Genomic DNA, 115,343 nt, shown 5'->3' with positions numbered 1-115,343 from the left:
TTTTTTTGTGTTTAAAAATAGTTCACAGAATATTATTTTTAAAAATGAATTGACAGGGCTAAAATATAATTTTATAATAAATTTAATCACAAATTCTCATTTATTGCACATTTGTGCAATTATATATTTGAAGGAGGAGAGTAAATGAGCGGTTGGTTAGGAATGAATAATAAGACGATTATTGTGACAGGAGGTTCTTCAGGAATTGGAAGTGCTATTTCGGATGAGTTAGCTAAACAAGGAGCTAATGTTGTTATTGCAGATATTCAATCATCCAAGGATTTACAAGAAAAACAAGTGTTTATTCAAACAGATGTAACAAAACGAGATAGTGTAGCAAATATGATAGATAAGGTTATGAATCGATTTGGAATGATTGATGGATTAGTGAATAATGCTGGTATTAATATTCCGAGGTTGTTGGTAGATAATGAAAGCGATTACTATGAATTGAATGATGAAACGTTCGATAAAATGATTGATATTAATCAAAAAGGTGTCTTTATTTGTTCACAGCTGGTAGGAAAGAAAATGGCAGAAGCAAAACAAGGTGTCATCATTAATATGGCTTCTGAAAGCGGTTTAGAAGGTTCGGAGGGTCAAAGTATTTATGCTGCTACCAAGGCTGCGCTTTACAGTTATACAAGATCTTGGGCGAAAGAGCTTGGAAAATATCATATTCGTGTAGCTGGTGTAGCGCCAGGAATATTGGAAGAAACAGGATTGCGGACACAAGAATATGAAGAAGCTCTAGCTTATACAAGGGGAATATCTGTCGATGATCTTCGTGCAAGCTATGATAAAGTTTCTATCCCTATGAAGCGAGTTGGGAAATTGCAGGAAGTAGCTGATATGGTTAGTTTCTTACTTTCGGATCGTGCTTCCTACGTGACAGGAACAACATTTAATATTACTGGAGGAAAATCGAGAGCGTAATCACTATATAAGGGGAGAGATACCATGTTTTCAATAATCATTGCCGCACATGGCAATTTAGCTGCTTCTTTAATAGAGTCAGGAGAAATGATTAGTGGAGAAGCGAAGAATGTGTATGGCGTAGAGTTTAGGCCGGGGGAAAATACAGATACACTCATTGAGAAATATAACATTATTATAAACGGGGAAGGTTTAGCAGATTCTAAAATATTATTCTTAGTTGATTTATTTGGTGGCAGTCCATATAATGCAGCCAGCATGCTGGCAATGAAGAACCACAATATCGATATTATCACAGGAGTAAACCTGCCAATCTATTTAGAAACAAAGATGAACCAAAGCTCCAAAGAATTAGAGGAAGTCGTGTCGTATATTAAAGAGATTGCCCCATCAACGGTTGTTTCTTTTAAAGATTTAGCTGTAAATGTCGAGGAGGATGATTTAGATGAAGATTAATTTATCACGAATAGATGATCGTTTAATCCATGGACAGGTAACCACTGTTTGGACAAGGGAGGCAAATGCAGAAAGAATTATTGTTATTAGTGATGAAGTGGCAAAAGATGAGATGAGAAAAACGTTATTAAAGCAAGCTGCACCTCCAGGTGTCAAAGTTAATATCGTTGATGTAGAGAAAGCAGTTCGTGTTTATAACAATCCAAAATATGCAGATACTACGGTATTTCTATTATTTGTGAATCCAATTGATGTATTAAATGTGGTAAAAGCAGGGTTACCGTTAAAAGAAATTAATATTGGCGGAATGGCTTACCGTGACGGGCGAAAGCAAATTACAAAGTCTATCAGTGTCAGTGAGGAAGAAATAAAAGCATTTAAAGAATTAAATAATCTTGGTGTTTATTTGGATCTGCGAGTTGTTTACTCTGATTCGTCTCAAGATTTTATGAACAAGCTCAAAGAAATTTAAGAAAGAAAAGGAATGTTATCTGAAAAAGGGGTGAAAAATCTTGGATATTTCCGTTTTACAAGTAATATTGATTACAATCTTCGCGGCTATTGCGGGAATGGGCAGTGTGCTAGACGAATTTCAAACACATCGTCCCTTAATTGCTTGTACCGTAATTGGTTTAATTCTTGGTGATATAACAACTGGCATTATTTTAGGAGGAACGTTGGAATTAATTGCATTAGGTTGGATGAATATTGGAGCAGCGCAGTCCCCAGATACAGCACTAGCCAGTATTATTTCTACCATTTTGGTTGTTGTGGGAGATCAAAGCATTCAAGCAGGTATTGCTATTGCTTTACCAGTAGCAGCAGCAGGACAGGTATTAACCATTTTTGCAAGAACAATTACTGTTGCCTTCCAGCATGCAGCAGACAAAGCCGCAGAAAAGGTCAACTTTAGGGCTATTGATATGCTTCATTTGTCTGCTTTAGGTGTGCAAGCACTTCGTGTAGCTGTACCATCCGTTATTGTAGCGGTACTTGTAGATGCAGCCACTGTTAACGCGATGTTAAACGCTATACCAGATGTAGTGACAGGCGGTTTGGAAGTTGCTGGTGGATTTATTGTTGTCGTTGGTTATGCAATGGTATTAAATATGATGAATGTAAAATATTTGATGCCGTTTTTCTTCTTTGGATTTATCATAGCAGCTTTTACAGACTTTACATTAGTAGCATTTGGAGGAATAGGCCTTATTATAGCAATTATTTACTTACAACTAAACCCAAGGTATCAAAACAGTCCAGCGGCGGTCACATCATCAGGTGCCACTTATCGTGAGGATGATGACTTGGACGATGAATTAGATGACTAGAGGAGGGAAGACAAATGAGTGAAAGTCAAGAAACCACTAAAGTTGCAAAGGGATTAGCCGCATTTAGTCTAGCTGATTTAGATGCTAAAAAATTAACCAAGCGAGATTTAATTAATATTTTTGTTCGTTCCAATTTTCAACAGGCTTCTTTTAACTATGAGCGTATTCATGGATTAGCTTTTGGGTTTGATATGATTCCGGTTATCAAACGAATCTATGACACGGAGGAAGAACAAAGAGCAGCTTTGCAGCGTCACCTGGTGTTTTTTAACGTAACACCTGCCATGGCAGGACCAGTAATTGGTGTTACAGCAGCTCTGGAAGAAGCGCGTTCAGAAGGAAAAGATATTGATGAAGGGACAATAAATAGTATGAAGGTTGGCTTGATGGGACCTTTAGCTGGGGTTGGAGATCCAATTGTGTGGGGTACATTAAGGCCGATTACAGCAGCATTGGGAGCTTCATTAGCACTCGCTGGAAACGTTTTAGGGCCTATTTTATTCTTCCTGTCATTCAATGCAGTTCGTCTAGGTATGAAATGGTTCGGTTTAGTTTATGGATATAAAAAGGGATTAGATATTGTTAAAGATTTAGCAGGGAATATGCTACAGAAACTTACAGAAGGTGCAACGATTCTTGGTCTATTTATTATGGGAGTTCTGGTGTCAGAATGGACCACGATTAATGTTCCCCTAGTTGTATCAGAAACAGTTAACCAAGAGGGCGAAACTTCTGTTACAACCGTACAGAGTATTTTGGATCAATTAATGCCTGGAATATTAGGATTGCTATTAACACTGCTTATGATGAAATTATTGAAAAAGAAAATCAATCCAATCTGGTTAATTTTTGGGTTGTTTGGAGTGGGTATCTTAGGATACTGGTTAGGAATATTAGGTTAATTAATATAAAAGTAATTGTTTAAGAAGTAAGGAGTGAATGAGGTTGAAAACAACTGGATTGAGAATGTATGGACAGAAAGACTTACGATTAGAGACATTTGAACTGCCAGAAATAAAAGATGATGAAATTCTTGCATCTGTTGTGACAGATAGTTTATGTATGTCTTCTTGGAAAGCAGCAAATCAAGGTGAAAATCACAAAAAAGTACCTGATAACGTTGCTGAAAATCCTATTCTACTAGGACATGAGTTTTGTGGAGAAATTCTTGAGGTAGGATCTAAATGGCAAGGAAAGTATAAAAAGGGTGAAAAATATGTTGTACAAGCCAATCTACAATTAAAAGATCGCCCTGATTGCCCCGGCTATACTTTCCCCTATACTGGCGGAGATGCTACCTATATCATTTTAGCAAAAGAAGTAATGGAGCAAGATTGCTTGCTAGAGTACAATGGTGAGTCCTATTTTGAAGGTTCATTAATCGAACCATTATCATGCGTCATTGGTGCCTTCAAAGCAAACTATCACTTAATTCAAGGCACGTATGACCATGAAATGGGGATTAAAAAAGATGGGAACCTTATCATATTAGGTGGGACTGGCCCAATGGGCTATTTAGCAATAGACTATGCATTACATGGTCCAATTCAACCAAAAAAACTTGTTGTTACTGGAAGATCGCAAGAAAAAATTGACTTGGTAGAGAAATTATATCCAAAAGAAGAAGGCAAAAAAGCTGGTGTAGAATTGATTTATGTAAATACAGGGGAAGAAGAAAATCCAGCTGATGCATTAAATCAATTGGTTGCTGGAAATGGCTATGATGATGTGTTTGTGTTCGCTCCAGTTCAACAGCTCGTAGAACAAGGGTCAGCCATCTTAGCAACGGATGGGTGCTTTAACTTTTTTGCAGGTCCGCAAAATACGGATTTTAAAGCGGCCATTAACTTCTATGACATTCATTATCGATATACACATTATGTAGGAACCTCTGGTGGTAATACGGAAGATATGCGAGAGGCAGTAAAATTAATAGAAGAGAAAAAAGTTAATGTACAAAAAATTGTCTCTCATGTATTGGGATTAAATGATGCAAAGAAGACGACACTTCAGCTTCCAGATATTCCAGGAGGAAAGAAATTGATTTATACGCATAAGGATATGCCTATTAAATCATTGGATGAAATTATGAAAGATACAAGTAATCCATTACATGAGATTGTTAAAAAATATGATGGTCTCTGGTCAAAAGAAGCAGAAGATTATGTGTTGGCAAATGAGAAAGAGATTCAGGTATAGATTAAGCATTAAAAAAAGTGCTGTGCAATTCAAAGTCAGAATTGCACAGCACTTTTTTAATTGTAGTATGCCAACATAGTTTATTGAAAGAGAATAATCAACTAGCATAAAAAATTTTATTATTCAAATAGAAGTTTATCTTCTAAACTGGATTTAACTAGTTAGCTTTTAAGAAGTTATTAAGAAGGAATTACGGGGGAGTTAAGAGATTTCCTGTGATTCCTCTTTTGTATTGCGATTCGGTTAATACTGTTATGTTGCCTTTTTAATCAACAAATCCATAGTCTAAAATGAGATGTTCTTGGTGTCTTAGACCATGGATATCTAAGTTTTTATCCATTTAAACAACTCAAATAGTAGTATTACCTTCAAATATATGCAGTCACTGACAACAAAAAGAAGCACTATTTTGTGAAAACAATTAAAAAATCTATAATTCTAAGAGACTAGCCTCCAATTATACATACCAATTAACGGAAACTTGTTTCTTTTTCCAATTAAACGGGTATCTTCCAAACAAATGGCAGTTAGAAATCATTTATAACATACTCATTCTGATTCTTGATTAGGATAAATTTTATTAACTCGCTGCTATTTGGAACTATATGGATCGGTACCAATCCTTTATATAATATTTCTTAAAATAAGTTATTTCTTCATGTTAAAGATTTAAAAAAATAAAGGAGTGTTTACGGTGGGAAGTGGCAAACCCAAAAATATTAAAAAACCGTCATTTGTATATGCTTTATCTATGTTATTAACGGTGGTTGCTATCATTTCGGTTGGTCTTCTTGTATTTGATGCACCCATTCAAATTCTGATGTTTATCAGTATACTTACCATTATCCCGTTTATGAAGGGATTAGGTTTTCCATATAAACAAATAGAAAAATCGATGACAAAATCAATGAGCAGGGCGTTACAGCCTGGGCTGATCTTGCTGACTGTTGGTATTTTGATTGGTGCATGGATAGCGTCTGGAACCGTGCCTTCATTAGTTTATTATGGGATTGGTGCGATTTCTCCTCAATTCTTTTTACTCACTACGCTGATTTTTTGTTCGCTGGTGTCGCTGGCAATAGGAACTTCTTGGGGTACCATTGGTACAGCAGGGATTGCATTAATGGGAGTTGGAACGACAATGGGGGTGCCAGCCGGTATTACGGCAGGTGCTATTATAAGTGGAGCCTTTTTCGGTGATAAAATATCCCCACTTTCCGATTCAACGAATTTAACGCCGACAGTTACAGGCGGTGAACTATTTACTCATATTAAGCATATGCTCTGGACGTCTGGCCCTGCTTATATCATTTCTGCGCTCATCTTCACTTTCATTGGCTTAAAGTATAAAACTTCTGCTGTGAATGATGAAAGTATTAATCAGTTAACAGGATATTTAGAAAACCATTTTAATTTAGGACTTGTCCCGTTAATTCCAATTATGGTTCTCTTTATTTTATTGATTCTTAAAAAACCGGCACTTCCAGCGATCTTTATTGGGACGGTAGTAGGTGGTCTTATTGCTGTTTTTTACCAGGGGTTCACATTTAGTGAAACTATTGGCTTTTTCTACAGCGGCTATACCGTAGAGTCAGGGATTGGAATTGTTGATGATTTATTGATGCGAGGCGGTTTAACAAGCATGTTGGCGCTGATTGTATTATTCCTATTTGCTCTGGGCCTCGGTGGAATGTTGGCAGATGCAGGTGTGCTGGAAACACTTATTGAATCTTTTGCCGATAAAATCCAAAGTACAGGATTATTTGTCTTTGTCACTATTCTTGTCAGTTATGCTGGTCTTGCAATTGGAGGGGCTATCATTTTTGCCATCGTTATGAGTGGCACATTGATGCGGCCAATTTCGGAACGATTGAATCTGAAACCTGAAAATCTATCCAGGGTAATTGAAGATACTGCTACACAGGGCGGTCCTCTCGTTCCTTGGACTGGCGCCGGTATCTTTGCTGCTGGCTCACTCGGTGTTTCTACTGGTACCTATCTCCCGTTCTGTTTCTTGGCATTGATTACGCCTTTTGTCTCCATGTTCTATGGAATAACTGGATTAACGATGACAAAGAATGAGGAAGGTAAGAAAACAAGTGAAAAAGTTTTGGATAATAATCAGGCCAAAATAAAATCAAGTAAAAAAATAGCTACTAACGATTATACGAAGATATAATGCTTTAACTAAAAAATCTCTACCCGAAATGGATAGAGGTTTTTTAGCTGTATAAGATGATAATTATTTGTGATGCAGTATTTTTAATATGACAGACTTACTTTGCATGTTCGACGGAGAGAAGAGAAAGCTTCAATTATTTGAGCGGAGTTTCTCAGGTAAGTTACTTATTAACCAGTTTCCGTATAAATAGTACAGATTCCTGAAAAATGATATATTTACTATAATAAATACAAAGAGGTGAACCCCATGGAACTAAAACAACTACTCTATTTCAAAGAAATAGCAAACCAAAAAAGCATCACCAAAGCCGCCGAACAAATCCATATCTCCCAGCCGGCCCTAAGCAAGTCCATTAAATCCTTAGAAGAAGAACTAGGAACCCCGCTAATCATCCGGACAAACAAAACAATGGACTTAACCGATGCGGGGAAAACGGTATTGGAATACACACAAAAAATAACGAGCTTAGTAGATGAAATGAAATTAACAGTAAGTGATTTAACAAATTTATCGGTAGGAGAGTTGAATATCGGTCTTCCACCATTTATCGGGAGTCTATTTTTCCCGGAAGTGATGAAAAATTTTCATCGCAGCTATCCGAATATCAAATTAGATATTACGGAATATGGCGGCGCCAGGGTTGTTAAAAGTGTGGAGGAAGGGGAGTTTGAGCTTGGTGTGGCGGTGCTTCCTTTAGATGAGCGCATTTTTAATGTTTATCCGATTGTAAAAGAGAAAATGAAGCTGATTGTTCAGAAGGATCATCCGCTGGCTTCCTATTCGAAAGTGAATGTAAAGGATTTAAGGGATGAAGAATTTATTTTTTATCATGAGGATTTTGCTTTAAATCAAATTATCCGCAATCATTTCTTTACAATAGCAGGCTTTGAACCGAAAATTTTATTTAAGAGCATGCAATGGGATTTGATGTCGGAGCTGGTGGCCGCTGATTTAGGAGTAACGATATTACCGGAGTCTATCTGTAACCGTCTGTTTACGAAGGATATACAAATCATCGACCTGGAACCGACGATTATGTGGAAGCTTGCGGTTATCACGAAGAAAGGGAAGTATATTTCCAACGCAGGAAGGAAGTTTATTGATTTTATTTTAACGGATTCATTATAACTTTGATTCATGAAAATGATAATTAATATGTATTTTACGAATGAATAAGAGGGGCGTAATATAGATAGCAGATGTTTTATATTACGTATAGAAGAAGGGAAAGCCTGTGAAAGTCTTAAAGGTTATTTTACAAATTTGTTTTTTACATGTCTTTCTGCTCTTAGGAGCAGTGTTAAAATATTTCATTCCATTGCCTATTCCAGCCTCTATGTTTGGACTATTCCTCTTGTTCGCGGCATTGTGCTGTGGCGTTATCAAATTAGAGTGGGTCGATCAAGGTGCGAAATGGTTAATGGCAGAGCTGCTGCTGTTCTTTATTCCTTCTGCTGTGGGAATCATCAATTATGAAGAGATTTTCAGCATACAAGGGTTAGAGATTGTTGGCTTGATTGTCCTTAGTACAATGATTGTTATGGGTCTGACTGCCTGGACGGCAGAGAAAGTTTCTGCTGCGAAAAAGGGGGAATCGCATTGATTATTGTGCTGTTTACGGTGATAACGTATTTGGTTTATGTTCTTTCTAAAATGCTTTATAAAAAAATGAATCTTGCGCTTTTTCATCCGCTGTTGTTAGCGCCGATCCTATTAATCGCGATTATTTCTATCATGCATGTGTCTGCCAATGATTATATGCAGGGATCCAAATTCTTATCACATATGCTTGCACCAGCGACGGTGGCCTTTGCGGTGCCAATTTATAAGAACCTGCCGATTATAAAAAAATATATGAAAACCATCGTTATCAGTATTACCACGGGAACACTGATGGCAATGATTTCTACATTTTTGTTATCTAAATTAATACATCTCAGTGATGATTTTATTGTGTCGATTCTTCCCCGGTCAATCACTACACCGATTGCCATGGAGGTATCCAAAGAAATTGGCGGCTTGCCGACATTGACGACAGTTTTTGTGATCATCACAGGGATCGTGGGAGGAATCGTAGGTCCCAATGTACTGAAATGGCTGTCTATCAAAACACCAATCGCGAAAGGGTTAGCCTTAGGGATGGGAGCGCATGGTGTCGGTACGAATAAAGCCTTGGAATATGGAAAACAGGAATCTGTCTTTTCCTCCTTAGCAATGATTTTTGCAGCTCTCTTTACACTCGTTTGGGGTTCTTTGTTAACGTCCTTTATTTAAACCTTGAAAGACGGCTCGTCATCCAAACTATTTTTACTTCCCCCTCCAAACCATGTATAATAATTCGTATAAAGAGATGAGGGGGAAATGAAATGGTCCAATCAATCAATACAAAAGTAGATTTAGTTATTGATGGAACCTCACATGTATTAGTTTCAGAATATGGCAAGATTATGATTGGCGATAAAGGATTTGAATTCTACAATAAACGGGATGCCCGTAAGTATATTCAAATTCCTTGGGAGGAAATAGATTACGTGATTGCTTCCGTCATGTTCAAAGGGAAATGGATCCCGCGTTATGCCATTCAAACGAAGAAGAATGGAACATTTTCATTCTCATCGAAAGAGCCTAAAAGGGTGTTTCGGGCAATTCGTGAATATGTTGACCCTGATCGTATGGTTCGATCCCTAGGTGCTTTTGAAGTCATTAAACGCAATTTCAAGCGTAAGAAATCAAAAAGTTGATCGTTTTAAGTCCAGCGTAGATAGAGGTCTCTCGTTTCCGGGGGATATCGGGACGGGTTAACGAAGAAACAGTTACAGAAATGGCACAAGAAAAAATCCCTCTTGAAAGGGGAAAAACAGGGTGCTATAATAAGTGAAGAAGCTCATTAAAGTAATTGGAAAGCTTTTTATTTTTAGATAGATGGTTAAAACGCTTTCGAACATAATATAAATTAAATAAACACTGCAATTATATTTTACGTGTTACTGATTCGATCAGGCATGAGTGAAAGGTAGTTATTAAAACGAAGAGGAAGGACATCCCTGTCTTTTTATCTTCATTTAACCTGCTTTTTTCTCATGTCTTTTTTTATTGGTGTTGAAAGCGTTTTACAAAGCTTGCAAACATACTGCTTTAAGAGCTTGCCATATCTATTGAATCCTTAACAATCATAAAAAGGAGGTTAAAAAGATGGTAGGAATTATCATTGCCAGCCATGGTGAATTTGCGACAGGTATCTTGCAGTCTGGAGCGATGATCTTTGGAGAGCAAGAGAATGTCAAGGCTGTTACGTTGATGCCGAGTGAAGGACCGGATGACGTAAGAGCAAAAATGGAAGAGGCCATTGCTTCTTTCGACAATCAGGATGAAGTATTATTCTTAGTCGATCTTTGGGGTGGAACTCCCTTTAATCAGGCAAGCAGCTTGATGGAAGGACATGAAGATACATGGGCTATCGTTGCTGGATTAAACTTAGCAATGGTGATCGAATCGTATGCATCGCGCTTTTCTATGAACACAGCGCATGAAATAGCGGCTCATATTATTGATACGGCGAAGGACGCAGTGAAGGTAAAGCCGGAGGAATTAGAGCCGGAAGAAGCTGCTGAATCTGCTTCTGCATCTTCTGGAGCCAGCGCAGGAGCCCCCGGGTCATTTGACTACGTGTTAGCGCGGATTGACTCCCGTTTACTGCACGGACAGGTGGCAACGTCGTGGACAAGAAGTACATCGCCCACGCGTATCATCGTTGTATCGGACACGGTAGCAAAGGATGAATTGCGTAAAAAATTAATTCAACAGGCTGCACCGTCAGGTATCAAGGCACATACGGTTCCTATTCAGAAAATGGTGGAGCTCGCAAAGGATGATCAGCATTTTGGCGGACAGCGCGCATTGCTTCTTTTCGAAAATCCTCAGGATGTACTGAGAGCTATTGAAGGCGGTGTTCCGCTGGATACGATTAATGTCGGATCGATGTCCCATTCTACTGGGAAAGTGCAGCCCAATAAGGTGCTTGCCTTTGACCAGAATGATATCGATACGTTCAAAAAGTTGAAGGAATTAGGCGTGGATTTTGACGTTCGGAAGGTTCCAGCTGATTCATATGGGAATATGGATGAGATTTTGAGAAGAGCTCAAATCGAATTAGACAGACAGAAATAATCCTAAATTATTAAAGGAAAAGGAGGATTAATCATCATGGATTTAACTATGATTCAAATAATATTAATTATTATTATAGCATTTATAGCTGGTGTTGAAGGTATCCTGGACCAATTCCAGTTTCACCAGCCCATTGTTGCTTGTACGTTAATCGGCCTGGTTAGCGGAGAATTGACCGCTTGTCTTATCTTAGGCGGCTCCCTGCAGTTTATTGCTTTAGGCTGGGCAAATATTGGAGCGGCCGTAGCGCCGGATACAGCTTTGGCCTCTGTTGCTTCAGCCATTATTCTCGTTTTAGGCGGGCAGGGAGTCTCGGGCGTAGATTCTGCGATGGCGATTGCTATTCCATTAGCTGTTGCTGGTCTGTTATTAACAATCATCGTTCGGACGCTTGCCACAGGAATTGTCCATTTAATGGATGCGGCGGCCAAGGAAGGAAATATACGAAAAATAGAGATGTGGCATGTGATTGCTATCTGCATGCAGGGTTTACGTATTGCCATTCCGGCTGCATTGGTTGTAGCTATTGGTGCAGGACCGGTTAGAGAGATGCTTCAAGCAATGCCTGACTGGTTAACAGAAGGTCTGGCAGTCGGCGGCGGTATGGTCGTAGCCGTTGGTTATGCCATGGTTATCAACATGATGGCAACCAAAGAAGTATGGCCATTTTTTGCCATCGGTTTCGTTCTGGCGACGATTCCGGATATTACGCTTGTAGGTTTTGGCGGTATTGGTGTAGCACTTGCACTTATTTATATAGCACTTACGAAACAAGGGGGCTCCGGTGGCGGAGGTGGAAACACTGGTGATCCTTTAGGCGAAATTATTGATGACTATTAAAAAAAGGAGGACATGAAGATGGCACAAGAAGAACTCAAATTATCAAAAAGAAATCGTCTTTCTATTTGGTGGCGCTCGACTTTCCTTCAAGGTTCCTGGAACTATGAACGGATGCAGAATGGCGGCTGGGCATTTTCCATGATTCCCGCAATCAAAAGGTTATATCAGACAAAAGAAGACCGTGCTGCTGCACTGCAGCGTCATTTAGAATTCTTTAATACACACCCATATGTTGCTTCTCCAATTATTGGTGTAACGTTAGCGCTTGAAGAAGAACGCGCAAATGGTGCTCCGGTTGACAATAAAGCGATTCAAGGGGTTAAGGTCGGAATGATGGGGCCTTTAGCAGGTATCGGGGATCCAATTTTTTGGTTCACCCTCAGACCGATTCTCGGCTCATTGGCGGCTTCTCTTGCCGTGACTGGGAACATCCTTGGACCAATCATTTTCTTCGTAGCATGGAACTTGATCCGGATGGGATTCCTATGGTATACACAGGAGCTTGGTTACAAAGCAGGGGAAAAAATTACGGATGACTTATCCGGCGGATTGCTCCAGGATATTACCAAGGGTGCATCGATACTCGGTATGTTTATTCTCGGTGCACTGGTAAACCGTTGGGTAGATATAAGCTTTACCCCGACCGTCGCAGAAGTTCAGCTCGATGAAGGTGCCTATATTGAATGGGATAACTTGCCTGGAGGAGCGGAAGGGATTCAGTCCGCATTGTTACAACAGGAAGAGGGCAGGTCATTGACCCAAACAGATGTCACGACGCTGCAGGATAACTTAGACAGTTTGATTCCTGGTCTTGCCGGGTTATTGCTGACACTCTTTTGTATGTGGCTGCTCCGGAAGAAAGTGTCACCAATTACAATGATTCTTGGATTGTTTGTAGTCGGTGTGGTATTCCATGCAATTAACCTGATGTAATGCCTATTTTTTAGATAATTTTTGGCGATTAGCTGTATAAATAAAAAGGTGCCTCCTGGTATGATAAAAACTATCAAATGAAGGAGGTACTTTTTTATTTACATGCCAGAATCCAGAAGAAGGCGTTAACGATATATAAATAAAGACAAATCTATTTTAGGAGGCCGCTATGCTTACTATTGGTTATATTGGAAACGGGAAAAGCACGAACAGGTATCATCTGCCGTTCGTAATGCAAAGAGAACATATCAAGGTGAAAACCATTTACCGGAGAACCCCTGCGAACGACAGCTGGGATAAACATGCAGGAGTGCATTATACTTCGGATTTAGAGGAATTGTTACGTGATGAGGACATTCAGCTCATTGTGATTTGTACAAAACATGACAGCCATTACGAATACGCAAAACAAGTATTGGAGCATAATAAGCACTGTTTAGTAGAAAAACCTTTCATGGAAACCTCGGAGCAGGCAAAAGAAATTTTTGCATTGGCAAAGGAAAAAGGATTAATTGTCCAAGCCTATCAAAACAGACGATTTGATAGTGATTTTTTAACTGTTCAAAAAGTAATAGAAGAAGGAAAGCTCGGGGACTTGCTGGAAGTGGAGATGCATTATGACTATTATCGTCCCGAGGTGCCGGAGTCTGCCGAGACATTTGACCCTAATGCGTCATTTCTATATGGACATGGCTGCCATACCCTGGATCAGGTCATCAGCTATTTTGGAAAACCGGATAATATCCATTACGATGTGAAGCAATTATTAGGACAGGGAAGAATGAATGACTACTTTGATTTAGATTTATATTATGGCGGGTTAAAAGTATCGGTGAAATCCAGCTATTTCAGAGTGAAAGAAAGACCCAGCTTTGTGGTGCATGGTAAAAAAGGATGCTTTATCAAAGAAACGAAAGACCGTCAGGAAGAGCATCTCAAGTTATTCTATATGCCGGATAACGAGGACTTTGGCATCGATACACTGCGTCATTATGGCGTACTGACCTATGTGGATGAAGAAGGAACGGTACATGAGGAAACAGTGAAATCGGTAGATGGCGATTATGGACGTGTATATGACGATTTATATGAAGCGGTTATCAATGGGCAAGATAAAACGATTACGGATGAGCAGACGCTGCTGCAGATGGAAATGTTGGAAACGGGGATTCAACATTTACGATAGCTGATGCTTTTGCATAAGTGCATAGAACTTGGATGAACAAGCTGTCTTGTTTATCCAAGTTTTTTTGGTGTGGAGAGCAAATAGCAGTATTTTGTCTATACTAACCCCCAATAGTAATTGTTCCTCCTTTTGATTTACTCCATTAGTATTACCCTCTCTTCTGAATCATGTCTAAAAGATACCTTTGCTTTGTGAATAATTTGTATCAAATTTCACTACATCACTTATATACTACACTATTTTTATAAAATAATAATGATGCTTCTCTTATCTGTATTAGTACGACAAACATGACTATCAAGGAAGTGAATATTCTCTCAGAACGGGTTGGCCAGCAGCAAAGATTAACTGAAGATAGATGGCGGCCATTAAAAGAAGAAAGATTGGAGGTAAGTATTTGAACGAAGGATAGGAAAAAATGTCGAAGCTTTTGAGTTAATAGGTTTTGTATAGTTATAATTTTTTGCACTGCTACAGGGAACCAAGTTTGTCTGTATGGCATAGATTTATAAATCTATAATGAAAGCAGGGATGGAAAAGGGTGATAAGCATGTTAACAAATAGACAAAAAGAAATTGCATCTATGTTGTTGAATTGTGAAAAGCCGTTACTTTATCGAGAATTAGCTGATAAGTGTTCTGTATCACTTAGAACCATTAAATCAGATATGAAGGAAGTAAAGTATTGGTTTAAAAAGCACCAAGTAGATTTACAGTCACAACCGGTTAAAGGCCTTTGGATTACCAATTTAAATGAAAAAGAGAAAATGAAAATCTATCACAAACTCTTATTAGAGACAGTAGATGAAGAAATTTGGGGCGAAGAGGGACGCATACGCCGTATTGTCCTATTGCTAAGTTTACATCCCAGCAAGTATATTACGGCGGAATTCTTAGCTGATCAGTTACTTGTAAGCAAGCAAACGATTTATAAGGATATGAAAAAAGTTGAAAAACACTTGGCTGAGAATAATATAACGTTAAAGGTATTTCCAAGAAAAGGATATACTATTGCAGGAGAAGAAGTAGATATACGGCAGCACGCGGAATATTTACTAACATACAAAATTGTCATTGAGGAATCGTATAGACCAGAAATATATTTGAAATTTAAAGAAGAACTCACTTCCTTTTCACCAGATATGAAAAAGGTGGTTCTACTAATAGATGAAATACTGATGAAATCTATTAAACAATCATTGGTTGAATACCATCCTGCCTCTGTTAAGATTTTCACCCTATTTACAAGGTTAGTGATTTCGGTTTGCCGAGTAACGAAAGAAAATGCTATTCAATTAGGAAGAAATAATGATGAGATAGATATGTCCATGTCAACATTCGCAATGTTCGTCTATGCTGTTGCAAATGATGTTTTTGAACATTTCAGTCTAGAGATAACAAATGATGAATTCATTTATATTTACAGAAATGCCTTATTAAATAATCACAACGAAGACCTGATCGAAATGACGAATAATATTATTCATTATGTGAGCAGAAGACTTTCCATTCCTTTTTATAACGATAGTACGTTACAAACAAACTTATTGTCTCATTTCTCTAATAAATTCACTGAAGAAAATGCCATTTTATTAGAGAATAATCCATTTATGGAAGATCTTAAAACAAAGCATGATTATCTTTATCATCCTGTTAAAAAAGCATGTGAAAAGTATATTGAATCACATAATTTTACGTCTGAAATGATTAGTTCATTTGTTACATTGCATTTTCTTGTATCGATGGAAACGACTTTTGAAAACAAGAAACCTTTAAAAGCACTCTATGTTTGTGCGAGCGGCAGAGGAGTGGCACGTGTTATAAAAAATCGTGTGGAAAAAGAAGTGCCGCGGATTAGAATCATTCAATATTGTGGCCTAGATGATTTAGACGAGATTATGGAAAAGGATACGTTTGACATCATCATTAGTGTATTTCCAATTGAAACCGCTATACCAACGATATGGGTAGACCCGGTACCAAGCGAAAGTAATATTAAAGAGTTAAAGAGCAAAGTAAGTGAATTAACTGGTGATAACCAAGTAATTGCACAGCAGATAATCAACAAAGACGAAAGCAATATCGATGATCCAGAAGAATACTCCAGAGCAGTTATATTAGAAGCGATGGAATTATATTTGGGAATTAAACAAGCTTTTAAAGGCAGAATCAAGCATAAAATGGAGGACGCTTTTCTAATGCATGTTTTTCTCATGGTTCATCGTATTAAATTCAGAATGGAATATGATCACCTTGTAAATACATCTTTTATAGAGACAGAAGATTATCGGAAAGTAGATGAAGTTTTTAAAAAACAAGGGCTGCAGGCCAATGCAGATGAGAAAAAAGCGATCTTATTCTATATTGAAAAGGAGGAAGCAAGCTGTGGGAAAGGTTACCATTATTAAAAATGGAATTGTATTTAACGCTGTTAATAAAGCGTTTACTAAAAAAGATATCTATGTGAAAGATGATGAAATAATAGCTGAAGAAGATATTGAGGAAACGGATTTGCTGACAGAATGGGATGCAAAGGGAAGCTATGTTGCCCCGGGGTTTATAGATATGCATGTACACGTATTTGAAAATTTTGCTCAAATTGGGATAAATGCTGACAAAATCGGTATTAATCAGGGTGTTACAACAGTTGTTGATGCAGGAAGTACAGGGTATAAAGATTATGCTCAATTTAAGGATAAAATTATCAATCAACATACGACAGAAATATTGTCGTTATTAAATGTATCCGCCACGGGCTTAGTAGAGGGATTGGATGAATTGTCTGCTCCTGAAAAATTAATGAGTGAACGTGCATGGGAAACAATAAAAGCTTCAGAACCGGCTATTGTTGGCTTAAAAGCCAGAATGAGTCAATCTGTTGTCGGAAATCAGGGTATTCGCCCTTTGGAACATGCCCGCAAATTAGCTGATCAGACGGATACGCCCATCATGGTGCATATTGGCTCACCTCCTCCGCCATTAAATGAAATTCTTCCTTTATTAAAAGATGGCGATATTGTAACGCATGCTTTTCATGGCAAAAAAGGCGGGATTCTTGATGAAGATGGAGCTTTAATACCTGAAGCACATGAGGCGCTAGAGCGGGGAGTTAAATTTGACGTTGGTCATGGAACATCAAGCTTTTCATATCAAACAATTAAACGATTTAAAGAGAATTACAGTTATCCATTTACGATCAGTACAGATGTTTATGAAAAAAATTTTGAACAGCCAGTTGGCAGTTTAATGGATACCATATCGAAATTATTAGCAGTAGGATATGACTTAGAAGATTTAATCGAATCCGTTACAATTCTTCCGGCTAAAACGCTGTCTTTAATGAATTATGGATCATTGGAACCTGGAAAGAAAGCAGATATTACGATGTTTCATATTGAGAAAAAGAATAGAGAATTAATCGATTCTCATGGTGAAGTGATGAAAGTAAATCAACGTTTAATTCCACAAACAACATGGAAAAACGGAAAGATTGTATATCAAAGGGGTTAAGAATGTGGAAAAAAAAGATTTAACTAACTATTTCATGAATAGTCAAGATCCAGATGTTTGTGAAAGTATTTACAATGATGCAGTGAACTATATAGATAGTAATGGATATGAAATAAAGGATGACCAAAGAGAAGCCTTGTTAAATCACATATCTGAAATGGTAAAAAGAAATCAAAGAAAAGAAGTAATGCAAGTGGAAGATAAAAAATTATTTGAGGAAGTTTCGCAAGAGTCCATCAAACAAGCCAGAGAATTAGTAAAACAATTAGAACATATTTCAGATGATGAAACGTATTTATTATCGATTCATTTTGAAGTAGTTAAATATAATTAATCAAAATAAGGAGTGAGTTAAATGGTAAAAGTAGTTATCGCAGATAGACTTGGAAAAGGACAAAACGTGGGAAAAGGTGTAGAGATTGCTGGAGGAGAAGCTATTGTAGTCCCGGGTATTGGAGCGGACATGAAGCTCGGCGATGAAATGAATAAAGTAGATGCGGACTTGGGAATTTCATTTTGCGGCAGTGGTGGAGCAGGAGCAATTACAGCACAAACGAAATATGGATATAAAGCAAGACACGGCATGCGTTCTATTGAAGAAGGAGTAACTGCCATTCGTGAAGGCTATAAAGTATTAGGGTTTGGGTTCATGGATGTAGAAGACTTAGGAAAACGTATCGTGGAAGAATACAAGAAAATACAAGGGGAATGAATCACATGATTGAAAACCAACATGTAACAATAACCGTTTCTGGCAAGGGAAGTACACAAGATGAGGCAGTTAGTCGTGCTTTAAGTAAAATTCAGAAACAGATATTTTCTGAGATCAATCAGCTTGTTATACGTGCGGAACCAGAAAACATAGAAGAAGTGGAGGCAACCATGGAAGAATATACAGAACGTTTTTTCTTCTTCTTTATGCCGCGTAAAAAATTGAATTGTCATGTGACGTTAAAAGTAGATGTAAACTTAAAAACAATCGATTCTGCCAAATTCAATTGGCAGAAAAAAGGTAGTCACCATCCATTAAGGAGGGGTATACGTGGGCGGAATCGTAGTTATTCTAATTAAATCATTAATTATTGGAGCAATCGTCGGTTTTGGCGTAGGGGCTGGAGCAGCAAGGATGTTCCATGCACCGAAGTCTCAATCAATGGGAGCATTCAGAACGATTGGCGAGATGAATGCCTGTGCAGGTGACCGTGCATCCCATTTCTCATTTGGATTGGGATTCTTCTTTAACGCTTGGGCATCAGCTGTTGGAGCTGGCGCACTTACGCAGGACGTGGATCACAGAATTATTCCCAATTGGTCTGTCGCTGTGCTTTTAAGAAAAGGAAAAACAATAGAAGAGACCATGCATAACCCTTTCAAAATGAGTATAGCAGGTGCGATTGTGGGTGCAATAGTTGTTGCTTTTTTAAGTACGACAACAGCATCTATTCCGGAGGGACTTAGAAATGTTGCGCTGGAAGTATTAGCTCCAGCTGCGGATTGGCTTATTAATATGGCTATGCCGGTTATATTTTGGTTAGCTGCATTAGATGCCGGGAAACGTTCTGGGTTTTGGGGAACGATATTTGGCGGGCTAGCTCATATTATTATGGGTAATGCTGTTCCAGGTGTTGTACTAGGTATATTGGTAGGTAAGGGTGTGGATGATTCTGGATGGAATAACATCACGAAAATATTAATGACGGCTATTATTGTGCTGTTCATCTTAAGCGCCTTCTTTAGGGGAATTGATATAGAGCTGATAGAAAGTCTCAACCTTACTGTGCCAAATTGGTTACAAGGACTTCATAATTTAATAAACCCTTAGTGAGGAGGAAATAAAATGACTGATGGTCAACTAAGTGATGCGATGTATAAAAAGAGTTTTTGGTTTGCAGATTGGTCGTTCCCAATTTTTGTAGCACTTCTGTCATCTGGTATTTTTGCAGGTACGCATATGTATTATGTTTATAAAGTAGGTGCCTTTAATGAAGTAGCCATTGTAGCTTTATTAGAAGCAGGTATACAAGGCTCTGGCTATGGTGCAGCTGCGGCATTTGGAGCCAGCTTCTTATTTGCACGTATACTTGAAGGCGGTTTAGTAGGAGTACTTGATATAGGTGGTTCGATACTTACTGGGGTAGGTATCGGAATACCAGCATTGCTGTTAGGTGCAGGAATTGTTTTGCCATTAGAAAACTTTTTTGTTTCTTTAATAACGGGCTTATTAATAGGTGTGGTAATCGGCTATGTTGTTATTGGCATTAAAAAATTTACGGTCGGAAAGGCTAATTCTACATTTGGCAGTGATGTGATGATGGGTGCAGGTAACTCGTCTGGTAGATTTTTAGGACCGTTAATTATTATTTCTGCTGCAACAGCATCCATCCCTGTAGGTTTAGGTTCTTTACTTGGAGGAGCATTCTTTTATTTGTGGAATAAACCTGTTGCGGGCGGAGCAATCTTAGGTGCTATGGCGATAGGAGCATTTTTCCCAATTTAAAATGAATAGCAGCAAAGTATTCCGGTAGATGTTCTATTTTATCGCAACCCCAATCAGTGGGGGATGAAAAGAAAATCCCCACTGATTGAAGTTTCACTTTATAGAAACCATGTTAGATATGTAATCATAACTGAAAGGTTGATTAATTATGGATAATTCACTACATGACAGATATGGGTTAAAGCGTGTCATAAATGCAAGTGGCAGAATGAGTATTCTTGGCGTCTCTGCACCATCTGATACAGTGATGGATGCAATGAAAACAGGCGGGCAAAATTATGTAGAAATTGCTGATTTAGTGGATAAGTCAGGTAAATATATTGCGGATATGCTAGATACGGAAGCTGCTCTTATTGTAAATTCAGCATCAAGTGGAATTGTTTTATCTGTCGCTGGATTGGTTACAAAAGGTAATAGAAGGTTGAGTGAAAAGATACATCAAGAAAAAATCACGAAAAATGAGATTATTATGTTGAAAGGGCATAATGTTCATTACGGTGCTCCAATTGAATCAATGATCTATCTTGGCGGCGGCCAGCTAGTGGAAGCAGGATATGCAAATGAAGGAAAACAAGAACATATCTCTGATGCCGTCTGCGAAAATACAGCGGCTATTTTGTATGTGAAATCTCATCATGCCGTACAAAAGAATATGATTTCTGTTGAAGAAGCTGCAGAGGTTGCTAAAGAAAAGAATATCCCGTTTATTGTTGACGCAGCAGCGGAAGAAGATTTGAAAAAATATGTGAAAATTGCTGACCTGGCAATTTACAGCGGATCTAAAGCTATTGAAGGGCCAACAACGGGTATTGTGGCAGGGAAAAAAGATTATGTAGAGTGGGTCAAAACACAGCTTCATTATATTGGAAGAAGTATGAAGGTAGGAAAGGAATCTACATTTGGCTTACTGCAGGCATTGGATGAGTATTTTGTGAAAACAGATAATAGTGAAGCTGAAAAGGCGAGTTTAGAAGTACTGCAATCATTAAATACAATGGAAGGTGTCACCGCAACGATCGTTCAGGACGAAGCAGGACGCTCTATCTTCAGAGCACGAATCACCATTGATGAAGCTGTTACAGCTATATCAGCCAAGGAAGTAACGAATCAACTAAAACATGGCGAAATTGCTATTTATACCCGTGATTATGGTGTGAGACAAGGATTCTTTGATATTGACCCACGACCGTTACAAGGAAATGATAGTCAAGTTATTTATAGTAGAATCGTTGACATTCTAGGAGGAAAAGAAGCATGAAGAAAATAGATAAATTTTTTTATAAGGACCGTGTTGCTTTGAACGTTCTGGCGAACAGTATTGAAAATGCAAAGGAAGTATATGAAGCTGGAGAGGGAAAGGTACTAATCGGCGTACTATCGAAGAATTATGATACGGTGGAAGAAGCAGTAACCGCAATGGAAAAATATGATGAAGCAATCCATGGGGCTGTATCCATTGGTTTAGGTGCAGGTGATAACAGGCAGGCTGCAGTGGTTGAAAATATTGTGAAATCATATGAAGGAAGTCATATTAACCAAGTGTTCCCATCTGTCGGTGCAACCAGAGCTAATCAAGGAGAGAAAGAGAGCTGGATCAATGCTTTGGTATCTCCATCAGGAAAAGTTGGTTATGTAACTATTTCAACCGGCCCGTTAAGTTCCAATGTCGGAGAACAAGCTGTTGTTCCAATAGAATCAGCTATAGCGTTAGTGAAAGATATGGGAGGACATGCATTAAAATTTTTCCCTATGAAAGGTCTCGCTCACCAAGAAGAGTTCCGTGCTGTTACTAAAGCTTGTGCAGAAGCCGACTTTGCTTTAGAACCAACTGGCGGGATTGACTTAAATAACTTTGAAGAGATTTTGACCATTGCTCTTGAAGCCGGAGTACCCAAAGTTATCCCTCATGTTTATTCTTCTATTATTGATAAAGAAACGGGTAAAACCAATATAGAAGATGTAAAAAAACTATTGGATGTTACGAAACAGCTAGTGAGTAAATATGCATAATGAATTGGCTCGTATCTCAATTAACTACGGATAGAGCTAAAATATTCACCAATTTGTTTGTTACTAAGTAAACATAATAATTGAAAAAATATATACTATAGCCTGGTGTCCTTTAATGGGTCCAGGCTATTTCATTCCTCTTAGTAAAATTTCTTATTTAAAAATTAGAAGTCTAATCAGTTTCTTTTTTTATTCTCGAGAATTCCTTATGCAAGTATTTATAAGAGATTCATAAATATAATACGTGAGAAAGAAAGGTGGCATATCAAGGGTTATTGAATCGCAGCAACCAAAAAACAAAAAAGCCGCCTATAAAAATAGACGGCTAAATAACAAAAATCAAAAGTAAAAACACCACATGCTCCTGTATACATACTTTTAGTTTTAAGAAACACGGGTAACCCCTCTTCGAAACCAAGCAATAATTGCTGCAATAATCAAAGCAAATCCTAAATACCCCATCGTAGAATATACTTTGCCGACAAGCGTTGTAAAACCGACTAAGCTAGCTGCAAAACCAAGTAACCCAATAATCACAACGGCAGGCTTATAGGCTCTGCTATCAGGTGCGATAAATCGTACCGTAAAGGAGTAGAACATACCAACTGCTGTATTATACATCATGCCAAGCAGTGCAATAGCCATCAGAATACCAATAAATGGATGGATTTGTTCTGCTAAGGCAAGTGTTGGCATGTCCATTCCTGCCACAACATCTACTTTCATGAACATCCCGATATGAATAAGAATAATCAATCCGCCAAGCATGATTCCTCCAAAAATACCTCCCCAGCCTGCAACTTTTCGGTCTTTCACGCCTCCGCTCATGACAATCAGTAATGCTGCTCCTGCTGCCAGATTATAAGATACATAGAGGAAGGCGCTTAACAACCAGTTAGGTGCGGCAGAAGCTTGTTCCTTGGCGATTGCATCTGCTTCAGCCAGAGATAAATCCGTGGTGAAAATGGAATAGACCAAGATGATAAAGATAATCGCAATCAAGTAAGGTGTAATTGCTGCAATGATTCCGATAATCTTTTGTGTATTTAATAGCAATGTCAGGATAGTTAAAGTTACCATAATAATGCTGCCTGCAATAGTATTGATGCCAAACATCTGCTCAAAAGTAGAGCCGGAGCCTGCAAACATAACGACGGCTACTCCGAAAAGGAAGAAGGTAATTAAAATATCCAATATCGCCCCGATATAACGTCCGCCGATATGGTAGATTACCCCTTTATGGGAAGCTGCCTGCAAGTCTGTTCCCAGCTGGGCAAAGGTGAATCCTAGAAAGATAAAGAGGAGGGTGGCGACAATCCCGCCAACTGTACCCCATATACCAAAGCTGGTGAAGTATTGCATGACTTCTTGTCCTGAAGCGAACCCGGCTCCAACAATAAGACCAACAAAAGCACTTCCTATTTGAAAACTCTTTTTCATCTGATTATCTCCCTTATTTATAATCTTTCTTAACCACGGTATAGGCTTCTACAGCTTTCCGATCTACTTCATAACCGATTCCAGCTTTTGTCGGGACGGTGATATATCCATTTTCTGCAACAACCTCCGGAGCAATGATATCTTTTTCCCAGTAGCGGCTGGAACCAGCGGTATCCCCCGGTAAAATAAAGTTTGGCAGTGTTGTTAAAGCGATATTGTGAGAACGGCCAATTCCTGATTCCAGCATACCGCCGCACCAGACTGGAATATCATTTGCTGCGCAATAGTCATGGATTTTCTTCGCTTCGGTTAAGCCGCCGACACGGCCGATTTTGATATTAATAATTTTTGTACTTCCCAGTTCAACTGCTTTTCGTGCATCTTCCAGTGAGTGGATGCTTTCGTCTAAGCAAATCGGTGTTTGGAGTTCCTTTTGTAATTTTGCATGATCGATAATATCGTCAGATGCCAAGGGCTGTTCAATCATGGTCAGGTCAAAGGCATCTAACTGTTTTAATAGTTCGGTATCCTCTAAACGGTAGGCGGAGTTAGCATCTGCCATAATTGCTGTGTCCGGGAATTTCTCGCGTAACGTATGCATCACATCAATGTCCCAGCCAGGCTTGATTTTTACTTTCATGCGTTTATAGCCTTCTTTGATATAGCCGTCTACTAAAGCGGTGAGGTCATCAATGGATTTTTGGATGCCGATACTGATGCCGACTTCAATCTTTTCTTTTCTGCCACCCAGCGCTACAGCGAGGGATTGGTTGGTTTGTTGTGAATAGATATCCCAAATAGCTCCTTCGAGGGTAGACTTGGCCATGTTGTTTTTTCGGATAGCAGCAAAAATTTCATTAACTTCATCTGGATGCTTTAATTCTTTATTTAGGATAAGCGGGATTAAAAAATCCTCCAGCATATGCCAGTTGGTTTGCAGGGTTTCTTCGTTATACCATGGGGCATGGAATGCGACGGATTCTCCCCAGCCGACGGTTCCATCCGCATCCTTTGCTTCCAGTAATAAAAAATCTCGATTTGTAAATGTGCCAAAGCTGGTGGTGAAAGGAGCTTTTAGTTTCATTTGTAAATGACGAATAGTAATTTCTGTGATTTTCATAATTATTTTCCTCCAAGATCTAAAATATCTTTTTTTATAAAAATGTATTCCCCATAATTTTCATAGGGTTTTAGCCGCACAGCTGCGTAACCTGCTTCAAAGAGATTTTGGAACAGCTCTCGTGTCTGAAGCCTCCAGTCCATGGCGAGTTCTTGACTAGCTGCTTTCAGTCCTTGAAAATCCTTTGGTACACGAACGGAATAGGAATATTCAGTCAATTCAAGTGGTTCTTTCTCTTTCGTGAAAACGGGCAAACCTTCCTGATTAAAGGTTAGCGTGTTCAGAGCCGTTGCATTTTCTGTGTTTACGGATTGCTGCTGCACCACGTATGGACTTTTCAGGTACCAATGGATTTCAAAGCGGTCTGAAGGGAGCCCTTTATTAAAACCATCCTGCATATTGCCGTAACAATTCTCAATATAGGTGTTACACATGCCGTTTAGTTTTGTTAGATTAAGATAGGCGTTACGTGTCTCCAAAGGATCATATGTCCATTTCATCATGTCATAGCCTTTGCGGATGGCAATTTCCCGCTGTTTTTGTTTCAGCATTTTTCCAATGCCTTGAGAACGGTATGCTTGATCCATCCCAAGCATATGAGAGCATAAATAGCTTTTGCCGTTATCGAAGCCTGCAAACCCGTAGCTGAAGCCGACTAATTGATTGGCAGCATAAGCACCGACCATGATGCCGCCATTTTTGACCGCCGTAAGCGTCTGATGGGTGGGAATGGTAGCCATTCCCCAAATCCTCCCCTCCAGCTCCTGCATTTGTTCCATCTCGGCCATTGTTTTTAGTTCTTTACATTGAATCATTTTGTATCGCTTCTTTCTGTTTGTTGTAGTGCTAGGACAAGCGCCTGTGTGATAATTTCTGCTCCGGTTGGCAGGTGCTTTTGATTGAATGTCATTTCTGGATGGTGGAGCCCCGGTGTGACGCCGCATCCGAGACCAAGCATCGTTGTCTGCAGCTCAGGCTTGGAATACGTATAAAAATGAAAATCCTCTCCGCCTGGTGTGACCACGTCCGGCGCACAATTTTCTTCTCCAGCTACATTGATAATAGCTTGCTCCAAAATGGATTTTGCTGTATCACTTACTTGAGCTGCGACGATATGGGCATCTACATTGTAATCAATGGAAACATCGTATAGTGTACTTACCGCGCCTGCTGCTTTTTCAAATCCGGCTGTCAGAGCCTCCATGGTTTCGTTGGTTTGAGCACGGGCATCGATGCTAAAGGAAGCATTGCCTGGAATAATATTTGTTGAAGCACCGCCTCCCTGTATTTGAGTCATTTTAATGGAGGCTGATTCAGCAGGGCTAATCCAAATACGCTTGAGTCCATCAATCAGCGCAGCTGCTGCTTCAATCGCATTCGCTCCCTGTTCTGGTCTTGCACCGTGCGCTTCAACGCCATGAATTTCTCCTGTGAAAAGCTTCGCTGCTCCATGATATAGTGCTGGTGCGTAGGTGCCGTCCTCTAATTCGATTAGTGGCCGGACATGTGCTCCAAATAGAAATTGGAGCGGATCCACAACACCTTGATCAACAAAAGCTTTTGCACCCTGTGCTTTTTCTTCTGCCGGCTGAAAAAGGATACGAACAGCTCCGGATAATGTCGGCTCCAGCTCTTTTAATAAAAGAACGACACCGAGCGCTACAGTCATATGTCCATCATGGCCGCAGGAATGGTTCGCCTGGAATACTCCATTAACCTTTTGCCATAGTGCATCTATATCCGTTCTGAATCCAACTGTGGGAGTTCCTTTTCCAATGTCTACATATAACCCGGTCATATCAGGAAACGTTTGCGGAGCCAACCCCTCGCTGCGCAGAAAATCCACAAGATATGCTGTGGTTTCTACTTCATTCCAGCTTATTTCAGGGTGCTTATGCAAATGTTCAAAAATCTGCTGTAAACGTTCGGCTAATTGTTGTTTTGTCAATTTTCTCAACTCCATTTATCAGAAATAAAAGTATGATTAAAGTCATCATAATTGACGCGCTGCTTCTCATAATAATCCGGGTCAAATGTCATCATTCCAGTTACTACTAAGTTAAGGAAGGAAATAAGTGATGGCATCAGATCAATGGTTGATTTCTCTGTTTGCTCCAATACAAAAGCATAGGAGCAATGTTTTTGAATCGGCGCCAGCTTAGAATCGGTTATGGCAAGCACTGTTATTCCACGTTTATGAAGCGTCTCCGCAATATGAATGGGTTCTTTAAAGTAACGGTGTAAGGAGATTGTGATGACGACACCATCTTCATCTATTTCCTGCATCGTCCGGATAAGCTCTGGCGTTTCCGTATGAATAATGGATACATTTGGCCGTAAAATATTTAAGGTGAAATGGAGCCACTGAGCAGGGAATTGCGATGCGCCAGCCCCGATAATATAGATGTTTTTTGCTTCATGTAATTGATGTGTTGCTTTATAAAATAATTCCTTATCTATTTGTTCAGCAATTCTGTCAATTTGAGCGATATCTTTTTGCATCGCCTTCTCAATGAGATGCTGATCATTAAACAGCTTCTTTTTTTCTGAGAAATAATTCCCAAGTGTGCTGACTGTATTTTGATTAAAAACAAATAAGGTAATCTTTTTTTGCAGTTCGGCATAGCCTTCGAGTCCAAGCGCATAGCAGAAGCGGATAACAGTTGTTTCACTTGTTTCAGCTTTCTTTCCAACTTCAGCTGCAGAATGTGTCCCGACAAAGGTTGGGTTATTTAACACGAAGTTTGCTACCTTCTGTTGTTTCTTTGATAAAGCATTAAAATGAGCCTCGATTAACTCTTTAATTGGCTGGATACCTTCCAAAAAGAAGTCCCTCCTTCATTTTGAATAAAAAAGAAGTTTAAACTTTTTAAAACCATATCATAAATAAGAAAGGATAACAAGTAATTTTCAGAAAAAATAATATAGAAACATTATTATGACAGTATAGTTGCTTGGCAATGAAGCTGGAGAAAAAAGTGCAATACTTATCTGATAGAAAGAGAAACTGTTTTTTCGTGATTTTTAATACGTCGTTCATACTTTTAAAAAGTTGCATTTACTAAGAAATAATTCATACGTATTAACATTGTAGATAAAATCATAGAAGCGTCCTAATCATCTTGTTTGATAAGTGGAGGGTTTAAACATTTCATTTTTCGGCTAAAAGTACATAGATATGCAAAAACAACAAAAAATAAATCGAGGTGAATCTAATTTGAGTGAAACAACAAGATATATCGGTCTAATAACTGCACCAGGTTATCCAAATGAAATAGGGGCAAGACTGCGAGAGGAATTACCGTCTTTATTGGAGTATTATGTAAAAGAAGAAATCGATTGGAAAATTGATTATATAGAAGATCCCTTGATTGGCGGTGGCGCCGAATCAAAGGAAATACTGGAAGCTACCAAGAAGAAGAAAGAAGAAAAGGAATGGGATTATGCTATTTGTTTAACTGACATTCCTTTGTTTATAGAAAAGCGCATGATTGTTGCAGAAGCAAATGAAGATGAAAATATTGCATTGATCAGCATGCCCAGCTTCGGTTCTACTTTAATGATCAGACGTTTGCGGGAATCGATCATGCAGCTGGTCAACGAAATGTATTATGGGAGCTCGGATAAGGCAAGAGAGCGTTCTGCAGAACGGATTGAATCAAAGCGCAGCAAGCACAAGGACGTAGATATAGATGACTCTAAAAACCTGATGACGAATAAATTTTTTGGTTGGCTATCCCCAATCAAGCGTGAAGCACCGGATGATAGGGAAGAAGATTATATGGATGTTCGTTTTACAGTAGGGCGTGGAGGCAGTATTTCTATCCGCTTAATGGGTGGAATGGTGCGCGCAAATCGTCCATGGAATATGTTTCCCGCATTTTTGAAAATCCTGACTATTGCTTTTGCCACGGGTTCTTATGCGTTGGTTTTTCCGACATTGTGGCTGTTAAGTGAGCATTATACGATTTTAAGGATGTGTCTGCTTACTATATTTTCTGTCATAGCGATGACGCTATGGATTATTTTGATTCACCGATTATGGGAGAGGAAGCGGGATCAGAGTAATGATTACACACGGAAGCTTTATAACGCAACAACGTTTTTAACGTTATTGATCACCGTTTGTATTTATTATGTCATGCTGTTCTGTTTATTCCTTGTCGGCGTATTTGTTTTTATTCCAATGGGAATGCTGGAGGAGCAGCTTACGAGTGACCCTGGCTTAATTAATTACTTCTATATTGCCTGGATTGCTGCCAGTGTATCCACGGTAATCGGGGCGCTTGGTACAGCGTTAGAGGATGAGGATGTTGTGCTGAATGCGACGTATGGCTATCGTCAGCGGCAGCGCCATGAACAGCTGAAGAAGAAAAAAGAGAACGAAGAGGATGAAGATAAAGAGAAGGAATCTCTGTCTAAATGATATAAAAAAGAGACTGTTTTTTTCAAAGCAGGTCTTCTGTTTGATAATCCCTATTCAAAACAGGAAAGAATGGTTATTATTTTTCTCCTGAGTATGAATAGGGATTTTATTTTAATATCAATCGATTTGTTTACATTACTGTCTTTAGAAAAACAGATAGCTGTTGTAATTGCTTTCATATTTTGAAATAATAGTTTCGAATTGAGCTGGTTCATTACACTAGCTGGAAAAAAGCTTATAGAAATTCATTTTTTTAACTTGTATGTTCCACCTTAAAAATACGATGAGAATGAGAATCAAAAGGAGCGTGTATGTATGAAAGCTTTGTTGTTGAAAGAAAAAGAGGATATGTCCATTCAAGAAACTGAAAAACCAGTGATTCAACCGGAAGAAGTATTGATTGAAGTAAAATATTGCGGTATCTGTGGAACGGATGTACATATTTTTCATGGGGAACCAGGTTCTGCTGAAGTTACACCTCCGATTGTCTTAGGGCATGAATTTTCTGGAGAAGTTGTTGAAATAGGTGCATCCGTCTCCGGCTTAAAACTGGGAGACCATGTTGCTGTGGATCCCAATATTTATTGTGGTAAATGTACGTATTGCCGCCAAGGGAGGGTACAGCTATGCGAAGACCTCTCTGCTGTTGGGGTAACGCGAAATGGCGGGATGGAACAATTTTGTGCTGTTCCAGAGACTGCTTGTCATCTTTTAGATAAGGAGCTGCCCTTGGAAGTTGGCGCTTTGGCAGAACCATTAAGCTGTGTACTTCATGGATTTCATCAAATCAGCGAGATTCAGGCGCGTACGAAGGTATTGATTATTGGCGGAGGGTTTATTGGATCTTTATTTTTACAGACTGTCCAGCTAAAGAATCCAGCTAAAGTCGACGTCTGTGAAATTGATGTAAATAAACATGCGCAGCTGAGTGAGTTGGGTGCGGACCATCTATTTCAATCGACAGATGATGTAGCGGCAGAGTATGACCTCGTGATTGAATGTATCGGCAAAAAACAGACCATAGAGGCAGGTATCCATAAAACTGGAAAAGGCGGAGAGGTGCTTCTTTTTGGAGTGCCGTCCCCAGAAACACTTGTGGAATTCCCTGCTTTTGATGTGTTCAGCAAAGAGTTAAAAATGGCCGGATCCTTTATCAATCCTTTTACAGTAGAAGAAGCTGTTTCCTTGTTAAATCAACAAAAAGTGCAGGTTACACCGCTGATTTCACATACGCTGCGTTTAGAGGAAGTACCAGCTGTTTTAGGGAATTATGGGGATTACGGGATTACGAAGGCTATTGTAAAGCTGTAATCCATTTATTACTTTAAAACTAATTCCTATTTATGACAAAGCCTTTCATTTCCCCCTGAATTATTGAGGCAGCTGAGAGGCTTTTCTTTGCGTTTTTTAATAACTGATTATTCCTCTTGCTGCTCCATCTTCCACTCACTAAATTTCCGGACAATAATATCAAAAACAATATGAAAGGGCAAAAAGCTGGAGTTGTCTACCTTGTTATATAAATAAAACGGTGTACTGTTTACATAGATATTAAACATGGCATTTTGTGCCAGGAAATTATTTCGCAATGTCGTCACGCTGATATATTTAATATTTCTTGTTTTGAACATATGGATGATTTCGTCCAGATTTTTCGATTCTCCAGATAAAGAAATAATAAATATAAGGTCCTCTTCCCCAAATTCATCAATGCCATCTGTTAAGTCTCGTTCACTTCGCAATATGAGAGACTTCTTATGGAGAGACCATAACTGTCTTTGTACGTTATTGGCTATATCCTGCTGAGCCGTCCCCGTACCATAAATATAGATAAAACTTGCTTCGTCAATCAACTCATTTAATTTGTGGAAATTTAACTGTTCCATATATTTCATGGTCTGTTGTATATCCTGGTTCAGCAATTCCATTAAATCCTGGGAAGTATCTTCATTGTAAATATTTAATTTAATATAGGATTTCAAATCACTGTAACCATCTAGCCCAATCTTTCTAGTCAGCCGATGAATGGAGGAGATTGAGGTATGGGCATAATCTGCCAAGTCCTGAATTTTCATCGCTTTCATTTCATCAAGATGGTTGTGAATGGTATTAACGATATGTAGATCATTCTCATTCAAGTCTTCGTAGTATTCATTCACCAATTTATCCAGAATCATTTGATTCATCTCCTTGTAATGAAAATGTTTTCACTCTATGAAAATATAATCTAATGTTACTACGTTATTTCTGAATGCGTCAAACCTATTGGAATTTGAAAGCGCTCCCTATATATTGGAATGAGAGATTAAAACAAAGGAGTTTTTGTTCATGAATGCAATCAAGCGGTTTGGCAGTGCGATGATAGTTCCCGTTCTTTTATTTGCGTTCTTTGGTATTGTGGTCGGACTGGCAACGTTATTTAAAAATCCGGCTATTATGGGAAGCATCGCTGAAGAAGGAACAATGTGGTATAACATCTGGACCATTATTGAAAGTGGCGGGTGGACGATTTTTGATCACATGGAGTTGGCTTTTGTGATTGGTTTGCCGATTTCACTTGCAAAGAAAGCGCAAGCACGTGCAACACTTGCGGCATTGATGGTTTATCTTGTTTTTAATAATTATATCAATGCGATTCTGACACTTTGGCCATCGACCTTTGGTGTTGATTTATCCCAGGGTGTTGAAAATTTAACAGGTGTGAAAGAGATTGCTGGTATCCCTACATTAGATACAAATATCATTGGAGCTATTGCCATATCTGGTATTGTGATTTGGATTCATAATCGTTTTTATGATAAGAAATTACCTGACATGCTGGGTATTTTCCAGGGACTTGTATTCGTTACCATTATTGGATTTTTCGTTATGATTCCGTTTGCTTTCCTTATTGCATTTGTATGGCCATATGTTCAGCAGGGGATTGGTTCCTTACAGGGATTCATTACTCAGGCAGGCTATATCGGTGTTTGGCTGTTTCATTTCCTGGAACGCGTTTTAATTCCAACAGGGCTGCATCATTTTATCTATACACCGTTTGAATATGGGCCGGCAGCTGTCAATGAAGGGTTAAAACCATATTGGATTTCTAACTTAAATGAGTTTGCTAATTCCACTGCAGCATTAAAGGATCTTTATCCATATGGATTCTTAATGCAAGGGAATATTAAGATGTTTGGCTGTCTGGGTATTGCGCTGGCAATGTACTATTCTACACCGAAAGCGAACCGAAAGAAGGTACTTGCGCTTGTATTGCCAGCCACATTAACAGCCGTATTTGCAGGAATTACTGAACCGCTTGAATTTACATTCCTGTTTATCGCACCATACCTATTTGTGATTCATGCGCTTCTTGGAGCGACCATGGTTACGATTATGAACATGTTTGGTGTTGTTGGAATGATGGGTTCTGGATTTATTGAGATAGCAGCATTGAACTGGATTCCGCTCTCTTCTAACCATGGAGGGATTTATATAATCCAAGCAATTGTCGGGTTTATCTTTGTAGCATTGTACTTTGTCCTGTTCAGGTGGATTATTGTGAAGTTCGATATCGCCTTGCCAGGTCGAAAAACGGATGAGGAGGCTAAATTGTACACGAAACAAGATTATCAAAATGCTAAAAAAGAGGAAGATGGAGAAAATCAAGAAATTGCAGCTGCAACATATGAGTCGGAATATGAGGAGAAAGCGGTCTATTATTTAGAAGGACTTGGCGGCAAAGAAAATATTAAAGATGTTACAAATTGTGCAACACGTCTGCGTGTCACAGTGAAGGACCCCGACTTGGTCAAAGGAAATGATTACTTTACAAAAAATCAGATGGCTCATGGAATAGCTCAAAGCGGTCAAAGTATACAGGTCATTGTAGGCTTGAGTGTACCGCAAGTGAGAGATTCCTTTGAAACAAAACTTTAAAAATATATCAGGAGGCGTTTTAAAATGAAAAAATTTAACATAACCATTGCTGGAGGCGGAAGTACATTTACACCGGGGATTATTTTGATGCTGTTGGACTATCTGGATGAATTCCCGATCGATACGATTAAACTCTATGATAATGATGGAGATAGACAAAAAACAATTGCAGATGCATGTGAGATTTTATTAAAAGAACGTGCACCGGAAGTGAGTTTGCTGGCTAGTACCAATCCAGAAGAAGCATTTACCAATATTGACTTTGTGATGGCACATATCCGGGTCGGCAAATATGCGATGCGTGAACAGGATGAGAAAATTCCATTGAAACATGGAGTGGTAGGACAGGAAACATGTGGCCCTGGCGGAATTGCTTATGGGATGCGTTCGATTCCAGGAGTATTGGAATTAGTTGATTATATGGAAAAATATTCTCCAGATGCCTGGATGCTGAACTACTCTAATCCGGCTGCCATTGTTGCCGAAGCGACACGCAAATTAAGACCGAATTCTAAGATTTTAAATATTTGTGATATGCCAATTGGGATTGAAGAATTAATTGCCAAAAGCTTAGGGTTATCCTCTCGTAAAGAGATGGAAGTAAACTATTATGGCCTGAATCACTTTGGCTGGTGGACAGATATTCGTGATAAAGAAGGAAACAGCTTGATGCCTCAGGTGACAGAGCATGTCAGCAAGTATGGATATACTATGGGCGGACAGGATATCCCTGGAGAAGAAGCGAGCTGGAACAGTACATTTAAAAAGGCGAAAGATGTACAAGCATTAGACGCAGCAACAGTACCTAACACGTATTTAAAATATTATTTATACCCTGATTATGAAGTAGCACATTCCGATAAAAACCATACACGCGCAAATGAAGTAATGGAAGGCCGGGAGAAGTTTGTATTCGGTGAATGTCAGGCAATTATTGATAAAGGAAGTGCAGCGGATACGAAGCTTGAAACGGATGATCATGCTTCCTACATCGTTGACTTGGCAAAAGCAATTGCCTTTAATACAAAAGAGCGCATGCTGATGATTGTAGAAAATAATGGAGCCATCGTTAACTTTGATCCAACTGCAATGGTAGAGGTTCCTTGTATCGTTGGCAGCAATGGTCCAGAAAAACTGGTTGTCGGCGAGATTCCGAGATTCCAAAAAAGCCTGATGGAGCAGCAGGTAGGCGTAGAAAAATTAGTAGTAGAAGCGTTTGAAGAGGGTTCTTACCAAAAATTATGGCAGGCAATCACCTTATCTAAAACCGTGCCAAGTGCCAAAGTAGCGAAGGATATTTTAGATGATTTGATTGAAGCGAATAAAGCGTTCTGGCCAGAGTTGAAATAGTTTCTGACATACAGGCAATAGGAGTGGAGAAGCTCCTATTGCTTGTTTTATGTGGTATTGTCGGGCTTTTAAATTTTTTCGCCTGTACGCATTTTCATCATTGAAAAGTTACAATACACCAAAAAGTTGCTGCCCGAACGTATGTCTAGTTATGGTAAAATAAAAGGTATTATTAAATAAAGCAGAATATTCAATTCAACCACAGTCAATATATCATATGGGGAGAGAAAAAGTAATGCAGAGAAAATGTATTATTCTAGGGCTTGCAATACTTATTTTTGGGCTGATTGGATGCAGCAGCAATAATAATCATACCAGCAAGGAGATGCAGGAAGCTGCAGCCGATGATTCACGTGAAACAGTGACGGAAAAAGAAGAAATATCAGATGATGCAGATCAAAAAGCAGAAGAACCAGAGGAAACTAAAGCTGATGCTAAAAGTAAAGAAGCTGGCGAAGAATTAAAGGAAGACAGGCCAGATGAGGAAACGCTAGAAACCGACACAGAGACGGGAACAGAAGAAGCTGAAATAAATGGGGAAGAACAGGAGGATGCAGCATTTCTGTCACCAACCTCCGCAGAATACGAAATAGAAAAGTTAGAAAAAGCTGGGGAGTGGACCGAGATTTCTGCAGAATATCCCGTGTTCGGCATGGAAGAAGCAGATAAAGCGATTGAGATGGAAGTCAAGAAGCATTTTGAAGAATTTGAGACAGAGTTTGAAGAAAACGAGAAGCTGCTTGCGGAGATTCCGTACGAAGGAGGGGAAAGTCTTTATTTTTGGGAACCAACAATAACGGATGACTATATCTCCTTTATGTTTGGACATGTTATGGATTTTGGCGGACCACATCCATACACGTATCAATATCCTTTTAATTATGACTTAAAGAACCAACGTGAATTATCGATACAAAATTTGGTGAAAAATGAATCGCAGCTTAGTAATCTTGGTGATTTAATATATAGTAAGCTGGAAAATGAAGGGCCGGAATTAGATATGCTGGAAGAGGCAACACAGCCGGAGTGGGAAAACTTTCAGCAGTTTGTTCTAACGGATGATTCGATTATTTTTCATTACGAGCACTATGTGCTTGGGCCATATGCTTATGGAGTGTTTGATGTGGAAGTAACATTTGATGAGCTGAATGCGCTTTGATGAAAAATTGGCATTCTATTTGTTAGGGGAATGGAAGAAAAATAGATTTATGATAGAGAGTTGAATTTGTTTGGCTCTCTTTTTTGCCGGTGCTAAAGTTTCTTTACCCGCTCTTTAAAATGAGCAATGGAATTATCATAAGTTATTTTCTGCTTTTTCCCATTGAGGTAGACTATTAAGTTTTTCACCTTAATTTTTATCAATGCGAAAGTTAAGTTATTATGTTATGATATAATATATTATAAAATATCATAACAATATTATATTTTACGATATACGGTAGTAAGTTGAGGATTACATCAAATTCGATTAATGTTCAAGGGTATAAATATGCTGCTTTTTTATATCTTGTTCTACGAAGGAGGGATGAATATTATGAAATTGAATGGTATGAGTGAAAAACCACTGTATCTTCAGTTGAAAGAACACTTGAAATCTGAAATTAATATGGGCAAGTATTCTCAAGGCGAAAGATTGCCTCCAGAATCTGAAATATGTGATGTATATGGTGTCAGTAGAATTACAACAAGACGAGCAATAATGGATTTAGTTGATGAAGGTATTTTGCTAAGAAAGCAGGGAAAAGGAACTTTTGTTCAAGATACTAAACATAAGAGGGAATTGATTTCTGTAGGAGGTTTTTCAGAACTTACAAGTAGTTCTGGTAATGAACCACATACAAAGATTATATCTTCAAAACTTGTTGATCAAGAAAAGTGTAAATATGAATTTTCTATTTCAAAGGATTCTAATTTGTTAGAGTTACATCGCTTATTATATATTGACAATACTCCGTTTATTTTAGAAACCTCATATTACCCTTTAGAGTTATTACCTGATTTAGAAAAACTTATCAGTTCTACAAAATCAACATATCAAATTTTAAAAGAAGAATATAATATTAGAATAGTTAGTTCATATAAAACTGTAAATATAGGTTACGCAACAGTAGAAGAAGGTAAACTTCTTAATTGTGATACTGGATCAATACTTTATAATGTTGAAAAAATTTCATCCGATCAGAATGAGCGATATATACATTTTTCAAAATCATTATTTATTGCTGATAAAGTCACATTTACCTTAAATATTGATAGAAATGAATAGCCCTGTGGAATTTTTTCAAAGCTGTTTTGAATTCGAATAGTATAATCGATAAGAACCAAAAAAAGCAGTTTATGCTCCCACAATTATATTATTGTATGACGTGAATGTTCTTTTATTAGTAGTCACTTCAACAAAGCATGTTGTATAAAAAAATGCAATTAATGAAAAAATAGAAAGAATTTATAGAAAATATTCAAAAATGTCTTGATATATAAGATGAAAAATTTATGTCTATATTCGGACTTTGTAAAAAAAAAACAAACATGGTTGTGAGAATTTAATATCACGACTATGTTTGTTTTGTTTCTGGAATAAAACTTTAAAGTATGAAAACTTAAAATAATGTAACTAGAAAATTGAATTAATATAGGATTTTCGTTGAGTTAATTGAGTATGGCATTTAATATGTACCAGCCTTGCAATCTTTTTTACCACCAAATGCGGGGATTTCACCACCTGTTGCGAAAGGCTTTACCACTGAAGAATAAGCACTTATCAACTACAGTGCTAACTGCTTGCCCTTTACCGTCGTGCCAATTCTAAGTGAATGCTGGGAGGGAAGGGGGCCTGCCAGCAGAGCTTAGAATTGATTGTCCGTGGTACTATTGATGCGGATAGAGCCATAAAAGGCTTCTTTTTTGCTATCTGCTACAAATTTCACTACCACGGACACAAACAAGGTCAAGGGTGGTGGGATTGTTGCTATATCAAGAATGAAACTACTAGATTAGTTCCACGGCTAATCTCTGTACATATGGTAAAGAGCTCCGCAATGGGCGGTACATTTCTTCGTAAAAAGTGGCAAAAAAGACCGCACAAGTGGTAAAAATTAACCGTCGTACTCAAGTTAATCTAACACAATCGATATAAAATATCGTATTATGTTAACGTAGTTTAGCGTATTAATAGTTTCGAATTTACATAAGAGTATGAAAAACTGAAAATTTATGTTGACATTAACTTAATATATTATATAATAATGTATAACATTATATAATATATTATTAGTGTTCTTAATTTTTAATGTTAGATATATATTATTCAATGATCTATTTACACTTAATGTCTGAATTCATGAGATTTTGGATTATTATTTTTTAATCGTAACGTATAAATATTTAAAAAGGGAGGATTTACAATGTTTAGAAAAATTAGTGTAATTTGTTTTTTTTCGTTATTTATATTTATTGTTGGTTGTTCTAGTGATACTGAAGGCTCAGATGAAACAAATAATGATGAACAGATTACAATTACTTGGTGGGATTCACAGGCGCTTGAACCAATGGTACAAGCAATGGAATCTTTAATCGAAGATTATGAAAGCGCTAACCCGAATGTTGAAATCGAAAGAACCTTTGTACCATTTGCAGATATTAAAGATAAGCTTTTGTTAGGAGCTGCATCAGATGAATTACCGGATATTGTAATGATAGATGGTGCTGATCATCAGGAATTCGCCTCATCTGGAGTTTTAGAGGATATAACCGAAGAAGTAACTGCTTGGGGTGAAATTGATCAATACTTCGAAGCTCCTTTATCCCATGTCATTTATGATGAGAAATATTATGGTATTCCGGCTGATACAAATAATCTTGCATTATATTATAATGCTGATATGTTAAATGATGCTGGATTAGAGGCTCCAACCACATGGGAGGAATTAGAAGAAGCTGCCGAAGCACTTACAAGTGAAAATGTTTTTGGATTTGCAATTGCAGCAATTAAAGGTGAACAATTAACCTATCAACATTTACCATTTTTATGGCAGTCGGGAGCAGACATGCAGGAACTCAATAGTAAAGAAACTATAGATATGCTAAACTATTTAAATGGTTTTTTGGATAATGGTTATATGTCTAGAGATACATTAACTCAAGACCAACAGGCAACATTTGAACAATTTATGTCAGGAAGAGTGGCTATGGTTATGAGCGGCCCCTGGCAACTACCTATAATTAAAGAAGAAGCCAGTTTTGATTGGGGGTTAGTCCCTTTACCTGTAGGGCAGAATGAATCAACTATTGTAGGGGGATCCGATTGGGCAATAACATCTAATTCAGAAAATAAAGACATAGCTTGGGATATACTAGAGTTTTCTCAACAACCAGAATACTTAATACCATTTTTACAAGCAGGTGGACGATTACCGACAAGAGAAGATATATCAGATGATTCATATTGGACAGAAGATGAGCATATGAAAGTGTTTGCAGATCAAACACCTATAGCAAAAGCAAGAGCTTATGGTTCAAATTATCCTGCTATTTCTGAAGCGTTTCAAGAAATGGTTCAAGAAGTTTATACTGGATCGAAAAGTTCAGAACAAGCAGCAGAAGAAGCCAGTAAAAGAATTAATGAATTGCTAGATTAATTATAATTAATTCTCATTGTTAATTGTGAACCTTAAATATGACGAAGAACAGCAATTAGTTTTATAAAATTATTTAGTTGCTCTATTCATTAATAAAAAGGATAGAGCAACTACTTAAAAATTATTTACGTTAAAAAATCATTTGCATGTAGAGATTTAAATTAAGAGCTTTTACTAGTACGTTACCAATCCTATTTTATTTTTAGTATTTTACATAAGTAGGATAAGTTTCCTTACAAAAGTAATTTATTTGAAGTATTAGAAAGTATACTTCACTTATTCGTAAATAGGTGAAGTAAGAATAAAAGAGATTTGAATAAGAAATCTGTGTATTTATTGATACTATAATATGCCAAATATTATCAAGACTTATGAAAAAAATATTCAACGAGTCTAACTGGATATTTTTCTAAGAGAAGTTCTTAAGATATAAAGGAGGGATGATGTGAAAAAAGAAATAAAACAACAGGTTAATAAAATAGGTTATCGAAATAAAAAAAATAGAGCTATGAAATGGACGAGTTATCTTTTTGTTTTACCAAGTGCAATATTTACATTAGTTTTTTTAGTGTTTCCTATTCTATATAATATCTTTTTAAGTTTTAAAAATGTGACCATGATGAATTTGAGAAGTGGATCAGAATTTATAGGAATCGATAATTATTTGAAGATTATTAATGACCCTCTATTTTATACGTCTTTAAAAAATTCTATTATATTTACAATAGCTTGCATGTTATTCCAGTTCGTAATAGGCTTTGCTTTGGCTCTATTCTTAAATAAAGATTTTCCTGGAAGAAATCTTTTTAGATCAATGTTATTACTTGGTTGGATGATACCAATTGTAATTACAGGAACTATTTACAAATGGATGCTTGCTGGTGATACGGGTGTTTTCAACTTTATAATGGAATATCTAGGAATAATAGATTCTCCTATATATTGGCTTACAGATGAAAATATGGCTTTGGTAGGGACAATAATAGCTAATATTTGGATTGGTATACCTTTTAATATGTTAATTTTACTTGCAGGTTTACAAGGGCTACCAACTCAATTATATGAAGCAGCAAAAATTGATGGTGCTAGTAGATTTAAACAATTCATTTTTATTACATTACCATTAATGAAACCAACGATTCAAATACTATTAATGCTAACAATGATATACACATTTAAAGTGTTTGATTTGATCTTTGTAATGACTGGCGGGGGGCCTGTAGATGCTACGACAATATTTCCTTTATATGCCTATCAAGAGGCGTTTACTAATTATGATTTGAGTGTTGGTGCAGCTATTTCTAGCGTAATGTTTGTACTGTTAACTATATTCGCTTTGGTATACCTTTATATATCAAGAAAGGAGGATAAAAATTGAAAAAAACTAAAAATATCATCCATTCAAGGTATGGTGCTACAGTAATCGCTTTACTAGTTACAATAGTTTATTTATTCCCAGTTTATTGGATGTTTATTACGTCAATTAAACCTACAAGTGAAGTTTTTGCTTATCCTCCTCTGTTTTATCCAGAGAATCCTACCTTTGCAGCGTATAAAAGTAATTTTGTAGAAGATACTACAATTTTTAAATATATATTTAATAGTGCTATTATTGCATTTGGCACAGCTTTACTAACATTATTTTTAGCTGCTCCCGCTTCTTATGGGTTAGCAAGATTAAAGATTAAGGGGAAAGGATTAATAATAATTTTATTATTAACCATGCAAATGATTCCTAATATTATGTTAGCGCTTCCTTTGTTTATCATGTTTAACAATATGGGCTTAATCAATAGCTTTATGGGTTTGATAATTGCTAACACGACTCATTCTTTACCTTTTGCTATTTTAGTATTAAGGCCATACTTTTTATCCCTACCAGGTGCTTTGGAAGAGGCTGCATTAATAGATGGGAGTAATAAGTTTGGTGCTTTTTGGAAGATTATATTGCCACTGGTAAGGCCTGGTTTATTGACTGTAGGAGCAATAAGTTTTTTATGGGGGTGGGGAGATTTTGTATTTGCATTAACATTAACAACAAATGAAAGTGTCTGGCCATTAACAATGGGATTAACAAAGTTTACAGGAGAATTCGGAACCCAGTGGAACTATCTTATGGCTGTTGCAGTAATTACAGCAATCCCAATTATCTTGATATTTATTTCTTTGCAGAAATATATAGTTAGTGGGTTAGCAAGTGGTTCAATGAAAGATTAAATTTATTTTTAAAATAATATTTTTAAGAGGTGTATGTTATGAGTTATCATTTAGGTGTGGATACAGGAGGTACTTTTACCGACATTGCTTTAATTAATGAATCAAATGGAGAAATTTTAATTACCAAAGTTCCTTCAACGCCTAATAATCCTTCAGAGGCGGTTATTAATGGCTTGATAGAAATAACGGAGAAAACAGATATAAGTACAGAAAATATCTCTTTTTTTATTCATGGTTCAACTGTAGCAACTAATGCATTACTGGAACAAAAAGGGGCAAAAACAGCTTTAATTACTACAGAAGGCTTTAGGGATGTTTTTGAGATAGGTCGTCAGGCGAGACCTAAATTATATGATTTTAATGCTCGAAAACCGGCACCACTTGTGCCTAGAGAGTTAAGGTTTGAAGTCTCTGAGCGGATTAAAGGTAATGGTGAGGTGCTTCAACCATTAGAAGATGAACAAGTTATTAAATTAGTTAAGAAGCTAAAGGACAAAAATGTGCAATCGATAGCGGTATGTTTGATAAATTCATTTATTAACCCGAAGCATGAAAAGAATATAAAGAAAATAATTAAAGAATACTATCCTGAAGTGTTTGTTACTATTTCTAGTGATGTATTACCAGAATTCAAAGAGTATGAAAGAACTAGTACTGTGATAGCGAATGGATATGTAATGCCAAAAATGATGAAATATTTAAATGAATTAAATCAAAAATTAATTGAGCAAAAAGTATCTTCAGATTTATATATTATGCAATCAAATGGTGGTGTAATTACTGCGAAAAGCGCTATGGGTACACCTGCCCGCACTGTTTTATCTGGACCATCTGGCGGTATTTTGGCAGGGAAATTAATTACAGATACTACACCATATAAAAATCTTATTACGATAGACATGGGAGGAACAAGCCTGGATACCGCTTTAATAGATGGTGGAGAAGTACAATATACTACTTTAAGTGAAGTTGGTGGTATTCCTATTAAACTTCCGATGATTGAGATGCATACTATAGGATCTGGAGGCGGAAGCATTGCTTGGATTGATTCAGGAGGTGCATTACGTGTTGGGCCACAAAGTGCTGGAGCAGATCCGGGGCCAGTAAGTTATAACAAGGGTGGGCTACAACCAACTGTAACTGATGCAAATGTTATATTAGGTCGAATAAATCCTAATTATATTTTAAACGGTAAAATGAAAATGAATTTAGAGTTAGCTAAAGAAATGATGAAAGAAAAAATTGCCGATCCCCTAGGCATTAAAGTCGAAGAAGCTGCTGAGGGTATTTTGAAAGTAGTTAATGCAAATATGGTAAGAGGGATTAGAGTTGTATCTATTGAAAAGGGGCACGATACTCGAGATTTTTCATTAGTTGCTTTCGGAGGCGCAGGACCATTACATGCAATGGATATTGCTAAAGAACTTGGTTCAAGTGAAATTATAATACCTTCAAATCCAGGTATTGCATGTGCAATGGGGATGCTAATGGCAGATGTTAAGCATGATTTAGTGCAGACAGTGCTATCGAATACATCAAATCTAAATTTAAATGAAATAAATATTATCGCTAATAATTTAACCAAAGAAGCATTAAACCAACTTAGAAAAGAAGGGTTCAAGGAAACGGAGGTTAAATTACAGATCACCTTGGATTTAAGGTATGTAAATCAAGCATACGAAATGGAAGTCCCTATTAATAGTATGAATATTACACATGAAGAGATAAATAATGCAATTGAGCGTTTTCATGATTTGCACAATAAAGTATATGGATTTAGCAGAAAAGATGAAGTTATTGAACTAGTAAATATAAGAATGCAAGCCATTGGAGAAATATCTCAAATAAACTTTAAAGCTAATAATATTTCTAATATTGATAAATTTATTGAACCTTTAGAAAATAGGAAAGTTTTTTTTGAGGGAGAATTTCATAATACAAATGTCTATAAAAGGTCAGATCTTTATACTGGTAGTATTATAGAAGGTCCAGCAGTTATTGAACAACTAGATTCTACAATAATTATTGGTCCTAATCAATTTGGTCAAACAGACTCTTATAATAACTTAATAATTAAATTTACTAATTCAGTACAAGGAGGTTAAACATGAGTAAAAAAATTGATGCAATATCAATTGAAGTAATGAAGAATGCTTTTCATACTATTGCTGAAGAAATGGGGGTAGCTTTAATAAAAACAGCATTATCTACAAATATTAAAGATAGAATGGATTGTTCTACAGCAATCTATACGAAAGAAGGAAAGCTAGTTGCTCAAGCTGAACATATTCCACTTCATTTAGGATTAATGCCTTCTGTGGTGGAAGAAGTTTTGAAAATATTCCCTCCAGAAAACCTTAAAGATGGCGATGCAATTTTAATAAATGATCCTTATATAAGTGGTTCTCATCTACCAGATATATTTATGGTTTCACCAGTTTTTTTTAAAGATAAATTAGTAGCAATCACAGGTAATATAGCTCATCATATTGATGTTGGAGGAATGTCACCTGGTAGTTGCTCTGTTGAAACAACTGAAATTTTTCAAGAGGGTTTAAGAATTCCTGCAGTGAGAATAAGAAAACAGGGAGAAATGGACGAAGAAATTCTTCGTTTATTGACTAGGAACTCTAGAACAGGAAAAGAAATGTTAGGTGATATATACGCACAATTAGCAGCAAATAAAATAGGAGAAACTAGATTACAAGAGTTGTTTGCTAAGTACTCTATTGAATATGTAGAAAATTGTATGGAAGAATTAATGGATTATTCAGAACGTAGAATGAGAAAGGCTATAGAAAAAGTAAAAGATGGAATATATTATTTTGAAGACTACCTTGAGGGCGATGGTATTTCAAGAGAATTAATAAAGATAGCAGTTCAGGTAAGTGTAAAAGGAGATAATATAGATATACATTTTGAGGGGACATCACCACAAGTGAATGGACCAGTTAATTCAACAATAGGTGTCACTAGTGCTTGTGCATATTATGTTATAAAAGCTCTATTAGATTCGGAAATACCTCCAAATGATGGAGCGTATCGTCCAGTCAATGTACATGCCAAAGAAGGGACAGTGGTTAATGCTAAATTTCCTGCAGCAGTTTCGAATGCAAATGGAAATACATCTCAAAGAATTACAGACGCAATACTAGGTGCATTAGCTCCTATAATACCGGAATCTGCTATGGCTGCTTGTTCAGGTTCTATGAATGGTATAAATTTTGGAGGATTTAACTCTGAAACGAATGATTATTTCTCTTATATTGAAACTTGTGGAGGGGGACAAGGCGCTGTTAAAGGTTTGGATGGTATGAATGGGGTTCATACCAATATGACTAATACGCGAAATACTCCTACAGAGGTTATAGAACAACTGTACCCTATTTTGGTTAAAAAGTATTCTCTTAATGAAGGAAGTGGTGGTAGCGGCAAGTATAGAGGTGGAAATGGCATCATAAGAGAATTTGAGAGTTTAATGGATAATTTAGTTGTTACTATTACATCGGAAAGACAAAAGACAAGTCCTTGGGGATTATTCGGTGGGAATAATGGTAAATCTTCTGAGTGTATTCATATTACTTCGAAAAGTGAGATTTTTCATTTACCTCCAAAGGTAACAATGAATGTACACAAAGGAAGTATAGTTATTATGAAAACACCTGGAGGGGGGGGGTATATGGATCCTTTTAAAAGAGACGAATACCTTGTTTTATCCGATGTGAAAAATGGATATATAAATCTTCAACAAGCTCAAGATGAATATGGTGTAATTATTAATCAACTAAGTATGCAAATTGATAAGGTCAAAACAGCTGAGTTAAGAAAATAGTTTTTTAGTTAGAGGAGGATATTATTGAGGGTTGCTGGAGTTGGATTAAGTATTATCGATGTTTACGAGGAGCAAAATAAATCTTACCCAACAGGAAATAGTGTTGATTTTCTAGTACATTTAAGTAGAAAAGGTATAGATACTGCAATGTCTACAGTTGTAGGAACAGATAAAAATGGGGAATTAATGTTAACTTTTCTAAAGAACGAAAATATTGATACTTCGCATATAAAGGTCAGGGAAGGGTCAACTGCTATTTTTAAAATGGAACTTAAAAATAACGAACGAATTCATAAAGAGAAAATTGAAGGGGTAATGGAAGATTTTTTCTTAACTGAGGAAGATATCAATTCCCTTTCAGAATATGATTACATTCATACAAATTTTTCTGGTAGAGCGATAGAATATTTGTCTTATTTCAAAGAGAGAGGAACGAAAATTATATTTGATTTCTCAGTTAGAGTAAGTGAGGAGTTTTTCAATACTTTAAAGTATATTGATTATGCCTTTTTCTCGTATACTAAAGATGATGCTTATATTAGGAATTTTATGAAAAATGCGCAATTAAAAGGACCAGAATTAGTTGTAGTTACTTTAGGTGAAAGAGGATCTATTGCTTATGATGGTAATGAATTTTATAAAGGGAATATTGTTCCTACAACTGTAGTAAATACTGTTGGAGCAGGAGATTCTTTTTGTTCAGGTTTTATATTTGGTGTAATACACAATAAATCTATAGAGCGATGCCTAGAGATTGGGGCAGAGTTTGCTTCTAAAGTAGTGAGTAAATTTGAACCATATTAATATATAAACAATTATTTAAGAAGGTGTGAGTTTGTATGATTATTGATGTCCATCATCATCCTATATATTTCAAAGACATAGTCGAAAGTGCAGAAGAATTGGCATTTAGAAAAAATCAATTTGGAACTTTTAAACAATCTCCTCATCCTTTAGAACAAGTGTTTATAGAAATGAATTATACTAAGGTTGATAAATTAGTTCTATTACCGGAAGATATATCCATTATTCAGGGCGGATATATAATTTCAAATGAACAGATAAAAAAACTTATTGATATGGCACCAGATAAGTTTATAGGATTTGCTAGTGTAGATCCTTCAAGAGATGATGCAATAGAAGTATTAGAATATGCGTTTAAAGATTTAAAATTACAAGGGTTAAAGTTACATCCATCAAAGCAAAAATTTTATCCCAATGAGGATAAAATGAAAAAAATTTATGAAACATGTATTTCCTTTAACAAGCCAATTATTTTTCATTCAGGCATGACGTGGCAACCTGATGCTCCAGCTAAATACTCAAAACCTATTAATTTTGAAGAAGTTGCAATTAATTATCCAGAACTTAAATTTTGTTTAGCGCATTTTGGTTGGCCATGGATTGATGAAACAATTATGTTACTTTTGAAATACCCTAATGTGTATACTGATACATCACTGTTACACATGGATGATGCAAGTTCTTTTTTCAAACAATTATTTACTAAGAATATGGGTCCTTTATGGATTGAGAGAAATTTACAGGATAAAGTAATGTTTGGAACTAATGCTCCGCGTTTCAGAGCTAAGCGTTTATTGCCAGCTATCTATAATATTGGCTTCAGAGAGAAGACATTAAATAAAATATTGAGTGGAAATGCTGAGAAATTTTTAGGTTAGGAGAGGATGGTAACTAATGATTAAAATTTCTACATTTATTCTTCAGACAGAAAAACAGTTTCAAATGATTAAAATTACTGATAAAGTTCGTGAGTTTGTTAAAGAAGCAAATGTTAATAATGGTCTCATTGCTGTAATTTCAGCACATACAACTACCGGTATTATGGTGAATGAAGGATTAGAATGTGTTGAAACAGATATTGAAGAAACTTTAGAAAGATTAATTCCAGATGATGCTCCATATGCCCATGCTCACTTTTTACCATCCTATGGCGCCACGGGTAGTAATTCACCATCACATTTAAAATCAATGTTGACTGGAAACAGTTGTATGTTCGTTATAATGGATGGGGAACTAATTTCTGGAGGTGCTCAAGATATCTATTTTGCTGATTATGATGGACCTAAGCGTAGGAAGATCTATTTAGAAGTAATTGGAGAATAAAAATAATAAAAGTGGGTGATTTTTTGAAGTTAGCAAATATGAATCAGCATTATCACAGGTATTCATTTGAATATTTTTTAGAGTCCACTTTAAGATTAGAGTTAGGAGCAATTGAACTATGGGGAGGGGTGCCGCACCTCTATGTTGATGATGCTACTTATCAAGACATAAAAAAAATCAAAAAGGATATTAAAGATAGAAATTTAGAATTAGTTTGTTTTACGCCTGAACAGTGCATATACCCTATTAATCTTTCAGCAAAAGATGATGTTGTACGAAATAGAAGTATAGAATACTTTAAAAAATGTATAGATGTTACAACTACGCTAGAATGTAAGCAATTATTAGTTTCTGTTGGTTATGGGTTCTATAATGAATCAATTGAAGAAGCATGGAAAAGAGCTTCAGACTCACTTTGTATACTGACAGAAGAAGCTGTGAAAAAAGATGTAACGCTTCTTTTAGAACAAATGTCTACAATTGGGTCCAATATAATTACTGATATGGAGACACTAAGAAAAATGTATAAAGAAATAAACTCTTCTAATTTAAAAGTGATGGCTGACACAGTTTTATTAGAGTTTGTAGGGGATCGATTGGAAGATTATAGAGAATTTGGTAGTGATTTATCACATATACATTTTGTTGATGGAGATGCTAAAACTACTGCTCATTTAGCTTGGGGAGAGGGGACTTTTAATTTAGATAATTATATAAAAATTTTAAAGGAATTAAATTACGATGGTTATTTGACTTTAGAATTAATCTCACCAAAATATAATTGGAACCCTGAGAAAGGTATACTTGATAGTATTAATAGAATAAAAAAGTTAAGTAGTTAAATTGTGAAAATCAAATTACCTACAGTACAAAGAAATGATGAAATAATTAAAATTGATATTGATTTATAGTACAATTATAGACTTTTATAAACTTATAAAATAATTTATTGAAAAGCAATTCCTTAGAAGTATTCTCTATGTTAACTTAAAAGATTGAATCTCTGACAAGGTAGGATATTTGACACTACTCATTCAGGGATAGTTAGCCAAATATCTAATCAGTTGAAACTTATTTCTTTATTGTAGTTTTCTAATAAAATGTAATTTTAGTATTTTAAACTATATTTAGAAATAATAATAGAATCTATTTTCAAACAAACTTATATGAATGTTCTTTTAGGTGTGTAAGGTTGTTTTCATTTTATATAGAAAGCAGCCTATCATTTTATATAACAATATAAGACATAATATAATATAATAAGAGGTGTTATTAATGATAGAAAATAAAGAAAGAACGTTAGAACAATTAGAGTCAGTATTTAAGGCTTACGAACAAAGAGAAATAGAAAGAGTGTTTTTAGTAGCTTGCGGTGGTTCACGGGCATTAATGGTGCCAAGTAAATATTTAATTGATCGTGAGGCAAAAAAAATTACAGCAGAAGTGTATAATTCGAACGAATTTATTCACTTAAATCCTGGAACATTGAATGAAAAGTCCTTAGTTATTTTATGTTCACATAAAGGAAAAACACCAGAAACTACGGATGCAGCTCAATTTGCCAAAGATAAAGGAGCTTTGACAATTTCATTAATGTATATTGAAGACGCACCGTTAAAAAGAGCTTCTAATTATACTATTAATTACAGCTGGGCACCTGCTGGAAGTAAAGAGCAATATTCAGAAATCATGAACTATGGCATACTATATCGTTTAACATTAAAGTTATTAAGTATTAAGGAGAATAATCAGAAATATGATAAATTGATAAATAGCTTGGAAGGTTTAGAAAAAGCGTTTGATAAAGCTAATGTACAATATAGAGCGAAAGCAAAAGAGTATGCTGAAAAAGTCAAAGATGAAAATATTATTTATACAATAGCAAGTGGTTCTAATTACGGGATTGCATATACGTTTGCTGACTGTATTTTAATGGAAATGCAATGGATTCATTCACATCCAATTCATGCGGGTGAATTTTTCCATGGACCATTTGAAATTGTAGATAAAGATGTTCCATTTATATTATTAAAAGGTTTAGATGAAACTAGACCATTAGAAGAAAGAGCTGAAGTTTTTTTGAAAAAGTATACAGATAAACTATTAACTATTGATGCAGCGTGTTTAGATTTATCTGATTTGGATGATGACATAAAGGGCTATTTAGCACCTATGGTAATTAATTATGTATTACGTTTACATGCGGTTGCTTTAGCTGAAGTAAGAAATCATCCTTTACCAACTAGACGATATATGTTTAAAGTAGACTATTAATTCGTAATTGTACTGTTATAAATAGAGGTCTTGCTAATATTCTATAAATGTTATATGAGTATTAACTTAAACTATCTCTACTTTCGAGAGTTGTAAAACTAATTATACTATGAGAGTTAAATAAATCTCACCTGCTAATTTGAATGAGATTTATTTAACTCTTAACTGCTTTTTTACATATTTACTGGTGATAGTACTACATATGTGTGATTATGTACCCTTCTCAAAATATTGAGAAGAATATAATATAAATTATTATTCGATTCAGTTTTTGTGCGCCATGACTGACTAATCATCTGTTTTACCATCAAAGGTTCATCGAACTTAGATCGACTTAAGGTAAAGGTGTGCCTCTATTAAATAACGATAGCTTTGGGAACTAAGAAAAAGAATTAGTCTCTAATTCAAACTCAAGAAGTATTTTTCCACACCCTACTTCACTCTTTTTTCTGTTTTATTGAATGTGCTTCAGTAATCTTTTAATATCACTCCTGTCCGCAAAATCATGACAGATAAGGCCTAAAAAGATGAAATAGCAGGTCCAATAGGGAGGTGATTGTATTCACCTATTTGTTTGGCAAATGTGTTTATATCTAAATGATCAAATCTTTAGATGTTTAAAACTCTTCTTAAATATCGGTAATCTTCATCACTTTGCTTAGATTGCTTCAAATAAATTTATAATATATAGTGTTATGATCTTTTGAAGGAGAGAAGAGAAAAAGTAAAAGGCAACGGACTACTTTCTAAATAATCAGTTAAAGAGGAAATCAACTTTCCTATTGCCTTATAAAAAATGTGTTTATGAATCTAAAACTAAGACCATATAACAGTCTTGACATCCTAATCCGCCATGCTATGATTTTTTTAAAAGAGATATTAAACCATGTGCTGCAAAGGGGGATTTATTAATTGGCAAAGAGAAAGAAAGCCTACGAAACATTATCTAAGAAAAAAAGATTCCGTAAAAAGAAAATATCAATTGGTATATTAGGATTTATTATTGTCCTGGGTCTTGCTGTTGCTTTGTTTGTAAACGGATACATAAACAAATCGCTGCCAACCACAGAGGGGACGATGGAGCTTTCCATCCTTGAGAATGAAGTCACGGTGATAACCGATGAAGACGGGGTTCCGCATATTCAAGCAGATAACGCCCGTGATTTATATATTGCACAGGGCTATATTCAGGCAGATCGGCGAATGTTTCAAATGGAGCTCTCTCGAAGGCAGGCATCCGGGACGTTGAGTGAAGTCGTTGGGGAGGATGCGGTCAATCAGGATAAGTATTTCCGAACGCTGGGATTAAGAAGAGCAGCGGAGGAATCGTATGAAGTGTATACGGATGAGTCAATAGAAGTTCTGGAAGCCTTTGCCGATGGAGTAAATGCGTATATGGAAGAAGCGAAGGAAAGTAACAGCCTGCCGATTGAATTCACATTAATGGACTTTGAACCGGAAGAATGGACGCCGGTGGATTCGTTAACGATTGGAAAATTTATGGCGTTTGATCTTGGCGGACACTGGGAGCAGCAGGCTTTTAATTATTATTTGTTGAATAAATATGACAAGGAAAAGGCATATGAATTATTCCCCGCTTATCCGGAAAACAGGCCGACAATCATCCAAGAGGATGAACTGGATATTGCAGCAAGCTTTGAGCATGCGGTGATCCCTCATCCTTTTAACGGCAGTAATAATTGGGTGGTCAGCGGAGATAAAACAGCATCTGGTATGCCGCTATTAGCAGATGACCCGCACCTTGGGCTTGCTACTCCGTCAATTTGGCTGCAAATGCATTTAGAATCTCATGACGGGTTGAATGTGGGCGGTGTTATTTTTGCCGGGGTGCCGGGGATTATTCTTGGTCATAATGACCAGATAGCCTGGGGCGTGACCAATACAGGACCAGATGTACAGCAGTTATATATTGAAAAGCGCAACCCTGATAACCCAAATGAATTTTTATACGAGGATGAATGGGAAGAAGCAGTAATGATTGAAGAACCAATTAAAGTAAAAGACGCAGAAACCATTGATTATGAAGTCACCAAAACACGTCATGGTCCAATTGTTTCGGAATTTGCGGAAGATACCGGAGCGGATACAGTGCTTTCTTTAAGATGGACGGCGTTGGATCCTAGTACCGAATTGGAAGCAATCATGGAAATGAATCGTGCTGCCGATTGGAAGGAATTTGAAGAGGGGCTGGAGAAGTTCCTTGTTCCCGCACAGAATTTTGTGTTTGCATCGAATGATGGCACAATCGCCTTTAAAGCAAATGGTAAAATTCCTATTTATGAAGACGGGAAAGATGCTTTACTGCCGCTGAATGGCTGGGAAGCGGAGAATGAGTGGCAGGACTTTATTCCATTCGATGAATTGCCTTCGGTTGTTAATCCGGAGAAGGGTTTTATTGCAACAGCTAATAATAAGGTTGCTCCAGATGATTATCCTTATCATATCAGTAACGTGTGGGCACAGCCTTATCGCTATGAGCGGATTGCGGAGGTACTGGAATCAGGGAATGATTTTACCGTAGAAGAAATGCAGAATTTGCAAATGGACCAGACCGATTTAAGAGCCCGGGAATTTGTTCCTTTATTTCAAGACGTGCTAGCTGGTGAAGTATTAACAGAGCAAGAGCAGGATGCGTTACAATTATTGGTTAATTGGGATTTTGTTATGGATAAGGACGCACCGCAGCCACTTATCTTTGAACGTTGGATGCGGGAAATTCAAAATCGTATCTACCGTCAAGAAATACCAAGCACCATGCGAGGTTTATTTTCCATACAATCCCAAGCAACGGAAAATCTATTGCGCACAGCTTTTCATGGAGAGGATTCCATTTGGATAGAAGAAAATGGCGGATTGGAAGAGGTGTTGGCAAATTCTCTGAAAACAACTGTAGAAAAACTGACAGAAGAACATGGAGAAGATATGTCTGCCTGGGCATGGGGCGATTATCATCAAGTGCAATTTAACCATCCATTATCAGGCATCAGCCCATTTTTAGCGTTTTTCTTTAATCGTGAGGATGCTTTACCTGTTGGAGGAAGCGGCATGACGCCTATGGCTGCCAGCTATCATTCCGAAACAGGCGAGGTCGACCACGGTGCTTCCTGGCGGTTTGTAATAGATACGAACGATATGCATGCCGGATATCATATTGTCGGTCCAGGTCAGGATGGTCATTTTAAGAGTGAATGGTATCAGGATCAAATGAGTGACTGGGTGGAAGGAAATTATCATGAGACGAGGCTGGATGAAACTTCGGGACTGGAGCTGAGGTTGACTCCAGAGGAATGAAATAGAATGAGCGATTAGAATGAAAAATAATGACTCTCCGCTTGCTGTTTCTGTGCGGAGGAGTCATTATTTTTTAGTTGATGGAAATCATCAAAAAAAAAAGATACATTACTAGGTTTATATTCCTTTTTAGGGAAATTATTTATAGTTATAAAGGCTTTATTTATGAAAATAATGAAATAATTAACCTGTAATATAGTATAATTGTATCAGGTTAATCGATGCGAATTATAAAAGTACTCCCCTCATGCTTCTGCGAGGAGAAAGGAGAGAGGAATGGATATTTGGCCAATCCTTTTGCTTACAGCAGGATTAATGGCATTCATCATCTATTTATCAGTCGTAGTCAGCAGGTTATTTTTTGTAAAAAAAGAGGCAATTACACCTGGCACAGCAAGTTTATTATTCATTAGCTTTATTTTAGTAGCGAGCAGTTTTTATATGGTTTTGACAGAGAAAAACGGAATCCTTTCACTTAAGAATATGACGTCGTCTATAGCAGAGCAGCGGAATGATGAGGGGGAGAATATGCAGCCGCTGAATCAGAATAATAAAATGAAAACGGATTTATTAAATGCATGTCTACAGAGGGACGATATAGATATGCTTTTTGAAGCATTTCCTTTTCAAGTTCTGGATGTTTCTCTGCTGGAGGAGGAATGGGGACAACAGGAGGAAACGCTATTTACAGAAACAAATATCGTCGCCAGATTTTCTATAGGGGATGATGATGTTATGTTAATAGAGGATGCTGTTAAGGGAAGTTCTGAAAAAACGCTGATGGAGCAATTTGATTGGGAGAGTCTGGATAGGGATGTGCTGGATTCTTGTATAGCTGAGATTGGAGAATTAGAATAGTAGTCAGGGGAAAAGCACCTATCAAATTGCATTTGGACGTTTCATGCTGATAGGTGCTTTTAGTTATTCCTTAGAAATAATCAACTCTGTCTTAACCTCGTCAAATCCCCTTATCACCTCTTCTCTCGCTTTCTGATCCGTCACAACATAATCAATCTCATCCAGTCCGGCAATATTTACGGTTACATTCCTTCCAAATTTTGAACTGTCCGCGGCAACATAGACTTCATGAGAAATATCAATAATCTTTTTACGGGCAAGTGCTTCTTCCACGTTGTAATCTGAAATTCCTTTTTCCATGGTAATGCCGCTTGCACAGATGAATGCTTTCTGTATGTTTAACTGATGAAAGTTAAATAAATAATCATAGGTGACAACAGAGCGTTCATTCTTTCTGACCTTTCCCCCAATAACGATGAGCTCGACATTGCTGTTCATTAATTCAAGTATGACAGGGACAGAGTTTGTAATGACAGTCAGGTTTCGTTTCTCTTTAATATACCTTGCAATTTGATACGTCGTCGAACCGCTGTCCAAATAAATACAGTCTCCATCCTCGATATGTTCATCGCATGTTTTTGCAATTGCTGTCTTTTCCTCTAGATGTCTGATCATGCGTTCTTCCATAGAAACTTCACCAAACTTTGGTTCTGCCAATTTGACGCCGCCGTATATTTTTTTGATTTTTCCCTGTTCGGCAAGCGCACTGATATCTCTTCGCAATGTATCAATAGAAATTCCCATTTCTTCCCGAAGCTCAGGCATTTTCAGTACTTTTTTAACTGTTAACAAATCAATTATTTTCTTTTGTCTCTCAACTGGAAGCATTTTATCCTCCTCATGTAACGTTGTTATTAGTCTATTCTTTAAAGCTAGTTTACGGATAATTTGCAGGATAATCAATCGGTTTTTACAAAAAATTGAATGAAACATGCATAAGTATAAAAATATATAGTTATTATTTATGCACAAATTATGCTTAATTTATATATAATTTACAGATTCTTAATAAAATAACTGATTTATCTTAATACTTATTTTATATGCTGGGGGTAACTCAGAGGAGGTGGTCATGTTGTTAGAATTACAAAATATCAGCAAACAATTCGACCAGAAAGTTGTATTAGAAAATATCGACCTTACAATTAATAGCGGTGAAATTGTATCGCTGCTTGGACCGAGTGGAAGCGGAAAGACAACTTTATTAAATATTATCTTGGGGTTAACCAAGATTGATCAGGGAAAAGTTATTTTTAATAACGAGGATGTAAGTCATGTAGCTATGAAAAATCGCGGTTTTAATATTGTCTTTCAAGATTATGCGTTATTTCCACATTTAAATGCTTATGAAAATATTGTATATGGATTACGCAATAAAAAAGAGGGTGCATCAGCAGAGGAGGTCAGGGAATATATTGATTTCTTAGAGCTGAAGCCGCATTTGAAAAAGAGAATTGGCGAGCTGTCAGGAGGACAGAAGCAGCGGGTTGCCTTGGCAAGAACGATTGTAACGAAGCCGAAGCTGTTACTTTTGGATGAGCCGTTAAGTGCGTTAGATGGTGTGATTAAGGAATCGATTAAAGAAAGGATTAAGTCGATTGCCAAGGAATTTAATCTGACAACAATTATTGTGACGCATGACCCGGAGGAAGCTTTAACAATCTCCGATAAGATTTTGATTATAAATCAGGGAAATATCTCACAGTTTGGAACACCATTTGAAATTATTAACCAGCCGAAAAATGATTTTGTAAAGGAGTTTATCTTGAGACAGCTTCAAATTAAACGGCAAAATATCTTTCATCTGTTTGGTGAAAAGTATGCGTAATGCAAAACCAGAAATACGGATTATCTTTATCATCATCCTATTACTCTTTTTTGCTTTTCTGTTCATTCCATTGATTGTTTTATTTCTTCGTTCGTTTATGACGGAAGATGGAGGGATAGGGCTTTCAAATTATATAGCATCTTTGAGCAATGACGCCTTAATCCATGCAATAGGAAATAGTTTCAAGGTTTCCGGTGTTACAGCGATTATCACAACGACGCTGGCATTTGCTTTAGCATATGCAGTGAATTGTACAAAAATCTATCAGCCTTTAAAGGGTGCTGTCAAAATCGGTATTCTTATTCCCATGCTGATTCCTACGATTACTTACGGGTTTGCTATTATGTACACCTTTGGGAATCAGGGGTTACTGACAAAGCTTTTTGGCAGAAATCTATTTGAAATCTATGGCTTCAATGGATTGCTGATTGGATATGTCATCTATACATTGCCGGCGGCTTTTCTATTGATTCATAACTCGTTTAAGTATATCGATAAAAAGTTTATCATTGTGTCGAAGCTAATGGGCGACAGAACCTTGAGAAGCTTTTGGAACACCGTTACCCGTCCTTTGCTAGGAGCCCTGGGAGGAGCGTTTGTTTTATCGTTTATTCTCAGTTTCACAGACTTTGGCATCCCGGCATCGTTAGGCGGTACCTACGATGTTGTTGCCACACAGCTTTATCAAGCGATGCTTGGATCAATTCCTGACTTTAGTGAAGGTGCTGTGATTGCTGTCCTGATGTTATTTCCGGCTGTCATCGGAATTTTTCTGCTGAACTATCTGGAGAGATTTAATTTTCATTATGATAAGTTCAGTGAAACAGAATTAACGCCAAGCAAATTTAGAGACAGCTTTTATGGCGTTATTTCCGCGATTATTTTGCTGGCGATGCTTTCTATATTTGCAGTCATGTTTATTGCACCGTTTGTGACGGCATTCCCTTACGATTTAAGCTTTACATGGGATCATATCACTGGTGTTTTCCAGTCCAATGATCTTATCTCAGTCTATAGAAATTCACTGATTGTTGCAGTTTTAACAGCAGTGTTGGGAACGGTTATCGCATATGGGTCGGCGCTCCTTAATGCGCGTACCAAATTAAAAGGGAAGCAAACGGTCGATGTCTTTTCGATGGTTACCAATACAGTGCCTGGTATGGTTCTTGGATTATCCTATTTGCTGCTTTTTAATGAGAGCAGTTTAAAAGGAACCTTTCTTATCATTGTTTTATGTAATATCATGCATTACTTTACAACACCCTATTTAATGGCGAAAAATGCCTTAACAAAAATGAATCCTGGCTGGGAGACCTCCGGAGAATTATTGGGGGACAGCTGGGTCAAAACGGTATATCGCGTTATTCTGCCAAACTCCATATCTACCGTTTTAGAGATGTTCAGCTACTATTTTATGAATGCAATGGTTACAATCAGCGGTGTTATCTTTCTGGTATCCGCTCAGACAACGGTTGTCGCAAGTAAAATTAATGAACTGCAGCATTTTGCCCAGTTCAATGAAATATTCGTTTTATCGGTGCTTATATTCTTAACCAATTTATTAGTTAGATCGGTATGTGAAGTTCTTCAAAAAAAAGTAGAAATTTATAAGAAGTGAGGGGAAAACATGTTGAACACCATGAAAAAATCGATCATCGGAGCAGGAATGGCTTTAGCGTTTACCTTAGCGGGATGCGGGGCGCAAGGAAGTGACGATGTTGTGATTTATACCAATGCAGATGAGGAAGCAACCGCAGCAATGGAAACAGCATTGGACGCTGCAGGCTATGAAGGAGAATATATTTTGCAGTCGCAAGGTACATCTGAACTGGGAGGTAAGCTGCTGGCAGAAGGAGATCAAATAGAAGCAGATGTGGTTACCATGAGCTCTTATTTCCTGGACAGTGCCCAGGAACAGAATGAGATGTTTGCGGACTTAACCTTTGAAGCAGAGGCATTAGAAGAGCACCCGTCTTATTATACGCCGGTTTTAGGAAATACAGGTGCTATTTTTGTAAACACGGAAGTACTCAAACAGCATGGTTTGGAGGCTCCAGAAAGTATTGCCGATTTAGCAAAGCCTGAATATGAAGGTCTTGTATCGATTCCGAACATTGAAGACTCTTCCACAGCATGGCTGATGGTACAGGCGGTAATCAGTGAATATGGAGAAGAAGAGGGGAAAGCAATTCTCCAAGATTTAATCGCAAATGTAGGACCACATCTGGAAAGCTCTGGTTCAGGTCCAATCAGCAAAGTACAGGCAGGGGAAGTTGCTGCCGGGTTCGGACTGAGACATCAGGCAGTTGCAGCGAAGGAATCTGGAGCACCAATTGATTTTGTTGATCCGGCAGAAGGGAACTTTTCACTGACAGAAGCAGCAGCAGTTGTAAACAAGGAGGATGACGAAAAATCACAAAAAGCAATGGAAATGGCAGAGGTCATTTCAACAGATGCAAGAGAAGAGCTGTTAACTTATTATCCGGTAGCACTTTATAAAGGAGAAACAATTGATGAAACGCATGAACCGGCGCATCCTAAAACATTTGACCAGCCATTAAATGTAGAACTATTGGAGCAGCATCAAGCATTCTTTAACTCTGCCAAGTAGGGAATTGAATGAAGTTATTAAGAAAATCACAAAGGGATTACAAAGTTAAAGCCTTCCTAATCTGTAAACAAGGAGCGATGTATTTTGGAACAATATAAATTATTAACACCGGGTCCATTAACAACCACAAATACGGTGAAAGAGGAGATGCTCTTTGACCGCTGCACATGGGACCAGGACTACAAGGATATCACTCAGAAAATCCGTATGCAGCTGCTTCAGCTTGCGAAGGCTTCCCCAGAGAATTATACAACGGTATTGATGCAGGGAAGCGGAACATTTACTGTGGAATCGGTGATGACCACAGCCATGAATAAGAAGGATAAAGCATTGATTATCACGAATGGTACGTATGGAGAAAGAATTGTAAAAATGGCGGATTATATCGGTTTACATTATAAGCATTACGATGTTGCTTACAATGCCTACCCCGATGAATTGGAGTTAAAGTACATTTTAGAGAATGATGCTGCGATTACACACGTGGTGATGGTGCATTGTGAAACAACAACCGGCATATTGAATCCATTGGAAAGGGTCTCCAGACTTGCTAAAGCTTATCAGAAAACACTGATTGTTGATGCGATGAGCAGTTTCGGAGGTATTGAGATGGATATTCCGGCGTTAGGAATAGATTTTTTGATCAGCAGCGCAAATAAATGTATTCAGGGCGTGCCTGGATTTGGATTTGTTATTGCGAAATTGGATAAATTACAGGCCTGTGAAGGGAATGCAAATAGTCTATCCTTAGATTTATATGATCAATGGAAGGAAATGAATAAGGACGGAAAATGGCGTTATACCTCGCCAACCCATGTTGTAGCAGCATTTTCTAAAGCCATCGACGAATTAATGGCAGAGGGAGGAATACCGGCCAGGTTCCAGCGCTATCAGCGGAATAATCAGCTGCTGCGAGAAGGTTTAGAACAGCTTGGATTCCAACCGTATATCCCGGGGGAGAGACAGTCACCAATTATTACAACATTTCTATTTCCAAATGATACATTTGAATTTGCAGATTTTTATCATTATGTGAAGGAAAGAGGCTTTGTTCTTTATCCAGGCAAGCTGACAGAAATAAATACGTTCCGGGTCGGCAATATCGGAGAAGTCTACGAAGAAGATATAAAAAGATTATGCAGCGTCATCCAAGAATATATGGGAGCAGTGGTAAAATGAAAAAAGTAGAAGGCATTATATTTGATTGGGCAGGGACAACGATTGATTTTGGCTGTTTTGCACCGGTACACGCATTTGTAACAGTTTTTGAAAATGCGGGCATTGAAGTTACCATAGAAGAGGCAAGAGAACCAATGGGATTAACAAAGATTGATCATATTCGGACGATGTTATCTATGCCGAGAATTACAGCATTATGGAATGAAAAGTACGGCCAGGAATTCACCGAACAAGATGTAGAGAACTTATATGTTGGTTTTGAAGCTGCTCTCCTAGAAACATTAGCAATGTACACAGATCCGAAACCAGAGGTGCTGGAAACGATAGAACAGTTAAGAAGTCAAGGCCTAAAAATCGGCTCTACCTCCGGCTATACGCAAAAAATGATGGATATTGTTGCTCCAGAAGCAGAGAAAAAGGGATATCATCCAGACTTTTATATGACAGCAGACGGGACAAGCGGAATGGGAAGACCATATCCATATATGATTTACCGAAATATGGAAGCATTGAAATTAACAGCAGCTGGTCATGTCGTCAAAGTGGGAGATACGATTCCGGATATCGATGAGGCATTAAATGCTGGTGTTTGGGCTGTTGCGGTTGTTGTCGGCAGCTCAGAAATGGGGCTAAGTGAAGAAGAATTTGACGCGATATCTGAAGCGGAGCAGGAGGAATGGATTGCCCGGGTAGAGAAGACTTTTGTAGAGCGCGGGGCTGATTTTACGATTCGGACTATTGGTGAGCTGCCTGGGGTTATTGGGGAGATTGACCGGCGGCTTGGGGAGTGAATATGTTTTGGGTTTGAGATGAAAATAGGATTGTTAAGATAAAAAATAGCTGTGTCATCACTGTTTTGTGAAAATAGTGAGCACAGCTATTTTAACTCTGCTGTGATTTATCCGCTCTATTTCTATTAAATATCAAATGTACGTGATTTCACGAAGCGCATTACATTTAAGATTGAAATTAGACTGGCAAGGACGATCAAGCAGTTAAATCCCTTGTAGATTTTAGTGAAATCACAAGCAAGATACATTTTTGAATCGTACTTATATGAAGAACTGCCAAACTTTACCCTTTCTATGATAAGTTATTCCTTATTCATCCCCAAATTAATATATCGATACTTAGATAAAATAAGTTAATGTGAAAATGGTTTTGAAGTAAAGGTGAGGCCATATTGCTACAAAATTATAGCTCTGATGCTATAATTGAATAGATATATATGTTATTGAGAGAACTTAAAAATCAACGTGTAGATATATTAATAAATGATCTAACAAAGTACTTTATACTCTATTAAAAAAGACTGTTTCATACATCTTAGGTTATCTTGGAATTTTGTATAACTGTATAGAAATAATAGATTCTCCTACTCTCGAAGCGAAAGGAGCAGAAACAATGAATAACGATGAATCCAATATTTTAATCTACCAAACCGAAGAAGGAAATACAAAAATAGATGTCAGATTAGAGAATGAAACGGTTTGGATGACGCAAAAGGCAATTGCTGAGCTGTATCAATCAACAAAACAAAATATAAGTCTCCACATAAAAAATATATTTGAAGAAGGAGAATTAGATGAAAATGCAGTTGTCAAGTTTTACTTGACAACTGCAAATGACGGTAAAAATTATAAAGCAAAGCATTACAATCTCGAAATGATTATCGCCATCGGCTATCGTGTTCGCTCCCATCGGGGCACCCAGTTCCGTCAGTGGGCTACAGAACGTTTGAATGAATACCTTGTTAAAGGATTTACAATGGATGATGAACGTTTAAAAGACATGCGGAATTTAGGCGAAGATTATTTTGATGAACTGATTGAAAGAATCCGTGATATCCGTGCTTCCGAAAGACGTTTCTATCAAAAAATCACAGATATTTATGCGAGTTCAATTGACTATACTCCTAACGCAGATATCACACAAGAATTTTTTGCAACCGTACAAAATAAGCTTCACTATGCTATTCATGGTCAAACTGCTGCTGAATTGATTAAAAGCAGAGCAAATGCAGAAAAGGAGAATATGGGGCTTACTTCTTGGAAAGGAGAGAAGGTTCGCAGACAGGATGTGACAGTGGCCAAGAATTATTTGACAGAGAAAGAAATCAAATCGTTAAATCGGATTGTCACAAGATACTTAGACTATGCAGAAGATCAAGCAGAGCGCAGGAAACCAATGTATATGGCGGATTGGAAAAAGAGATTGGATGCATTTTTGCAATTTGATGAGCGGGAAATCCTGCAGGGAGCTGGAAGGGTGGCAAAGGCTGTCGCTGACCAAACGGCGATAGAAGCATATCAGAAATATAATCAGCAACGAATAGAGAAAGACAGCTATAGTGATTTTGATGCGTTTATGGATGATAACCATTTGAAGAAGTAAATAACTCCAGTTTACATTTAAAAACAACTAAGAAACATTTTTATTATATATAGAGAATACGGCATGAAGTTAGTACAGCGGATGCTAACGCTGTTTGTGAAAGCAAAATACTTATTTAAATCGAATTATAGAAGAAGGTATAAGGCAATCATTAAATGACCGGCATAAACCCACAACAAAACACAGAAAGGACCTCTAACATGATAGAATGTATCGTTCAACATGCAGCAGATGCAAAAGAAGCTGAAGAGCTTGGTGCCACAAGATTAGAGCTGGTTTCGGCGATTGAATTAGGCGGCCTGACACCTTCTTATGGAACGGTCCACCACGTAATGAACAGCGTAGAAATACCTGTTCAAGTAATGATTAGACCGCATCCTTATGGATTTATGTATCGTGCAGAAGATAAATTGGCAATGAAAAAGGATATTTCTTTACTCTATGAGATGGGGTATAAGCGGATTGTAATTGGTGCGCTGACAGAACATAAAACAATAGATACTGTCTTTTTAGATGATTTATGCAGCCAATTCCCTGATTTGGATGTGACGTTTCATCGTGCTTTTGATGATACTCGCAATCAAATAGAAGCTTACCGGACACTGGTACCTTATCGAAAAAATATTAAGCGAATCCTAACTTCTGGCGGTGCAGCGGATTGTACTGACGGAAAGGATATGCTGCTTGAACTGGTTCAATTGCAGAGCAAATTGCAAGGACCAAATATTTTGCCGGGAAGCGGTCTGAATGCAGAGAATATAGCTACTCTGCATGAAGTGATTCAAGCGAAGGAATATCATTTTGGCAGTGGTGTCAGGTATAATCAGTCATTTGAAGAAGGGATGGATCAAGGAAAGATAGCGAGGATCCGGAAAGCGTTAAGCAAGTAATCATCATCAAGCTTGGTTGAAGCTGCATGCATCATGAAATAAAAACGGTTAAGGCAGTTCATATCCTGTCTTAACCGTTTTTAAAATATCCAATAGAAGGCGATTAGATATCCATCTCCAAACCTAACTCATCTCTTTTGTTTCTCACGCTTTCCAAACTCGGAATGGAGAGTTGTCCGCCAAGGGTTTCAACAGAAATCGATGCTGCCAGCGAAGCAATCCGTACCGTATCTTTTAGCGAAAAATGATTCTCTAAGCAATAAGCAAAAGCACCGTGGAATATATCCCCTGCTCCAGTAGTATCCACCGTGTCTGCACGAAATGCAGGAATGTAATAGATTGTATCTTCCTTTTTATACATAGCTCCGTCACTCCCCAGCGTTACCACGATAGTATTTGGGTTGATTTTCTCCAGTTTTGAAAAAGTGTCCCGCCAGGTCTCTTTATGATTCATATCAATCGCTATCCCACAATATTGATAGGCGAAATCCTTCGAACAGACAAGATAATCAACAGCTTTAATAATATCTAAAAGCTCCGGTTTAAACGTCCCGGCATCCATTAACGTAATAGCTGTTGGGTATTTTTGAAATGCTTGAAGAGCGCATTCTTTTTCATATCCGTCCATAAGAATCACATCGGGTGAATGGGCTGGCCAAGCAGGCTCATAATTTTCTGGAGGCAAAGGCGTATTAAGGATGGTCCGATGTCCATTTTCTTGGTTAACTATAATGGAGCTGATGCTGGTAGCTAGTTGTTCATCTACTTTTAAAGAGGTGGCATCGACCCCGGCACTTTCTAATTGTTCTAGAATTTTCTTTCCAAATAAGTCATTTCCAATACGAGTGATAAGTGACGTTCTGCTTCCCCATAATGCGCACAAATAAGCAGCGTTTGCAGCTGGTCCTCCCATACATTCTATTCGTTGCGGGATACGGTATTTTTGATTTTCAACAATCGGTGTGTCGACAGGAAAAGTTATATCATAAACAGCTTGGCCGATACATAGAATACTCATTTTATTCCCTCCATCACATAAGGCGATTTCTGATTGCAATTCATTTGGTATTTCATCTTACAACAAATAAAAAAACTAAAATCCTATTTATCTATATATTCTATCATCGTTCAGAAAATGTGTGGTCAGAGAAACAAGGATTATCTTACTTTATTATGTAAACGTATTCTCAAGTGGTATAATAACTACATATCTTGCTCTGATAGATAGCATCTCTTTTTTGAGCGGCAAAGGAATGGAAACAGATTTTTACTTTGGAAAAAGCTAGGTCAAGATAAAATGAATAGATTAACGATAGGGTGGAGGGTTTTTAATGAAAAAATGGAAAATAGCGCTTGTTCCAGGAGACGGAATAGGACCGGAAGTTGTAGCAGAGGGTGTAAAAGTGCTGCAGGCCATCGAGAAGCTGGATAATACACTTTCTTTTGAATTTGAACGTTTTCCTTGGGGATGTGAGTACTACATAGAACATCAAAAAATGATGGCGGATGATGGGATAGAGCAATTGAAAGAATTTGATGCGATTTATCTCGGAGCTGTAGGCTATCCTGGGGTTCCTGATCACATTTCACTTTGGGATTTACTATTGAAAATTCGTAAGGGCTTTGATCAATATGTGAATCTGCGTCCGGTGCGGTTATTAAATGAAGAACTGACGCCAATTAAAAATAAATCAGAGAAAGATATTGATTTCCTTGTTATCCGGGAAAATAATGAAGGGGAATATGCCGGCGCCGGGGATTGGTTATTTAAAGGAAAAAAAGAAGAGGTTGTTTTGCAAACCGGTGTTTTTTCCCGGAAAGGGACAGAACGGATTATCCGATATGCCTTCGAGGAAGCACGTAAGCAACAAAAATCACTGACAAGTATCAGTAAAGCGAATGCCTTGAACTATTCGATGGTTTTCTGGGATGAAGTATTTGAAGAAGTAGGGAAGGAATATCCAGATGTCAAAACAGAATCCTATTTAGTCGACGCGGCAAGTATGTTTTTTGTTATGCAGCCGGAACGTTTTGAAATTGTAGTAACCTCCAATCTGTTTGGAGATATTTTGACAGATATCGGCGCTGCAATTACTGGCGGGATGGGGCTAGCGACAGGGGCGAATGTGAATCCGGAAAGAAATTATCCTTCCATGTTTGAGCCGGTTCATGGGTCTGCACCTGATATCGCTGGGCAAGGAATTGCTAATCCTATTGCAGCTATATGGTCTGTTGCGCAAATGTTAGAGCATTTTGGTGAGGAAGAATGGGGAAGTGTCGTTGTTGAAACGATAAAAGAAATAATTGATGAAAAGAAAGTGCTCACACCAGATTTAGGAGGAAAGCATAGTACTTCAGAAGTTGGAGATTATTTTGTTGAGAAAATAGCGGGGAAGCTGCACCATAAGTAACTGGTTTAATAAGGGTAAATCGCTATCTGATTACGTATGAAGAAGCTGCTTAAGATGAGGACTGCCTAGCTTCACATGAATGGAAGATAGTGTGTCCATTTTGCAATAGAGTTAAAAGTATGGTTAAAACGTATAATTATAAGAAGCTCACGGGAAATTATTATTTCAGCTGTGAGCTTCTTTTTATTTATTTTAAACAGCACATGGAGCAGGTAGTTCGATTGGGACTATAAGGTCACAGAGAAGCTTTCTTTATCAATCAATTCATCCAGCGACCATACCCGCTGATATTCATCCTTATATTGAATATGTGATGCACGAATGTCCGTCGGAGTAGTGACGCCTGCCGCTGCGGAAATACGGAACAGGCTTTCACGAAGGGTGATCAGATAATTCAAAGCCCGATAAGCTTTTTCATCCACGACGAGAGCTTTCTGCAGCTTAGGATCGGTTGTTGCTACACCCACGGGACAACGATTTGTATGACAAATTTGTGCCATAATGCAGCCGACTGTAATCATAAACGCACGAGCAATCTGGACAAGGTCTGCGCCCATTCCGAGGATGACAGCGATTCGATCAGCTGTAAAAAGTTTTCCTGAGGCAATCAGTGTAACGCGGTCGCGCACGCCATATTTTTTTAACGTCTGATTAGCGATGGTGACTGCTGATTTTATAGGGAGTCCAACGCTATCAGCAAGCTCTTGGAAGGTTGCCCCTGTTCCGCCTTCGGATCCATCTACAGTAATGAAATCCGGTCCGGCACCGGTTTCCTTCATATAACTGGCCATCTCTTCTAAATCGTGCGGGCTGCCAATGACTAGTTTAACGCCGACTGGAAGACCGGTATGATTCCGAATCTGCTCGATAAAAGAGAACATCGATGGAACATCATCAAACTCGTTAAAACGGTTGGGACTGTTAATTTCTTGATAAGGAGCGACATTTCGAATAGCAGCGATTTCTTCTGTTACTTTTTCTGCATCCACATGCCCGCCGCGTGTTTTTGCGCCTTGTGCAAGTTTTAGCTCGAAGGCTTTAACCTGTGGGATTTCGCTTTTTTCTTTCAATAAATCCCAGTTAAAAGCACCTGATTTTGTACGAACGCCAAAAAGACCGGGGCCGATTTGGGCTATGATGTCAGTATTTCCGGCTAAATGGTAATCGGAGAGTCCTCCTTCTCCCGTGTTCATCCAGGAACCGCCAGCCATGCCGACCCCTTTGGATAAAGCGGTAATCGCATTCTCTCCTAGTGCTCCATAGCTCATTGCAGACATCCCGACCAGGCCTTTCACGCAGAAGGGTTGTCTGCAGGAAGGGCCAATAACGACTGCATGTTTATCACTTAAGAGCCACGGCTGCATTTTTTGGTTCTTTAATTTTTCTTTCCGGCTTAACAAATTATCTTCTTTCACTTCATAAACTTTGGAATCAATGAGCTTTGTATTATCTGCTTCCAGCTCTTCTTGCTGTTTGGGAAACATCGCATTTTTTACATAGAAGTCTGCTTTCTCAAAATCACGTCGAGAACCGAAACCAATCATATTTTTCTGATATTTAGCAGGAATCACCACATCCCGGTAATCATCACGGGAAAAAGGTTTCCCGGCAGTATCAGCATCAAATAAGTATTGTCTCAGCTCCGGACCGGCTTTTTCTGCGGTATATCTTATTTTACCAAGCAGCGGATAGTTACGTAGAATGGCATGTTGTGACTGCCGCCTGTCCTTCCAATATATGTAGCTGAACAATCCCAGAGGAATAACAATAATAGCTATCACCAGAATACTCAATGCTATCAAAATAAAAGTCAGTGCAGAAAATTCCATTTTCAGATATCTCCTCTCACATCAAAGTATCAAACTGTATATGTAAAACTTGATATGTGCCTATAAGATATACATACCCGTTTTGAGAATGGTTACACTTTTAATAAATTTTTTATTAATTTTTAGAAATTTATTTATAGAAAGCATGAAGATAACATTCAAGATTTAAGAGCGGATTGAAAAAATATATTCTTGTAAGCCTTTACAATAAATATTTTATAAATTATAATGTATGCATAATACATTAAAGAGGTGGTAAAAGTACTTATGAGCAAAAAACAGTTTTATTGTATTGGCTATGCAGGGAGAGATAAAAAGAAAACTTGGGAGCATGTTGAAGAGTTAAAGAAAATAGGGGTCCCGGAACCTAAATCAGTGCCGGAGTTATACCATTTAAGCGATTACTTGATTGATAACAGTGGAGCAATCAGTGTTATTGGTAATCAAACAAGCGGTGAAGTAGAAATAGTCCTTATATGTGATGAGGAAGGAAATTTATTTGTAACAGTTGGAAGTGACCATACGGATAGAGGTTTAGAAACGGTATCGATTCATAAATCTAAACAAGTATGTGCAAAACCGATTGCTGGTAAAAAGTGGGGCTTTGAAGATGTTCAAGATGAATGGGACGATTTAGTTCTATATTCTGAAGTATTATCTGAAGGTAACTGGGTCAAGTACCAGCATGATAAAGTTTCTTCTATTATACCTTTTGAACAAATAATGGACTTTTTAAAAAGAAATGATATAGAAAGTCAAAACTATGTTGTTTACTGTGGCACGGTTCCACTTCTAAATGGTTTTATCTATGGAGATGGTTTTAGATGTGGTATTTACAGTGAAAAGATGGATAAGACAATTGAATTAGAATATAAAGTAGAAAAGTTGAAGGTGTAATGATGAAAATAGCAGTTTTACAATTTGAAGTTGAGTTTGGAGACGTTGAAGCAAATATAGAACACGTGGAGAAGGTATTTCTAAACACAAATTTAGATAATATTGATACGGTTGTTTTACCGGAAATGTGGACGACTGGTTATGATTTAGAAAATATACAAAAGCTTGCTATGGACAACCTTGAACCGATTAAGGGGGTTATTCAAAGGCTTGCCAAAAAATATAGTGTAAATATTATTGCTGGATCTGTAGCGAACACAAAGGGAGAAGGAGTATTAAACACCTCTTTTGTTGTTAACCGAGACGGGGAATTCATCCATGAATACTCTAAGATTCATTTAGTCCCTATGTTGAATGAACCCAAATATCTAGTAGGTGGTAAGAACAAAGCAGAGGTATTTGAGTTAGATGGAGAAAAAATGGGGGTCGTTATATGTTATGACTTGCGTTTTCCGGAGCTATTTAGAGATTTAGCTTTAGATGGAGCTAAGATTATTTTTGTTGTTGCTGAATGGCCAATAGAGAGAACGGCTCATTGGTTAACGTTATTGCAAGCAAGGGCAATTGAAAACCAGTGTTATATTGTTGCTTCGAATATTATTGGAAAACAACCGACAGGTACAGAATTTGCAGGAAAATCTATCATAATTAATCCATTTGGCGAAATTATGAATCAAGCAACAAGTAATGAAGAAGAAGTATTATTGGAGCAATTAGATATGGAATATATAAATAGAATAAGAAAAAAAATACCTATTTTTAAAAGTCGCAGAACAAATTACTATAAATTTAATTAGCTTGAAAAGGAGCTGTTTTTTGTGAAAAAAGTAATTTTCATTTTAGTGCTGTTGTTCATTCTTGCAGGTTGTGGGAGCGGTGATGCTGGTGGTGAAAATAGAGTTATTAAGCTAGCACACTCTGGTTCAGAAAGTCATCAGTATCATATTGCTGCTGAAAAATTTAAAGAAGAACTTGAAGGTAATGAAAACGTTAATTTTACAGTTGAAATTCATCCGAATGCTTCGCTTGGTTCTGAAGGAGATGTAATTGAGCAAGTGAGTACAGGGTCTATTGAAATGACAACGGTTGCAGCAGATAGTAATCTTTCTAATACAATTCCGGAGATGAACGTTTTTGGGATTCCATATATTTTTGAGGATAAAGATCATGTATATAATGCATTAGATGGAGATGCAGGACAGCAGTTATTAGATTTGGCAGAAGATAAAGGGATGAAAGGGTTAGGTTACTGGGAAGTAGGTTTTCGTCATCTAACGAATAGCTCTACAGAAATTGTCACTCCAGAAGATGTCAGCGGTATGAAAATTAGAGTACAGCCAGCTGCTGTATGGGAAGACCATATTGCGGCATTAGGCGGGAGTCCGACACCAGTAGATTTCAATGAATTGTATTCTGCTTTAGACCAAGGGGTAGTAGATGGTCAAGAAAACCCGTTAGCTACGATTGATTCCATGAATCTTTATGAAGTACAGCAATATGTTTCGCTGACAGGGCATACTTATACACCAGCTGTTACTTTAATGAGCAGCAGCTTTTATGATGAGTTAAGTGATGAAGAAAAAACAGCTGTCGAAGAGGCTTTTAATCAAGCGAAAGAATATCAGCGTAATGCTCTCGATGAAAAAGAAGATGAAATTTTATCTATGTTAGAAGAACAGGGAGTAATTGTAACAGAGCCTGATAGAGAAGCATTTACAGAAGCAACAATCGATGTGAAAGATGCTGTTTCTAGCGAAGTTTCTGAAGAGATAATTCAAAGTCTTATTGATTCTAAGTAAGAAGGTAGTGGTTATATGTTAAAAAAAATAGATTACCTTTTAGCTAAAGTTATGGAAGTAATTATGACAGTTAGTCTTTTAATGACTGTCATAATTACTTTTCTACAAGTTGTATCTCGGTACGTATTTCAAATCCCTTTACCTTGGGCGCAAGAACTTCTAATGGTCTTTTTTGTATATAGTATCTTTTCAGGTGCAGCATTCCTGGTTTATCAGAAGGAGCATCTTGTCGTAGATTTGTTTGATAATATGAGCGCTAAAAAAGATAAGATATTAAAAATCCTTGAATGTATTATAGCAATTATTGTCCTGAGCGTGTTTATTTATTTTGGAATGGAACTTGTTAATCAAAATTTTGCTTCAGGACAGACTTTGGGTTTAATCCCAATCCAAAGAGCATATTTATATTTAGCAATTCCTGTTTCTTCTGCCTTCATGGTTTATTTTTATATAAGGAGGCTTTTTAATATATGACTTGGATAATGTTGATTATTTTAATGTTTATACTGATAGTACTAAGAGTTCCTATTGTTTTTGCGATGGGTTTTATCTCAATAATTGGTATAGGACTAAATGATATAAGCCTCCTTTCAAATGTTCCAAGAAATCTATTTAGTGGTATAAATAGTTTTACACTGGTAGCAATACCTTTGTTTATTCTAGCCGGTGAGATTATGGCTAAAGGCGGCATATCGCAGCGACTTGTTAATTTTTCAAAGGTAATAGTTGGTCCGATACCTGGTGGGCTAGCGTTGGTTGTTATTATCAGTAGCGTATTTTTTGCAGCGTTAACGGGTACTGCAATAGCTGCAGCCGCCGCCATTGGGGGAATGTTAATTCCAACAATGCTTAAGGAAGGCTATGACAAGGGATTTACAACGTCTCTTATTGCCAGTGCTTCTACGATAGGGCCTATTATACCGCCTAGTATTGTTCTAATATTATATGGGGTAATGGCAAGTACATCGATAAGTGATTTATTTATCGCTGGAGTTTTACCTGGAATATTGATGGCTGTAGGGTTAATTATATACAGTATTTATATTGGAAAGAAAAACAATTATGTTATAAAAGATAATAAAACAGATTTAAAAACTTTTCTTAAATACTTTAAAGACGCAATTCTTGCTTTACTTATGCCTATTATTATTATAGGTGGTATTATCTCTGGTATATTTACAGCGACAGAATCAGGAGTGGTTGCAGTAGTATATGCACTTATTATTGGAATATTTGTATATAAGGAAATCAATATTAAGGATTTTCTGGACATACTTAAAAATGCTGCGGCGACGACAACCGGAATTATCTTTCTAATTGGGTCTGCATCTATTTTTATTTGGTATATCAATTTTGAAAGTATTCCAAACCAACTAATAAATATATTAGGATTTGCAGCAGATAATCCAGTGTTATTGTTATTAATAGTTAATATTATCTTGCTTATTGCAGGTACATTTATTGATACGGTTAGTGCGGTTACGATTTTTACACCGCTATTTTTGCCAATGGCATTAAATGCAGGTATAGACCCGGTTCACTTTGGAATTATTTTGGCAGTAAACTTAACAATAGGTATGGTTACACCGCCTTTAGGCGTTTGCTTATTTGTAGTTTCATCCATTGCGAAGCAGAAAGTTCCTACAATGTTCAAGCATCTATTCCCACAAGTTGCTATACTAATAGTAGTATTATTAGTTGTTACGTATTTACCATCACTGATTATGGCACCAGTAGAAATGCTAAGTAAATAGCTTGGAGGGATTGAACATGGAAGACTTTCAATTAAAAGGAATAAAAACGAAAACATTAAAAGATATCATATACAATAACTTGAAAGATATTATTTTAAATAATAATTTTCCTTCTACTGACTATATCACGGAACAAACACTGGCTAAAAAACTAGAAGTTTCTAGAACTCCTTTGAGAGAAGCGATGTTAGATTTAGTGAATGAAGACTTAATAGAATTTAAACCAAGAAAAGGTTATAAAGTGCGAACTCATACAGAAAAAGAAGTTCAGCAAATATTCCTTTTAAGAGAAGTTATCGAAACGGAGATTATATCGCCTATTTTTAATAATATAACGGATAAAAATATAATCAAATTAAAATCTATTGTTGAGCAACAAAAAGAACTTGCTGAATCTGGAGACAGTTATGGGTTTATGAAGCTGGATAAAGAATTCCATCGGCAAATGTTTTTAATAGCTGACTACAATATTTTTCTTAAATCCTATGATGTATTTCATAATTTAACTATATTAATTGGATCGCAAGCAATTCGAAAAAAAGGACGGATGGAAGAAGTAATACAAGAACATAATCAAATTATTAAGGGGCTGGAACAAAAAGATAAAGAAATTGTAGAAAATGCTATTCGTTATCATTTATCTAGAACAAAAAATATGTATACAGATGTTCAGAACAAAGAGACTGATTTTTAGCATGAAGATAAGAACTGTTGAATGGATGACAGTCTCATTTTGCAGTGGATTTTTAAATGAAATTACAAAAAACAAGGAGACAATTCATCCATGAGTTGTTCTCCTTGTTCTTACGTAATATATTATCCTCTCACCATGTAGCTATCACACCGGTCCCCAATTAATCAAAACAGTAATCACAATAAAGATCGTACCAATAACATACCAAATTCCCACAAGCGGCAGTGCGAATTTCAGCCACTTTGTCCAAGGAATACCGGCAATGGCTAAATTGGCCATTAAGACACCGGATAGCGGCGTAATAATATTAGTAAAGCCATCTCCAAGCGTGTAGGCTTGTACAGCAACCTGACGCGGGATATCCATTAAATCGGCAAGTGGTGTCATGATTGGCATGACAATGGCAGCTTGTCCGCTCCCAGAAGTAACAACAAGGTTGAATAGCCCATTTCCGATAAACATAGCTATGGCACCCATGACACTGGAAAACGGTTCTAAAACAACAGCCATACTATGTACGACCGTATCCAGTACTTGTCCATTTTCCAAAACAACTACAATCGAACGAGCCATTCCGATAATTAAAGCGCCATATAATACTCTTTTGGCACCATTCAAAAATTCTTCTACCATTTGGTTAGCGCCCATTTTTGAAATAAGTGCGGTAATAACTGATAAAGCAACGAAAATCCCTGCCATTTCATTGATGTCCCAGTTTAATTGGAATACACCGTAAACATAAATAGCAATACCAGCTACGAGAACAAGTAATACGGTGAGCTGTGTCGATGTTAATTTCCCATCTACGTCCTCCATTGATTTTTCTTCCAGTTTAGGGAAAGGATTATCACTCAGAATGCTTTTTTGAGGGTCATTTTTAACACGGTTGGCATACCAGATAATATAAGCAATGGTGGCACCAACAATAATCACATATAGAACTAACCGTAAGGAAAGCCCCGAAAATAATGGAAGCTGTGCTATCTGCTGTGCAAATCCTGTTGTTTGCGGATCCAGGAATCCAACTGCAAAGCCGGAGTAAGCTCCTAGGTAAATAATCGAGACACCGACAATGGCATCCATTCTCATTGCTCTCGCCAGGATAATTCCAATTGGGATGAAAGCAATGGAGGAGTTAGCGATAATTCCCAGCCCTCCAAACACAGAGAAGAGCGTAGCAACCATTAAAATTAAGAGCCATTCCCGGTTTTGTGTCCGTTTAATGGTTTTCATAATCATGTTATCAATTGCACCTGTTTTTTCAATTACAGCGAAAGTTCCGCCAATTGTTAATACAAGAAAAATTAGTCCGGCGCCGCCAATCAATCCTTCTTGAATCGAGCTGAATAAATCAATTAAGCTAACAGGCTGCTGATCGATTTGACTGTAGCTGTCCGGAACAATGACATCTGTTCCCTCTTCTGTTGTTTCCCGTTCGTAACTCCCGGCTGGAATGATATATGTAAGAATCGCGGCCAGTAATAAAATGACAAACAATATAACATATGCATCAGGAAGCTGAAATTTCTTTTTTTGCTTTGTTTTTTCTTGCTGTGACATAGAAGAAGCCTTCTTTCTTTGAAAATCTTAAACTTGAAATTGATTATATAAGAGTTTATACTTCAAAGCAATATAAAATAATTAAGAATACTTTTAATAGAAGGCTGCTGCTTGCTTATCTTGTCAAAGATAGGAACTGTTGGAAAGCGGTTGTATATGAATAAATGACCTTCGTGCGTAGAAAAAGAGCTTACTAGATGAAGGATGGAGAAGACAAATGGGAAAAAATATAGAAAAAAGTGTGTCAGAGGTTTTTCAACATTTACACACACATGCTGAAATCAGCTGGGAAGAAGTAGAGACTACAAAATATATCAAAGAAAAATTAGAAGAAGCCGGGTGTGAAACAATCACATTTCCAGACCATACGGGTGTTATCGGAAAGTTTGGCAACTTTGATAAAGGTCTGCCGGTAATTGGTGTTCGTGCAGATATGGATGCGTTATGGCAGGAAGTGAACGGTGAATTCCAGCCAAACCATTCCTGCGGTCATGATGCGCATATGTCGATGGTATTGGGCGTCCTTTGGACATTGCAGCAGATGCCTGACATCAAAGATAAGGTAGCGATTAAATTTATTTATCAGCCTGCAGAAGAAGAAGGCAGCGGTGCATTGAAAATGGTGGAAGAAAAAGTGGTGGAAGACGTCGATTATTTATTCGGTGTTCACCTCAGACCCAAACAAGAAGTTGATGCAGGGCAGGCTGCTCCTGTGATTGTGCACGGTGCAACAAAAACATATGAAGCAGTCATTAAAGGGGAAGATGCGCATGGAGCGCGTCCACATTTGAATGATAATGCGATTGAAATTGGCATGCAGATCGTCAATATGCTGGGCCAAATCCATATGGATCCAAGAGTTCCGCACTCAGCGAAAATGACGAAATTCCAGGCAGGGGCGAAAAGCTCGAATATTATCCCGGGGAACGCCGCATTCAGCTTGGATTTACGTGCGCAATCCAATGAAGTAATGGAACTGCTTGTGAAGAAAGTCGACGGTATTTTAGAGTCTGTACGGAATCTGTATGATATAGATATTGATGTGACTAACTATCATGGTGTGCCTGCAGCTGAAACAAGTGAAGAAGCAACGAGCTTTATGCGCACAGCAATTACAGACGTATTGGGAGAAGAAAATGTGGTAGAGCCTCTCCTGACGCCAGGCGGAGATGATTTTCATTTTTATACTGTGAAGAAGCCGGAATTGAAAGCCACGATGCTGGGTTTGGGCTGTAATTTAGGACCTGGTTTACACCATCCTAATATGACTTTTGATAAAGATGCGCTTCAAACGGGAGTGGATATTTTAACGAAGGCTATTTTGAATGTGTATGGGGAATCGTGATAGATTGTTAGATTAAAGGATAGCCAGTTCTTGCCTTGTTTTGGCGAGAGCTGGCTTTTAATGTTGTATCAAGGTCCGTGCTGCTTTGTTCACTTATAAAAAGGAGTTCTTCTTTATTGATTAAACATTATAACCTTATGTTTACTAATGTAAAAATTAATGCTAATCTATTTTATAGACAGTTAAATAATCAGGTTATGTTAGAACTTGTCTAGGATTATAATGAACGCTGACCAAAGGGATGATGGAAATGGCAGATAATGTTGTTCTGCGGAATATAAAAATGCTGGGTGGTACCTCGGCAGATATTGTGATAGAGAATAGAAAAATTGTGGATATTACGTTACCAGGAATGGGAGCTGGTGAAGAAGTAATTGATTATCAAAACAAAGCTTATGTTTCCAGTGGCTGGATTGATATGCACGTACATGCCTTTCCAGAATTCGAGCCCTATGGAGATGATATTGACGAAATAGGCTATAAAACAGGAGTCACGACCATTGTTGATGCGGGAAGCACAGGGGCTGACCGAGTGCATGAATTAGCTGAGCGTGCTCGACAGGCGAAAACAAATGTATTCGCTTTCTTGAATATTTCTCGAATTGGTTTAGAGAGAGTAGATGAATTATCGGACTTATCTTTATTAAATAAAGAAGAATTAAAACAAGCTGTGAAGAAAAGTAAAGATTTTATCGTTGGACTAAAAGCGAGAATCAGCAACAGTGTAGTAGGTCAAAACGATATAAAGCCATTAAAAATTGCACGTGAATTTTCTAAAGAAACGAAGCTGCCATTGATGGTTCATATTGGTTCCGGCCCTCCAGATATTAACGATGTATTAGGTTTACTGAAGAAAAAAGATGTCATAACACATTTCTTAAACGGGAAGGCGAATAATTTATTTGATGATAGGGGCAAACCGCTTCCTGCTTTTTTAAAAGCAATAAAACGCGGGATTCATTTAGATGTCGGTCATGGAAATGCAAGCTTTTCTTTTAAGACGGCAGAACAGGCAAAGGAATATGGGATTCATTTCCACACCATCAGTACAGATATTTATCGGAAAAACCGGCTGCACGGACCAGTGTATAGTATGGCAAATGTTTTAAATAAGTTCTTATGTTTAGGTTACTCCCTGAAAGAAGTTATAAATGGAGTAACAGTGGATGCGGCGGCATGGTTAAATAAACCTGAGCTTGGACGTATCGCCAAAGGGGATATTGCAAATCTTACCCTTTTTACCGTAGAAGATGAGACAATCGATTTAATGGACTCGGACGGTGAAAAGCGGGAAGCGAAGCAGAGAATCGAGGTAAAAGGAGTGGTGGTCAATGGCGGATACCATGCATGCAAGGTATGGGCTGAAGCGGGTTATTAATGCAAGCGGAAGAATGAGTATTTTAGGTGTTTCTGCTCCCTCGGATACCGTGATGGAGGCAATGAAAACAGGCGGACAGAACTATGTGGAAATCTCAGATTTAGTGGATAAAGCAGGAAAGCATATTGCAGGCCTGCTTCAATCAGAAGCTGCTGTCGTTGTTAATTCCGCTTCAAGCGGTATCGCGCTTTCTGTCGCCGCATTGATAACGGAAGGAAATCATAGAAAGAGTGCCAAGCTGCATCAGGAAGCAATCAAAAAAAATGAAATCGTGATGCTGAAGGGACATAACGTGCAGTATGGTACGCCAGTGGAAACCATGGTTGCTCTTGGTGGCGGAAAGCTTGTGGAAACGGGTTACGCCAATGAAGGAAGAAAAGAGCATCTAGCGGATGCCATCAATGAAAATACAGCTGCTGTTTTATTTATAAAATCACATCATGCTGTTCAGAAAAATATGATTTCTGCGGAGGAAGCCTGGGATGTTGCCCAGGAAAACCATGTACCATTAATCATTGACGCAGCTGCAGAAGAGGATTTGAAAAAATATGTGCTGCTTTCAGATTTAGCGATTTACAGCGGCTCGAAAGCCATCGAAGGACCGACATCTGGAATCGTGGCCGGAAAGAAAAAATATGTGGAGTGGGTTAAAACACAGCTGCATTTTATCGGAAGAAGTATGAAGGTAGGAAAGGAAACAACCTTTGGCCTGCTGCAGGCATTGGATGAATATGCTGTGAAAACAAATCATAGTGAAGCTGAAAAAAAGTGCTTAGATGAATTGCAGTCATTAAATACAATCGATGGTGCAACGGTAAGTACCGTACAGGATGAAGCAGGCCGTGCTATTTTCAGAGCACGGATCCACATTGATGCTGTTTTAACTGGGTGCACCGCTAAAGAGGTAAATGACAAACTCCGTCATGGCGATATAGCTATTTACACACGGGATTATGGAATTCGCCAGGGGTTCTTTGATATCGATCCCCGCCCGCTTCAGGGGGATGACATTCACGTGATTGCAGCGGAATTAAAATCCATTTTAGGAGGAAATAAATAATGAATATGGATTCTCGCTTTTATAAAAATCGAGTAGCATTAAATGTATTAGCAAGTGGTTTGGAAAATGCGAAGGAAGTCTTTGATGCAGCAGAGGGATATGTGCTGGTTGGCGTGCTTTCCAAAGACTACCCGACAGTGGATGCAGCTGTTGCAGCTATGAAGGAATATGGAGAAGCAATTGAAGATGCTGTTTCCATTGGCTTAGGTGCAGGTGATAATCGACAAGCGGCAGTTGTGGCGGAGATTGCCAACTATTATTCGGGTTCTCATATTAATCAGGTTTTCCCTGCGGTAGGAGCAACACGTGCTAATTTGCGAGAAAAAGACAGCTGGATCAATGCACTTGTATCGCCAACGGGAAAAGCAGGCTATGTCAATATTTCTACGGGTCCGATTAGTGCAGAAGCCAGTGAGACCGCTATTGTCCCAGTGAAAGCTGCCATCGCACTTGTTCGTGATATGGGCGGCAATGCATTGAAGTATTTTCCTATGAAAGGGTTGCAATCAGAAGAAGAATACCGGGCAGTTGCCAAGGCCTGCGGGGAAGAAAGCTTTGCGTTAGAACCAACAGGCGGCATTGATTTGGCTAATTTCGCTGCCATTTTAGAAATTGCCTTAGAAGCAAACGTGCCTAAAGTCATTCCTCATGTCTATTCATCTATTGTTAATAAGGAGACCGGAAAAACGAATGAGGAAGATGTTAGAAAGCTCCTGGCTATCACCAAAGAATTGGTTGATAAAGATGCGTAGGAATATAGTTGCTTTTGGCGAAGTCATGATGCGTTTGCAGGTGCCAGGATACGAATTACTCACGCAGGCCAACCATTTACAGTATTCCTTTTCAGGTACCGGTGTAAATGTTGCTTCGGCGATGACAAAACTAGGACATAAGGGATACCTGATTACCAAATTACCGGATAACCCGCTTGGGGATGCAGCAATTTCCTTCCTGCAGCGCTTAGGAATCGAACAGGGTTTCATTGCAAGGGGTGGTAAATATATTGGAATGTATTTTTTAGAAAATGGCTTTGGGCAGCGTGCAAGTCGTGTCACGTATACCAACCGCTTAGAAAGCACATTTAATACAGCAGATATTTCCGATTATAATCTGGATGTGATTGCAGCCAATACAGACATTATTCATTTTTGCGGAATCAGCCTCGCGATGACAGATACAGTCCGTTCCAGTATGAAAAAGCTGGCTGCAAAGGTTAAAGAAAAAGGCGGAAAAATTTGCTTTGACTGTAATTATCGTCCTTCTTTATGGGAAGGCGGTTATGAAGCAGCCAAGCCGCATTATGAGGAGATGCTTTCGCTGGCAGATATCGTGATGATGAATGAAAAAGATGTGATGTATATCTTAGGAATGGAGACAAAGAAGTCGGAAAGGAAAGAACAGCTTCAGGATGTTATTCCCAAAGCAGCGGAGCAGTTTCGTATTCCGGTAATTGCAGGTACTCACCGGGAGATCAATGCGGATAATACGCATTCTTTAGAAGGCTATCTGTTTAAGCAAGGGAAATTTGTGTTTTCGAAAAAGCTGACCTTTTCTGTGTATGACCGTATTGGTGCTGGAGATGCATATACGAGCGGTATTTTACACGGAGAACTGTCCGGTTTTACACCGGAAAAAACAGTGGCATTTGCAGCGGCTGCTGGTATGCTGGCGTGTACGATTGTTGGGGATACCCCGATGTCAACGGAAGCGGAGATTGTAGCGGCGATGGCTGGGGGCGTGGGGGATGTCGAGCGTTAAGGGTAAGAAGTGGGTGTAAGATAGAGTAGTCAGAAGAAACCTGAACTGGTACATACAGTATAGTTCAGGTTTTTTGACTGAAAATAGTATTGCTTTTATAATTTTAAGCTCAGTTTCTAGATTTTATAAAAATGATAAATATTATATTTTTTTAGATAGCCACTTAGCTGCATTTTGCCAGAATGTATCATAATGTTCCCATTCCACAAACTCTGGAGGCCCCCAATGAGGAGCACAGTCGCTAGCAAATGCGAAAGTCCTCCCAGCTCCGTATTCCATTGTACTTATAAATGCATGACCTTTATGTTCTGCAATTATTGTTGCGTTTTGTTTAGCTTTCAGGCGATTATAGCCAAGAAAGTGAGGCCACTCATTTGGGATGCTATTTAAGATAGGATGTTGTTTATTTATCAATTCACAATGAATACCTTCTGGATGCTCTGCACGATCGTCAGTTGCCATTAACGTAACAGGTAAGATATCTTCAATAGGGGTATCTTTATATTTTCCTTTGCAGTCAATGCCCTGGAAGGACATGTAACCACCGATCATACCAAATCCGCCACCATTTTCAACGTACGCTTTAATTAGTTCTAAACGATTTGGTTGAATAATAGAATCATTAAAAGTGCTTGCTGTTAACAACATGGAGTTGCTTCCAATATCACTTAAAAATACAGCATCGTACTTACTTAACTCTTCTATAGTTTTTGGAAAATATTTATCAACTTGGTGAGCCGGAACATGGGTCATATCTATATCGCCGTTATGAAATGCTTCCCTTAACCATTGAATTCCCTCTTCATATTCTGAATTTGTAAATGAATCAAATCCTTTAACATGAACAATATGTTTAAACCAAGTTTCTCCAGCAACTAATACATTCATAAATTAAGCTCCTCCCATGGATTAGATTTTATGTTTTACATTTTAGAACAATACTCCAGCGGTTAAGACGATATTACAATATGGCGTAAACTCACCTGTACGGATGACTACTTTAGCATCATGAACAAGATTTTGAAGCTCTGCATGAGGAATCGATTTGATTGGAAATTGGTTACTTACTACATCTAACAATTCTTTACGTTTATTAGGGCTTACTTCCATCATTTCCTTATCGATAACAGCTTCTTCTACATGGAGTTCTCTTAATACAGCTTCGAGTGTACTGATAAAGCTTGGCTGTCCCTCTATTAAAGCAAGATCAATCAGTTTAACCCCCTCAGGTACCGGTAAACCGGCATCACCAATGACAAATTTATCGAGGTGACCAGATTTAGCAATCTCTCTTGATAATTCATGATTCAATATTCCGATTTTTTTCAAAAAACCATCCCCTATCTATTGACAAAATTTTAAAAGTCTTATAAATTAAATAATATAACCGGTTACATTACTATAATAACACAAATGTAACCGCTTTAACAACGAGAATTATAAAACCGGTTACAGGAGGTGGAATATGTCTACTATCCGTGATGTGGCAAAAGAAGCAGGAGTATCTGTTGCCACGGTATCAAGAATTATTAATGGCAAAGGAAAAGTAAAGAAGGAAACGGAAGATATAGTAAAAGCTGCTATAGAAAAATTATCTTATACACCGAATAAAGTAGCGCAAGGTCTATCAAATCAGAGGTCTTATTCAATTGGATTTGTGGTGCCATCTATGAGTAATCCGATGTTCCCAGAGATTGCCAGGGGTGTAGAGGACGTTGCACAAGCTAATGGATATCAAGTTTTTCTTTGTAATACAGATGGAAAAAGAGAAAAGCTATTAGGGTATCTGGAAAATTTCAAATCTCACTATATAGACGGAATTATATTGAATTCTCATAATGTGCATCATGATGATCTTGAACAGTTAAAACAGCATAATGTTCCAGTGGTAATGGTGGACAGGGTGCTTGAAAATAGTGAAACAACATCCATAATGGTTCAAAACCGGAAAGGCGGTCAAATGGCAACGCAGCATTTAGTGGATGTAGGCTGTCAATACATTGCCCATATTGGAGGGTTGGAAGGCGAGTATAACGCCACACAACGAATGTGGGGATACTGCGATATCGTAAGCGGGAAACCATGGTTCGATCAAACCTGGTTAGGTAGAGGAGACTTCAGCGTTGATACAGGTTACCGGGTAGCGAAAGAATTATTTTCACGACACCCGGAAGTTGACGGAATCTTTGCCGGAAATGATTTGATCGCTATAGGCGTATTAAAAGCAGCATATGAGTGGGGGAAGAAGGTACCAGAGGAACTAGCAATTGTGGGCTTTGACGGGATTGAAATGAGTGGTTTAACACTGCCGCCACTGACAACAATTGAACAGCCGATTTATGAAATGGGCACATTGGCAATGACGGAATTATTAAATCATATAGAGAAGAAAGATGTGACAGTAAAAAGATATGAATTAGATGTTAAGTTGATTAGAGAAATGAGAACGAAAATAGACTTATAATGTTTCTGCATTAATTTAATTAAATAAATGAGGAGGGCGCTGATGGCTAAAATTAGTGTGGTAGGCAGTATCAATATGGATGTTGTCACCTATGTCGACAACTTCCCACAGCGGGGACAAACTGTTTTTGGTGAAAAGATAGTTGAATTCTCAGGAGGAAAAGGTGCAAATCAAGCTATTGCAGTTGCTAAACAGGAAAAGGAAGTAACGTTGATTGGTTGTATCGGTGAGGATAAGCACGGAGAATCTATGATGGACGTTTTACAGACAAACCAGGTTGATACTACTTTCCTAAAGAAATTGCCTAATACTGATAGCGGAAAGACTTCGATTATTGTAGAACAGTCAGCTGAAAATACAATCATTTATGTACCAGGTGCAAATAATGATTTACAGCCAGCCTATGTACGAGAAAGTATCCAGAAACAATCAGATTGTGAAATATTGCTGATCCAGCTGGAGACTCCTTATGACGTGGCTTTAGCTGCGATGCAAACAGCCAGAGAACAAGGGATTAAAGTTGTACTTGACCCGTGCCCGGCAATACATGTGACAGATGAGTTATTAAAATACGTGGATTTGATTTTACCAAATGAACAAGAAATTATCGATATTACTGGTGAGGCAGTGAAGGATGAAAAAACAGCACAAAGAGCTGTTGCCAGCTTAAAAGAAAAAGGAGTTCGCTCGGGTATTTTAAAGTTAGGCGGAAAAGGATTGTTTGTGTTCATAGATGATGAGTTAACGTTTGTGGAAGCTATTCAAGTAAATGCGGTAGATACAGTTGGTGCAGGGGATTGCTTTGCGGGTGCCATCGTCAGTGCATTAACTGATAGGTTGTCTCTTATGGAAGCAGCAAAATATGCAAATGCTGTTGCCGCATTAAAAGTCACTAAAAAAGGAGCGCAGATTGGAATTCCAACATTAGAAGAAATAACTGCTTTTTGTGAAAAAAGAGAATTGGATGTTCATGTTTAAAAGAAAAAGATTCTGAAGGAGGATTTCTTAATATGCTATATTTGGACACTGCAAATTTAGAACACATCAAGAAGGCATCCGAGACCAATATTATTCAGGGGATAACAACCAATCCTACGATTCTCTTGAAAGAGAATATACAACGTGAAGCGATGATCCAAGAAATTTTGAAAATAACACAGGGAACTATTTTTGTTCAGACGGCAGGAGAAACTGTACAAGAAATACTGGCAGATGCCGAGACAATCTTGTCTGTATTCCAAGATTCACGTATTGCACTGAAAATACCTGCTCATTTTGAAGGGGTAAAAGCAATAAAAAAAATAAAAATGGAAAAAGAAGAGGTAGTTATTTTAGCAACTGCTATTTATTCGACAGAGCAAAATGTACTTGCTGCTTTGGCAGGAGCAGATTATGTAGCTCCTTATATAAACAGGATGCAAAATAATCGAATCGATGCCTATAAAGTGATTAGAGAGACAAGGAAAATATATGATGATCAGCAGTTTTTAACGAAAATATTAGCAGCGAGCTTTAAAAACACAGGGCAGATAATGGAAACATTATGTGCAGGTTCTCACACTGTGACAGTTCCATTTGATTTATTTAAGAATATGGCAGACAAAGAATTATCACTAGGCGCAATCCGACAGTTCAACGAAGATGCTTTCGTATTGGGGCAAAATGGTGAGGAATATGTATAAAGTTGCAGCTTCTATCATGTGTGCAAATCAAATGGAATTGAAAAATGAATTACGTCAATTAGAAAATGCAGAAGTAGATATACTGCATTGTGATGTAATGGATGGTGTTTATGTCAATAATTTAGCGATGGGACCTTATGTTTTAGAAGATATTAAAAAGACAACATCTATCCCACTTGATATTCATTTAGCAACAAAGGAACCTGATAGGTATATTGAAATGTTTGCTCCTGTCAAGCCGGAGTATATGTCATTCCATATTGAGGCTGCAGACAACGTGCAAAAAAATATTCAAAAGCTGAGAGATTATGGTATAAAACCTGCCTTGGCATTAAATCCGGAAACACCAGTTGAACGTATTTTCCCCTATTTAGATGATCTGGAAATGGTACTGATGATGACGGTCAACCCGGGGTTTGCCGGTCAGAAATTTAATTACTCAGTACTTGAAAAGTTAGAAATTTTATCAAAAAGATTAGAGAAAAAAGCACGTCGTCCATTAATTGAAGTAGATGGAAATATCAATGAAGAAACCATCCCGTTACTGGTAGAGCGTGGAGCTAATGTCTATGTATTAGGAACCTCACAATTATTCAATCAACAACCTGAATCATATAGAAGTAAAGTTAATAATGTACAAACATTACTAAAAGGAGAATAGAAATTAGGAGGTGAAAAAATGAGTAACCATCCTTTTGTAGAGATGAATAGCATTAGTAAATCATTTTCTGGAATTAACGTATTACAGGATGTGAATTTAACTGTTCATAGAGGTGAAGTACATGCATTAATGGGTGAAAATGGTGCAGGAAAATCAACACTTATAAAAATATTAACTGGAGTTTATTCTCGAGATAATGGAACAGTAAAAATTGCAGGGAGTGAAGTCGTATTTAAAGATACAAAAGAAGCTGAAGAGCATGGTATAAATATTATTCATCAAGAATTAAATATCATACCTCATCTTACCGTTTCTCAAAATATGTTTTTAGGTAAAGAACTGACTTATGGAAAAACGGGTGTATTAAATAAGAAAAAAATGCGTGACCTGACAAGAGAGAGTTTACTAGAGCTAGGTGTTGATAATATTAGCCCGGATGAAACTGCTGGAAATTTATCTGTAGGTCAGCAGCAAATGATAGAGATAGCAAGAGCATTAGCTACTAATTCCGAATTAATTGTAATGGACGAGCCTACTGCTGCTTTAACAGATCGTGAAATTGAAAGTTTGTTTGAAGTGGTTCAATCCTTAAAGAAACAAGATGTAAGTATTATTTATGTATCCCATCGTATGGAAGAAATTTTTCAAATATGTGATCGAATTACGGTTTTACGTGATGGTCAATACGTAGGCACAGAAAATATTGAAAATACAACCTTTGATAATATTGTTAGAATGATGGTTGGAAGGGAATTAGGGGAAAGATTTCCGGAAAGAAAAGCAGAAAAAGGTGATATTGTATTTGAGGTTGAGAACCTTCAATTAGCAGAGGTTTTTGAGAACGTTAATTTTCACGTGAGAGCAGGTGAAATACTTGGAATCTCTGGATTAATGGGGGCAGGACGTACAGAAATATTGGAAACTATTTTTGGTTATCGCAAAAAAAGCAATGGGGTCTTAAAGCTTCATGGAAAAAAGGTGAAAATTTCACATCCTCTAGATGCGGTAAGAAAAGGAATCGCGTTTATTACAGAGGATCGAAAGGATAAAGGGCTCGTTATCAATGCTTCTATACGAGAAAATATTGCTTTGACAAATTTGAAAGCGATATCAAAAAAGGGTGTTATTTCAAAGAGAAAAGAAAGAAATCTTGTTGATGATTTAGTAAAAAGACTTCATGTCCGAATGGCTGGAAGAAATCAGCAAATTAAGCGTCTTAGTGGAGGGAATCAACAGAAAGTAGTTATTGCAAAATGGATTGGTATTAACCCACAAGTATTATTATTAGATGAACCCACTCGTGGAGTAGATATAGGCGCAAAAAAAGAAATTTATTCTATTATGAATGAATTAAGTGAAAAAGGTGTTGCGATTATAATGATATCTTCAGAGTTACCTGAAGTCCTGGGAATAAGTGATCGTATTATGGTGATGCATGAAGGAAAAGTAAACCGAACTTTAAGCAGGGAGGAAGCGAATCAGGAAAAAATCATGCAAGCCGCTACGGGGAGGTACCTAGATGAGAAGCCAGCTGATTCATAATGTTGCTAAATTAGGACCGTTGATTGGGTTAGTTTTGATTGTTATTATTCTATCCTTTTTAAGTGATAGTTTCTTAACAATGAATAATATATTTAACTTACTTCGGCAAATATCTATCAATGCATTAATTGCTTTTGGTATGACCTTTGTTATTTTGACAGCGGGTATAGATTTGTCTGTTGGATCAATGCTTGCATTAGGGAGTGCTTTAACAGCAGTAATGCTATCTAGCGGACTGGATCCAGTTATTGCAATTTTTATCGGTTTAATGATTGGTCTACTATTAGGAGCTTTAAATGGATTAATTATTACAAAAGGCAGGGTAGCTCCATTTATTGCAACGCTGGCTACCATGACGATTTTTAGAGGTATAACGTTAGTCATCACAGATGGGAAGCCTGTAACAGGTTTATCCGATAGCAAGATATTCGAATTTATAGGGAAAGGTTACTTCTTTTGGATTCCCATCCCTATCATTATCATGATTATCGTATTCTTCATTCTATACTTCGTGTTAAATAATACAGTGTTTGGGCGAAGAGTCTATGCAGTAGGAGGGAATGAAGAGACCGCTACCTTATCAGGAGTGAAAACAGATCGAATCAAAATCTTTGTGTATGCTATCACCGGTATGCTGGCAGTGCTTGCAGGGATTATTTTAACAAGTCGGTTGAATTCAGCACAGCCTACCGCCGGTACAATGTATGAACTGGATGCAATTGCAGCCGTTGTTATAGGTGGAACAAGCTTAATGGGAGGCAGAGGAAGAATTACAGGAACCTTGATTGGAGCTTTAATTATTGGTGTTATCAGTAATGGTTTAAATCTGCTGAATGTATCCTCTTTTTATCAGCAAATTGTTAAAGGGGCAGTTATTTTATTTGCGGTAATGCTGGATCGCAGGAAGGATTAGCCAAGGTTGTTCAGATACGCTTTCTACGTATCTATTAATAAATATAATCAATCATTTAAGGAGGAGTAAAAAATGAAAAAAAGTATTGTTGGGATTTTTGCAATCATTTTGATGGCTTTTTTGGCAGCATGTTCAACAGATACACCTGGGTCTGAATCAAGCGGTGATGATGAAGCTGATAATGGAACAATAACAATTGGTTTTTCTATCTCTACTTTAAATAACCCTTTCTTTGTTGATTTGCGTGATGGTGCGGAATCGACAGCGGATGAAGAAGGCGTTGAAATTATTGTTGCAGATGCACAAGACGATTCTTCAAAGCAATTAAATGATATAGAAGATTTACTGCAGCAGGATATTGATATATTATTAGTTAATCCAACTGATGATGAGGCGATTGTTGCTGGAATAGAGTCAGCGAATGCAGCGGAAATTCCTGTGATTACTGTAGACCGCAGTGCAGCTGACGGGGAAGTAGTAACCCATATTGCTTCTGACAACATAGCTGGTGGCGAGATGGCTGGACAATTTATTGCAGATGCATTAGGTGAAGATGGTGGAGACATGGTTGAACTAGAAGGTATTGCTGGGGTGCTAGCTACGTTGGAACGTGGGGAAGGTTTTCACAATATTGTTGATGAAATAGAAGAGATAGAAGTTGTCGCTAATCAAACTGCGAATTTTGATCGTACAGAAGGATTGTCAGTCATGGAAAATATACTGCAGGGAAATAGTGATATCAGTGCAGTATTTGCGCATAATGATGAAATGGCTTTAGGTGCTGTAGAAGCATTAGACTCTCAAGGTTTATTGGACGATGTTATTGTGGTTGGATTTGATGCTACTGATGATGCACGTAACGCTGTAGAAGAAGGACGGATGCAAGCAACTATTGCCCAACAACCACTTTTAATAAGCGAGGAGGCCATTAAGGCTGCAGTGGATGTAGTAAATGGAGAAACAGTTGAAGATTTTATTCCGGTTGATTTAGAATTAATTGAGTAGTTTTTTTGATATTAAAGATAGATGAATTTGTTTGAAGTATAGTTTATCTAAGTGTTGGATGTCTATCTGTTTGTTTTATGGGGTGTTACATTATTAAGTATCTTGTGTAACACCCCTTTGATTTGCGTTTACAAGTAACAACTGATTAAAGAAATCATGTTACCTTTTTAAAAGAAATTTTTATTTGATTATATTACTAGCATAGTGTTTTTAACTCTATAATTATAAATTCAATAATGTAATAGGAAGTACAACCGCTCCACTTATCTTTATGATAAGCTAAAAGATAGATTTCTGAATATAAATAAAATTAATGGGATGATAACCATGTACAAAAACCTCCCCCCTCTTTTTGATGAACTCCAGACAATGCGGGATAATTATTTCCATACAGAAATTTTCAACTCATCGATTCACATTAGAGCAGTTCCTGATAAATGGAGTGTTGCAGAATCGATTTACCATTGCTATTTATTGCTGAAACTTACCCGGATAACATCTGTCTATTACTTGCCTATCGCCCGTGCTTATATGAAGGTTCGCCGGCCAAAGGTGAAGCGGTATTTGGATGATATGTCTAATATATATAGCGGAAAAACAATGAAGGCGCCTTTTATTTTGAAGCCGAAAATGAAGCGGGAATACACGCTTACGGAGCTGCGAGATTTATTAGAAGAAGAGACGGAAAAGATGAAGAAATGTGTAGCATCTCTTACCAAAGAACAATGCTACTGGATAAGGTATCCGGATCCTGTACCTGGCTACCCGAATGTGATACAAGTGGTGAAGCTATTAAGGATTCATGAGGAGCATCATTATAGGGTAGTGTTGGAACGAGAGGCAAAGTCTAGGAAATAAGAATCAAGTCATTGGATGAGGTATGTACGGAATGCCATAAATACATCTTGCCAATATTTCCAAGGTGACAACCCGGCGATTTTATGCCATAATATATTTTGATAAATATACTGGTACCTTTAAATCAGTCCAGAGAGGCTGACAAGGACAGCGCGAATAGAATAGTTACCATGTGGAGTACCTTTGGGAAAGGTACCTTCAGGTGTATGCTATTTAGGAAAAGCTTCTTGTCAGGGATTGGACAGGGAGCTTTTTTCTTGTCTATAATCTCGAAAGAATCAAGTTTTTCGGTGCCAGTTTCTTAAAGAGGAAGTTCAAAAAGCCCCCAAATGATAAGCGGCGAATCTCTGCGTTGACGTAGTTTTTCCGATACTCACGTATTTAAAAACATACGCTCCGTTCGTAAAAACTACGTCGCCTTGATCTTCTTGCTTCTAATTTGGCTACTTTTTGAACAGTTTCTTATATTTTAAGATATTGGAGGAATTGGTATGTCACAAATAGATAAAGAATTTTCATTGCAGGCAGTGCCGCAGACGCATCGAAATGGATTTTGGAAGATTTTAGCGGTTATGCTGTCGCTCAGTTTTTTCTCAGCGAGTATGATGTCTGGAGGAACATTAGGAACAGGGCTTTCTTTTTCTACGTTTATTTGGATTGTACTGGCTGGTAACCTGATTCTTGGGCTTTATACAGGTTCCTTAGCTTATATTGCTTCTAAAACAGGATTATCTACGCATTTATTAGCACGTTATGCATTTGGAGAAAAAGGTTCTTATTTAACCTCCTTCTTACTTGCTTCTACACAAGTGTGCTGGTTTGGAGTAGGTCTGGCAATGTTTGCTATTCCTGCTGCCAAAGCAACAGGGGCAAATGTCTATCTGTTAATTGGTGTTTTTGGCATATTGATGACTGTTTCGGCCATCTTTGGAATGAAAACTTTAACCCTGCTGGGATTTATTGCAGTTCCGGCAATCGCTATTTTTGGAAGCTACTCCATGGTTAACTCGGCAAATACAATGGGCGGAATCCATGAACTATTTGCTTATGAACCAGCACAGGTAATCAGTGTCGGATTAGCGTTAACGATTTGTGTAGGGTCATTTATCAGTGCCGGAACGCTTACGCCTGACTTTGCCCGCTTTGCAAAATCAGCGAAATCGGCAGTAACCGCAAATATTATTGCTTTCTTCCTTGGAAATTCATTGATGTTTTTATTTGGAGCAGTTGGCGCGATGGCCTTCGGTATGGCGGATATTTCGGATGTGATGTTTTTACAAGGGCTGATGATTCCTGCTATTATTGTGTTAGGCTTAAATATTTGGACAACTAATGATAGTGCATTGTATGCGTCTGGTTTAGGATTTGCAAACATTACCAAGTTTTCCAAGAAAAAAATCGTCGTGTTCAACGGAATTGTTGGGACAATTGCTGCCATGTGGTTATACAATAATTTTGTTGGATTCTTAAATGTTCTCGGATCTGCACTGCCATCGATTGGAGCAATCATATTAGCAGATTATTATCTGGTCCGCCGCAGAAAATATGAACCCTTTGAAACAATGACATTTAAATCTGTAAACTGGGTAGCAATTATTGCCTGGGCAGGCGGTGTCGCTGTTGCTAATTTTGCCCCGGGAATTCCGCCAATCAATGCATTGTTAGGAACAACAATCATTTATGTGGCCGGAATGAAAATAGTGTCACAAAAAGAAACGGTCACCGTACCATTAAAAGAGAAGGATGAGATAGTCAGTGATTATTAAAAATGCAAAGCTTAGAGGAAAAGATGGCCTTTGGCACATCGTTATAGAAAATGGTAAATTTAACGCAGTAACGCAGGAGCTTCCGCAATCTGAAGATAAAGAAGTAATGGATGTACATGGTGGGCTGGTTCTTCCGCCTTTTATTGAACCGCATATTCATTTAGATACAACGTTAACAGCAGGCGAGCCTGCATGGAATCAGAGCGGAACGTTATTTGAAGGAATCCAGCGCTGGTCGGAACGCAAAGAAACACTCACCATAGAAGATGTGAAAAAAAGATCTAAAACAGCATTGAAATGGCAGATTGCTCAAGGCATCCAGCATGTCCGTACGCATGTGGATGTGACTGATCCGGAACTGACTGCCTTAAAAGCAATGCTGGAAGTGAAGCAGGAAATGGCTCCTTATGTAGATATCCAGTTGGTTGCTTTCCCGCAGGAGGGGATTTTATCCTATCCGAATGGAAAGGAACTTTTGGAGGAAGCGCTGAAAATGGGGGCTGATGTTGTCGGCGGCATCCCGCATTTTGAATTCACAAGAGAATACGGCGTCGATTCGATGAGAGTCGCATTTGACCTTGCTGAAAAGTACGATAAATTAGTAGATATTCATTGTGATGAAATTGACGATGAGCAGTCTCGTTTTGTAGAAGTAGTCGCAAAAGAAGCTTATGAGCGCGGATGGGGCGAACGTACAACAGCGAGCCATACGACAGCAATGGGTTCTTATAACGATGCCTATACATCAAAGCTATTCCGTCTGCTGAAGATGTCTCATATCAACTTTGTGTCTAACCCGCTTGTAAATATTCATCTTCAGGGTAGATTCGATACGTATCCAAAACGCCGCGGTTTAACCCGAGTCAAAGAATTGCAGGAAGCAGGAATGAATATCTGCTTTGGCCATGATGATATTTTTGATCCATGGTATCCGCTGGGAACGGGCAACATGCTTCAGGTATTGCATATGGGGATCCATGCATCGCAGTTAATGGGCTATGAGCAAATTGTTAATTCCATTGACCTGGTTACTCAAAACAGTGCCAAAACACTTCATATTGAAGACAAATATGGTATTGAAGCAGGCAAGCCGGCGAATTTCATCGTCTTATCCGCTGATAATGAGTATGATGCTGTTCGCAAGCAGGCAACGGTAACACATTCCTTCAGAGATGGAAAAGTGATTGCTCATACAAAGCCAAGTGAGGCGTCTATTGTTTTACATGATACAGAAGAAAAAGTGACGTTTGATAGATAAAGTGAATGAAAAAGCGTACCCTTGGCTGGTGCGCTTTTTTTCTGTGGGTGGACGAAGTGTTTAAGGGGACGGAGTGTTAAAACTCTTTAAAAGGTATTGATTCCTATTTTTAATTATGATAATATCTCTAATATAAAATAAGGATTGTAACTGTCAGGCAGGCAAAACCTCAAAACGTATCGCGTCTATCGAAGGGTAGAGGGGATTTTTTGTGGTTTTGCCTGCTTTTTTTGCGTGTTCGGAGGGAGAACGTATGAAAATTGAAAAAATATTAAATAATAATGCATTCATCTCGCATGACGAGCATGGCAAGGAAGTCATTGTCATGGGAGTTGGACTGGCTTTTGGTAAAAAGAATGGGGAACAAATTGAACTGACGGGGCGTTACAAAATATTTTCGAATGATTCCATGATTAATGAACGATTGAAAGCGATTGTTTCAGAGATTCCTGAGGAGTATATGAAAATTACGGAACGGATTGTTTATATATTAGAAAAACAGTTTGATAAAACAGTTGACGATGTTATTTATATTTCCTTAACAGAACATATTCATGGTGCAGTGGAACGACTAAAGAAGGATATTCAAGTAACGAACCCCATGTTAATGGACATCAAAAGGTTATTTAAAGATGAGTTTGAAACCGGTTTAATCGCCTTGGATGATATCGAACGGCAATTTGGGATGAAGTTCGATGAAAATGAAGCTGCCTATATTGCACAGCATTTGATCAATGCCCAATTAGATAATATGGCAGATATCACGAATATTTCCAAGCTGATGAAAGAAATCATCGATATCATTAAATACTTTTTCCGAATGGATTTTAATGAGGATTCGATTTACTATTACCGCTTCATTACCCATTTGAAATTCTTTGCCCAACGTGTCATTAGCGGACAGAGCTATCAGGACGAAAACGAGGATTTATTTGAAATATTTAAAGCAAAGTATATTAAAAGCTATGAGTGTGTTGTTAGAATTGCACATCATATCCAAACAAATTATAACTACCGTTTAAACACTGACGAACAGCTTTATTTTATGATTCACATTGAAAAAATTACGAATAAATCGTATAAAAATTAGGAAGTAAGGGGTGTACAGGAAAACGATGGATGCTCAAAAAGTTGCGGAACAGATATTGAAAAAAGTAGGCGGCCCAGAAAATGTGCATAGTCTCGTACATTGTATGACTAGATTGCGATTCACATTAAATGACGAGTCTATCGTGGATGACGAAGAAGTAAAGAAAACACAGGGCGTCCTGGACGTCATGAAAAAGAACGGACAATACCAAATTATTATCGGTAATGAGGTAGGCGCTGTTTATAAAGAGTTGAACAATCTGGGGAATTTTGGATCTTCAGATGATCAGCCACCTGAGAATAAGAAAAAACAGAACATATTTTCAAGAGTTTTAGATGTTATCGCAGGGTGTATGGCACCTGTTATCCCCGCATTGATTGGTGCGGCGATGATCAAGGTACTTTTGATTGTTCTGCCGATGATTGGTTTGCTAAGTGAAACAAGTCAAACGTATCAATTATTAACGGTAATTGGTGATGGGGCATTCTACTTTATGCCTGTATTGATAGGGATGTCTGCTGCGAAAAAATTTGGAACAAATCAGTACTACGCAGCAAGTATCGCTCTAATTTTGCTGCATCCGGATTTTATATCCTTTATGGGTGACGCTAGCAAAGCGGGAGAAACTGTTCGATTTTTTAACCTAATACCGGTAACGGATGCTACCTATGCTTACTCTGTTATTCCAATTATTCTATCCGTTTGGCTATTATCTTACATTGAACCATTAGTAGATAAAATTACACCGGCAATTACGAAGAATTTCTTGAAACCAATGCTGGTTCTTTTAATTACCGTGCCTATTGTGATGGTAATCGTGGGACCAATTGGCGCTATCATAGGTGAAGGGCTATCTGATGTTGTCTTTATGATTCATGATTATTTAGGATTTATTGCGGTCGGATTGATTGCAGGTGTTTTCCCGTTTATTGTTATCACCGGGATGCACCATGCATTTACTCCTGTAAAATTAAGTGCCATTGCACAAACTGGCTACGAGGCGTTTATCAGTATCGCTGAGTTATGCTCGAATATGGCTCAAGGTGCTGCTTCCTTAGCAGTTTCGATTAAATCTAAAAACAAAGACTTGAAACAGACTGCAGGCTCTTCCGCGTTTTCAGCATTATTAGCCGGTATTACAGAACCGGCACTATACGGGGTTACCCTGCGCTTGAAAAAACCAATGCTAGGAGCCTGTATTGGTGCTGCAGCGGGCGGTTTAGTCGGAGGATTATTCCAATTGAAATCTTTCGGGGTTGCAACCCCTGCCATTGTAACGATACCTCAATATATTGAAGACGATCGTGCGATAACTCTGCTTTATGTCATCATTACAATGTTGGTTACCATCGTTATATCTTTTATAGCCACGTACATCATTGGCTTTGAAGATATTCCGAGTAACGATGGAGAAGAGGAAGAAAACGACGAGAATAAAGAACAACATACGAAATATGCTTTAAATACAGGCATCAAAATTGGCAGTCCAGCAGAAGGCTGTGTGATTTCTTTAAAAGAAGTAAACGATCAAACTTTTTCAAATGAACTTTTAGGAAAAGGGATAGCTGTCGTACCTGATAAAGGAGAAATTGTCGCTCCTTTTGATGGAAGGATAGATGTATTTTTTGAAACGGGGCATGCAATCGGTTTGAAATCAGAGTCGGGAGTAGAGTTGCTTATCCATGTAGGATTAGATACAGTAAACTTAGAAGGAAAATATTTCACCCCTAAAAAAGAAGCAGGAGAAATGGTTAAAAAAGGCGAAACATTACTAGCGTTCGATATCGATAAAATCAAGGCTGCTGGATACGACGTAACTACACCTATTATCGTTACCAATAGCAACGAGTTTATGGATATTGTCGGACAGGAAAAAGAAAAAGTAGAAAAACTAGAAAGTATCCTAACGATTGTTTAAAGGAGAGGAAGAAGATGACAGAATTAAGAATGCCGAAAGATTTCCTCTGGGGAAGCGCATCTGCTGCTTACCAAATTGAAGGAGCTCATAAGGAAGATGGGAAAGGAACATCCAATTGGGACGAATTTGTGCAGATTCCTGGAAAAACGTTTAAAGAAACGACTGGGGAAGTTGCAGTAGACCATTATCATCGCTATAAAGAAGACATAGCTTTGATGGCGGAAATGGGATTGAAAACATATCGATTCTCCATTGCCTGGACAAGAATTTTTCCAAATGGCCGAGGGGAAGTAAACGAATCTGGTCTAGAGTTCTACCAAAATATCATTGATGAATGTCTAAAACATGGAATAGAACCAATGGTTACGCTATACCATTGGGACTTGCCTCAAGCGCTTGTAGAAGAATACGGCGGCTGGGAGAGTGAGCAGGTTATTGATGATTATGTGAACTATGCGGTTGTTCTATTTGATGCGTTTAAAGATAAAGTGAAATATTGGATCACGATGAATGAACAAAATATCTTCACAACGCTGGGCTGGATGACTGCGCAGCATCCACCAGGTAAATTTGATAATGAAAAAATGTACTATGTAGTAAACCACCACGCCTTTTTAGCACATGCTAAAACCGTTTTGAAGTTTAAAGAAATCATCCCTGACGGCAAAATCGGTGCAAGCTTTGCGTATAGCCCAAGCTATGCGATAAACGCTGATCCAATCCATGCCATGTCTAAGATAGATTTTGATAACTTGAAAAACTTCTGGTGGATGGATGTCTATGCTTATGGACGCTATCCAAAGAATACGTATCGCTACTTAGAGAAAAAAGGAGTAGCTCCAACTGTTACTGCAGAAGATGCAGCTCTTTTAGAAGCCGCAGCAAAACAGATTGATTTTATGGGAGTCAATTATTATCAAACCAGTGTAGCGGAATATAATCCATTAGACGGTGTCGGTCCTTATGGGGAAATGAACACTTCCGGCAAAAAAGGAACAGGGGAAATCACTGGAATTCCTGGCCTGTTCAAGAATCCATCGAATCCGCATCTGGAGACAACAGATTGGGATTGGACAATTGACCCAATGGGACTGCGGTATGCTTGTAAAGAAATCACAAGCCGCTATAATCTGCCAATCATTATCTCAGAAAATGGATTGGGCGCATTTGATGATAAGACAGAAGATAATCAGATTCATGATGACTATCGTATTGCTTATTTAAATGCCCATGTGTATGAGCTGATGAAGGCGGTAGATGAAGGATGTGACGTTTGGGCTTATTGTACATGGTCCTTTACAGACTTGTTAAGCTGGCTGAATGGTTATCAAAAACGTTACGGCTTTATATACGTAGACCGGGATGAAGAAGGCGGATCATTGGATCGTTATAAGAAGGATAGTTTTTATTGGTATAAGGATGTTATCAAATCCGATGGTGCGACGATTACAGAGGAATGATAGAGGAAGAGGCTGGCTTTTGGGTCAGTCTCTTTGGTTTTTTTAATATAATTTTTAATTGGACACGCACTAGAAGAAAAATAAAGACTTCTACATAAAGATTTGATTAAGAAACTGAGATTTCTATTTTAGTGATGTTTAAAAACATCAATGATGCTTTTGGACATCAATGATGCTAATATAAACAAGTGAATCATGTACTTATTTGATAAAAGAACTTGGCATGATTTTTGCATTAGAACTATGAATAGAAATAATGATGTTAAAGGGAGGGAATTAATGATGGGGAGAATTACTGGCTTTATTCATAGTGGTATTACAGTTAGGAGTTTAAGTGAATCACTAAATTTCTATGTGGATTTGTTAGGGTTAGAATTACTATCTACGCAAACAGTTACAGCAGATTATGTTTTTAAAATTGTTGAGATACCAGGGTTGGAAAAAGTTGAAATAGCTTTTGTGAAAATACCTGGTGGAAATGAAATTGAAATTTTAGAATATGGTGGCCCCAAAACATATCCTGGAAATGCGAGATCGTGTGATTATGGGACAGGACATATTTGCTTAAAAGTAGATGACTTAGAAAGCATATATAAAGATTTTAAAGAAAAGGGAGTTCAATTCCAATCTAAAGGTGTAGTAGATATTACTTCTGGTGCAAATAAAGGAGCAAAAGCACTGTATATGCTTGATCCAGATGGTTATATTATTGAGTTAATGGAAAATCTTTAAAATGTAAGCGTCTACAAGGAGGGTGTCAATGGAAGATTTAAAAGGAAAAAAAGCTATAGTGACGGGAGCAGTACAAGGGTTAGGAAAAGCCATGGCAAAAGGATTATTAGAATGTGGGGTAAAGGTTTGTATTTTGGATATTTCTTCTAATTTAAAAAATACAGTGAGTGAGCTGAAAGCAAAAGGGTATGAGGCGGAAGGGTTGCAGGTAGATTTATCAGATAGAGATACACTCGTAGATAGCTTTTCCGAAGCTTTAAATTTGTTAGATGAGGAGCTTGATATATTAGTAAATAATGCTGGTATTCATAAACCGCAGCCAGCTTTGACATTAGCTGTTGAAGATTTTCAAAGCATTTTAGATATAAATGTAACTTCGGTGTTTCGGCTTAGTCAATTGGCGGCTGAAGAGATGAGAAAAAAGAAAAGAGGAAGAATCATTAACATTGCCTCTGTACTTGCTCTACAAGGGGGATATAATGCCTCTGCATACTCAAGCAGCAAAGGGGCAGTTACCCAATTGACAAAATCTTTGTCTAATGAGTGGGCTAAAGAAGGGATAAATGTCAATGCAATTGCACCTGGATACTTTCATACAGAGTTAAACCGTTTCATCTTGGAAGATGAAGCAAGATATAATTCACTCGTCAGCAGGATACCTGCCAATAGGTTTGGAAATCCTGAAGAGTTATCAGGAATTGTGCAATTCCTGTCTTCAGAAAAATCAAATTATATTAATGGAGCTGTTATACCAGTAGACGGTGGGTTTATAGGAAGATAAATCCTTAGAAAAGGATGTGGTAACATGCCATACATTAAATTGAAGTTAGTTGAAGGAAGAGATCTAGAAACAAAGCGGCTACTTGTTAGTAATATAACAAAAGCCGTAATAGAAACACTCCAGACTACGCCGGACAATGTAAGGGTTGAACTAATCGAAATTAATGAAGATTTGTTTAGTATAGGTGGAGAATTAATGATAGATAAGAACAATTAAATAAAGATAAAAACTATATAAAGTTAATTTAATAATCAGGAGGAATGAAATATGTTGAAAAGAAACATTTGGGTAAAAGTTCTTTTTTTAATTACTATTTTAGGGTTTTTGGCTGCGTGTAATGATTCAACGGGTGGATCTGAATCCGGGGATGACGATAAAGTGGTTATCAGAATGGCAAACCAAGTAGAAGAAAGTAATTTCCTAAACCAAGGCTATGTGAAATTCAAAGAATATATTGAAGAAAACAGTGATGGACAAGTATCTGTGGAAATTCATAATGGCGGAACAGTAGCTAGTTCTGACGAGCAAATTGTAGAGCTTTTAAATAACAATACAATCGATCTTTCTACTTCATCGGCATATGGAACTGCTAGTACCACAGGGGTAAAAGGTTTTAACCTATTTGACATGCCTTTTTTATTTCAAGATAGGGAAGAATTTTATGAATTTATCGATGGGCCTTATGGAGATAAGTTAGCGGAGGAAGTAGGAGAGAGCCAAAATGTAGAAGTTCTAGGTTATACAGATTTAGGGTTTTACTCCATTATGAATGGAAATACAGCAATTGAAACCCCAGAAGATTTAAATGGTTTAAGGATTAGAAGTTCTGCTGCAACCTTACATGTAGAGACTCTCTCTAAGTTAGGTGCTAATCCAACTCCAATGGACTATAGTGAGGTATTTACCGGTTTACAGCAAGGTACGATAGATGGTGTTTCTACAACAACTCCGTTAATTTATGGGGACAGATTTTATGAAGTGAATAAAAATATCACTTTAACTAATCATATATTACTCCCACATGTTCTAATGGTTAATAAAGATTTTTATAATAGTCTTTCTGATGATATCAAGCAGGTATTTGATGAAGCTGTTGATGTCTACATTGAAGAATCTAGAAAACTGGCAGTTGAAGCAGAACAAGAAGCTGTTGATGGATTGATTGAAGCAGGTGTTGACGTTGTTGAATTAACTCCTGAACAATTAGATTTATTCAAGGAAGCTACAGAAACTGTAAGAGAAGAGAATGTTGGCGAAGTAGGAGAAGAAAACTATGAAGAAGCACTGGAATTCTTAGAATAGCAATCTTAATGAGAATTTGGACGTAACTAACAAATGAGTTTGTTAGTTACGTCCAGCTAAAAAATTATATAAAAATAATGGTATTAAATCCAAAATTAAAAGGAAAACATAGTATAATTTTACCTTTTTCAGTGATTTCAACCGAAATGCTTAGAATAAAGGAGGAGAGCAGTTTGAATAAAAGAACCCCGATAGAAGGTTATGTATGTGTGCTTCTATTTGCTATCATGACTATTACTATGTTTATAGAAGTAATAGCTAGATATATATTTAATGCTTCACAACCTTGGACAGGAGAATTGTCTAGATATCTTTTTGTCTGGTTTATATTTATTAGTGCAAGTTATGCTGCTGCAGAAAAAGCACATATAAAAGTTGAAACAATCCATGAATTACTGCCGGAAAAAGTAAAGGGTATTGCTAATACCGTTGGAAATTGTATTTGGTTGGGGCTAACTATTTTGGTTACTTACTTAGGCATTGATTATGCTATGTCTATGTTCGGTTCAACATCAATAGCTTTGAAAATACCTCTAGGAATTATTTATTTTGGAATACCTATAGGATATGGATTGATGTCAATAAGGATCATCATTCAAATTATTAAAAGTTTCCAATCGAAAGAAAAGAATGCTACATAAGAAAGAGGTGAAACAGCATGACTGGTATTTTAATTATGATTGTAGGAATTTTAATAGGTGCATTGTTATTAAATATTCCAATCGCATTTGCATTAGCCTTAATCGGGTTTGTTATTGTATTTATTGAAGGCTCAGTTCCTTTATCATTTTTCATACAATCGACATTTGGAGCTAGTGACTCATTTTCGCTGTTAGCAATTCCTTTTTTTATACTAGCTGGTGAAATCATGAGTACAGGCGGGATTGCTAAACGTTTAGTTGATTTCATACAAAGTATGGTAAAGAGTCTAACGGGTGGCTTAGGCTTGGTAACAATTCTTACTAGCCTTATTTTTGCTGCTATATCAGGATCTGGTGCTGCGACAGTAGCAAGTGTAGGTGGAATAATGATTCCATATATGATCAGTAAAGGTTACAGTAAACCTTATGCAGCTGCTCTAGCTGCTAGTTCGGGCTCTTTGGGTCCAATTATTCCACCAAGTATTATATTTATTTTATATGGTGTGATGGCTAGCGTGTCGATTGGAGATATGTTTATTGCTGGAATTATCCCTGGGCTTTTGATGGCTATGAGCCTGCTTTTAGTTAACTATTTTGTATCTAAGAAGGAAAAATTCGAAGTTCAGAATAATGAAGTTGAAAGCAAGAAAAGCTTTTGGTCTGCATTAAATGAAGCAAAGTATGGTCTTTTAGCACCGGTAATTATTCTTGGGGGGATCTATGGTGGCATTGTGACCCCAACAGAAGCCGCAGTTATTGCAGTAGTTTATAGTTTTTTAGTCAGCGTAATTATTTATAAAGAACTTACAATATCTCAATTAGGTGAAGTGTTTAAAAAAGCATCTCTAACTTCAGGAACAATTATGATTTTTGTTAGCGCTGCTTCATTTTTTGGACAGGTACTTTCCATGGAACAGATTCCACAGCAAATTGCAACTGCTATTTCTAATATAACGACAAATGAGATAATTATTTTATTGTTGATTAATGTATTTCTCCTTTTAGTAGGAATGTTTATTGAAACCGTGGCAGCAGTTATTCTTTTTGTTCCATTATTATTACCAATCGTTTTGCCTTTAGGAGTGGATCCTGTTCATTTTGGGATTGTTGTGTGTATGAACCTCTCACTTGGACTAATTACACCTCCGCTGGGTATAAATTTATTTATAGCATCAAAAGTAGCTAATATACGTTTTGAGAGCACTTTCAAATATGTTGGGATAATATTTATTGCTATCCTGTCTGTTCTGCTTATAGTCACATTTGTTCCAGAAATCAGTACTTTCTTACCTGAGTTATTATCTGATTAGTAAATAATTTTAAAAGGATGATATTATGATTATTAGTCATTGGCATACAGCTTTTACAGTGAGCGATATAGAAAGGTCGATTAAATTTTATACAGATTTTCTAAATTTTGAAGTAGTGCATAGACAAAGACAGTCTAATACTTATACACGTGAGTTTGTAGGTTATCCTGATGCGGACTTAGAAGCAGTTATGCTGAAAATAAAAGGAGACAATAATGTTGGAATTTCGGGGCATTTATTGGAGCTTAATCAATATTATTCACCAAAAGGGGAGAAAATAGATGTTCAGACATGTAATATTGGAAGTGCTCATTTAGCATTAGTAGTAGATGATATACATCAAACTTATGAAAGTTTGATTGAAAATAATGTAATATTCAAATCATCTCCTGTAGAAATAGAGCATGGAAGAAATAAAGGAGGTTATACATGTTATTTTCTTGACCCGGATGGTATTACGCTCGAATTATTTCAACCTTCTCAATAAAATGGCCCCTCTTTGCGGGGGCCATTTTTCAATCTTTCCAATCACTTAATGTTTCTCAATCCCATATTTTTTCATTTTACGTACAAGCGTTGACTGATCAACACTTAAAGCAGTTGCTGCTTTCCGAATACTTGGATATTTTCCAACCATATCCTCAATAATAGCTGCTTCATGGTTTTCTATCTGTTCTTTTAATGACTTTACTTCTTCTAATGAGATAGTCGGTTTAGTCGGATTTATATTTATCTGTAACTCTTTCTGTACATCCTTCATTTCCACTTCCGGTTCGGTGGACATTACTGCTACTCGTTCTACGAGATTTTGTAATTCGCGCACATTTCCAGGCCAGTCATAATTACGGAAACTTTGTAGAACATCTTCTGAAAACTTACGCTCAATGGCGTATTTTGCTTTTATGTCTTTTAAAAAGTGATAGACTAAAGGGATTATATCTTTTTTTCTATTTTTTAAAGGTGGTATGTGGATAGGGATGACATTCAGACGATAGTATAAATCATTTCGAAATGTTCCTATCTCAACCATCTCAGCTAAATTACGATGTGTAGCAGCTATAATTCTAACATCAATAGGGATGGGGCGAGTATCTCCTACTCTGGTAATTTCTCTTTCTTGGATAACCCGCAGTAATTTTACCTGTAAATCTTTATTCATTTCTCCAATTTCATCAAGTAATATAGTACCTTTATTAGCCGCTTCAAACAACCCGGCTTTTCCTTTTTGACTTGCACCCGTAAATGCACCAGATATGTAACCAAATAATTCTGATTCAAGAAGAGCTTCAGGAATAGCGCCACAGTTTACTTTAATCAAAGGCTTTTCACTTCTGATACTATTCTTATGAATCAATTCCACTATCTTTTCTTTTCCTACACCAGATGGTCCTTGTACAATGACGCTAGAGTCAATATGTGCAACTCGTAAAGCGCGGTTCAACACCTCTTGCATTCCCTCTGAATGTGCAATAATCGAATCTTCTGGGGACTTTTGGTGTTTTAATAGTTCCAATTCTTCGTGAATCGCTTGATTTTTCTTTTTTAGGTTCTTTATTTCTGTTTCTAGCATGTTTAATTCGGAAAGATCACGGACATTATTTACAACTTTTTTAATGTTACCATTTTTATTACGGATAGGTACAGCTGAAATAAGCACAGAAGCCCCTGTATTAATTTTCTGGATAATTGTTATTTCTTTATTATCCCGTAATGCTTTTAAACTGCTTGATTCATCAATCACTTTTTCATCCTCCAGCTCTTTCAAGCTTCGTCCAATCAGTTCTTCACTGCTTAGGCCAGTTATTTTTTCATAGGAGGGGTTTTGATGAATAATCGTACCTCTTTCATCAGATATGACAATTCCGTCAAAAGAAGAATTAATTACCTCATTTAATTCCTGACGCAGTTCTTGTAATGTTTCTTTCTCTTTTGATAACCGTACAAAATCATCCCGAGGATTGACGCAAACAACAATATATTGATTATAGTTGAAGGTGGATATCTCCGCCGGATAGTCTAATATACAAAAAGAATTATCTTCCGATATAACAGAATCAAGGATCGTTCCCAGGTAATATGTATATTGCTTTGCCAGTTTATTTTGAAAAAGTATTTTCTTTTGCTGATTTAATAGTAGAACGCCTATATGATCGACTTTAGAAACAAAATGCTCTATTTTCATAAATTGCCTCCTTGCATCAATAAACTATAAATGATGTTAATATGCAACGTTGATTCTATTATACATCAATGTAAGCGGATAACATAGGGTTATATCCTCTTTTTAAGTAGTTCGTAACTGGCATAATATTTGCAAGAATAAAAAGAAAAGGTTTACAAAAAAATGTGGGAGGTTAACTGGATGGCAGATATAAAGGAACTTGGATATTCTCAAGAAGAATTAAAAAAGATGCTTTACGACATGATGTTGATTAGAAGTTTCGAAGAAAGGGTTGAAAAGCTCTTTCAGCAAGGTAAAATTCACGGAACAATGCACTTATGTATTGGACAGGAAGCGACTGCGGTAGGCGCCTGTGTTCCGCTAACGAAAGAAGATAAGATTACAAGTAATCATAGAGGTCACGGACATAGTATTGCAAAAGGAACAGAAGTGAATGGAATGATGGCGGAATTACTTGCAAAGGAAACAGGCTATTGCAAAGGCAAGGGCGGATCAATGCATATCGCTGATTTTAATGTTGGAAATCTTGGAGCCAACGGTATTGTAGCAGCTGGATTGCCATTAGGTGTTGGAGCGGCAATGACATCGAAAATGAAAGATTTGGGATATGTCGTCGTTTGCTTTTTTGGAGATGGAGCTACCAACGAAGGGGCATTTCATGAAGCAGTCAATTTGGCTTCAGTATGGAAGCTGCCTGTCATCTTTTTCTGTGAGAATAACCTTTATGGAATGTCAGGCTCGATAAAGGAAATGGTCAATATAGAGAATATTGCAGAACGTGCAAAGTCGTATGGTATCCCTGGATGCACCATTAATGGGAATGATGTATTGGAAGTTGCTGAGACAACACGAAAGGCTGTGGAAAGAGCAAAGAATGGAGAAGGACCAACATTAATTGAAGCCCAAACATATAGATGGAAAGGACATTCAAAGAGTGATGCAAGAAAATATAGAACGAGGGAAGAAGAAAAATTATGGAGAAAACAGAAGGATCCTATTGCCCTCTTTAAAGAGAATTTAATTCAAAGCGATGTTATTACAGAAGAGTTGTTTACAGAATACGCTGAGCAGGTAGAAAAGAAGATTGATCAAGCAGTAGAATTTGCTGAAAGCAGTGATGAACCAAATGAAGACACGCTTATGAAGGATATCTATTTGTAGAGGGAGGATCATTTTCAATGAGAGAAATTACTTATGCAGAAGCTATTAAGGAATCGATGAGTCAAGTAATGCGGGAAAATAATGATGTGTTTATGTTGGGGGAAGATATTGGAATTTACGGTGGAGCTTTCGGGCTTACGAATGGAATGACGGATGAATTTGGCGATGACAGAATAAAAAATACACCCATTTCTGAAGCGGCCATAAGCGGTGCTGCAGTAGGTGCAGCTATTACAGGGATGCGCCCGATTTTAGAAATCCAATTCTCCGATTTTATTATGATTGCAATGGATAATATTGTGAATCAAGCAGCGAAAATCCGCTATATGTCTGGCGGTAAGGCGAATGTACCAGTGGTCATCCGATTACCAGGAGGTTCTGGTGCAGGATTTGCGGCACAGCATTCGCAAAGTTTGGAAGCTTGGACAGCGCATATTCCAGGGCTGAAAGTAGTTCAACCATCTAATGCTCGTGATGCGAAAGGCTTGATGAAAGCTGCGATAGAGGATGATAATCCAGTCTTGTTTTATGAGCATAAGCTGCTTTATGGAGAAAAAGGAGAAGTACCGGAAGAACAATATACTATTCCCTTAGGTGAAGCGGATATCAAAAAGGAAGGGACAGACATTACCGTTGTAGCAACTGGAGCGATGGTAAAAAGAGTTCTGGAAGCAGCTGCTGAATTAGAAAGCGATAACATCCATATTGAAGTAATTGACCCAAGAACGCTAGTACCCTTAGATAAAGAGACGATTATTCAATCTGTAAAGAAAACCAGTAGAGCGTTAGTTGTCTATGAAGCAGTGGAAAGAGGCGGATATGGGGCAGAGATTGCCAGTATGATAGGTGAAAGTGATGCGTTTGATTTTCTGGATGCACCAGTTAGTCGTTTAGGAGGGAAACCAACTCCAATACCATACAATCCTACATTGGAAAAAGCAGCTGTTCCACAAGTGAATGATATTATCCGTGAGTGTAAGAAGTTAATGAATAGATAAGGAGGTGTTGAAATGGCTGAAAACGTGTTAATGCCAAAATTAGGAGCACAGATGGAGGAAGGAACTATTGTTTCCTGGCTAGTTCAAGTTGGAGAAGCAGTCGAAGAAGGCGATCCGCTTGTTGAGGTACAAACCGATAAAATCACCATGGAAATCGAAGCAGAGACAGAAGGAACGCTTCTGAAAACCTTGTATGAAGCAGATTCAATAGTTCCTGTACAGACACCCATAGCAATTATTGGAGAAGAAGGAGAGAATATCGATGACTTAGAAGGAAGTGATTCCTCTTCTAGAGAAACAGAGTTAAAAGAAATAGAAAAAAAAGAAAAGAAAATAGATAGCGTTATAGAAAAAGAGACCTCTCCCAATCAGGCAGAAGAAAGCAAGGTGAGAAGAACTCCTGCTGCGCGAAAGCTTGCAGAAGATACTCAGATCAATCTGAGTGAAGTGCAAGGTTCCGGGCCATTGGGAAGAATTCAAAAAGAAGATGTACAGAATTATATCAATGAACATAGCAAAAAGGTAACTCCTTTAGCGAAGAAAATTGCTGAAGATCAAAATATCAACTTAGAGACGATTCAAGGCACAGGTGACCGTGGAAAAATTCAAAAGAAGGATTTATTTCTACCTCAATCGAGTCAGAGTCAGGAAGGTCAACGTAACGAAGAAAATAAGCGTGTACCATTTAAAGGAATGCGGAAAGTGATAGCTGATCGTATTTCTGAAAGCGCGTCTATATCTCCTCATGTGACATTAAACTCTGAAATTGATATGACAAGTGTGGTGAGGCTTCGTAAGCAATTACTGCCAGTGATTGAAGAGGAAGCCGGGATTCGTATTTCTTTTAATGATATCTTAATGAAGGCAACTGCAGTCGGTTTAAAAAAGAACCCAGGAATCAATATTCAGCTCGAGGGGAATGAAATTATTTATCACTCGAAAATTAATTTAGCGATGGCTGTAGCAGTAGAGGATGGCTTGGTTGTACCAGTTATCAAGGATGTGGACCAGAAGGGCTTGGCTGCTATAACAAGAGAAACAAAAATACTTGGAAAAAAAGCTCGTGATGGAAAACTTCTTCACGATGATTTTGCAGGAAGTACATTTACGGTTAGTAATTTGGGGATGTATGCAGTCGATGGATTTACACCGATTATAAACAGTCCAAATGCAGCAATTTTAGGTGTTGGAAGAATACAGAAAAAGCCAGTAGTACTGGAGGATGATATTTCTATTCGCTCTATGATGAGTTTAAGTTTGTCTTTTGATCACCGGATTATTGATGGTGCACCGGCTGCACAGTTTTTAACCGATTTAAAGGACTTGCTTGAAAATCCTTATAAATTAATGGTTTAGAGGTGATAGCTATGACAAATTTTGATGTTGTAATTATAGGTGGAGGACCTGCCGGATATGTTGCTGCCATAAGAGCTGCTAAGAATGGAAAGAAAACAGCACTGGTGGAGAGTGATTATTTAGGAGGGACATGCCTCAACAGGGGATGTATTCCCTCCAAAACCCTGTTGAGGCATACAGAAATTATTGAGGATATAAAAAAGGCGGATGACTGGGGAATAAAGGTTTCCGACCTTTATTTTTCCTTGGAAGATATGATTTCCAGGAAAGATAAAGTCATAGAAACACTTCGAATGGGGATCAATCAGCTTTTAAAAAGTGGAGATATATCCGTTTACAATGGAATGGCTAGTGTGGAAACGAACAAGCAGATAAACATAAAAAAAGCAGATAATGATACATTAACTCTATTTGGAGATAAGATTTTAATAGCAACAGGGAGTACACCAGTCATTCCGCCTATAGAAGGTGTCAATACAGTAGATTATCATACAACAGACACCATCTTTCATATTACGGAAATACCGGAATCTATCCTGATTATCGGTGGAGGAGTAATCGGTGTGGAAATGGCGAATATCTTATCCAGCTTAAATACAGAAGTAACGATTGTTGAAATGAGTGGTCGAGTTATTCCTTCAGAGGATAAAGACGCTTCGAAAGCGTTATTGAAAAGTCTAAAGAAAAAAGGAATTAAGATACTGTTGAAACATCAGGTACGTTCTATGTCTGAGAAGAACGGCGTTAAGAAAATAAATCTTTCTTCGCAAAAAGGAGAAAATAAACAAGTAGAGACGAGTGAAGTCTTAATTGCGGTTGGACGCAGGCCTAATTTATCGGCTGTTGATTCGCTTCAGCTAAATAAGAATGGTTCTTTTATAGCAGTGAATGAACAGTTGGAAACAAGCATTGATGGCATCTATTCAGCAGGTGATGTTATTGGCGGTTTACAGCTCGCCCATGTAGCAAGTGAGGAAGGGTTAACAGCAGTGGAGAATATGGATGGAAAGAAAAAAAACATCAACTATCAATGGATGCCCCGTTGTATTTATACAAAACCAGAGATAGCAAGTGTAGGTTATAATGAACAGGAACTAATAGATAGGAATATGGATTATCGTGCAGGTAAGTATGATCTCTCAGGGAATGGAAAAGCTTTGGCGATGGGAGAAACTGAGGGGTTTATCAAAGTACTGATTGATTCGAACTATGGAGAAATATTAGGCGTGACGATGGTTGGTTCCCACGTTACAGAAATGATTGGTCAATCTGCGTCCTATATGCAGCTTGAAGGCACTGTGGATGAACTTGCTAGCCTAACCCAAGCACATCCATCCATTTCTGAAGGGTTAATGGAAATCGCTAACGCACTGATAGATAAAGGAATACACGTAAACTAGCAAACCAAGAGGGTGATAATGTGTTTGAAATAACAGGTAAAAAAGTGCTTATAACAGGAGCTGCTCAAGGAATAGGCAGAGTGTTAACAGAAAAATATTATCAACAAGGTGCAGAAATAGCAGCTATTGATATATCTGATCAGATCCATGATTTAAAGGAATTAGAGACGAGTGAAAATCAAATTCATCCTATACAAGGAAATCTAATGGATCTGGAAAGAATCGAAGAAGTATTCTATGAGGCGATTGATAAATTAGGTGGAGGCGTAGATATTCTGGTGAATTGTGCGGGATTAATTGAAAGAAGACCGGCTAAAGATTTCCCGCTTGATAAATGGGATAGAATTATTACCTTAAATGTTACAAGCGTATTTGCGTTATCGAGATTAGCAGCAATAGCAATGAAGGAACAGAGTTCCGGGAAAATTATCAATTTTGGATCAATTGTATCTGTTTTTGGAGCCTACCATTCATCAGCGTATTCAGCGAGCAAAGGGGCAGTATTACAATTAACAAAATCCTTGTCCAATGAATGGGCTTCATATGGTATTCAAGTTAATGCGATTGCTCCGGGATATATGTTAACTTCTATGAATTCAGATTTAGAAAGTGACCCTGCAAGAAGACCACAAGTAGATGAAAGAATTCCGGCAGGACGGTGGGGAACCCCAGAAGATGTTTGTGGTGTTGCATTATTTTTATCTTCTTCCGCATCGGATTATGTAACAGGAGCATTGATTCCTGTTGATGGTGGAGTTTTGGCCAGATAGTGGGTAAGAATCAGAATAGATATTTTTGTGAGGAGGAATATGATGAGAAAAAAACTGTTTATTAACGGGGAATGGTGTGAAGCTGAACGATATAAAGATCTATTTTCTCCTTTTACAGGTGAAAAAATAGCTGAAATTCCAGAAGCATCTGATGGTCAAGTTAAAGAAGCGATAGAGGCTGCTTATCGAAACAGGGAAGTAATGCGTAGTTTAACTGCTTTTGAAAGAGCCGATATTCTTGAGAATTTAGTGAAGTTATTAGAGGAAAGTAAACAAAAGATAGCGGAACTTATCTCATTAGAAGCAGCAAAGCCAATGAAATATTCTAGAGCAGAAACGGAGCGAACGATTGAAACATATAAATTTGCTGCAGAAGAGGCGAAGCAGTTGTGTGGGGAAATGATTCCAATGAATGCAGCCCAAAATGGAGCAAATAAAATAGGATATACACTTAGAGAACCTGTAGGGGTAGTTGCTGCTATTACACCATTCAATTTCCCTTTGAATTTAGTAGCTCATAAAGTTGGACCGGCAATTGCAGCAGGTAATACAATTGTTTTAAAACCGGCATCTCAGACGCCTTTATCGAGTTATTTTTTAGCAGAATTACTTGATAAAGCAGGACTGCCAAAAGGCTGTCTGAATATCGTAACAGGAAGTGGTAAAATTGTTGGAGATCAGTTGGTGAATAGCGAGAAAGTAAACATGATTACATTTACAGGAAGTCCTGAGGTAGGAAAAAGAATTAATGCGCAGGCAGGTTTGAAAAAAGTGGCTTTGGAATTAGGTTCTAATGCAGGCCTGATTATTGATAAAAACACAGATATAGAAAAAATTGTTCCTAAGTGTGTAGTGGGTTCGTTTTCCAATCAGGGGCAGGTGTGTATTTCACTGCAACGTATTTATGTACATGAAGAATTATATGACCAATTTATTGCGAAATTCAAAGCGGAAGCAGAAAAACTCGTACTAGGTAATCCATTGGATGAAGAGACCGACGTTTCTTGTCTTATTTCTAAAAATGATTTGGATAGAGCGGTAAGCTGGGTTAAGGAAGCAGCTTCAGCAGGAAGTAAAGTCATTGCAGGCGGGGAAGTGGAAGGTAATATATTACTTCCTACAATTATTACAAATGCGGATCGGGATTTAAAGGTCTCTTGTCAGGAAGTATTTGCTCCGATTGTTATTGTTAATACCATAAAAACCGTAGAAGAAGGTATTCAAGAAGTGAATGCTTCACGGTATGGTTTACAGGCGGGTATTTATACAAAAGATATTCAAACCGCTTTACAAGCATCTAAATCTCTAGAGACAGGTGGCGTGATGATTAATGATATCCCCACATTCCGAGTTGACCAAATGCCTTATGGCGGTGTGAAAGATAGTGGTAATGCCAGAGAAGGACTGAAATTTGCAATCGAGGAAATGACAGAAATTAAATTAATTGTATGGAATGAAGAAGACGCATCGTAGAGAGGTGAAGATTTGAAAAAATTATTTGGCGTACTAGGTAACCCTATAGCACACTCACTTTCCCCGCTGATTCAGAATAGAGCTTATGCATCTGTTAATATTCATGCTTATTTTCAACCTTTTCATGTAGAACAGAAAGATTTAGAAAATGCCGTAAAAGGTATGAAAGCGTTAGGAATAGAAGGTTTTATGGTAACGGTACCCTTTAAGAGTGAGATTCTTTCCTATTTAGATGAATTAACCCCTACTGCATTAACAACGGGTGCTGTAAATGTTGTACATTTAATTGATGGAAAGTATGTAGGCTTTAATCTCGATGGTCAAGCGTGGCTCAGTGCTGCAAAAGAAGATATGGGCATTTCGGAATTAACAAATGAACATGTGCTGTTAATCGGAGCAGGTGGTGCTGCACGCTCCATCTACTATACCCTTTCTCAACATAATCATGTCAAAATAGACATAGCAAATAGAACGCTAGAAAAAGCAGAAAATTTAAAAGGGTTAAACGAGAACCGTATAAAAACAAGGACGATTTCCTTGGAGGAAGCAGAAGACAATTTAGAACAATATGATATAATCGTTCAGACGACCTCGATAGGAATGTGGCCGCATAAGCATGAAACACCTATTCAAGTGAAAAAATTAAAAGAAAATGTATTTGTATCAGATATTATTTATAATCCATATGAAACTGCATTTTTGAAACAAGCAAGAAATAAAGGGGCATTCACTCAAAATGGCATAAAAATGCTTGCTTCTCAAAATGCATATTGTATTGAAAAATGGACAGGGTCTTGTGTTGATTCAGGTAAAATGGTTGATATACTTGAAGAATCGTTAAGGTAAGAATGAGTACTGTCAACGAATTTCGGAAGCCCGTAGTATTTTATGGGTAGATTAACTGTAGCGGTTAAGAGGGAAGCGGATAGAAGGGAAAAGAATAGATACTTTATGAAAAATGCCAAATTATCATGAGTGAGAGATGATAATTTGGCTTGTATTATACGATTGGGTGTTACCAGACTAAACATATATTATTTAGAAGTTATCATAATGCATGAAAACTGTATTTGATTTTATTCGAAAAAACATGTTGCAATAGTCAGAAACATATGATAAATTATAAGGAATCAAATTATATGAATCCGCTTTCAATAAATTGAATCCGCATTCAAGAGAGGTGAAATAATATTTTGAAGGGAAGAGTGAGTGCTTATGATGTGGCAAAATTAGCAAAAGTTTCCCAAACTACCGTTTCAAGAGTTCTTAATAATTACCCACACGTAAGAAAAGAAACGAGAAAAAGAGTACATGATGCTATCAATACGTTAGGTTTTTCCCCAGATGAGATTGCCAGAAGCCTTGCAAGCAAGAAAACAAATACGATTGGGCTTATTGTGGAGGATATTTCAAACTCTTTTTATGCGGAAACAGCTCATATTATCTTGCGGGAAGCTCAGAAATATGATTATGAAGTTATTATTATCGATGCAGAAACAGATGAAAATAGTTTTGAAAGAGCAATTAACACGCTTAATGGGAAAAGAGTAGATGGAATTATTGTCGCTTCAGCCCGGATGGATAATCAAAAGGTAAAAGAATTCTACGATAAAGGATTTCCTATCATTTTTTATAACCGGCGCATTTACGGTATTGAAGAAAGTCATTATGTAGAAGTAGATAACAGACTGGGAGCTAAAATAGCTGTTAACCATCTGGTGGAAAACAAGCACAGAAAAATAGCGTTTATTTCTGGCCCTACAATATATTCTACTTTTTATCAACGCTTTGAAGGGTATAAAGAAGCACTTCAAGAAAATGGTTTAGAATATGATGAATCGCTGATTTATAAGGGAGAAGTAATCTATGAACAAGTTTTTCAGTTTGCGTTGAATCTAATGAGGGACAAAGAGATGCCGACTGCGTTTTTTGCTTCAACGGACCAAATGGCATTAGCAATCATGGATGCAGCTGCTCGAAGTGGAAGACATATTCCATATGATATCTCTATCATCGGCTTTGATGATATTGAGATTGCGAGTAATCCTTATATTGGCTTAAGTACTATTTCTCAAAGAAAAAGAGAAATGGCTGTACTAACATTACAAAAGTTATTTTCACTTATTAACAAAGATGATTCAAATAGTGAGCCAAATAAAATTACGTTAGAACCAGAACTAATTATTCGTAAAACAACAGGTGTTAACAATCAGTAGAATACCGCTTATTTCAGGAGGTAGAGAAATGGCTAGATATAAAGCAAACGAGCTTTTTAATTTATCTGGTAAAACAGCTATTGTTACTGGAGCAAGCAAGGGAATTGGAAGAAGTATTGCTTTGTTGTTAGCTCAAAATGGAGCTGATATTGCTTTAATGGCAAGGAATGAAGAAGGATTGAAAGAGGTTGCCAAAGAGATTGAAAACATAGGTCAGAAAGCGCTGCCGGTTTCCGTGGACTTAACAGATATTGATAGTATTCCCACTGTGGTAGAGAAGGTGTATGACCATTTTGGAAAGATAGATATATTGGTGAATAATGCTGGAACGAATATACCGAAGAAGGCGGAAGAAGTTACCGAAAAGGACTGGGATCAGATTATTGATATAAATGTAAAAAGTGTATTTTTTATAAGTAAAGCTGTAGGAAAATACATGAAAGCTGCGGAGCAAGGAAAAATAATTAATGTTTCTTCGCAAATGGCTTTTGTAGGTTATTATAAACGGGCTGCATATGCTTCCAGCAAAGGGGCTATTACACAATTGACAAAATCTTTATCGATTGAATGGGCTCCATATCATATAAATGTCAATGCTGTAGCGCCAACTTTTATTGAAACACCAATGACAAGAAAGATGCTGGATGATGCGGATTTTAAAAAAGATGTGTTAAGCCGTATTCCTCTAGGAAGGTTAGCAAAAGAGGAGGATTTATTTGGTGCATTTGTATTTCTGGCATCCGAGGCAGCAGATATGGTAACCGGCCAAACGCTGATTGTGGATGGCGGGTGGACTGTTTGGTAATTTTTGAATGCGGATTCAATAAAAAGAGAAAACAGGTTAAAAGTAGTGATGAGTAAGGATAAAGGGGAGGAAAATATGATGCAGTTTAACGATTTTCAAATACCAGGCGTTATTCGCTTCGGGGAAGGAGCTTTAGCAACAATAAAAGATGAGGTGCTATCCAAAAACCCTTCCAAGCTATTTATTATCAGTGATAAAGGTGTGGAGAAAGCTGGATTGGTAGATGAATTAAAGGAAGTATTGGAGACGTGTGAGATTCCAATGGAGACAATGACGGATATTGCAGGAGAACCGACCTTTTCGCTTGTTGAAGAAACAATTAAAACACTAAATCAATCTAAAGCTGATTTTGTAATTGGAATTGGCGGAGGAAGTGCGCTGGATGTCGCAAAAGCGAGTGCTGCCTTGCAGGATAAGCATGATCTGGAAAATTACTTTAGTGGAAAGAAAACAATAGAAAATCGAACTGTACCTTGTGTACTACTGCCAACAACATCTGGAACAGGTGCAGAGGTGACCAAAAATGCCATTTTTGGGGATGAAGTGGAAGGAGTAAAAAGAGGAATCGTCAGCCCTGCGTTATTACCTGATGCAGCTATTGTAGATCCTGAGCTGACCCTTTCCTGTCCATCAAGAGTGACGGCAGCTTCTGGAGTAGATGCTTTTACACATGCAATTGAATCGTATATCTCGACGAATGCTACAGAGCAGACACGAATCTATTCCGAAAAATCGATGAAATTATTTGCAGAACATATCACAAATGCTGTACATAACGGCAGTAGCATAGAAGCGCGAACAGGTATGAGCTGGGCAAGTCTATTGGGAGGTGTCTCCTTAGCCAACGCAGGTGTAGGAGCGGTTCATGCAATGGCTTATCCGTTGGGTGGAACGTACCATATCGAACATGGCGTGGCCAATGCGCTGTTAATGCCTTTCGTCTTTAAAGTGATTGGAAAAACATGTACGGACGATATGGTTAGAGTTGCTTCCTTTGTAGAGATTGGCGATTTTACAAGCTCTAAGCACCAGGCGCTGGAAGCTGTGGTCCATTATTTATTACAGCTGTTGAAGGATTTGAACTTACCGACTTCTTTAAAAGAATTGGGAGTGGAGAAAGCGGATTTACCTAAATTGGCTGAGCAGGCGTCGCAGGTTAAAAGATTGTTGTCTAATACGCCTTATCGGTTACATGAGGATCAAATTCTTGGTATTTATGAGGATGCTTATGAGGGAGGAAAGGGTGGAAGTAATGGAAGTTAAACAGTATCAATTTCTTATAGATGGTGAGTGGAAAGAAGGAACAGAACATTATGATTTGGTAGCCCCATACAGTAAACGTGTAATTGCCAAAATACCATTAGCTGATGAAGAAATTGCTGAAAAAGCTGTTAAGAGTGCTAAAAAAGCTGCTGGCAGTATGAGAAAGCTTTCACTATTAGAGAGATCTAATATTTTAGAAAGAGTGTCTATTATCTTTACTGAAAAACTGGAGGAATGTGCTGAAATATTAGCTTGGGAAAATGCAAAACCAATTCAGGCAGCAAGAGGAGAGGTTCAACGAACAATTGAAACGTATAGATTTGCAGCAGATGAAGCCAAAAAAATTGCTGGAGAAATTATTCCAATGGAAGCTGCTAAAAATGGGTATGGCAGATTCGGATTCACTAAAAAAGAACCATTGGGAGTAATTGCTGCAATTACACCATTTAATTTTCCGTTTAATCTTGTAGCTCATAAATTAGGTCCTGCATTCGCTATGGGTAACACCGTTGTTTTAAAACCGGCTTCTCAAACACCGTTAAGTGCTATTATGACTGCAAAGATTTTTGAAGAAGCAGGGCTGCCCAAAGGAGCGCTAAATCTAATTTTTGGATCTGGGAAGACTGTGGGCTATTTTCTAGTAACACACGAAGACATTAAAATGGTTACTTTTACCGGAAGTGTTCCTGTTGGGAAAGGAATTCGGGAAAAAGCAGGGTTGAAGAAAGTGACATTGGAATTAGGATCAAATTCTGCAGTGGTTATTGATGAAACAAAGGATATTCGTTCTGCAGCTTTGAAATGTGCTCAAGGAGCATTTTCTTATTCCGGTCAAACTTGTATTTCTGTACAGCGTATCTATGTCCAAGTTGATTTATATGATTCTTTTTTGGAAGCGTTTGCTGAAGAGGTGGAGAATATCAAAGTAGGCGATCCATTAGAAGAAGATACAGTTGTATCTGCGCTCATCCATGATAAAGAAGCAGAGAGAGTAGAACATTGGATAAAAGAAGTCAGAGTTGAAAACGTATATCGTGGTGGAGAAAGAACAGGTTCGGTGATCAAACCTACTATCCTAACAAATATAGATTCAGATGCATCTGTTCTAAAAGAAGAGGCTTTTGCCCCTGTAGTAGTAATTAATAAATATGAGAGGTGGGAAGAAGCGATTCAATCGGTAAATGATTCACAGTAT

The 115,343-nt window shown here is 37.6% G+C and carries 105 protein-coding genes (1 of these 105 only partly in view); 92 read left to right on the top strand and 13 right to left on the bottom strand.

Annotated elements, in window-relative coordinates:
- Positions 1–144 precede the first annotated feature (144 nt).
- From ACFO3P_RS00775 to dagF (ACFO3P_RS00660), 24 genes are all read left to right on the top strand, one after another.
- A complete protein-coding gene (locus ACFO3P_RS00775; RefSeq protein ID WP_379542073.1) occupies positions 145–936 on the top strand; it encodes an SDR family oxidoreductase in 792 nt (263 codons plus the stop codon).
- A 24-nt stretch (positions 937–960) separates the two neighbouring features.
- Positions 961–1,392: a PTS sugar transporter subunit IIA gene (locus ACFO3P_RS00770; RefSeq protein WP_379542072.1), complete on the top strand. Its 432-nt coding sequence runs from the start codon at positions 961–963 to the stop codon at positions 1,390–1,392.
- Positions 1,382–1,864: a mannose/fructose/sorbose PTS transporter subunit IIB gene (locus ACFO3P_RS00765; protein ID WP_379542071.1), complete on the top strand. Its 483-nt coding sequence runs from the start codon at positions 1,382–1,384 to the stop codon at positions 1,862–1,864. The genes ACFO3P_RS00770 and ACFO3P_RS00765 overlap by 11 nt, the downstream gene beginning before the upstream one ends.
- A 46-nt stretch (positions 1,865–1,910) precedes the next feature.
- On the top strand, positions 1,911–2,720 hold the full coding sequence (locus ACFO3P_RS00760; RefSeq protein WP_379542137.1) for a PTS mannose/fructose/sorbose transporter subunit IIC: 810 nt from the start codon (positions 1,911–1,913) through the stop codon (positions 2,718–2,720).
- A 14-nt stretch (positions 2,721–2,734) separates the two neighbouring features.
- The gene (locus ACFO3P_RS00755; RefSeq protein WP_379542070.1) at positions 2,735–3,622 is read left to right on the top strand and encodes a mannose/fructose/sorbose PTS transporter subunit IID; all 888 of its coding nucleotides are present in this window, start codon (positions 2,735–2,737) and stop codon (positions 3,620–3,622) included.
- Positions 3,623–3,665: 43 nt separating this feature from the next.
- Positions 3,666–4,919, top strand: a complete 1,254-nt coding sequence (locus ACFO3P_RS00750) for a zinc-binding dehydrogenase (protein ID WP_379542069.1) — start codon at positions 3,666–3,668, stop codon at positions 4,917–4,919.
- 694 nt (positions 4,920–5,613) lie between these two features.
- Entirely contained in the window at positions 5,614–7,098 is a 1,485-nt protein-coding gene (gene nhaC, locus ACFO3P_RS00745; RefSeq protein WP_379542068.1) for a Na+/H+ antiporter NhaC, read from the top strand.
- A gap of 249 nt (positions 7,099–7,347) precedes the next feature.
- Complete coding sequence (locus tag ACFO3P_RS00740; RefSeq protein ID WP_379542067.1) at positions 7,348–8,229, top strand: LysR family transcriptional regulator; 882 nt, start codon at positions 7,348–7,350, stop codon at positions 8,227–8,229.
- Positions 8,230–8,335: 106 nt separating this feature from the next.
- Positions 8,336–8,704, top strand: coding sequence for a CidA/LrgA family protein (locus ACFO3P_RS00735; protein ID WP_193063706.1), 369 nt, complete (start codon positions 8,336–8,338; stop codon positions 8,702–8,704).
- 5 nt (positions 8,705–8,709) lie between these two features.
- Positions 8,710–9,375 carry an LrgB family protein gene (locus ACFO3P_RS00730; protein WP_354005205.1) on the top strand — a complete coding sequence of 222 codons (666 nt, stop codon included), beginning with the start codon at positions 8,710–8,712 and terminating at the stop codon, positions 9,373–9,375.
- 92 nt (positions 9,376–9,467) lie between these two features.
- Positions 9,468–9,842, top strand: coding sequence for a DUF956 family protein (locus ACFO3P_RS00725; protein ID WP_193063704.1), 375 nt, complete (start codon positions 9,468–9,470; stop codon positions 9,840–9,842).
- Positions 9,843–10,293: 451 nt separating this feature from the next.
- Positions 10,294–11,268: a mannose/fructose/sorbose PTS transporter subunit IIA gene (locus tag ACFO3P_RS00720; RefSeq protein ID WP_289584534.1), complete on the top strand. Its 975-nt coding sequence runs from the start codon at positions 10,294–10,296 to the stop codon at positions 11,266–11,268.
- 36 nt (positions 11,269–11,304) lie between these two features.
- Positions 11,305–12,108 carry a PTS mannose/fructose/sorbose transporter subunit IIC gene (locus tag ACFO3P_RS00715; protein ID WP_289584533.1) on the top strand — a complete coding sequence of 268 codons (804 nt, stop codon included), beginning with the start codon at positions 11,305–11,307 and terminating at the stop codon, positions 12,106–12,108.
- Between the two features lie 18 nt (positions 12,109–12,126).
- Positions 12,127–13,041, top strand: coding sequence for a PTS system mannose/fructose/sorbose family transporter subunit IID (locus tag ACFO3P_RS00710; RefSeq protein WP_289584532.1), 915 nt, complete (start codon positions 12,127–12,129; stop codon positions 13,039–13,041).
- Between the two features lie 169 nt (positions 13,042–13,210).
- Positions 13,211–14,227 (top strand): oxidoreductase, encoded by a 1,017-nt coding sequence (locus tag ACFO3P_RS00705; protein WP_379542066.1) that lies wholly within the window; start codon positions 13,211–13,213, stop codon positions 14,225–14,227.
- A gap of 550 nt (positions 14,228–14,777) precedes the next feature.
- Positions 14,778–16,634 carry a BglG family transcription antiterminator gene (locus tag ACFO3P_RS00700; RefSeq protein WP_289584530.1) on the top strand — a complete coding sequence of 619 codons (1,857 nt, stop codon included), beginning with the start codon at positions 14,778–14,780 and terminating at the stop codon, positions 16,632–16,634.
- Entirely contained in the window at positions 16,612–17,736 is a 1,125-nt protein-coding gene (locus ACFO3P_RS00695; RefSeq protein ID WP_379542065.1) for an amidohydrolase/deacetylase family metallohydrolase, read from the top strand. Before ACFO3P_RS00700 ends, ACFO3P_RS00695 begins: the two co-directional genes overlap by 23 nt.
- Positions 17,737–17,740: 4 nt before the next feature.
- Entirely contained in the window at positions 17,741–18,070 is a 330-nt protein-coding gene (locus ACFO3P_RS00690) for a PRD domain-containing protein (RefSeq protein ID WP_289584528.1), read from the top strand.
- Positions 18,071–18,091: 21 nt separating this feature from the next.
- Positions 18,092–18,448 (top strand): SFCGS family glycine-rich protein, encoded by a 357-nt coding sequence (locus tag ACFO3P_RS00685; RefSeq protein WP_042528842.1) that lies wholly within the window; start codon positions 18,092–18,094, stop codon positions 18,446–18,448.
- Positions 18,449–18,453: 5 nt separating this feature from the next.
- Positions 18,454–18,807, top strand: coding sequence for a DUF4312 family protein (locus ACFO3P_RS00680; protein ID WP_289584527.1), 354 nt, complete (start codon positions 18,454–18,456; stop codon positions 18,805–18,807).
- Positions 18,779–19,558 carry a DUF4311 domain-containing protein gene (locus tag ACFO3P_RS00675; protein ID WP_212929293.1) on the top strand — a complete coding sequence of 260 codons (780 nt, stop codon included), beginning with the start codon at positions 18,779–18,781 and terminating at the stop codon, positions 19,556–19,558. Before ACFO3P_RS00680 ends, ACFO3P_RS00675 begins: the two co-directional genes overlap by 29 nt.
- Positions 19,559–19,573: 15 nt before the next feature.
- Positions 19,574–20,233: a DUF4310 family protein gene (locus tag ACFO3P_RS00670; RefSeq protein WP_289584526.1), complete on the top strand. Its 660-nt coding sequence runs from the start codon at positions 19,574–19,576 to the stop codon at positions 20,231–20,233.
- A gap of 148 nt (positions 20,234–20,381) precedes the next feature.
- A complete protein-coding gene (locus ACFO3P_RS00665) occupies positions 20,382–21,491 on the top strand; it encodes a DgaE family pyridoxal phosphate-dependent ammonia lyase (RefSeq protein WP_379542064.1) in 1,110 nt (369 codons plus the stop codon).
- Positions 21,488–22,243, top strand: coding sequence for a 2-dehydro-3-deoxy-phosphogluconate aldolase (dagF, locus tag ACFO3P_RS00660; protein ID WP_379542063.1), 756 nt, complete (start codon positions 21,488–21,490; stop codon positions 22,241–22,243). The genes ACFO3P_RS00665 and dagF (ACFO3P_RS00660) overlap by 4 nt, the downstream gene beginning before the upstream one ends.
- Before the next feature lie 384 nt (positions 22,244–22,627).
- On the opposite strand, the gene ACFO3P_RS00655 is transcribed toward dagF (ACFO3P_RS00660), so the two are convergent.
- Genes ACFO3P_RS00655 through ACFO3P_RS00635 form a run of 5 tightly spaced genes read right to left on the bottom strand, consistent with a single transcriptional unit; the run spans position 22,628 to position 27,626 of the window.
- Positions 22,628–23,683, bottom strand: coding sequence for a YkvI family membrane protein (locus ACFO3P_RS00655; protein ID WP_332094003.1), 1,056 nt, complete (start codon positions 23,681–23,683; stop codon positions 22,628–22,630).
- 13 nt (positions 23,684–23,696) lie between these two features.
- Positions 23,697–24,803, bottom strand: coding sequence for an o-succinylbenzoate synthase (menC, locus tag ACFO3P_RS00650; RefSeq protein WP_379542062.1), 1,107 nt, complete (start codon positions 24,801–24,803; stop codon positions 23,697–23,699).
- A 2-nt stretch (positions 24,804–24,805) separates the two neighbouring features.
- Positions 24,806–25,618 carry a GNAT family N-acetyltransferase gene (locus ACFO3P_RS00645; protein WP_379542061.1) on the bottom strand — a complete coding sequence of 271 codons (813 nt, stop codon included), beginning with the start codon at positions 25,616–25,618 and terminating at the stop codon, positions 24,806–24,808.
- Positions 25,615–26,766 carry an amidohydrolase gene (locus ACFO3P_RS00640; RefSeq protein WP_379542060.1) on the bottom strand — a complete coding sequence of 384 codons (1,152 nt, stop codon included), beginning with the start codon at positions 26,764–26,766 and terminating at the stop codon, positions 25,615–25,617. Before ACFO3P_RS00640 ends, ACFO3P_RS00645 begins: the two co-directional genes overlap by 4 nt.
- Entirely contained in the window at positions 26,757–27,626 is an 870-nt protein-coding gene (locus ACFO3P_RS00635) for a MurR/RpiR family transcriptional regulator (RefSeq protein WP_379542059.1), read from the bottom strand. Before ACFO3P_RS00635 ends, ACFO3P_RS00640 begins: the two co-directional genes overlap by 10 nt.
- Before the next feature lie 394 nt (positions 27,627–28,020).
- Here ACFO3P_RS00635 and ACFO3P_RS00630 point away from each other — a divergent pair, with 394 nt between their 5' ends.
- On the top strand, positions 28,021–29,229 hold the full coding sequence (locus ACFO3P_RS00630) for a hypothetical protein (protein ID WP_379542058.1): 1,209 nt from the start codon (positions 28,021–28,023) through the stop codon (positions 29,227–29,229).
- Positions 29,230–29,544: 315 nt separating this feature from the next.
- Positions 29,545–30,540, top strand: a complete 996-nt coding sequence (locus ACFO3P_RS00625) for a zinc-dependent alcohol dehydrogenase family protein (protein ID WP_379542057.1) — start codon at positions 29,545–29,547, stop codon at positions 30,538–30,540.
- A 107-nt stretch (positions 30,541–30,647) separates the two neighbouring features.
- On the opposite strand, the gene ACFO3P_RS00620 is transcribed toward ACFO3P_RS00625, so the two are convergent.
- A complete protein-coding gene (locus ACFO3P_RS00620) occupies positions 30,648–31,406 on the bottom strand; it encodes a MurR/RpiR family transcriptional regulator (protein WP_379542056.1) in 759 nt (252 codons plus the stop codon).
- Positions 31,407–31,557: 151 nt separating this feature from the next.
- Here ACFO3P_RS00620 and ACFO3P_RS00615 point away from each other — a divergent pair, with 151 nt between their 5' ends.
- The 16 genes from ACFO3P_RS00615 to ACFO3P_RS00540 all read left to right on the top strand — a co-directional run bounded on the left by ACFO3P_RS00615 (position 31,558) and on the right by ACFO3P_RS00540 (position 53,754).
- Positions 31,558–33,147: an alpha-glucoside-specific PTS transporter subunit IIBC gene (locus tag ACFO3P_RS00615; protein ID WP_379542055.1), complete on the top strand. Its 1,590-nt coding sequence runs from the start codon at positions 31,558–31,560 to the stop codon at positions 33,145–33,147.
- Between the two features lie 24 nt (positions 33,148–33,171).
- Entirely contained in the window at positions 33,172–34,497 is a 1,326-nt protein-coding gene (locus ACFO3P_RS00610; RefSeq protein ID WP_379542054.1) for a 6-phospho-alpha-glucosidase, read from the top strand.
- A 235-nt stretch (positions 34,498–34,732) separates the two neighbouring features.
- Positions 34,733–35,656: an RsiV family protein gene (locus ACFO3P_RS00605; protein ID WP_379542053.1), complete on the top strand. Its 924-nt coding sequence runs from the start codon at positions 34,733–34,735 to the stop codon at positions 35,654–35,656.
- Between the two features lie 375 nt (positions 35,657–36,031).
- A complete protein-coding gene (locus tag ACFO3P_RS00600) occupies positions 36,032–36,763 on the top strand; it encodes a UTRA domain-containing protein (protein ID WP_379542052.1) in 732 nt (243 codons plus the stop codon).
- Positions 36,764–37,901: 1,138 nt separating this feature from the next.
- Positions 37,902–39,134, top strand: coding sequence for a sugar ABC transporter substrate-binding protein (locus ACFO3P_RS00595; RefSeq protein WP_379542051.1), 1,233 nt, complete (start codon positions 37,902–37,904; stop codon positions 39,132–39,134).
- A gap of 445 nt (positions 39,135–39,579) precedes the next feature.
- A complete protein-coding gene (locus ACFO3P_RS00590) occupies positions 39,580–40,512 on the top strand; it encodes a carbohydrate ABC transporter permease (RefSeq protein ID WP_379542050.1) in 933 nt (310 codons plus the stop codon).
- Entirely contained in the window at positions 40,509–41,351 is an 843-nt protein-coding gene (locus tag ACFO3P_RS00585) for a carbohydrate ABC transporter permease (RefSeq protein ID WP_379542049.1), read from the top strand. The genes ACFO3P_RS00590 and ACFO3P_RS00585 overlap by 4 nt, the downstream gene beginning before the upstream one ends.
- A 38-nt stretch (positions 41,352–41,389) precedes the next feature.
- Positions 41,390–43,456 carry a hydantoinase/oxoprolinase family protein gene (locus ACFO3P_RS00580; RefSeq protein WP_379542048.1) on the top strand — a complete coding sequence of 689 codons (2,067 nt, stop codon included), beginning with the start codon at positions 41,390–41,392 and terminating at the stop codon, positions 43,454–43,456.
- A 2-nt stretch (positions 43,457–43,458) separates the two neighbouring features.
- A complete protein-coding gene (locus tag ACFO3P_RS00575) occupies positions 43,459–45,183 on the top strand; it encodes a hydantoinase B/oxoprolinase family protein (RefSeq protein ID WP_379542047.1) in 1,725 nt (574 codons plus the stop codon).
- A 24-nt stretch (positions 45,184–45,207) separates the two neighbouring features.
- Complete coding sequence (frlD, locus tag ACFO3P_RS00570; RefSeq protein ID WP_379542046.1) at positions 45,208–45,987, top strand: fructoselysine 6-kinase; 780 nt, start codon at positions 45,208–45,210, stop codon at positions 45,985–45,987.
- 35 nt (positions 45,988–46,022) lie between these two features.
- Positions 46,023–46,865 carry an amidohydrolase family protein gene (locus tag ACFO3P_RS00565; RefSeq protein WP_379542045.1) on the top strand — a complete coding sequence of 281 codons (843 nt, stop codon included), beginning with the start codon at positions 46,023–46,025 and terminating at the stop codon, positions 46,863–46,865.
- 16 nt (positions 46,866–46,881) lie between these two features.
- Entirely contained in the window at positions 46,882–47,310 is a 429-nt protein-coding gene (locus ACFO3P_RS00560) for a secondary thiamine-phosphate synthase enzyme YjbQ (protein ID WP_379542044.1), read from the top strand.
- 23 nt (positions 47,311–47,333) lie between these two features.
- Positions 47,334–48,152, top strand: coding sequence for a sugar phosphate isomerase/epimerase family protein (locus ACFO3P_RS00555; RefSeq protein WP_379542043.1), 819 nt, complete (start codon positions 47,334–47,336; stop codon positions 48,150–48,152).
- 433 nt (positions 48,153–48,585) lie between these two features.
- Positions 48,586–49,584, top strand: coding sequence for an SIS domain-containing protein (locus tag ACFO3P_RS00550; protein WP_379542042.1), 999 nt, complete (start codon positions 48,586–48,588; stop codon positions 49,582–49,584).
- A 912-nt stretch (positions 49,585–50,496) separates the two neighbouring features.
- On the top strand, positions 50,497–52,896 hold the full coding sequence (locus tag ACFO3P_RS00545; RefSeq protein ID WP_379542041.1) for a penicillin acylase family protein: 2,400 nt from the start codon (positions 50,497–50,499) through the stop codon (positions 52,894–52,896).
- 276 nt (positions 52,897–53,172) lie between these two features.
- On the top strand, positions 53,173–53,754 hold the full coding sequence (locus ACFO3P_RS00540) for a hypothetical protein (RefSeq protein ID WP_379542040.1): 582 nt from the start codon (positions 53,173–53,175) through the stop codon (positions 53,752–53,754).
- Between the two features lie 63 nt (positions 53,755–53,817).
- Here the strand turns inward: ACFO3P_RS00540 and ACFO3P_RS00535 are convergent, their stop codons facing one another.
- Complete coding sequence (locus tag ACFO3P_RS00535; protein WP_379542039.1) at positions 53,818–54,582, bottom strand: DeoR/GlpR family DNA-binding transcription regulator; 765 nt, start codon at positions 54,580–54,582, stop codon at positions 53,818–53,820.
- A 247-nt stretch (positions 54,583–54,829) separates the two neighbouring features.
- On the opposite strand from ACFO3P_RS00535, the gene ACFO3P_RS00530 reads away from it, so the two are divergent.
- The 7 genes from ACFO3P_RS00530 to ACFO3P_RS00500 all read left to right on the top strand — a co-directional run bounded on the left by ACFO3P_RS00530 (position 54,830) and on the right by ACFO3P_RS00500 (position 62,656).
- Positions 54,830–55,582 carry an ABC transporter ATP-binding protein gene (locus ACFO3P_RS00530; RefSeq protein ID WP_379542038.1) on the top strand — a complete coding sequence of 251 codons (753 nt, stop codon included), beginning with the start codon at positions 54,830–54,832 and terminating at the stop codon, positions 55,580–55,582.
- Positions 55,575–57,200, top strand: a complete 1,626-nt coding sequence (locus tag ACFO3P_RS00525) for an ABC transporter permease subunit (RefSeq protein WP_379542037.1) — start codon at positions 55,575–55,577, stop codon at positions 57,198–57,200. Before ACFO3P_RS00530 ends, ACFO3P_RS00525 begins: the two co-directional genes overlap by 8 nt.
- 21 nt (positions 57,201–57,221) lie before the next feature.
- Positions 57,222–58,193, top strand: coding sequence for an extracellular solute-binding protein (locus ACFO3P_RS00520; protein ID WP_379542136.1), 972 nt, complete (start codon positions 57,222–57,224; stop codon positions 58,191–58,193).
- Between the two features lie 84 nt (positions 58,194–58,277).
- Positions 58,278–59,372: a 2-aminoethylphosphonate--pyruvate transaminase gene (gene phnW / locus ACFO3P_RS00515; RefSeq protein WP_379542036.1), complete on the top strand. Its 1,095-nt coding sequence runs from the start codon at positions 58,278–58,280 to the stop codon at positions 59,370–59,372.
- A complete protein-coding gene (phnX, locus tag ACFO3P_RS00510) occupies positions 59,369–60,163 on the top strand; it encodes a phosphonoacetaldehyde hydrolase (protein WP_379542035.1) in 795 nt (264 codons plus the stop codon). Before phnW ends, phnX begins: the two co-directional genes overlap by 4 nt.
- A 613-nt stretch (positions 60,164–60,776) precedes the next feature.
- Positions 60,777–61,766, top strand: a complete 990-nt coding sequence (locus tag ACFO3P_RS00505; RefSeq protein ID WP_379542034.1) for a virulence RhuM family protein — start codon at positions 60,777–60,779, stop codon at positions 61,764–61,766.
- 200 nt (positions 61,767–61,966) lie between these two features.
- Positions 61,967–62,656: a copper homeostasis protein CutC gene (locus tag ACFO3P_RS00500; RefSeq protein ID WP_379542033.1), complete on the top strand. Its 690-nt coding sequence runs from the start codon at positions 61,967–61,969 to the stop codon at positions 62,654–62,656.
- Positions 62,657–62,759: 103 nt separating this feature from the next.
- On the opposite strand, the gene ACFO3P_RS00495 is transcribed toward ACFO3P_RS00500, so the two are convergent.
- Positions 62,760–63,674 carry a carbohydrate kinase family protein gene (locus ACFO3P_RS00495; protein WP_379542032.1) on the bottom strand — a complete coding sequence of 305 codons (915 nt, stop codon included), beginning with the start codon at positions 63,672–63,674 and terminating at the stop codon, positions 62,760–62,762.
- A gap of 313 nt (positions 63,675–63,987) precedes the next feature.
- On the opposite strand from ACFO3P_RS00495, the gene ACFO3P_RS00490 reads away from it, so the two are divergent.
- A complete protein-coding gene (locus tag ACFO3P_RS00490; RefSeq protein ID WP_379542031.1) occupies positions 63,988–65,067 on the top strand; it encodes a tartrate dehydrogenase in 1,080 nt (359 codons plus the stop codon).
- 227 nt (positions 65,068–65,294) lie between these two features.
- On the opposite strand, the gene ACFO3P_RS00485 is transcribed toward ACFO3P_RS00490, so the two are convergent.
- A complete protein-coding gene (locus tag ACFO3P_RS00485) occupies positions 65,295–66,896 on the bottom strand; it encodes an FMN-binding glutamate synthase family protein (RefSeq protein ID WP_379542030.1) in 1,602 nt (533 codons plus the stop codon).
- 267 nt (positions 66,897–67,163) lie between these two features.
- Here ACFO3P_RS00485 and ACFO3P_RS00480 point away from each other — a divergent pair, with 267 nt between their 5' ends.
- Genes ACFO3P_RS00480 through ACFO3P_RS00455 form a run of 6 tightly spaced genes read left to right on the top strand, consistent with a single transcriptional unit; the run spans position 67,164 to position 72,040 of the window.
- On the top strand, positions 67,164–67,793 hold the full coding sequence (locus ACFO3P_RS00480) for a DUF2848 family protein (protein ID WP_379542029.1): 630 nt from the start codon (positions 67,164–67,166) through the stop codon (positions 67,791–67,793).
- Between the two features lie 2 nt (positions 67,794–67,795).
- Entirely contained in the window at positions 67,796–68,590 is a 795-nt protein-coding gene (locus ACFO3P_RS00475; RefSeq protein WP_379542028.1) for a carbon-nitrogen family hydrolase, read from the top strand.
- A 21-nt stretch (positions 68,591–68,611) separates the two neighbouring features.
- Positions 68,612–69,592 (top strand): DctP family TRAP transporter solute-binding subunit, encoded by a 981-nt coding sequence (locus ACFO3P_RS00470; protein ID WP_379542027.1) that lies wholly within the window; start codon positions 68,612–68,614, stop codon positions 69,590–69,592.
- Between the two features lie 15 nt (positions 69,593–69,607).
- A complete protein-coding gene (locus ACFO3P_RS00465; protein WP_193063686.1) occupies positions 69,608–70,066 on the top strand; it encodes a TRAP transporter small permease in 459 nt (152 codons plus the stop codon).
- Positions 70,063–71,346, top strand: a complete 1,284-nt coding sequence (locus ACFO3P_RS00460) for a TRAP transporter large permease (RefSeq protein WP_379542026.1) — start codon at positions 70,063–70,065, stop codon at positions 71,344–71,346. The genes ACFO3P_RS00465 and ACFO3P_RS00460 overlap by 4 nt, the downstream gene beginning before the upstream one ends.
- A gap of 16 nt (positions 71,347–71,362) precedes the next feature.
- Positions 71,363–72,040, top strand: a complete 678-nt coding sequence (locus ACFO3P_RS00455; protein ID WP_332094017.1) for a GntR family transcriptional regulator — start codon at positions 71,363–71,365, stop codon at positions 72,038–72,040.
- A gap of 144 nt (positions 72,041–72,184) precedes the next feature.
- On the opposite strand, the gene ACFO3P_RS00450 is transcribed toward ACFO3P_RS00455, so the two are convergent.
- Positions 72,185–73,600, bottom strand: a complete 1,416-nt coding sequence (locus ACFO3P_RS00450) for a YfcC family protein (RefSeq protein ID WP_379542025.1) — start codon at positions 73,598–73,600, stop codon at positions 72,185–72,187.
- Between the two features lie 217 nt (positions 73,601–73,817).
- Between ACFO3P_RS00450 and ACFO3P_RS00445 the strand changes: the two genes are divergently transcribed.
- From ACFO3P_RS00445 to ACFO3P_RS00425, 5 genes are all read left to right on the top strand, one after another.
- Positions 73,818–74,945 (top strand): M20 peptidase aminoacylase family protein, encoded by a 1,128-nt coding sequence (locus ACFO3P_RS00445; protein ID WP_379542024.1) that lies wholly within the window; start codon positions 73,818–73,820, stop codon positions 74,943–74,945.
- A 250-nt stretch (positions 74,946–75,195) separates the two neighbouring features.
- Entirely contained in the window at positions 75,196–76,323 is a 1,128-nt protein-coding gene (locus ACFO3P_RS00440; RefSeq protein ID WP_379542023.1) for an amidohydrolase/deacetylase family metallohydrolase, read from the top strand.
- Positions 76,277–77,383, top strand: a complete 1,107-nt coding sequence (locus ACFO3P_RS00435) for a DgaE family pyridoxal phosphate-dependent ammonia lyase (RefSeq protein WP_379542022.1) — start codon at positions 76,277–76,279, stop codon at positions 77,381–77,383. The genes ACFO3P_RS00440 and ACFO3P_RS00435 overlap by 47 nt, the downstream gene beginning before the upstream one ends.
- Positions 77,383–78,135, top strand: a complete 753-nt coding sequence (gene dagF, locus ACFO3P_RS00430) for a 2-dehydro-3-deoxy-phosphogluconate aldolase (protein ID WP_379542021.1) — start codon at positions 77,383–77,385, stop codon at positions 78,133–78,135. The genes ACFO3P_RS00435 and dagF (ACFO3P_RS00430) overlap by 1 nt, the downstream gene beginning before the upstream one ends.
- Positions 78,128–79,141: a sugar kinase gene (locus ACFO3P_RS00425; protein ID WP_379542020.1), complete on the top strand. Its 1,014-nt coding sequence runs from the start codon at positions 78,128–78,130 to the stop codon at positions 79,139–79,141. The genes dagF (ACFO3P_RS00430) and ACFO3P_RS00425 overlap by 8 nt, the downstream gene beginning before the upstream one ends.
- A gap of 141 nt (positions 79,142–79,282) precedes the next feature.
- On the opposite strand, the gene ACFO3P_RS00420 is transcribed toward ACFO3P_RS00425, so the two are convergent.
- Positions 79,283–80,029, bottom strand: a complete 747-nt coding sequence (locus ACFO3P_RS00420; protein ID WP_379542019.1) for a glutamine amidotransferase — start codon at positions 80,027–80,029, stop codon at positions 79,283–79,285.
- Positions 80,030–80,071: 42 nt separating this feature from the next.
- The gene (rbsD, locus tag ACFO3P_RS00415) at positions 80,072–80,470 is read right to left on the bottom strand and encodes a D-ribose pyranase (protein ID WP_379542018.1); all 399 of its coding nucleotides are present in this window, start codon (positions 80,468–80,470) and stop codon (positions 80,072–80,074) included.
- A 136-nt stretch (positions 80,471–80,606) separates the two neighbouring features.
- On the opposite strand from rbsD, the gene ACFO3P_RS00410 reads away from it, so the two are divergent.
- The 20 genes from ACFO3P_RS00410 (at position 80,607) to ACFO3P_RS00315 (ending at position 101,011) form a co-directional block, all read left to right on the top strand.
- A complete protein-coding gene (locus tag ACFO3P_RS00410; RefSeq protein ID WP_379542017.1) occupies positions 80,607–81,605 on the top strand; it encodes a LacI family DNA-binding transcriptional regulator in 999 nt (332 codons plus the stop codon).
- 42 nt (positions 81,606–81,647) lie between these two features.
- Positions 81,648–82,583 (top strand): ribokinase, encoded by a 936-nt coding sequence (gene rbsK, locus ACFO3P_RS00405; protein WP_379542016.1) that lies wholly within the window; start codon positions 81,648–81,650, stop codon positions 82,581–82,583.
- Positions 82,584–82,615: 32 nt separating this feature from the next.
- Positions 82,616–83,287 (top strand): transaldolase family protein, encoded by a 672-nt coding sequence (locus ACFO3P_RS00400; RefSeq protein WP_379542015.1) that lies wholly within the window; start codon positions 82,616–82,618, stop codon positions 83,285–83,287.
- Entirely contained in the window at positions 83,280–83,948 is a 669-nt protein-coding gene (rpe, locus tag ACFO3P_RS00395) for a ribulose-phosphate 3-epimerase (RefSeq protein WP_379542014.1), read from the top strand. Before ACFO3P_RS00400 ends, rpe begins: the two co-directional genes overlap by 8 nt.
- Before the next feature lie 18 nt (positions 83,949–83,966).
- Positions 83,967–85,490 (top strand): sugar ABC transporter ATP-binding protein, encoded by a 1,524-nt coding sequence (locus ACFO3P_RS00390; RefSeq protein WP_379542013.1) that lies wholly within the window; start codon positions 83,967–83,969, stop codon positions 85,488–85,490.
- Positions 85,468–86,403 (top strand): ABC transporter permease subunit, encoded by a 936-nt coding sequence (locus ACFO3P_RS00385; RefSeq protein WP_379542012.1) that lies wholly within the window; start codon positions 85,468–85,470, stop codon positions 86,401–86,403. The genes ACFO3P_RS00390 and ACFO3P_RS00385 overlap by 23 nt, the downstream gene beginning before the upstream one ends.
- A gap of 72 nt (positions 86,404–86,475) precedes the next feature.
- Complete coding sequence (locus ACFO3P_RS00380; protein WP_379542011.1) at positions 86,476–87,408, top strand: D-ribose ABC transporter substrate-binding protein; 933 nt, start codon at positions 86,476–86,478, stop codon at positions 87,406–87,408.
- A gap of 327 nt (positions 87,409–87,735) precedes the next feature.
- On the top strand, positions 87,736–88,266 hold the full coding sequence (locus tag ACFO3P_RS00375) for a DinB family protein (protein WP_379542010.1): 531 nt from the start codon (positions 87,736–87,738) through the stop codon (positions 88,264–88,266).
- A 491-nt stretch (positions 88,267–88,757) separates the two neighbouring features.
- A complete protein-coding gene (gene codB, locus ACFO3P_RS00370; RefSeq protein ID WP_379542009.1) occupies positions 88,758–90,032 on the top strand; it encodes a cytosine permease in 1,275 nt (424 codons plus the stop codon).
- A complete protein-coding gene (locus ACFO3P_RS00365) occupies positions 90,022–91,290 on the top strand; it encodes a cytosine deaminase (RefSeq protein WP_256705372.1) in 1,269 nt (422 codons plus the stop codon). Before codB ends, ACFO3P_RS00365 begins: the two co-directional genes overlap by 11 nt.
- 253 nt (positions 91,291–91,543) lie before the next feature.
- Positions 91,544–92,380, top strand: coding sequence for a BglG family transcription antiterminator LicT (gene licT / locus ACFO3P_RS00360; RefSeq protein ID WP_256705371.1), 837 nt, complete (start codon positions 91,544–91,546; stop codon positions 92,378–92,380).
- Positions 92,381–92,405: 25 nt separating this feature from the next.
- Positions 92,406–94,298: a beta-glucoside-specific PTS transporter subunit IIABC gene (locus tag ACFO3P_RS00355; protein WP_341173416.1), complete on the top strand. Its 1,893-nt coding sequence runs from the start codon at positions 92,406–92,408 to the stop codon at positions 94,296–94,298.
- Between the two features lie 14 nt (positions 94,299–94,312).
- Positions 94,313–95,758 carry a glycoside hydrolase family 1 protein gene (locus tag ACFO3P_RS00350; protein ID WP_256705369.1) on the top strand — a complete coding sequence of 482 codons (1,446 nt, stop codon included), beginning with the start codon at positions 94,313–94,315 and terminating at the stop codon, positions 95,756–95,758.
- Positions 95,759–96,037: 279 nt separating this feature from the next.
- Positions 96,038–96,490: a VOC family protein gene (locus ACFO3P_RS00345; protein ID WP_256705368.1), complete on the top strand. Its 453-nt coding sequence runs from the start codon at positions 96,038–96,040 to the stop codon at positions 96,488–96,490.
- A gap of 28 nt (positions 96,491–96,518) precedes the next feature.
- A complete protein-coding gene (locus ACFO3P_RS00340) occupies positions 96,519–97,271 on the top strand; it encodes an SDR family NAD(P)-dependent oxidoreductase (protein WP_256705367.1) in 753 nt (250 codons plus the stop codon).
- A gap of 24 nt (positions 97,272–97,295) precedes the next feature.
- Positions 97,296–97,487 (top strand): tautomerase family protein, encoded by a 192-nt coding sequence (locus ACFO3P_RS00335; protein ID WP_256705366.1) that lies wholly within the window; start codon positions 97,296–97,298, stop codon positions 97,485–97,487.
- Between the two features lie 51 nt (positions 97,488–97,538).
- Positions 97,539–98,573, top strand: coding sequence for a TRAP transporter substrate-binding protein (locus tag ACFO3P_RS00330; RefSeq protein WP_256705365.1), 1,035 nt, complete (start codon positions 97,539–97,541; stop codon positions 98,571–98,573).
- A gap of 173 nt (positions 98,574–98,746) precedes the next feature.
- Positions 98,747–99,214: a TRAP transporter small permease gene (locus tag ACFO3P_RS00325; RefSeq protein WP_256705364.1), complete on the top strand. Its 468-nt coding sequence runs from the start codon at positions 98,747–98,749 to the stop codon at positions 99,212–99,214.
- A gap of 17 nt (positions 99,215–99,231) precedes the next feature.
- A complete protein-coding gene (locus ACFO3P_RS00320) occupies positions 99,232–100,524 on the top strand; it encodes a TRAP transporter large permease (RefSeq protein ID WP_256705363.1) in 1,293 nt (430 codons plus the stop codon).
- Positions 100,525–100,549: 25 nt separating this feature from the next.
- A complete protein-coding gene (locus ACFO3P_RS00315) occupies positions 100,550–101,011 on the top strand; it encodes a VOC family protein (protein ID WP_256705362.1) in 462 nt (153 codons plus the stop codon).
- Positions 101,012–101,056: 45 nt separating this feature from the next.
- On the opposite strand, the gene ACFO3P_RS00310 is transcribed toward ACFO3P_RS00315, so the two are convergent.
- Positions 101,057–102,706, bottom strand: coding sequence for a sigma-54 interaction domain-containing protein (locus ACFO3P_RS00310; RefSeq protein WP_256705361.1), 1,650 nt, complete (start codon positions 102,704–102,706; stop codon positions 101,057–101,059).
- A 180-nt stretch (positions 102,707–102,886) separates the two neighbouring features.
- On the opposite strand from ACFO3P_RS00310, the gene ACFO3P_RS00305 reads away from it, so the two are divergent.
- The 11 genes from ACFO3P_RS00305 to ACFO3P_RS00255 all read left to right on the top strand — a co-directional run.
- Positions 102,887–103,867 (top strand): thiamine pyrophosphate-dependent dehydrogenase E1 component subunit alpha, encoded by a 981-nt coding sequence (locus tag ACFO3P_RS00305; RefSeq protein ID WP_256705360.1) that lies wholly within the window; start codon positions 102,887–102,889, stop codon positions 103,865–103,867.
- A gap of 17 nt (positions 103,868–103,884) precedes the next feature.
- A complete protein-coding gene (locus ACFO3P_RS00300; RefSeq protein WP_256705359.1) occupies positions 103,885–104,865 on the top strand; it encodes an alpha-ketoacid dehydrogenase subunit beta in 981 nt (326 codons plus the stop codon).
- A gap of 12 nt (positions 104,866–104,877) precedes the next feature.
- Positions 104,878–106,221, top strand: coding sequence for a dihydrolipoamide acetyltransferase family protein (locus ACFO3P_RS00295; RefSeq protein WP_256705358.1), 1,344 nt, complete (start codon positions 104,878–104,880; stop codon positions 106,219–106,221).
- Positions 106,222–106,232: 11 nt separating this feature from the next.
- Complete coding sequence (gene lpdA, locus ACFO3P_RS00290; RefSeq protein WP_256705357.1) at positions 106,233–107,621, top strand: dihydrolipoyl dehydrogenase; 1,389 nt, start codon at positions 106,233–106,235, stop codon at positions 107,619–107,621.
- Between the two features lie 20 nt (positions 107,622–107,641).
- On the top strand, positions 107,642–108,391 hold the full coding sequence (locus ACFO3P_RS00285; RefSeq protein ID WP_256705356.1) for an SDR family NAD(P)-dependent oxidoreductase: 750 nt from the start codon (positions 107,642–107,644) through the stop codon (positions 108,389–108,391).
- A 42-nt stretch (positions 108,392–108,433) separates the two neighbouring features.
- Positions 108,434–109,864: an aldehyde dehydrogenase family protein gene (locus tag ACFO3P_RS00280; protein WP_256705355.1), complete on the top strand. Its 1,431-nt coding sequence runs from the start codon at positions 108,434–108,436 to the stop codon at positions 109,862–109,864.
- A gap of 12 nt (positions 109,865–109,876) precedes the next feature.
- Positions 109,877–110,710, top strand: a complete 834-nt coding sequence (aroE, locus tag ACFO3P_RS00275) for a shikimate dehydrogenase (RefSeq protein WP_256705354.1) — start codon at positions 109,877–109,879, stop codon at positions 110,708–110,710.
- A 347-nt stretch (positions 110,711–111,057) separates the two neighbouring features.
- Positions 111,058–112,080, top strand: a complete 1,023-nt coding sequence (locus ACFO3P_RS00270; protein WP_379542008.1) for a LacI family DNA-binding transcriptional regulator — start codon at positions 111,058–111,060, stop codon at positions 112,078–112,080.
- A gap of 28 nt (positions 112,081–112,108) precedes the next feature.
- Positions 112,109–112,885 (top strand): SDR family NAD(P)-dependent oxidoreductase, encoded by a 777-nt coding sequence (locus ACFO3P_RS00265; RefSeq protein WP_379542007.1) that lies wholly within the window; start codon positions 112,109–112,111, stop codon positions 112,883–112,885.
- Between the two features lie 75 nt (positions 112,886–112,960).
- Entirely contained in the window at positions 112,961–114,148 is a 1,188-nt protein-coding gene (locus tag ACFO3P_RS00260) for an iron-containing alcohol dehydrogenase (protein WP_379542006.1), read from the top strand.
- Positions 114,138–115,343, top strand: partial view of an aldehyde dehydrogenase family protein gene (locus tag ACFO3P_RS00255; RefSeq protein WP_379542135.1) — the 5' portion only. It continues 219 nt past the right edge of the window; the window shows 1,206 of its 1,425 coding nt (coding positions 1–1,206); its start codon is at positions 114,138–114,140; its stop codon lies beyond the right edge, outside the window. Before ACFO3P_RS00260 ends, ACFO3P_RS00255 begins: the two co-directional genes overlap by 11 nt.

The organism is Oceanobacillus aidingensis, assembly GCF_042654105.1.
Classification (GTDB): Bacteria; Bacillota; Bacilli; order Bacillales; family Amphibacillaceae; genus Oceanobacillus; species Oceanobacillus oncorhynchi.
The sequence above is the reverse complement of the archived record's forward strand: the minus strand, read 5'-3'. Positions and strand labels throughout refer to the sequence as shown.

Bases quoted from the DNA above. Each gene is read 5' to 3' on its own strand.
- ACFO3P_RS00775 (WP_379542073.1), top strand. From the start codon at position 145: ATGAGCGGTTGGTTAGGAATGAATAATAAGACGATTATTGTGACAGGA.
- ACFO3P_RS00770 (WP_379542072.1), top strand. From the start codon at position 961: ATGTTTTCAATAATCATTGCCGCACATGGCAATTTAGCTGCTTCTTTA.
- ACFO3P_RS00765 (WP_379542071.1), top strand. From the start codon at position 1,382: ATGAAGATTAATTTATCACGAATAGATGATCGTTTAATCCATGGACAG.
- ACFO3P_RS00755 (WP_379542070.1), top strand. From the start codon at position 2,735: ATGAGTGAAAGTCAAGAAACCACTAAAGTTGCAAAGGGATTAGCCGCA.
- ACFO3P_RS00740 (WP_379542067.1), top strand. From the start codon at position 7,348: ATGGAACTAAAACAACTACTCTATTTCAAAGAAATAGCAAACCAAAAA.
- ACFO3P_RS00725 (WP_193063704.1), top strand. From the start codon at position 9,468: ATGGTCCAATCAATCAATACAAAAGTAGATTTAGTTATTGATGGAACC.
- ACFO3P_RS00720 (WP_289584534.1), top strand. From the start codon at position 10,294: ATGGTAGGAATTATCATTGCCAGCCATGGTGAATTTGCGACAGGTATC.
- ACFO3P_RS00715 (WP_289584533.1), top strand. From the start codon at position 11,305: ATGGATTTAACTATGATTCAAATAATATTAATTATTATTATAGCATTT.
- ACFO3P_RS00710 (WP_289584532.1), top strand. From the start codon at position 12,127: ATGGCACAAGAAGAACTCAAATTATCAAAAAGAAATCGTCTTTCTATT.
- ACFO3P_RS00705 (WP_379542066.1), top strand. From the start codon at position 13,211: ATGCTTACTATTGGTTATATTGGAAACGGGAAAAGCACGAACAGGTAT.
- ACFO3P_RS00700 (WP_289584530.1), top strand. From the start codon at position 14,778: ATGTTAACAAATAGACAAAAAGAAATTGCATCTATGTTGTTGAATTGT.
- ACFO3P_RS00685 (WP_042528842.1), top strand. From the start codon at position 18,092: ATGGTAAAAGTAGTTATCGCAGATAGACTTGGAAAAGGACAAAACGTG.
- ACFO3P_RS00680 (WP_289584527.1), top strand. From the start codon at position 18,454: ATGATTGAAAACCAACATGTAACAATAACCGTTTCTGGCAAGGGAAGT.
- ACFO3P_RS00670 (WP_289584526.1), top strand. From the start codon at position 19,574: ATGACTGATGGTCAACTAAGTGATGCGATGTATAAAAAGAGTTTTTGG.
- ACFO3P_RS00665 (WP_379542064.1), top strand. From the start codon at position 20,382: ATGGATAATTCACTACATGACAGATATGGGTTAAAGCGTGTCATAAAT.
- dagF (WP_379542063.1), top strand. From the start codon at position 21,488: ATGAAGAAAATAGATAAATTTTTTTATAAGGACCGTGTTGCTTTGAAC.
- ACFO3P_RS00655 (WP_332094003.1), bottom strand. From the start codon at position 23,683: ATGAAAAAGAGTTTTCAAATAGGAAGTGCTTTTGTTGGTCTTATTGTT.
- menC (WP_379542062.1), bottom strand. From the start codon at position 24,803: ATGAAAATCACAGAAATTACTATTCGTCATTTACAAATGAAACTAAAA.
- ACFO3P_RS00645 (WP_379542061.1), bottom strand. From the start codon at position 25,618: ATGATTCAATGTAAAGAACTAAAAACAATGGCCGAGATGGAACAAATG.
- ACFO3P_RS00640 (WP_379542060.1), bottom strand. From the start codon at position 26,766: ATGGAGTTGAGAAAATTGACAAAACAACAATTAGCCGAACGTTTACAG.
- ACFO3P_RS00625 (WP_379542057.1), top strand. From the start codon at position 29,545: ATGAAAGCTTTGTTGTTGAAAGAAAAAGAGGATATGTCCATTCAAGAA.
- ACFO3P_RS00620 (WP_379542056.1), bottom strand. From the start codon at position 31,406: ATGATTCTGGATAAATTGGTGAATGAATACTACGAAGACTTGAATGAG.
- ACFO3P_RS00615 (WP_379542055.1), top strand. From the start codon at position 31,558: ATGAATGCAATCAAGCGGTTTGGCAGTGCGATGATAGTTCCCGTTCTT.
- ACFO3P_RS00610 (WP_379542054.1), top strand. From the start codon at position 33,172: ATGAAAAAATTTAACATAACCATTGCTGGAGGCGGAAGTACATTTACA.
- ACFO3P_RS00605 (WP_379542053.1), top strand. From the start codon at position 34,733: ATGCAGAGAAAATGTATTATTCTAGGGCTTGCAATACTTATTTTTGGG.
- ACFO3P_RS00600 (WP_379542052.1), top strand. From the start codon at position 36,032: ATGAAATTGAATGGTATGAGTGAAAAACCACTGTATCTTCAGTTGAAA.
- ACFO3P_RS00595 (WP_379542051.1), top strand. From the start codon at position 37,902: ATGTTTAGAAAAATTAGTGTAATTTGTTTTTTTTCGTTATTTATATTT.
- ACFO3P_RS00580 (WP_379542048.1), top strand. From the start codon at position 41,390: ATGAGTTATCATTTAGGTGTGGATACAGGAGGTACTTTTACCGACATT.
- ACFO3P_RS00575 (WP_379542047.1), top strand. From the start codon at position 43,459: ATGAGTAAAAAAATTGATGCAATATCAATTGAAGTAATGAAGAATGCT.
- ACFO3P_RS00565 (WP_379542045.1), top strand. From the start codon at position 46,023: ATGATTATTGATGTCCATCATCATCCTATATATTTCAAAGACATAGTC.
- ACFO3P_RS00560 (WP_379542044.1), top strand. From the start codon at position 46,882: ATGATTAAAATTTCTACATTTATTCTTCAGACAGAAAAACAGTTTCAA.
- ACFO3P_RS00550 (WP_379542042.1), top strand. From the start codon at position 48,586: ATGATAGAAAATAAAGAAAGAACGTTAGAACAATTAGAGTCAGTATTT.
- ACFO3P_RS00540 (WP_379542040.1), top strand. From the start codon at position 53,173: ATGGATATTTGGCCAATCCTTTTGCTTACAGCAGGATTAATGGCATTC.
- ACFO3P_RS00535 (WP_379542039.1), bottom strand. From the start codon at position 54,582: ATGCTTCCAGTTGAGAGACAAAAGAAAATAATTGATTTGTTAACAGTT.
- ACFO3P_RS00525 (WP_379542037.1), top strand. From the start codon at position 55,575: ATGCGTAATGCAAAACCAGAAATACGGATTATCTTTATCATCATCCTA.
- ACFO3P_RS00520 (WP_379542136.1), top strand. From the start codon at position 57,222: ATGAAAAAATCGATCATCGGAGCAGGAATGGCTTTAGCGTTTACCTTA.
- phnX (WP_379542035.1), top strand. From the start codon at position 59,369: ATGAAAAAAGTAGAAGGCATTATATTTGATTGGGCAGGGACAACGATT.
- ACFO3P_RS00505 (WP_379542034.1), top strand. From the start codon at position 60,777: ATGAATAACGATGAATCCAATATTTTAATCTACCAAACCGAAGAAGGA.
- ACFO3P_RS00500 (WP_379542033.1), top strand. From the start codon at position 61,967: ATGATAGAATGTATCGTTCAACATGCAGCAGATGCAAAAGAAGCTGAA.
- ACFO3P_RS00495 (WP_379542032.1), bottom strand. From the start codon at position 63,674: ATGAGTATTCTATGTATCGGCCAAGCTGTTTATGATATAACTTTTCCT.
- ACFO3P_RS00490 (WP_379542031.1), top strand. From the start codon at position 63,988: ATGAAAAAATGGAAAATAGCGCTTGTTCCAGGAGACGGAATAGGACCG.
- ACFO3P_RS00485 (WP_379542030.1), bottom strand. From the start codon at position 66,896: ATGGAATTTTCTGCACTGACTTTTATTTTGATAGCATTGAGTATTCTG.
- ACFO3P_RS00480 (WP_379542029.1), top strand. From the start codon at position 67,164: ATGAGCAAAAAACAGTTTTATTGTATTGGCTATGCAGGGAGAGATAAA.
- ACFO3P_RS00475 (WP_379542028.1), top strand. From the start codon at position 67,796: ATGAAAATAGCAGTTTTACAATTTGAAGTTGAGTTTGGAGACGTTGAA.
- ACFO3P_RS00465 (WP_193063686.1), top strand. From the start codon at position 69,608: ATGTTAAAAAAAATAGATTACCTTTTAGCTAAAGTTATGGAAGTAATT.
- ACFO3P_RS00460 (WP_379542026.1), top strand. From the start codon at position 70,063: ATGACTTGGATAATGTTGATTATTTTAATGTTTATACTGATAGTACTA.
- ACFO3P_RS00455 (WP_332094017.1), top strand. From the start codon at position 71,363: ATGGAAGACTTTCAATTAAAAGGAATAAAAACGAAAACATTAAAAGAT.
- ACFO3P_RS00450 (WP_379542025.1), bottom strand. From the start codon at position 73,600: ATGTCACAGCAAGAAAAAACAAAGCAAAAAAAGAAATTTCAGCTTCCT.
- ACFO3P_RS00445 (WP_379542024.1), top strand. From the start codon at position 73,818: ATGGGAAAAAATATAGAAAAAAGTGTGTCAGAGGTTTTTCAACATTTA.
- ACFO3P_RS00440 (WP_379542023.1), top strand. From the start codon at position 75,196: ATGGCAGATAATGTTGTTCTGCGGAATATAAAAATGCTGGGTGGTACC.
- ACFO3P_RS00435 (WP_379542022.1), top strand. From the start codon at position 76,277: ATGGCGGATACCATGCATGCAAGGTATGGGCTGAAGCGGGTTATTAAT.
- dagF (WP_379542021.1), top strand. From the start codon at position 77,383: ATGAATATGGATTCTCGCTTTTATAAAAATCGAGTAGCATTAAATGTA.
- ACFO3P_RS00425 (WP_379542020.1), top strand. From the start codon at position 78,128: ATGCGTAGGAATATAGTTGCTTTTGGCGAAGTCATGATGCGTTTGCAG.
- ACFO3P_RS00420 (WP_379542019.1), bottom strand. From the start codon at position 80,029: ATGAATGTATTAGTTGCTGGAGAAACTTGGTTTAAACATATTGTTCAT.
- ACFO3P_RS00410 (WP_379542017.1), top strand. From the start codon at position 80,607: ATGTCTACTATCCGTGATGTGGCAAAAGAAGCAGGAGTATCTGTTGCC.
- rbsK (WP_379542016.1), top strand. From the start codon at position 81,648: ATGGCTAAAATTAGTGTGGTAGGCAGTATCAATATGGATGTTGTCACC.
- ACFO3P_RS00400 (WP_379542015.1), top strand. From the start codon at position 82,616: ATGCTATATTTGGACACTGCAAATTTAGAACACATCAAGAAGGCATCC.
- rpe (WP_379542014.1), top strand. From the start codon at position 83,280: ATGTATAAAGTTGCAGCTTCTATCATGTGTGCAAATCAAATGGAATTG.
- ACFO3P_RS00390 (WP_379542013.1), top strand. From the start codon at position 83,967: ATGAGTAACCATCCTTTTGTAGAGATGAATAGCATTAGTAAATCATTT.
- ACFO3P_RS00385 (WP_379542012.1), top strand. From the start codon at position 85,468: ATGAGAAGCCAGCTGATTCATAATGTTGCTAAATTAGGACCGTTGATT.
- ACFO3P_RS00380 (WP_379542011.1), top strand. From the start codon at position 86,476: ATGAAAAAAAGTATTGTTGGGATTTTTGCAATCATTTTGATGGCTTTT.
- ACFO3P_RS00375 (WP_379542010.1), top strand. From the start codon at position 87,736: ATGTACAAAAACCTCCCCCCTCTTTTTGATGAACTCCAGACAATGCGG.
- codB (WP_379542009.1), top strand. From the start codon at position 88,758: ATGTCACAAATAGATAAAGAATTTTCATTGCAGGCAGTGCCGCAGACG.
- licT (WP_256705371.1), top strand. From the start codon at position 91,544: ATGAAAATTGAAAAAATATTAAATAATAATGCATTCATCTCGCATGAC.
- ACFO3P_RS00355 (WP_341173416.1), top strand. From the start codon at position 92,406: ATGGATGCTCAAAAAGTTGCGGAACAGATATTGAAAAAAGTAGGCGGC.
- ACFO3P_RS00350 (WP_256705369.1), top strand. From the start codon at position 94,313: ATGACAGAATTAAGAATGCCGAAAGATTTCCTCTGGGGAAGCGCATCT.
- ACFO3P_RS00345 (WP_256705368.1), top strand. From the start codon at position 96,038: ATGATGGGGAGAATTACTGGCTTTATTCATAGTGGTATTACAGTTAGG.
- ACFO3P_RS00340 (WP_256705367.1), top strand. From the start codon at position 96,519: ATGGAAGATTTAAAAGGAAAAAAAGCTATAGTGACGGGAGCAGTACAA.
- ACFO3P_RS00335 (WP_256705366.1), top strand. From the start codon at position 97,296: ATGCCATACATTAAATTGAAGTTAGTTGAAGGAAGAGATCTAGAAACA.
- ACFO3P_RS00330 (WP_256705365.1), top strand. From the start codon at position 97,539: ATGTTGAAAAGAAACATTTGGGTAAAAGTTCTTTTTTTAATTACTATT.
- ACFO3P_RS00320 (WP_256705363.1), top strand. From the start codon at position 99,232: ATGACTGGTATTTTAATTATGATTGTAGGAATTTTAATAGGTGCATTG.
- ACFO3P_RS00315 (WP_256705362.1), top strand. From the start codon at position 100,550: ATGATTATTAGTCATTGGCATACAGCTTTTACAGTGAGCGATATAGAA.
- ACFO3P_RS00310 (WP_256705361.1), bottom strand. From the start codon at position 102,706: ATGAAAATAGAGCATTTTGTTTCTAAAGTCGATCATATAGGCGTTCTA.
- ACFO3P_RS00305 (WP_256705360.1), top strand. From the start codon at position 102,887: ATGGCAGATATAAAGGAACTTGGATATTCTCAAGAAGAATTAAAAAAG.
- ACFO3P_RS00300 (WP_256705359.1), top strand. From the start codon at position 103,885: ATGAGAGAAATTACTTATGCAGAAGCTATTAAGGAATCGATGAGTCAA.
- ACFO3P_RS00295 (WP_256705358.1), top strand. From the start codon at position 104,878: ATGGCTGAAAACGTGTTAATGCCAAAATTAGGAGCACAGATGGAGGAA.
- lpdA (WP_256705357.1), top strand. From the start codon at position 106,233: ATGACAAATTTTGATGTTGTAATTATAGGTGGAGGACCTGCCGGATAT.
- ACFO3P_RS00280 (WP_256705355.1), top strand. From the start codon at position 108,434: ATGAGAAAAAAACTGTTTATTAACGGGGAATGGTGTGAAGCTGAACGA.
- ACFO3P_RS00265 (WP_379542007.1), top strand. From the start codon at position 112,109: ATGGCTAGATATAAAGCAAACGAGCTTTTTAATTTATCTGGTAAAACA.
- ACFO3P_RS00260 (WP_379542006.1), top strand. From the start codon at position 112,961: ATGATGCAGTTTAACGATTTTCAAATACCAGGCGTTATTCGCTTCGGG.